Annotated in this window: 122 protein-coding genes and 1 tRNA gene (2 of these 123 only partly in view); 54 read left to right on the forward strand and 69 right to left on the reverse strand. The window is 62.8% G+C overall.

Annotated elements, in window-relative coordinates; all coding sequences use genetic code 11:
* Together C7441_RS10260 and C7441_RS10265 are read left to right on the forward strand one after the other, a co-directional pair.
* Positions 1–899 carry the 3' end of a transglycosylase domain-containing protein gene (locus tag C7441_RS10260; RefSeq protein ID WP_109612792.1) on the forward strand. Its footprint begins 1,366 nt before the window's first position, so the window shows 899 of its 2,265 coding nt (coding positions 1,367–2,265); the start codon falls outside the window, past its left edge; the stop codon is at positions 897–899.
* Positions 900–974: 75 nt separating this feature from the next.
* Entirely contained in the window at positions 975–1,718 is a 744-nt protein-coding gene (locus C7441_RS10265) for an SDR family NAD(P)-dependent oxidoreductase (protein WP_019172782.1), read from the forward strand.
* A 49-nt stretch (positions 1,719–1,767) separates the two neighbouring features.
* Here the strand turns inward: C7441_RS10265 and C7441_RS10270 are convergent, their stop codons facing one another.
* Positions 1,768–2,214 carry a baeRF12 domain-containing protein gene (locus C7441_RS10270; RefSeq protein WP_019172783.1) on the reverse strand — a complete coding sequence of 149 codons (447 nt, stop codon included), beginning with the start codon at positions 2,212–2,214 and terminating at the stop codon, positions 1,768–1,770.
* 290 nt (positions 2,215–2,504) lie between these two features.
* On the opposite strand from C7441_RS10270, the gene cysG reads away from it, so the two are divergent.
* From cysG to C7441_RS10295, 5 genes are read left to right on the forward strand one after another with little or no spacing between them, the layout of a single operon-like run.
* Complete coding sequence (gene cysG, locus C7441_RS10275; protein ID WP_109612793.1) at positions 2,505–3,953, forward strand: siroheme synthase CysG; 1,449 nt, start codon at positions 2,505–2,507, stop codon at positions 3,951–3,953.
* Positions 3,950–4,258 carry a DUF2849 domain-containing protein gene (locus tag C7441_RS10280; RefSeq protein ID WP_019172785.1) on the forward strand — a complete coding sequence of 103 codons (309 nt, stop codon included), beginning with the start codon at positions 3,950–3,952 and terminating at the stop codon, positions 4,256–4,258. The genes cysG and C7441_RS10280 overlap by 4 nt, the downstream gene beginning before the upstream one ends.
* 18 nt (positions 4,259–4,276) lie before the next feature.
* A complete protein-coding gene (locus C7441_RS10285; protein ID WP_109612794.1) occupies positions 4,277–5,947 on the forward strand; it encodes a nitrite/sulfite reductase in 1,671 nt (556 codons plus the stop codon).
* Positions 5,922–6,665 (forward strand): phosphoadenylyl-sulfate reductase, encoded by a 744-nt coding sequence (locus tag C7441_RS10290; RefSeq protein WP_109612795.1) that lies wholly within the window; start codon positions 5,922–5,924, stop codon positions 6,663–6,665. Before C7441_RS10285 ends, C7441_RS10290 begins: the two co-directional genes overlap by 26 nt.
* 10 nt (positions 6,666–6,675) lie before the next feature.
* A complete protein-coding gene (locus C7441_RS10295; protein ID WP_109612796.1) occupies positions 6,676–7,212 on the forward strand; it encodes a DUF934 domain-containing protein in 537 nt (178 codons plus the stop codon).
* 10 nt (positions 7,213–7,222) lie between these two features.
* On the opposite strand, the gene C7441_RS10300 is transcribed toward C7441_RS10295, so the two are convergent.
* Entirely contained in the window at positions 7,223–7,429 is a 207-nt protein-coding gene (locus tag C7441_RS10300) for a hypothetical protein (protein ID WP_019172788.1), read from the reverse strand.
* 245 nt (positions 7,430–7,674) lie between these two features.
* On the opposite strand from C7441_RS10300, the gene grpE reads away from it, so the two are divergent.
* A complete protein-coding gene (gene grpE, locus C7441_RS10305) occupies positions 7,675–8,310 on the forward strand; it encodes a nucleotide exchange factor GrpE (RefSeq protein WP_109612797.1) in 636 nt (211 codons plus the stop codon).
* 123 nt (positions 8,311–8,433) lie between these two features.
* Positions 8,434–9,066: a trimeric intracellular cation channel family protein gene (locus C7441_RS10310; RefSeq protein WP_019172791.1), complete on the forward strand. Its 633-nt coding sequence runs from the start codon at positions 8,434–8,436 to the stop codon at positions 9,064–9,066.
* Positions 9,067–9,068: 2 nt separating this feature from the next.
* Here C7441_RS10310 and C7441_RS10315 read toward each other — a convergent pair whose 3' ends face one another.
* The 6 genes from C7441_RS10315 to C7441_RS10340 form a co-directional block, all read right to left on the reverse strand.
* A complete protein-coding gene (locus tag C7441_RS10315; protein ID WP_019172792.1) occupies positions 9,069–9,428 on the reverse strand; it encodes an MmcQ/YjbR family DNA-binding protein in 360 nt (119 codons plus the stop codon).
* A gap of 7 nt (positions 9,429–9,435) precedes the next feature.
* Positions 9,436–10,260, reverse strand: coding sequence for a l-ornithine N(alpha)-acyltransferase (gene olsB, locus C7441_RS10320; protein ID WP_170125087.1), 825 nt, complete (start codon positions 10,258–10,260; stop codon positions 9,436–9,438).
* A 184-nt stretch (positions 10,261–10,444) separates the two neighbouring features.
* Positions 10,445–12,718 carry an ATP-binding protein gene (locus tag C7441_RS10325; protein WP_109612799.1) on the reverse strand — a complete coding sequence of 758 codons (2,274 nt, stop codon included), beginning with the start codon at positions 12,716–12,718 and terminating at the stop codon, positions 10,445–10,447.
* 86 nt (positions 12,719–12,804) lie between these two features.
* Positions 12,805–13,293 (reverse strand): signal peptidase II, encoded by a 489-nt coding sequence (gene lspA / locus C7441_RS10330; protein ID WP_109612800.1) that lies wholly within the window; start codon positions 13,291–13,293, stop codon positions 12,805–12,807.
* A complete protein-coding gene (locus C7441_RS10335; protein ID WP_109612801.1) occupies positions 13,290–14,138 on the reverse strand; it encodes a TrmH family RNA methyltransferase in 849 nt (282 codons plus the stop codon). Before C7441_RS10335 ends, lspA begins: the two co-directional genes overlap by 4 nt.
* A complete protein-coding gene (locus C7441_RS10340; protein ID WP_109612802.1) occupies positions 14,135–15,202 on the reverse strand; it encodes an RsmD family RNA methyltransferase in 1,068 nt (355 codons plus the stop codon). Before C7441_RS10340 ends, C7441_RS10335 begins: the two co-directional genes overlap by 4 nt.
* A 254-nt stretch (positions 15,203–15,456) precedes the next feature.
* Between C7441_RS10340 and C7441_RS10345 the strand changes: the two genes are divergently transcribed.
* A complete protein-coding gene (locus C7441_RS10345; RefSeq protein ID WP_170125081.1) occupies positions 15,457–15,849 on the forward strand; it encodes a DUF1801 domain-containing protein in 393 nt (130 codons plus the stop codon).
* 164 nt (positions 15,850–16,013) lie between these two features.
* Here C7441_RS10345 and lhpI read toward each other — a convergent pair whose 3' ends face one another.
* The 4 genes from lhpI to sppA form a co-directional block, all read right to left on the reverse strand.
* Complete coding sequence (gene lhpI / locus C7441_RS10350) at positions 16,014–16,979, reverse strand: bifunctional Delta(1)-pyrroline-2-carboxylate/Delta(1)-piperideine-2-carboxylate reductase (protein WP_109612804.1); 966 nt, start codon at positions 16,977–16,979, stop codon at positions 16,014–16,016.
* Between the two features lie 36 nt (positions 16,980–17,015).
* Positions 17,016–17,342: a lipopolysaccharide assembly protein LapA domain-containing protein gene (locus C7441_RS10355; protein ID WP_019172802.1), complete on the reverse strand. Its 327-nt coding sequence runs from the start codon at positions 17,340–17,342 to the stop codon at positions 17,016–17,018.
* A gap of 45 nt (positions 17,343–17,387) precedes the next feature.
* On the reverse strand, positions 17,388–17,669 hold the full coding sequence (locus C7441_RS10360) for an integration host factor subunit beta (RefSeq protein ID WP_019172803.1): 282 nt from the start codon (positions 17,667–17,669) through the stop codon (positions 17,388–17,390).
* An 81-nt stretch (positions 17,670–17,750) separates the two neighbouring features.
* Positions 17,751–18,707, reverse strand: a complete 957-nt coding sequence (sppA, locus tag C7441_RS10365; RefSeq protein ID WP_170125082.1) for a signal peptide peptidase SppA — start codon at positions 18,705–18,707, stop codon at positions 17,751–17,753.
* Positions 18,708–19,136: 429 nt separating this feature from the next.
* Here sppA and lptC point away from each other — a divergent pair, with 429 nt between their 5' ends.
* The 6 genes from lptC (at position 19,137) to ptsN (ending at position 24,292) form a co-directional block, all read left to right on the forward strand.
* The gene (gene lptC / locus C7441_RS10370; protein ID WP_425326578.1) at positions 19,137–19,829 is read left to right on the forward strand and encodes an LPS export ABC transporter periplasmic protein LptC; all 693 of its coding nucleotides are present in this window, start codon (positions 19,137–19,139) and stop codon (positions 19,827–19,829) included.
* Positions 19,816–20,439 carry an LptA/OstA family protein gene (locus C7441_RS10375; RefSeq protein ID WP_244916114.1) on the forward strand — a complete coding sequence of 208 codons (624 nt, stop codon included), beginning with the start codon at positions 19,816–19,818 and terminating at the stop codon, positions 20,437–20,439. Before lptC ends, C7441_RS10375 begins: the two co-directional genes overlap by 14 nt.
* Positions 20,440–20,501: 62 nt before the next feature.
* Positions 20,502–21,254, forward strand: coding sequence for an LPS export ABC transporter ATP-binding protein (gene lptB / locus C7441_RS10380; protein ID WP_425280388.1), 753 nt, complete (start codon positions 20,502–20,504; stop codon positions 21,252–21,254).
* 162 nt (positions 21,255–21,416) lie between these two features.
* On the forward strand, positions 21,417–22,928 hold the full coding sequence (gene rpoN / locus C7441_RS10385; RefSeq protein WP_109612806.1) for an RNA polymerase factor sigma-54: 1,512 nt from the start codon (positions 21,417–21,419) through the stop codon (positions 22,926–22,928).
* 246 nt (positions 22,929–23,174) lie between these two features.
* Positions 23,175–23,759, forward strand: a complete 585-nt coding sequence (hpf, locus tag C7441_RS10390; protein ID WP_109612807.1) for a ribosome hibernation-promoting factor, HPF/YfiA family — start codon at positions 23,175–23,177, stop codon at positions 23,757–23,759.
* Between the two features lie 68 nt (positions 23,760–23,827).
* The gene (gene ptsN, locus C7441_RS10395) at positions 23,828–24,292 is read left to right on the forward strand and encodes a PTS IIA-like nitrogen regulatory protein PtsN (RefSeq protein ID WP_019172810.1); all 465 of its coding nucleotides are present in this window, start codon (positions 23,828–23,830) and stop codon (positions 24,290–24,292) included.
* A gap of 97 nt (positions 24,293–24,389) precedes the next feature.
* Here the strand turns inward: ptsN and C7441_RS10400 are convergent, their stop codons facing one another.
* Both C7441_RS10400 and C7441_RS10405 read right to left on the reverse strand, forming a co-directional pair.
* Positions 24,390–24,647 (reverse strand): BQ00720 family protein, encoded by a 258-nt coding sequence (locus tag C7441_RS10400; RefSeq protein WP_019172811.1) that lies wholly within the window; start codon positions 24,645–24,647, stop codon positions 24,390–24,392.
* A 75-nt stretch (positions 24,648–24,722) separates the two neighbouring features.
* On the reverse strand, positions 24,723–25,148 hold the full coding sequence (locus tag C7441_RS10405; protein ID WP_109612808.1) for an Hsp20 family protein: 426 nt from the start codon (positions 25,146–25,148) through the stop codon (positions 24,723–24,725).
* A 134-nt stretch (positions 25,149–25,282) separates the two neighbouring features.
* On the opposite strand from C7441_RS10405, the gene C7441_RS10410 reads away from it, so the two are divergent.
* On the forward strand, positions 25,283–26,224 hold the full coding sequence (locus C7441_RS10410; protein WP_109612809.1) for a nucleoside hydrolase: 942 nt from the start codon (positions 25,283–25,285) through the stop codon (positions 26,222–26,224).
* 36 nt (positions 26,225–26,260) lie between these two features.
* Here C7441_RS10410 and C7441_RS10415 read toward each other — a convergent pair whose 3' ends face one another.
* The 5 genes from C7441_RS10415 to C7441_RS10435 form a co-directional block, all read right to left on the reverse strand.
* Entirely contained in the window at positions 26,261–26,875 is a 615-nt protein-coding gene (locus tag C7441_RS10415) for a LysE family translocator (protein WP_109612810.1), read from the reverse strand.
* A gap of 91 nt (positions 26,876–26,966) precedes the next feature.
* The gene (locus tag C7441_RS10420) at positions 26,967–28,427 is read right to left on the reverse strand and encodes an amidase (RefSeq protein ID WP_109612910.1); all 1,461 of its coding nucleotides are present in this window, start codon (positions 28,425–28,427) and stop codon (positions 26,967–26,969) included.
* Between the two features lie 5 nt (positions 28,428–28,432).
* Positions 28,433–29,344, reverse strand: coding sequence for a ribokinase (locus tag C7441_RS10425; RefSeq protein ID WP_109612811.1), 912 nt, complete (start codon positions 29,342–29,344; stop codon positions 28,433–28,435).
* Between the two features lie 96 nt (positions 29,345–29,440).
* Complete coding sequence (locus tag C7441_RS10430; RefSeq protein ID WP_109612812.1) at positions 29,441–30,319, reverse strand: methylated-DNA--[protein]-cysteine S-methyltransferase; 879 nt, start codon at positions 30,317–30,319, stop codon at positions 29,441–29,443.
* A gap of 125 nt (positions 30,320–30,444) precedes the next feature.
* On the reverse strand, positions 30,445–30,939 hold the full coding sequence (locus C7441_RS10435) for a DUF2244 domain-containing protein (RefSeq protein ID WP_019173953.1): 495 nt from the start codon (positions 30,937–30,939) through the stop codon (positions 30,445–30,447).
* A 22-nt stretch (positions 30,940–30,961) separates the two neighbouring features.
* Between C7441_RS10435 and nth the strand changes: the two genes are divergently transcribed.
* Positions 30,962–31,765 (forward strand): endonuclease III, encoded by an 804-nt coding sequence (nth, locus tag C7441_RS10440; RefSeq protein ID WP_109612813.1) that lies wholly within the window; start codon positions 30,962–30,964, stop codon positions 31,763–31,765.
* Here nth and C7441_RS10445 read toward each other — a convergent pair.
* A complete protein-coding gene (locus C7441_RS10445) occupies positions 31,759–32,208 on the reverse strand; it encodes a DUF2214 family protein (RefSeq protein WP_019173955.1) in 450 nt (149 codons plus the stop codon). The genes nth and C7441_RS10445 overlap by 7 nt on opposite strands.
* Positions 32,209–32,366: 158 nt before the next feature.
* On the opposite strand from C7441_RS10445, the gene C7441_RS10450 reads away from it, so the two are divergent.
* The 4 genes from C7441_RS10450 to C7441_RS10465 all read left to right on the forward strand — a co-directional run bounded on the left by C7441_RS10450 (position 32,367) and on the right by C7441_RS10465 (position 34,785).
* A complete protein-coding gene (locus tag C7441_RS10450) occupies positions 32,367–32,609 on the forward strand; it encodes a YdeI/OmpD-associated family protein (RefSeq protein ID WP_342353270.1) in 243 nt (80 codons plus the stop codon).
* 55 nt (positions 32,610–32,664) lie between these two features.
* Complete coding sequence (locus C7441_RS10455; RefSeq protein ID WP_109612814.1) at positions 32,665–33,192, forward strand: GNAT family N-acetyltransferase; 528 nt, start codon at positions 32,665–32,667, stop codon at positions 33,190–33,192.
* Positions 33,193–33,631: 439 nt separating this feature from the next.
* Positions 33,632–34,048, forward strand: coding sequence for a nucleoside diphosphate kinase regulator (rnk, locus tag C7441_RS10460; RefSeq protein ID WP_109612815.1), 417 nt, complete (start codon positions 33,632–33,634; stop codon positions 34,046–34,048).
* Between the two features lie 179 nt (positions 34,049–34,227).
* The gene (locus C7441_RS10465; RefSeq protein ID WP_109612816.1) at positions 34,228–34,785 is read left to right on the forward strand and encodes a GreA/GreB family elongation factor; all 558 of its coding nucleotides are present in this window, start codon (positions 34,228–34,230) and stop codon (positions 34,783–34,785) included.
* Positions 34,786–34,897: 112 nt separating this feature from the next.
* Here the strand turns inward: C7441_RS10465 and C7441_RS10470 are convergent, their stop codons facing one another.
* The 8 genes from C7441_RS10470 to speB all read right to left on the reverse strand — a co-directional run bounded on the left by C7441_RS10470 (position 34,898) and on the right by speB (position 41,844).
* The gene (locus tag C7441_RS10470; protein ID WP_109612817.1) at positions 34,898–35,293 is read right to left on the reverse strand and encodes a hypothetical protein; all 396 of its coding nucleotides are present in this window, start codon (positions 35,291–35,293) and stop codon (positions 34,898–34,900) included.
* Positions 35,294–35,500: 207 nt separating this feature from the next.
* Positions 35,501–35,809: a hypothetical protein gene (locus C7441_RS10475; RefSeq protein WP_109612818.1), complete on the reverse strand. Its 309-nt coding sequence runs from the start codon at positions 35,807–35,809 to the stop codon at positions 35,501–35,503.
* A gap of 94 nt (positions 35,810–35,903) precedes the next feature.
* On the reverse strand, positions 35,904–36,680 hold the full coding sequence (locus tag C7441_RS10480; protein ID WP_170125083.1) for a carbon-nitrogen hydrolase family protein: 777 nt from the start codon (positions 36,678–36,680) through the stop codon (positions 35,904–35,906).
* On the reverse strand, positions 36,677–37,480 hold the full coding sequence (locus tag C7441_RS10485; RefSeq protein ID WP_425326575.1) for an ABC transporter permease: 804 nt from the start codon (positions 37,478–37,480) through the stop codon (positions 36,677–36,679). Before C7441_RS10485 ends, C7441_RS10480 begins: the two co-directional genes overlap by 4 nt.
* Positions 37,477–38,331: an ABC transporter permease gene (locus tag C7441_RS10490; protein WP_019173990.1), complete on the reverse strand. Its 855-nt coding sequence runs from the start codon at positions 38,329–38,331 to the stop codon at positions 37,477–37,479. Before C7441_RS10490 ends, C7441_RS10485 begins: the two co-directional genes overlap by 4 nt.
* Positions 38,328–39,365: an ABC transporter ATP-binding protein gene (locus C7441_RS10495; protein WP_109612820.1), complete on the reverse strand. Its 1,038-nt coding sequence runs from the start codon at positions 39,363–39,365 to the stop codon at positions 38,328–38,330. The genes C7441_RS10490 and C7441_RS10495 overlap by 4 nt, the downstream gene beginning before the upstream one ends.
* A gap of 219 nt (positions 39,366–39,584) precedes the next feature.
* Positions 39,585–40,673 carry an ABC transporter substrate-binding protein gene (locus tag C7441_RS10500; RefSeq protein ID WP_109612821.1) on the reverse strand — a complete coding sequence of 363 codons (1,089 nt, stop codon included), beginning with the start codon at positions 40,671–40,673 and terminating at the stop codon, positions 39,585–39,587.
* A 124-nt stretch (positions 40,674–40,797) separates the two neighbouring features.
* Positions 40,798–41,844: an agmatinase gene (speB, locus tag C7441_RS10505; protein WP_109612822.1), complete on the reverse strand. Its 1,047-nt coding sequence runs from the start codon at positions 41,842–41,844 to the stop codon at positions 40,798–40,800.
* A 220-nt stretch (positions 41,845–42,064) separates the two neighbouring features.
* Here speB and gcvA point away from each other — a divergent pair, with 220 nt between their 5' ends.
* Positions 42,065–43,024: a transcriptional regulator GcvA gene (gcvA, locus tag C7441_RS10510; RefSeq protein WP_109612823.1), complete on the forward strand. Its 960-nt coding sequence runs from the start codon at positions 42,065–42,067 to the stop codon at positions 43,022–43,024.
* An 18-nt stretch (positions 43,025–43,042) separates the two neighbouring features.
* Here gcvA and C7441_RS10515 read toward each other — a convergent pair whose 3' ends face one another.
* The 5 genes from C7441_RS10515 to C7441_RS10535 form a co-directional block, all read right to left on the reverse strand.
* On the reverse strand, positions 43,043–43,504 hold the full coding sequence (locus C7441_RS10515) for a GNAT family N-acetyltransferase (protein ID WP_109612824.1): 462 nt from the start codon (positions 43,502–43,504) through the stop codon (positions 43,043–43,045).
* The gene (locus tag C7441_RS10520) at positions 43,479–44,702 is read right to left on the reverse strand and encodes an MFS transporter (RefSeq protein WP_170125084.1); all 1,224 of its coding nucleotides are present in this window, start codon (positions 44,700–44,702) and stop codon (positions 43,479–43,481) included. Before C7441_RS10520 ends, C7441_RS10515 begins: the two co-directional genes overlap by 26 nt.
* A 138-nt stretch (positions 44,703–44,840) precedes the next feature.
* Entirely contained in the window at positions 44,841–45,830 is a 990-nt protein-coding gene (locus C7441_RS10525; protein ID WP_109612826.1) for a BMP family lipoprotein, read from the reverse strand.
* A 208-nt stretch (positions 45,831–46,038) separates the two neighbouring features.
* Positions 46,039–46,710, reverse strand: coding sequence for a peptide-methionine (S)-S-oxide reductase MsrA (msrA, locus tag C7441_RS10530; RefSeq protein ID WP_109612827.1), 672 nt, complete (start codon positions 46,708–46,710; stop codon positions 46,039–46,041).
* A 57-nt stretch (positions 46,711–46,767) separates the two neighbouring features.
* Positions 46,768–47,037, reverse strand: a complete 270-nt coding sequence (locus C7441_RS10535; RefSeq protein WP_170125088.1) for a hypothetical protein — start codon at positions 47,035–47,037, stop codon at positions 46,768–46,770.
* A 284-nt stretch (positions 47,038–47,321) separates the two neighbouring features.
* On the opposite strand from C7441_RS10535, the gene C7441_RS10540 reads away from it, so the two are divergent.
* Both C7441_RS10540 and C7441_RS10545 read left to right on the forward strand, forming a co-directional pair.
* Positions 47,322–47,411, forward strand: a tRNA-Ser gene (locus tag C7441_RS10540).
* 247 nt (positions 47,412–47,658) lie between these two features.
* Entirely contained in the window at positions 47,659–48,906 is a 1,248-nt protein-coding gene (locus C7441_RS10545; RefSeq protein ID WP_109612829.1) for a glycosyltransferase, read from the forward strand.
* A gap of 134 nt (positions 48,907–49,040) precedes the next feature.
* Here C7441_RS10545 and C7441_RS10550 read toward each other — a convergent pair whose 3' ends face one another.
* Positions 49,041–49,982 carry a hypothetical protein gene (locus C7441_RS10550; RefSeq protein ID WP_109612830.1) on the reverse strand — a complete coding sequence of 314 codons (942 nt, stop codon included), beginning with the start codon at positions 49,980–49,982 and terminating at the stop codon, positions 49,041–49,043.
* A 325-nt stretch (positions 49,983–50,307) separates the two neighbouring features.
* Between C7441_RS10550 and C7441_RS10555 the strand changes: the two genes are divergently transcribed.
* The gene (locus C7441_RS10555) at positions 50,308–50,508 is read left to right on the forward strand and encodes a hypothetical protein (RefSeq protein WP_019169901.1); all 201 of its coding nucleotides are present in this window, start codon (positions 50,308–50,310) and stop codon (positions 50,506–50,508) included.
* Between the two features lie 144 nt (positions 50,509–50,652).
* Here the strand turns inward: C7441_RS10555 and C7441_RS10560 are convergent, their stop codons facing one another.
* The gene (locus C7441_RS10560; protein ID WP_109612831.1) at positions 50,653–50,862 is read right to left on the reverse strand and encodes a SlyX family protein; all 210 of its coding nucleotides are present in this window, start codon (positions 50,860–50,862) and stop codon (positions 50,653–50,655) included.
* A gap of 209 nt (positions 50,863–51,071) precedes the next feature.
* Here C7441_RS10560 and C7441_RS10565 point away from each other — a divergent pair, with 209 nt between their 5' ends.
* The 6 genes from C7441_RS10565 (at position 51,072) to deoA (ending at position 57,327) form a co-directional block, all read left to right on the forward strand.
* Positions 51,072–52,604 carry an ABC transporter ATP-binding protein gene (locus tag C7441_RS10565; RefSeq protein WP_109612832.1) on the forward strand — a complete coding sequence of 511 codons (1,533 nt, stop codon included), beginning with the start codon at positions 51,072–51,074 and terminating at the stop codon, positions 52,602–52,604.
* Positions 52,601–53,740: an ABC transporter permease gene (locus C7441_RS10570; protein WP_109612833.1), complete on the forward strand. Its 1,140-nt coding sequence runs from the start codon at positions 52,601–52,603 to the stop codon at positions 53,738–53,740. Before C7441_RS10565 ends, C7441_RS10570 begins: the two co-directional genes overlap by 4 nt.
* Positions 53,740–54,711, forward strand: coding sequence for an ABC transporter permease (locus tag C7441_RS10575; protein ID WP_019169905.1), 972 nt, complete (start codon positions 53,740–53,742; stop codon positions 54,709–54,711). The genes C7441_RS10570 and C7441_RS10575 overlap by 1 nt, the downstream gene beginning before the upstream one ends.
* Positions 54,712–54,792: 81 nt before the next feature.
* Positions 54,793–55,185, forward strand: coding sequence for a cytidine deaminase (gene cdd, locus C7441_RS10580; protein WP_019169906.1), 393 nt, complete (start codon positions 54,793–54,795; stop codon positions 55,183–55,185).
* Positions 55,182–55,988 carry a purine-nucleoside phosphorylase gene (locus C7441_RS10585; protein WP_109612834.1) on the forward strand — a complete coding sequence of 269 codons (807 nt, stop codon included), beginning with the start codon at positions 55,182–55,184 and terminating at the stop codon, positions 55,986–55,988. Before cdd ends, C7441_RS10585 begins: the two co-directional genes overlap by 4 nt.
* Positions 55,989–56,010: 22 nt before the next feature.
* The gene (deoA, locus tag C7441_RS10590; RefSeq protein ID WP_109612835.1) at positions 56,011–57,327 is read left to right on the forward strand and encodes a thymidine phosphorylase; all 1,317 of its coding nucleotides are present in this window, start codon (positions 56,011–56,013) and stop codon (positions 57,325–57,327) included.
* A gap of 60 nt (positions 57,328–57,387) precedes the next feature.
* Here the strand turns inward: deoA and C7441_RS10595 are convergent, their stop codons facing one another.
* The 3 genes from C7441_RS10595 to C7441_RS10605 all read right to left on the reverse strand — a co-directional run bounded on the left by C7441_RS10595 (position 57,388) and on the right by C7441_RS10605 (position 59,756).
* Positions 57,388–57,939 carry a TIGR02281 family clan AA aspartic protease gene (locus tag C7441_RS10595; RefSeq protein ID WP_109612836.1) on the reverse strand — a complete coding sequence of 184 codons (552 nt, stop codon included), beginning with the start codon at positions 57,937–57,939 and terminating at the stop codon, positions 57,388–57,390.
* A 114-nt stretch (positions 57,940–58,053) separates the two neighbouring features.
* On the reverse strand, positions 58,054–58,680 hold the full coding sequence (gene upp, locus C7441_RS10600; RefSeq protein WP_019169910.1) for a uracil phosphoribosyltransferase: 627 nt from the start codon (positions 58,678–58,680) through the stop codon (positions 58,054–58,056).
* A 101-nt stretch (positions 58,681–58,781) separates the two neighbouring features.
* Positions 58,782–59,756 (reverse strand): adenosine deaminase, encoded by a 975-nt coding sequence (locus C7441_RS10605; protein WP_109612837.1) that lies wholly within the window; start codon positions 59,754–59,756, stop codon positions 58,782–58,784.
* A 105-nt stretch (positions 59,757–59,861) separates the two neighbouring features.
* Between C7441_RS10605 and ubiE the strand changes: the two genes are divergently transcribed.
* The 4 genes from ubiE (at position 59,862) to gstA (ending at position 64,311) form a co-directional block, all read left to right on the forward strand.
* Positions 59,862–60,638, forward strand: a complete 777-nt coding sequence (gene ubiE, locus C7441_RS10610; RefSeq protein ID WP_019169912.1) for a bifunctional demethylmenaquinone methyltransferase/2-methoxy-6-polyprenyl-1,4-benzoquinol methylase UbiE — start codon at positions 59,862–59,864, stop codon at positions 60,636–60,638.
* A gap of 13 nt (positions 60,639–60,651) precedes the next feature.
* Positions 60,652–62,226, forward strand: a complete 1,575-nt coding sequence (gene ubiB, locus C7441_RS10615) for a 2-polyprenylphenol 6-hydroxylase (protein ID WP_109612838.1) — start codon at positions 60,652–60,654, stop codon at positions 62,224–62,226.
* A 132-nt stretch (positions 62,227–62,358) separates the two neighbouring features.
* Positions 62,359–63,576, forward strand: a complete 1,218-nt coding sequence (coaBC, locus tag C7441_RS10620) for a bifunctional phosphopantothenoylcysteine decarboxylase/phosphopantothenate--cysteine ligase CoaBC (RefSeq protein ID WP_109612839.1) — start codon at positions 62,359–62,361, stop codon at positions 63,574–63,576.
* A gap of 129 nt (positions 63,577–63,705) precedes the next feature.
* Positions 63,706–64,311, forward strand: a complete 606-nt coding sequence (gene gstA, locus C7441_RS10625; protein WP_109612913.1) for a glutathione transferase GstA — start codon at positions 63,706–63,708, stop codon at positions 64,309–64,311.
* Positions 64,312–64,475: 164 nt separating this feature from the next.
* On the opposite strand, the gene gyrB is transcribed toward gstA, so the two are convergent.
* Together gyrB and C7441_RS10635 are read right to left on the reverse strand one after the other, a co-directional pair.
* Positions 64,476–66,929, reverse strand: a complete 2,454-nt coding sequence (gyrB, locus tag C7441_RS10630; protein WP_109612840.1) for a DNA topoisomerase (ATP-hydrolyzing) subunit B — start codon at positions 66,927–66,929, stop codon at positions 64,476–64,478.
* A 548-nt stretch (positions 66,930–67,477) separates the two neighbouring features.
* Positions 67,478–68,065: an NADPH-dependent FMN reductase gene (locus C7441_RS10635; protein WP_109612841.1), complete on the reverse strand. Its 588-nt coding sequence runs from the start codon at positions 68,063–68,065 to the stop codon at positions 67,478–67,480.
* 198 nt (positions 68,066–68,263) lie between these two features.
* Between C7441_RS10635 and C7441_RS10640 the strand changes: the two genes are divergently transcribed.
* Positions 68,264–69,634, forward strand: a complete 1,371-nt coding sequence (locus C7441_RS10640; RefSeq protein WP_109612842.1) for a cytochrome P450 — start codon at positions 68,264–68,266, stop codon at positions 69,632–69,634.
* Positions 69,635–69,698: 64 nt separating this feature from the next.
* On the opposite strand, the gene C7441_RS10645 is transcribed toward C7441_RS10640, so the two are convergent.
* From C7441_RS10645 to rph, 8 genes are all read right to left on the reverse strand, one after another.
* Positions 69,699–69,929, reverse strand: a complete 231-nt coding sequence (locus tag C7441_RS10645; protein WP_109612843.1) for a DUF3297 family protein — start codon at positions 69,927–69,929, stop codon at positions 69,699–69,701.
* 105 nt (positions 69,930–70,034) lie between these two features.
* Positions 70,035–70,406 (reverse strand): YraN family protein, encoded by a 372-nt coding sequence (locus C7441_RS10650; protein WP_109612844.1) that lies wholly within the window; start codon positions 70,404–70,406, stop codon positions 70,035–70,037.
* Positions 70,399–71,268 (reverse strand): 16S rRNA (cytidine(1402)-2'-O)-methyltransferase, encoded by an 870-nt coding sequence (gene rsmI, locus C7441_RS10655; RefSeq protein ID WP_109612914.1) that lies wholly within the window; start codon positions 71,266–71,268, stop codon positions 70,399–70,401. Before rsmI ends, C7441_RS10650 begins: the two co-directional genes overlap by 8 nt.
* Positions 71,269–71,332: 64 nt before the next feature.
* Positions 71,333–71,767: an EamA family transporter gene (locus tag C7441_RS10660; protein WP_019169921.1), complete on the reverse strand. Its 435-nt coding sequence runs from the start codon at positions 71,765–71,767 to the stop codon at positions 71,333–71,335.
* 109 nt (positions 71,768–71,876) lie between these two features.
* The gene (hemW, locus tag C7441_RS10665; RefSeq protein WP_109612915.1) at positions 71,877–73,031 is read right to left on the reverse strand and encodes a radical SAM family heme chaperone HemW; all 1,155 of its coding nucleotides are present in this window, start codon (positions 73,029–73,031) and stop codon (positions 71,877–71,879) included.
* Between the two features lie 10 nt (positions 73,032–73,041).
* The gene (gene rdgB, locus C7441_RS10670) at positions 73,042–73,689 is read right to left on the reverse strand and encodes an RdgB/HAM1 family non-canonical purine NTP pyrophosphatase (protein ID WP_109612845.1); all 648 of its coding nucleotides are present in this window, start codon (positions 73,687–73,689) and stop codon (positions 73,042–73,044) included.
* Positions 73,690–74,100 (reverse strand): VOC family protein, encoded by a 411-nt coding sequence (locus C7441_RS10675; RefSeq protein WP_109612846.1) that lies wholly within the window; start codon positions 74,098–74,100, stop codon positions 73,690–73,692.
* 8 nt (positions 74,101–74,108) lie between these two features.
* Entirely contained in the window at positions 74,109–74,825 is a 717-nt protein-coding gene (gene rph, locus C7441_RS10680) for a ribonuclease PH (protein ID WP_109612847.1), read from the reverse strand.
* Positions 74,826–74,974: 149 nt separating this feature from the next.
* Here rph and hrcA point away from each other — a divergent pair, with 149 nt between their 5' ends.
* The 3 genes from hrcA to C7441_RS10695 all read left to right on the forward strand — a co-directional run bounded on the left by hrcA (position 74,975) and on the right by C7441_RS10695 (position 77,319).
* Positions 74,975–76,045, forward strand: coding sequence for a heat-inducible transcriptional repressor HrcA (gene hrcA, locus C7441_RS10685; RefSeq protein ID WP_019169926.1), 1,071 nt, complete (start codon positions 74,975–74,977; stop codon positions 76,043–76,045).
* Positions 76,046–76,206: 161 nt separating this feature from the next.
* Positions 76,207–77,049: a DUF2189 domain-containing protein gene (locus C7441_RS10690; protein ID WP_109612848.1), complete on the forward strand. Its 843-nt coding sequence runs from the start codon at positions 76,207–76,209 to the stop codon at positions 77,047–77,049.
* A 45-nt stretch (positions 77,050–77,094) separates the two neighbouring features.
* Positions 77,095–77,319 carry a hypothetical protein gene (locus C7441_RS10695; RefSeq protein ID WP_019169928.1) on the forward strand — a complete coding sequence of 75 codons (225 nt, stop codon included), beginning with the start codon at positions 77,095–77,097 and terminating at the stop codon, positions 77,317–77,319.
* Positions 77,320–77,365: 46 nt separating this feature from the next.
* Here C7441_RS10695 and C7441_RS10700 read toward each other — a convergent pair whose 3' ends face one another.
* The gene (locus tag C7441_RS10700; RefSeq protein ID WP_244916115.1) at positions 77,366–77,959 is read right to left on the reverse strand and encodes a YceI family protein; all 594 of its coding nucleotides are present in this window, start codon (positions 77,957–77,959) and stop codon (positions 77,366–77,368) included.
* Positions 77,926–78,564, reverse strand: a complete 639-nt coding sequence (locus tag C7441_RS10705; protein ID WP_109612916.1) for a cytochrome b — start codon at positions 78,562–78,564, stop codon at positions 77,926–77,928. The genes C7441_RS10700 and C7441_RS10705 overlap by 34 nt, the downstream gene beginning before the upstream one ends.
* A 130-nt stretch (positions 78,565–78,694) precedes the next feature.
* On the opposite strand from C7441_RS10705, the gene C7441_RS10710 reads away from it, so the two are divergent.
* The 6 genes from C7441_RS10710 (at position 78,695) to C7441_RS10735 (ending at position 84,886) form a co-directional block, all read left to right on the forward strand.
* The gene (locus C7441_RS10710) at positions 78,695–79,309 is read left to right on the forward strand and encodes a LysE family translocator (RefSeq protein WP_019169931.1); all 615 of its coding nucleotides are present in this window, start codon (positions 78,695–78,697) and stop codon (positions 79,307–79,309) included.
* Between the two features lie 151 nt (positions 79,310–79,460).
* Positions 79,461–80,441: a cysteine synthase A gene (gene cysK / locus C7441_RS10715; protein ID WP_109612850.1), complete on the forward strand. Its 981-nt coding sequence runs from the start codon at positions 79,461–79,463 to the stop codon at positions 80,439–80,441.
* A gap of 110 nt (positions 80,442–80,551) precedes the next feature.
* Complete coding sequence (locus C7441_RS10720) at positions 80,552–81,172, forward strand: glutathione S-transferase family protein (protein ID WP_109612851.1); 621 nt, start codon at positions 80,552–80,554, stop codon at positions 81,170–81,172.
* Between the two features lie 169 nt (positions 81,173–81,341).
* A complete protein-coding gene (locus C7441_RS10725; RefSeq protein ID WP_109612852.1) occupies positions 81,342–82,301 on the forward strand; it encodes a TAXI family TRAP transporter solute-binding subunit in 960 nt (319 codons plus the stop codon).
* 75 nt (positions 82,302–82,376) lie between these two features.
* Positions 82,377–84,515, forward strand: coding sequence for a TRAP transporter permease (locus C7441_RS10730; RefSeq protein ID WP_109612853.1), 2,139 nt, complete (start codon positions 82,377–82,379; stop codon positions 84,513–84,515).
* The gene (locus C7441_RS10735) at positions 84,512–84,886 is read left to right on the forward strand and encodes a DUF1850 domain-containing protein (RefSeq protein WP_109612854.1); all 375 of its coding nucleotides are present in this window, start codon (positions 84,512–84,514) and stop codon (positions 84,884–84,886) included. Before C7441_RS10730 ends, C7441_RS10735 begins: the two co-directional genes overlap by 4 nt.
* Here the strand turns inward: C7441_RS10735 and C7441_RS24040 are convergent.
* Both C7441_RS24040 and C7441_RS10740 read right to left on the reverse strand, forming a co-directional pair.
* Complete coding sequence (locus C7441_RS24040) at positions 84,880–85,032, reverse strand: hypothetical protein (RefSeq protein WP_019169936.1); 153 nt, start codon at positions 85,030–85,032, stop codon at positions 84,880–84,882. The two genes, C7441_RS10735 and C7441_RS24040, sit on opposite strands and share 7 nt — an antisense overlap.
* Positions 85,033–85,274: 242 nt before the next feature.
* Positions 85,275–85,955 carry an ArsR/SmtB family transcription factor gene (locus C7441_RS10740; protein ID WP_109612855.1) on the reverse strand — a complete coding sequence of 227 codons (681 nt, stop codon included), beginning with the start codon at positions 85,953–85,955 and terminating at the stop codon, positions 85,275–85,277.
* A 133-nt stretch (positions 85,956–86,088) separates the two neighbouring features.
* Between C7441_RS10740 and C7441_RS10745 the strand changes: the two genes are divergently transcribed.
* The 3 genes from C7441_RS10745 (at position 86,089) to C7441_RS10755 (ending at position 86,996) form a co-directional block, all read left to right on the forward strand.
* Complete coding sequence (locus C7441_RS10745) at positions 86,089–86,244, forward strand: DUF1127 domain-containing protein (RefSeq protein WP_109612917.1); 156 nt, start codon at positions 86,089–86,091, stop codon at positions 86,242–86,244.
* A gap of 78 nt (positions 86,245–86,322) precedes the next feature.
* Positions 86,323–86,655 carry an NIPSNAP family protein gene (locus C7441_RS10750; protein WP_109612856.1) on the forward strand — a complete coding sequence of 111 codons (333 nt, stop codon included), beginning with the start codon at positions 86,323–86,325 and terminating at the stop codon, positions 86,653–86,655.
* Positions 86,652–86,996, forward strand: a complete 345-nt coding sequence (locus tag C7441_RS10755; protein ID WP_109612857.1) for an antibiotic biosynthesis monooxygenase family protein — start codon at positions 86,652–86,654, stop codon at positions 86,994–86,996. The genes C7441_RS10750 and C7441_RS10755 overlap by 4 nt, the downstream gene beginning before the upstream one ends.
* Before the next feature lie 84 nt (positions 86,997–87,080).
* On the opposite strand, the gene mbfA is transcribed toward C7441_RS10755, so the two are convergent.
* Positions 87,081–88,064: an iron exporter MbfA gene (mbfA, locus tag C7441_RS10760; protein WP_109612858.1), complete on the reverse strand. Its 984-nt coding sequence runs from the start codon at positions 88,062–88,064 to the stop codon at positions 87,081–87,083.
* A gap of 160 nt (positions 88,065–88,224) precedes the next feature.
* On the opposite strand from mbfA, the gene C7441_RS10765 reads away from it, so the two are divergent.
* Positions 88,225–88,542, forward strand: a complete 318-nt coding sequence (locus tag C7441_RS10765) for a hypothetical protein (protein WP_019169942.1) — start codon at positions 88,225–88,227, stop codon at positions 88,540–88,542.
* Positions 88,543–88,554: 12 nt separating this feature from the next.
* Here the strand turns inward: C7441_RS10765 and C7441_RS10770 are convergent, their stop codons facing one another.
* Genes C7441_RS10770 through C7441_RS10785 form a run of 4 tightly spaced genes read right to left on the reverse strand, consistent with a single transcriptional unit; the run spans position 88,555 to position 92,235 of the window.
* A complete protein-coding gene (locus C7441_RS10770) occupies positions 88,555–89,694 on the reverse strand; it encodes an ABC transporter permease (protein WP_109612859.1) in 1,140 nt (379 codons plus the stop codon).
* Positions 89,691–90,608, reverse strand: a complete 918-nt coding sequence (locus C7441_RS10775) for an ABC transporter ATP-binding protein (protein WP_109612860.1) — start codon at positions 90,606–90,608, stop codon at positions 89,691–89,693. The genes C7441_RS10770 and C7441_RS10775 overlap by 4 nt, the downstream gene beginning before the upstream one ends.
* Positions 90,605–91,549, reverse strand: a complete 945-nt coding sequence (locus C7441_RS10780; RefSeq protein ID WP_109612861.1) for an HlyD family secretion protein — start codon at positions 91,547–91,549, stop codon at positions 90,605–90,607. The genes C7441_RS10775 and C7441_RS10780 overlap by 4 nt, the downstream gene beginning before the upstream one ends.
* A complete protein-coding gene (locus C7441_RS10785) occupies positions 91,546–92,235 on the reverse strand; it encodes a DUF1956 domain-containing protein (RefSeq protein WP_109612862.1) in 690 nt (229 codons plus the stop codon). Before C7441_RS10785 ends, C7441_RS10780 begins: the two co-directional genes overlap by 4 nt.
* 77 nt (positions 92,236–92,312) lie before the next feature.
* Between C7441_RS10785 and C7441_RS10790 the strand changes: the two genes are divergently transcribed.
* Positions 92,313–92,783, forward strand: coding sequence for a CYTH domain-containing protein (locus C7441_RS10790; RefSeq protein WP_109612863.1), 471 nt, complete (start codon positions 92,313–92,315; stop codon positions 92,781–92,783).
* On the forward strand, positions 92,780–93,694 hold the full coding sequence (locus C7441_RS10795; protein ID WP_109612864.1) for a CHAD domain-containing protein: 915 nt from the start codon (positions 92,780–92,782) through the stop codon (positions 93,692–93,694). The genes C7441_RS10790 and C7441_RS10795 overlap by 4 nt, the downstream gene beginning before the upstream one ends.
* An 87-nt stretch (positions 93,695–93,781) precedes the next feature.
* Here C7441_RS10795 and C7441_RS10800 read toward each other — a convergent pair whose 3' ends face one another.
* The 7 genes from C7441_RS10800 to C7441_RS10830 form a co-directional block, all read right to left on the reverse strand.
* Positions 93,782–94,030 (reverse strand): formate dehydrogenase subunit delta, encoded by a 249-nt coding sequence (locus C7441_RS10800; protein WP_109612865.1) that lies wholly within the window; start codon positions 94,028–94,030, stop codon positions 93,782–93,784.
* Positions 94,020–94,886, reverse strand: coding sequence for a formate dehydrogenase accessory sulfurtransferase FdhD (fdhD, locus tag C7441_RS10805; protein WP_425326579.1), 867 nt, complete (start codon positions 94,884–94,886; stop codon positions 94,020–94,022). The genes C7441_RS10800 and fdhD overlap by 11 nt, the downstream gene beginning before the upstream one ends.
* A 26-nt stretch (positions 94,887–94,912) precedes the next feature.
* The gene (gene fdhF / locus C7441_RS10810) at positions 94,913–97,786 is read right to left on the reverse strand and encodes a formate dehydrogenase subunit alpha (protein WP_109612866.1); all 2,874 of its coding nucleotides are present in this window, start codon (positions 97,784–97,786) and stop codon (positions 94,913–94,915) included.
* Positions 97,787–97,796: 10 nt separating this feature from the next.
* Positions 97,797–99,353, reverse strand: a complete 1,557-nt coding sequence (locus C7441_RS10815; RefSeq protein WP_109612867.1) for a formate dehydrogenase beta subunit — start codon at positions 99,351–99,353, stop codon at positions 97,797–97,799.
* A complete protein-coding gene (locus tag C7441_RS10820; RefSeq protein WP_109612868.1) occupies positions 99,350–99,829 on the reverse strand; it encodes a formate dehydrogenase subunit gamma in 480 nt (159 codons plus the stop codon). Before C7441_RS10820 ends, C7441_RS10815 begins: the two co-directional genes overlap by 4 nt.
* Positions 99,830–99,920: 91 nt before the next feature.
* Positions 99,921–100,820 (reverse strand): LysR family transcriptional regulator, encoded by a 900-nt coding sequence (locus tag C7441_RS10825; protein ID WP_019169953.1) that lies wholly within the window; start codon positions 100,818–100,820, stop codon positions 99,921–99,923.
* Positions 100,821–100,889: 69 nt separating this feature from the next.
* Complete coding sequence (locus tag C7441_RS10830) at positions 100,890–101,360, reverse strand: VOC family protein (protein WP_109612869.1); 471 nt, start codon at positions 101,358–101,360, stop codon at positions 100,890–100,892.
* A gap of 197 nt (positions 101,361–101,557) precedes the next feature.
* Between C7441_RS10830 and C7441_RS10835 the strand changes: the two genes are divergently transcribed.
* Entirely contained in the window at positions 101,558–102,733 is a 1,176-nt protein-coding gene (locus C7441_RS10835) for an Mrp/NBP35 family ATP-binding protein (protein WP_109612870.1), read from the forward strand.
* Positions 102,734–102,785: 52 nt separating this feature from the next.
* Here C7441_RS10835 and C7441_RS10840 read toward each other — a convergent pair whose 3' ends face one another.
* Entirely contained in the window at positions 102,786–103,238 is a 453-nt protein-coding gene (locus tag C7441_RS10840; protein WP_109612871.1) for an SRPBCC family protein, read from the reverse strand.
* 147 nt (positions 103,239–103,385) lie between these two features.
* On the opposite strand from C7441_RS10840, the gene C7441_RS10845 reads away from it, so the two are divergent.
* Positions 103,386–105,191 carry an IlvD/Edd family dehydratase gene (locus C7441_RS10845; RefSeq protein ID WP_109612872.1) on the forward strand — a complete coding sequence of 602 codons (1,806 nt, stop codon included), beginning with the start codon at positions 103,386–103,388 and terminating at the stop codon, positions 105,189–105,191.
* A gap of 184 nt (positions 105,192–105,375) precedes the next feature.
* Here the strand turns inward: C7441_RS10845 and C7441_RS10850 are convergent, their stop codons facing one another.
* The 4 genes in view from C7441_RS10850 to C7441_RS10865 are tightly spaced (at most 7 nt apart) and all read right to left on the reverse strand, a layout consistent with a single transcriptional unit that may run on beyond the window.
* Positions 105,376–106,209 (reverse strand): dipeptide ABC transporter ATP-binding protein, encoded by an 834-nt coding sequence (locus C7441_RS10850; RefSeq protein WP_019172870.1) that lies wholly within the window; start codon positions 106,207–106,209, stop codon positions 105,376–105,378.
* Positions 106,206–107,054 carry an ABC transporter ATP-binding protein gene (locus C7441_RS10855; RefSeq protein ID WP_019172871.1) on the reverse strand — a complete coding sequence of 283 codons (849 nt, stop codon included), beginning with the start codon at positions 107,052–107,054 and terminating at the stop codon, positions 106,206–106,208. Before C7441_RS10855 ends, C7441_RS10850 begins: the two co-directional genes overlap by 4 nt.
* A 3-nt stretch (positions 107,055–107,057) precedes the next feature.
* The gene (locus C7441_RS10860; protein WP_109612873.1) at positions 107,058–107,963 is read right to left on the reverse strand and encodes an ABC transporter permease subunit; all 906 of its coding nucleotides are present in this window, start codon (positions 107,961–107,963) and stop codon (positions 107,058–107,060) included.
* A gap of 7 nt (positions 107,964–107,970) precedes the next feature.
* Positions 107,971–108,392, reverse strand: partial view of an ABC transporter permease subunit gene (locus C7441_RS10865; RefSeq protein ID WP_019172873.1) — the 3' end only. The gene runs 586 nt beyond the window's last position; only the last 422 of its 1,008 coding nucleotides appear in the window; the start codon falls outside the window, past its right edge; the stop codon is at positions 107,971–107,973.

Genomic DNA, 108,392 nt, shown 5'->3' on the forward strand with positions numbered 1-108,392 from the left:
CCAACAACTATGGCGGCAAATATTTCGGCAAGGTCACGCTGGCGACGGCGCTGGCCAAGTCGCTGAATTCGGTGGCCGCCCAGCTTGCCATGGAGGTCGGCCCACAGGCCGTCATCGAGGCGGCGCACCGCATGGGTATCGAATCGCCGCTGCAGGCGAATGTGTCGATTTCGCTCGGCACGTCCGAGGTGACGCCGCTGGAGCTGACCGCCGCCTATGTGCCCTTCGCCAATGGCGGCTACCGCCCCGAAGTGCATTTCATCCAGCGCATCACATCGACCTCGGGCGAGGTGCTTTATGAGAACACCAACACAAACGCGCCGCGTGTCATCAGCCCCGAAATCGTGGGCATGATGAACGCCATGATGGCTGGCACCGTGGAAGCGGGCACCGCGCGCAAGGCCGCGTTCAACTGGCCGTCCGCCGGCAAGACCGGCACCAGCCAGAATTCGCGCGATGCCTGGTTCGTCGGTTACACCTCAAACCTCACGACCGGCGTTTGGTTCGGCAATGACGACGGCAAGCCGATGAAGAAGGTGACGGGCGGCGCCATGCCGGCACAGGCTTGGCATGAATTCATGGTCGCCGCGCATGAAGGCGTGCCGGTGGCGCCGCTGCCGGGCACATGGAAGCCGCAACCGGCCGACGAACCTCTGGCCGATCCGGGCCTTTTGCCGGACGTGCCGATGGCATCGGGCAATCTCCCCGCTCCGGCAGGGCAGGGTGAGCCGACCGACGTGACCGCGGCAATCGACGCGGCCGATCGCGATGCCGGCTTCATTCCCCGGCCGCAGGCCGCAGTGCCGTCCGCGTCAGGTCGCCCGGTTCCGTCCGCCGATGTCGGTGGGCCGGTCGTGCGGCGGGAAGGCTCGATCCTCGACGTCATCCTCGGCAACTGACGCGAGGGGCTGCGGCCAAACCGCCACTCGCCAGCGCGGTCTCCATCGTCTACATAGCGGACGGGAGATCGCATCATGACCGACACTCGAAAGACCATTGTTCTGACCGGCGCCAGCCGCGGCATCGGCCACGCTACCGTCAAGCGCTTTTCGCATGAGGGCTGGCGTGTCATCACCTGCTCGCGTCAGGACTTTGCCGAGAACTGCCCCTGGCCGGCCGGCCCGGAGGACCATATCAAGGTCGATCTGGCGGATCCCGAGGATGTCGGTCGCGCCGTCGCCGAAATCCGCCACCGACTGAAGGACCAGGGCGGCAAGCTCCATGCGCTGGTCAACAATGCCGGCATCTCGCCGAAGCTCAAGGACGGCAGCCGCATGAACTCGCTGGACACGCCCATGCATGTCTGGCGCGATGTCTTCCAGGTGAATTTCTTCGCGCCCATCATGCTGGCGCGGGGGCTGTTCAAGGAACTCGAGGCGGCACAAGGGTCCATCGTCAACGTCACCTCGATCGCTGGCACCCGCGTTCATCCCTTTGCGGGCACGTCTTATGCGACCTCGAAGGCGGCGCTCGGTTCGCTGACGCGCGAGATGGCGCATGACTTCGGCCCGCACGGCATCCGCGTCAACGCCATCGCCCCGGGCGAGATCGACACCGCGATCCTGTCGCCGGGAACCGAGAAGATCGTGGAAGCCATCCCGCTGCGCCGGCTTGGCTCGACGGCGGAAGTGGCCGACATCATCTTCTTCCTGTGTTCGGGCCAATCGTCCTATGTCACCGGCTCCGAAATCCACATCAATGGCGGCCAGCACGTCTGACGCGAGACGCTGCGGCCCGCCTGGAAAGACAGGCCGTTTGCGGAACGGATCAGTTCTCGCTGAGGATTTTCTCGATGTCCGCGACCGAATGGTTGGTGAGCGTCTTGGGGACCTCCGCCACCACGCGCGCGTCGACCTCCTTGTGAAGCTTCTTGCGTAGCTCGCCGATCACCACCGGCGGCGCGACCAGAACGATGTGCTCGAATTCCTTGCGATGCGCCATGGCGTAGAGCTGCTCGGCGATTTCGTCGGCGAACCGTTCCTTGGAGATGCGGTGCCAGTCCGTGTCTTCCATGGAGCTTCGCGGCGTGTTGGCGCCGTCCATCCGGCCTGGCCGGTCGCTGCCCTGTTCGCGGGTGGGCGGATTTCGCTCCTGCAGGCCGCCCACGACGTTGAGGTCGGGGTAATCCACATCGCCCTTGTTGCGCAGATAAAGCGCTTTTTCTCCGTCCGCGACGAGAACCCATGTGCCGTGCTTCAATCTGATGCCGCTCATCTCGTCTCCTCGTCTGGTTGGTTGATTTTCGTTTTCAGGCCCCGTCCCTGAAACGCGCCGGTGTTGAGGATGTTCCGAAAAGGCAGTGCGGCCGGTCGCCTGATCTTCCGCTGAAACGGTTTCGCCGAACGAGGCGCCGTTGTCGGTGGCCGGAGGATTATTTTTCTCGTCCCGGTAAGGCCGACGCAAAAGCGATTGCTTCCGCCATCCGGTGACGCGAGTGGGTTTCTTCTGGTCTCGAGGCGTGCGGGCTACAAATTCCGGCACGCTAGGAACCCCCAGATTTTGCCATGACCAAGCCGTCCGCGAAGCTCAACACATTCCCCGTTTTCATGCGGGTCGAAGGGCAAGCCGTGGTCATCATCGGCGGTGGCGAGGAAGCCTTCGCCAAGGCCCGGCTGATGGCGCAATCGAGCGCGCGACTGCTTGTGGTATCGGATCGTCTGGAAGCGGACTTTGCCGCGTGGATTGCGCAGAACGGCGTCAGCCATATCAATGCCCCCTATCGGGCAGGTCATCTTGCCGGCGCGGTGATGGTTTTCGTCGCAACGGGTGATGTCGTGCAGGATCGTACCGTTTCCAACGACGCGCGCAGGCTCGGCGTCCCGGTCAATGCCGTGGATCGGCCCGAGCTGTGCGACTTCTTCACGCCGGCACTGGTCAACCGTGCACCGCTCGCCATCGCCATCGGCACGGAAGGCGCGGGGCCGGTCTTGGCGCAAATGGTGCGCGCAAAGATCGACCGCTTGCTGTCGCCGTCGCTGGGGCAGCTTGCGGGTCTGGCCAGTTCCTTCCGGGAGACTGCCGAGGCGCTGTTGCCGAAAGGCACTGCGCGTCGGCGCTTCTGGCGGGAGTTTTTTGCCGGCGCGCCCGCGCGCGCGCTGGAGCGCGGCGAGCTGGAGAATGCGCGCCGCGCAGCCGCAGAACTGCTCCATGGGGACAAGGCGGCAACCGGCCATGTCGCGTTGGTGGGCGCGGGGCCGGGCGCGGAGGATTTGCTCACCCTGCGCGCGCATCGTCACCTGATGGAAGCGGATGTGATCGCTTATGATGCGCTCGTGCCGGAAGCGGTTATTGCCATGGGCCGGCGCGATGCCGACCGTCTGCCGGTCGGCAAGCGCAAGGGCTGCCATTCCAAATCGCAGGCCGAAATCAACGTTTTGCTGGTGAAACTGGCGCGGCAGGGCAAGCGCGTCGTGCGGCTGAAGTCAGGCGATCCGCTGGTGTTCGGCCGGGCAGGCGAGGAGATGCAGGTGCTGCGCGATGCCGGCATTTCCTATGAGGTGGTGCCGGGCGTCACTTCCGCCTTTGCCGCCGCTGCCGATTTCGAGCTGCCGCTCACCTTGCGTGGCGTCACCTCGTCCATGGTCTTCACCACAGGCCATGATCTGAAGGGAAAGTCGCTGCCGGACTGGGCGAAGCTCGCGATTTCCGGTGCGACGGTTGCCGTTTATATGGGCCGGTCGGTCGCGGCCGATGTCGCCACCCGCCTGATTGAGGCGGGCCTCGCGCCCGACACCGCCGTCGCGGTGGTGGAGAATGCCAGTCTGGCCGGACGCCGCAAGTTCCACGGCACGCTGGCCGACCTGTCCTCGCTGGAGGCACGCACAGACCTGACCGGCCCGGTCATGACCATCATCGGCGACGCCGTCGCTGGCGCGAACTTCACCGGCTCCGAACCGCTCGCCGGCCAGCGCGCCAAGGCCGCAAACCGCAGTTTCGAGGATAGCCTGACATGAAGGTATTGACCGCCAATCGCCTGGTCGACGGAGAAGCCGTCTGGTTTTCGGCCGCGCATCGCTGGTCCGAAACGATTGAGGGCTCCGAGATCGCGGCTGATAAGGCAGCCGAGGAGCATCTTGAGGCAATCGCCAGGGCCGCCACCGACAATAACGAGGTGGTCGATGCCGCGCTGATCGACGTGCAGGTCGTGGATGGCGGGATCCGCCCGTTACGGCTGCGCGAGCAGATCCGTGCGGCCGGGCCCACCAACCGGGTCGACCATGGCAAGCAGGCGCGGCCGCCCGTTTCGCAGGCAGCGTGAAACCGAGAGACGAAAACCATGTATCGTTACGATGAGTTCGACCATGAATTCGTGAAGGCCCGTGTCGCCGAGTTCGCCGATCAGGTCGAGCGGCGGCTTGCCGGCGAGATCACAGAAGACCAGTTCAAGCCGCTGCGGCTGATGAACGGGGTCTATCTCCAGCTCCACGCCTACATGCTGCGGGTGGCGATCCCCTACGGCACGCTGAATTCGCGCCAGCTGCGCATGCTGGCGCACATCGCCCGCAAATACGACAAGGGCTACGGCCATTTCACCACGCGCCAGAACATCCAGTACAACTGGCCGGCGCTGGCGGATGTCCCCGCTATCCTGGCCGATCTCGCCAGTGTCGAGATGCACTCGATCCAGACGTCAGGAAACTGCATCCGCAATGTCACGGCCGACCATTTTTCCGGTGCGGCGGCCGACGAGGTGGCCGATCCGCGCCCTTATGCCGAAATCCTGCGGCAATGGTCGTCGGTGCATCCGGAGTTTTCCTACCTGCCGCGCAAGTTCAAGATCGCGGTGACTGGCGCCGAGCGCGACCGAGCGGCCATCAAGACGCATGACATCGGCCTGCACCTGAAGCGCAACGAAGCTGGCGAGCTCGGCTTTGCCGTCTATGTCGGCGGAGGGCAGGGGCGCACGCCGATGGTGGCGAAGAAGATCCGCGACTTCCTGCCGGAAGCGGACCTGTTGTCCTATGCCACGGCCATCCTGCGCGTTTACAATCTGCACGGCCGCCGCGACAACAAGTTCAAGGCGCGCATCAAGATTCTGGTCCATGAGACCGGCGCGGAAGAACTCACCCGTCAGGTGGAGGCCGAATGGAAAAGCCTGAGGGATGGCGAGTTGAAGCTGCCGGAGGCGGATGTGCGGGCAATCGCCGCCTATTTCGCGCCGCCTTTGCTGCCGGCTCGCCCGGAAGGCGATGAGCAGGTAAAGCTTGCCCGCCTCGACAGCCGTTCGTTCAGCGAATGGCTGGACCGGAACGTTACCACGCACAAGAATCCGGATTATGCGGCCGTGACCATTTCGCTGAAAGGCATCGGCGAGACGCCGGGTGACGCCAGCGCCGAACAGATGGAGGCGGTGGCCGATATCGCCGAAAAATATGGCTTCGACGAGTTGCGCGTGAGCCATGAGCAGAACCTTGTCCTGCCCCACGTGGCACGCGCCGATCTCAAGGTCGTTCATGATGCACTCGCCGAAATCGGGCTGGCGACGGCAAATTCCGGACTTATCACCGACATCATCGCCTGCCCCGGACTGGATTATTGCGCACTGGCCAATGCCCGCTCCATTCCCGTGGCGCAGGAGATTTCGCAACGTTTCGCCTCGCTGGAGCGCCAGCGCGACATTGGTGAACTGAAGCTGAAGATTTCCGGCTGCATCAATGCCTGCGGACATCACCATGTCGGCCATATCGGCATATTGGGGGTCGAGAAGAAGGGCACGGAACTCTATCAGGTCACGCTTGGCGGCTCGGCGGACGAAAACACGACCATCGGCGAGATCGTCGGTCGCGGTTTCGGGCCGGAAGAAATCACCGACGCGATCGAAACCGTGGTGGAGACCTATCTGCGGGTTCGCCGCGACAGCTCGGAACGGTTCATCGACACCTATCGCAGGCTTGGGGCTGCCCCGTTCAAGGAGGCGCTCTATGGCAGCGAAGCCAAGGCCGCTTGACGCCGAGGCCGATGCGCTGGCCCGCGCCGAGGCGCTGAATGCGGCCTGCGGGGAACTGCATCCGCGCGAAATCATCGAGCGGGCGGTGACCCGGCAGTTTGCCGGTGAGATCGCGGCCGTCTCGTCCTTCGGTGCTGATTCAGCGGTGCTGCTGCATATGATTGCGCAGGTGGACCACGCCCTGCCGGTGATCTTCCTGGATACAGGAAAGCATTTTGGCGAGACGCTGGAATATCGCGACGCCTTGGCGTCCGACCTTGGCCTGAGCAATCTGCGCATCGTCACCCCCGAGGAGGCCGCACTGAAGCGCGACGACCCCGATGGCAAGCTGCACCTGTCGAACACCGACGCTTGCTGTGCCATCCGCAAGGTCGAGCCGATGGCGCGCGGCGTGGAGCCATTCAGCGCATGGTTCACCGGCCGCAAGCGCTTCCAGGCTGCCACGCGCGCGGCGTTGCCGGCTTTCGAGGCGGTGGGGCCGCGCATCCGCATCAATCCGCTGGCGCGCTGGAGCGCGGGCGATCTTGCCGATTACATGCGCGACCACGGCCTGCGGGAAAATCCGCTGGTTGCCTATGGCTACCTGTCGATCGGCTGCTTTCCCTGCACGCAACCCGTCAAGCCGGGCGAGGACGCGCGCAGCGGACGCTGGGCCGGGCAGGCCAAGACCGAATGCGGCATTCATCTCGCCGGCCTCGACCGCGCATTGAGCAACTAGGAAACATCTGATGCCTGAAACCAAAGCGCAGCCGCGCCTGTGGACATCACAAGGGTTCCGCGAGGACGACTGGGGCCACGCCGAAAGTGCGGAAGCGCTCGACAATGGCAACGGGCGCGTGATTCTACCTTTGCGGACCTTCCTCGATCTCGACCCGCAAGCGCGTGAGAGCGCTCGCGCGCGGCTGGGCGTACTGTTGCAGCCGGGCGATCCGCTGGAAGCGATTGCCGGGCTGCTCAATCAGCTTTCGCTGGTTGCGCTGGCGTTTCCGGCCTTCAGCGACGGCCGTTCCTTTTCCAAGGCGCAGCTTCTGCGCAGCCGCCACGGCTTCCAGGGCGTCGTGCGCGCCACGGGCCAGGTGCTGGTAGATCAGTTGCCGCATATGCTGCGGGTCGGCTTCGACGAGTTCGAAGTCTCGCATCCCACGCTGCTTGCCCGGTTGGAAGCGGGGCAGACAGGCGGCTTGCCGATCCATTACCAGCCTGCCGCAAAGCAGGTCGGCAAAGGCGGCAATTATGCCTGGCGTCGTGTTGCCGCATCGAGATGAGGTGTTCGACCTAGTTTTTGCGCCGCAAACCGTCCATTCCGGAATCTTCCGCATGGTCCAGCTTGCCGAGCAAGTCCCGGATCTTGCGAGGAAGTTCCTGATCGACCTTGAAGGCCGGTAGGGCGCGAACGAAGCGCTTCACGGCGTCGGAGCCGAACTGTCGCCTGATCTCAAGTGCCAGGGCATCAGACGTTCTGTTGTTGTTGCCACGGGCCATTTCCCAAAACCTTTGTTCTTTGGGACGGAAACTCGTTGTGCCCTCTTATTGTTCCTTTTTGACGCAGCGTCCGCCACAGTAACCGGCCGGCATGGTTAAGATTTAACTAAAAATGCAAATATTGGCGGGGTATGCCGTTCGCTTTCCACAGGGCAGGCCTGTCGGTGGCAACCCTTGATTTTTGGGCTGCGAACCTCGATATCGGGCGCGATCTTCCTATTCTTCAGAAAATGACGGGATAAGCGATGAGCGATCAGGAAAAACACGAACACATGCCCGAAGAGGCACAGGCTGCGGACGCTGCCGCCGAAAGCAAGCCGGCCGGCAATGAGAGCGACCATGAAGTGCTCGTGCGCTTGATGAAGGAAAACGAAGAGCTCAAGGACCGCGCCCTTCGGACCGCCGCCGACATGGAGAATCTGCGCCGGCGCACCGCCCGCGACGTGCAGGATGCGCGCGCCTATTCGGTCGCCAATTTCGCCCGCGACATGCTCGGCGTCTCCGACAATCTGCGTCGTGCCATCGAAGCTGTGCCGGCCGACGCGCGCGCGGGCGACGATGCCGGCCTCAAGGCCCTGCTTGAAGGCGTGGAGATGACCGAGCGCGCCATGCATTCCGCGCTGGAACGCCACGGCGTCAAGAAGCTCGAACCGCAGGGCCAGAAGTTCGACCCGCATTTCCATCAGGCGATGTTCGAGGTTCCGGACCCGAGCGTTCCGGCCAACACGGTGGTGCAGGTTGTCCAGAGCGGCTATTCGATCGGCGAGCGCGTTCTGCGGCCTGCCATGGTCGGCGTTTCCAAGGACGGACCCAAGCAGGCTCCGGCGGAAGCCGCGGCCGAGCCCGGCCCGATCAACGAACAGGCCGAAAAGGACGCCTGACGCATCTGCATCGGCTCCCGGGCGTGGTTGCATGCGTTTCAGCGATCGCGCATCTTCGACGCTGGGTGACGGTATTGCGTGCTGAACCGATCAGCGCCCGTCAGCAATAACGGGACGGGCGCGATGACCCCATTTCAGCTTCTCGACTACGCAGGCGTGGCGGTGTTTGCCGCCACCGGCGCGCTGGCCGCCTCGCGCAAGCAGCTCGACATCATCGGCTTCCTGTTCCTGGCGAGTGCCACCGGCATCGGCGGCGGCACGCTGCGCGATCTCATCCTCGGTGCGCCGGTCTTCTGGGTGCGGAACCCCCATTACGTGATGGTCTGCGCGGCCATTGCAGTCATCGTCTTCTTCACCGCGCATCTGGTCGAATCGCGCTACAAGCTTCTCCTGTGGCTCGATGCCATCGGTCTGTCCGCCTATTCGGTGATGGGCGCGGGAAAGGGGCTCGCGGCAACCGGCTCGCCCACCGTGGCCATCATCACGGGCATGCTGACGGCGACCTTCGGCGGCATATTGCGCGATCTGCTGGCGGGTGAGCCTTCCGTGCTGCTGCGGCCGGAAATCTATGTGACCGCTGCCATGACCGGGGCTGCCGTCTTCATGCTTGCCGGTGTGCTCGGCGTGCCCGAAGCTCTTTCCGCCTCGCTGGCTTTTGCCGCAGCGTTTATCGTGCGCGGCGGTGCGCTGAAATTCGGCTGGTCGTTCTCGACCTACAAGAGCCGGCCCGGCCGCCGCCCGGAAGATATCCCCTGAACTTATAGGGCGTGCCGCGCCTGCCAGCGTTTGACCAGCGACCGGGGGGCCTGCCGCAGCCATGCCTGTTCAAGTCGCAGGTGCAGTTCATCGAGCGGTATGGCCTCGATACGGATCAGGATGTAGGGCCAACCCTTGTAATGGTCGGTCTCGAAATAGAGGTCAGGGGCTGCTGAAAGCAGCATTTCCTTGTCTTCGTGTTCGCAAACCATCGCCACCGTGCCGGCATCCTTGACCCGGCAAAGCAGTTTCTTGCCCACCTTTAGCGCCGGCGTGCCATAGGACGTGGCCTCGATAATTTCCGGCAAGCCTTCCGCCGCGCGTCGCAGCTTGTCGAAGGCTTTCGGAAACGCCTCGGCCATCGCTGGCTCAGGCAGCGAAACGCTGTGCGTCGCTGCCGTAATAGTTGATGTAGCGGCTGCTGATCGCCTGTACCGGCAGCACGACGAAGACGTCCACCGTGCCGAAATCCTCATCGATGACGCAGCCGTCGCCGATGCGTGCGCCAAGGCGCAGATAGCCCTTCACCAGCGGCGGCATCGCTGCGAGTGCCGATTTGAGGTCGAGCGCGTCCGCCGGCTTCATGTCCATGCGGTGGTAGCGGGCGGGCACGGCGCGGATTTCCCAGTCGCCGTCGCTGCGGCAATGATGGGCGAGATAGGACAGCGCCTCGGCATGGGCGGCCGGATCGGTTCCCTGGAACGATGCGCAGCCGGCCATGACCGTGATGTCGTAGCGGTTCACATAGGCCCAGATACCCTGCCACAGCACTTCGATGGTGCGCTTGGAACGATATTCGGTCAGCACGCAGGAGCGCCCAAGTTCCAGGAAACGCTGGTCGGGATGGCGGGCGATCAGCTCCTTCAGTTCGAACTCGTCTTCGGAATAGAAGCCGCCTGCCGCGACCGCCTTTTCCTGCCGAAGCAGCCGGTAAGTACCCACGATCCGTTTGTGCTCGGGGCCGGGGAGGGCGGTGTCGACCACCAGCAGATGGTCGCAAATGGCGTCGAAGCGGTCGGCGTCGCGGCGATCCAGCGCCTGTGCCTCGTCCTGCTTCGCGCCAAGCTCGTCATAGAAGACGCGGTAGCGTACCTCTTGCGCGGCCGCGATCTCGTCCGCGTGCTGCGCCAGCCGCACCTCAAGCGAGCCGATGCGGCCGAGCGGCCGGCTCTGGCATTCCTGCTGCGCGGCAATGCCGTTGGCCTCGGTGAAAGCGTCGCGATTCGGCAGCACTGTCTGCACGGATGTTTCTCCTTCGAGCCAGTCCACATGCAGCGGAATAGTGGCAGAGTGCAACAGGATTGTGACTGTATCGCGATAGCCGGCAAGGAGCAATGCGAGGCAATGATGCCGGCTAAGCGTTGTGGATGAAAGGCGCTCAGCCTTCGGCCTGCTCCGCCACCGCCCGCACCAGAATGTGGGGATCGAGCGGTTTGGTGACGAAGCCCGTGGCGCCATGCGCCAGCACCGAATGTCGGGTCTTTTCCTGGCTGTCGGCCGAAAGCACCAGGATGGGAAGTGCCACGATCCCGTGCTCTTCCTCGTGCCGGCGAATCGCCGCTATGGCGTCGAGCCCGTCCATCACCGGCATGTGCAAGTCCATCAGCACGACGTCATAGCGTGGCTTGTGCCCCGTCGTGGCTTCCACGGCCGCGCGGCCATTGCTTACCACATCCACCTTGTGCCCGGCCTTGACAAGGGCGGCGCGCGCCAGCAGCGCGTTGATCTCGTTGTCCTCGGCGATCAGCACCGACAGAACACGCCGGTCGCCCGGTTCCCCGGCAGGCGGGATGGCGGGGTGCGTCGAGGCAGAGGACGTCACATCGCGGGCGATTGCCGACAGAAGCACGCGCAACAGCGTTTCCCCCCGCACAGGCCGGGCGAGGAAGATAGGGTAGCCGTTGCGGCGGAATTCACCCAGCAGGCCCCGGTCCGTCGGTGCGATCAGCGTGATCGCCTCGGCCGTGGCGAAGCCGCTGCGGCGCAGCCGCTTCAGCATATTGCCCTCGGCATCTTCCAATGCGGCATCCACCAGCAGCGTATCGCAGCCCTCCGCCAGCGTGGCTGCCTGCGTCACCGTGTCCGCGATCAGCATCGTGCCGCCATGGGCTTCGACGGTGAGCGCGATGGCCTGCGCCTCGATGCGGTTGTTGGACAACATCACCACTCGCCGTCCGGTCAGCACATCGCCGCGAATGTCGCCGGGTGTCGGCTCGTTCGCCGGAACGGTGAAGGCGAATTCCGATCCTTCGTTTCTGGTGCTCCTGACGGTAATCTCGCCGCCCATCGACTGGACGAGACGGCGCGAGATCGCGAGGCCCAGCCCGGCGCCGCCATGGGCACGCGTCGGGGTGTCGTCGACCTGTTCGAACTCATTGAAAATGCGCTCCAGATCGGCCTGATGCAGCCCTTCGCCTGTGTCGATGACGGCAAAGTTGAGCATGTTCGCCTTTTCGTCGGGGGCGCGGCGGACGGTCAACAACACGCCGCCGGCATCGGTGAACTTGATGGCATTGCCGATCAGGTTGAGCAGAACCTGCCGCAAGCGGCCTGGATCGGCGGTGATCATCTGCGGCACGTCCGGGGCGATATGGCAGCCCAGCCCGATGCCCTTGGCATAGGCGCGTGAGGCAAGCAATTCGACCACATTGCTGGCGATCTCGCGCGGCGACATTGGCTGCGGCTCGGGCTCGAAGCGGCCCGCCTCGATCTTGGAATAGTCGAGCAGGTCCTCAATCAGCGCCAGGAGCGCACTCGCCGAGGTCGAGACTGCGCCGACATAGGTGCGCTGCTCCAGCGAAAGCTCGGTGTCGGCCAGCAGCTTGGCCATGCCCATGATGCCATTCATCGGTGTGCGGATTTCGTGGCTTACCGTCGCCAGAAAGCGTGATTTGGCCTGGCTGGCATGCTCGGCGCGCTCGCGCGCATGAATGAGTGCGGTTTCGGCCCGCTTGCGGGCGGTGATGTCGCGTGCAATGGCGCGGTGCGAAACGGTGTCGCTATCCTTGTCGCGCACGGAAAGCTCGATCCAGGAAAACCAGCGCTGGCTGCCGGCGGCGTGGATGACGACATCGGTGGAGCTCAGGCATTCGCCGTCGGCGAAGGCGGCGTCGGGCACGACCGCGACCTCCACGCCCAGTTCGGCAAGCGTGCGGTCGGTCAGTTCACGCGGCTCCAGACCGAGAAGATCGGCGAAAACGCGATTGGCGTAGACGACGCGGCCCTCGCGATCGCGATGGACGACGAGATCGCCCAGCGCGTCGATGAGGCCGTGAAAGCGTTCCTCGCTTTCCTGCATCTCCCACATGCGGTCGGCGAGGGCTTCGATCTCTTCCTGATTCGGTGCTGCGGCTTCAGTCAGGCTGGCGTGGGTCCTGGCACGCAATGCCACGGCCAGCGAAAGACCGACCACCCCGATCGCAAGCAGGCCGAGGCTGACGACATGCGATGCATTCGTGAGCCAGGCGAGTATCGCGAAAGTCAGGATCGCGGCAATCAGGGCGTGCGTGAGGCCAGGCGAAGCGTATTTCGGAGGCTCCGGCGCCGGCGGAGGCGGAGCGAGCGGCTTGCGCAGAGGCAGCGCTATGACCCGTCCCGCGGGCGCTTCCGCCGGGGCCGTGTTCTCATAGTCGAGCTTGGTCTGCGTCTCCATGGTCCGATCCTACGTCACGGGCCTTAGGGAAGCTTTGGAAGGATATCTCGAATTTTACGGATCGGCGGCGGACGTCGCCGCATGCATCAGGAAGGTGGAAGAGCCCTATGGCGCCGCCAGACGAAAAGCTCGTCGACCAGCACCAACACTGCACCGACCGAAATGAAGGCGTCGGCCAGATTGAAGACGGCAAACGACCAGACCGGCGTGTGGAAGAAGATATAGTCGATCACATAGCCATAAAGCGTGCGGTCGATGAGGTTGCCTATCGCGCCGCCTACGATGAGCGCGAAGCCGATGCGCGCCAGCACCTGTTTCGGTCCGGTGCGGAAGGCCAGATAGAGCACGAAGACGACCACCACGAGCGACATCAGGATGAGCCCCTTGTCGCCGAAGGAGGAGAACATCGAGAAGGCAATGCCGGTGTTATAGGTGCGATAAAGCGCCAGAAAGGGCAGAATATCGACCTTGTCGTGCATGAAAAGCTGGGTTTCGACCAGATATTTGACAAGCTGATCGATGATGATGGCCAGCAGCGCAATCAGGCCGTAGGGCAGCAGCGATCTCCAGCTCATGCACCGGCTCTCGCGTCGAGGCTGAGCGCGCCGCGCCTGATCTCGTAGAGCATGACGCCCGTGGCGACCGCAAGGTTGAGCGAATCGGCACGCCCGGCTTGCGGAATGCGCAACAGCCGATCGCAGCTTTCGGCCAGCGTGTCGGGCAGGCCCTGCTGTTCGTTGCCCATCATGAGCACGACGGGCTTGCCCGAAAAATCGACCGAGCGATAGTCCACAGCACCCTTGAGATGCGTGCCGACGACGAGGCCGGAAAAGCCCTTGCGCCAGTTCAGGAATGCCTCGGGGGTAACTTTGGCCACCGGAACGGCGAAGATCGAGCCCATGGTGGCGCGGACCGTTTCCAGCGAGAAGGGATCGGTGGTTTCGCCGACCAGAACGACACCCCTGGCGCCCACCGCATCCACGGTGCGGATGACGGTGCCGAGATTGCCGGGGTCGCGCACGCGGTCGAGCGCCACCCACACGTCGCCATCCTTCGGGCGAACGTCCTTCAGCGGCAGATAGCGCTGCGCGAACACGCCCACCACCATTTGCGGGTTGTCGCGCCGGGTGATCGAGGTCAGCACCTTTTCGGAGACTTCCAGCACCGTGCCGCCGGCGGCAACAGTGCGCGCGGCCACCTTCTCGATGGTCGGATTGCCAAGTCCGGCCTTGGCGAAGATCAGCGTCCTGATTTCCCAGCCGAGGTCGAGCGCGTCGATGACGAGCTTCAGCCCTTCGGCCATGAAGGCGTTTTGCTGGTCGCGGAATTTCTTCAGCGCCAGCGCCTTGATCTCTTTCACCAGCGGATTGGCGAGGCTGGTGACTTCCTTGACCCGTCCGGGAGCGCGATGCTCGCTCATTTTGCCAGCCACCGTGAGAAGAGGGATGTGGAAAGCGCGCGGCCTGCCGATTTTTCGCGGATGATGAGTTCGCCCGACTCCACCACCCCGCCCATGCCGGCGAAGGTGTCGCGCATCAGCGCATGGATTGCGAAGAAGGAGGAGCGGATCGAATAGGCCGTCAGCACCACCGCGAGCGGCTTCGGCGTTAGGATCGACCGGCAGATGTCGGTCAGCGCCGGCAGGTCCTCGAACAACTGCCACACTTCACCCTTCGGCCCGCGTCCATAGGCGGGCGGGTCGAACAGGATGATGTCGTAGGCATTGCCGCGCCGTTCCTCGCGCTCGGCGAATTTCATCGCGTCCTCGCAGATCCAGCGGATCGGCTTGTCGGTGAGGCGCGCGATCTCCTGATTTTCCCGCGCCCAGCCGATGGCCTTCTTCGAGGCATCGACATGGGTCACCTCCGCGCCGGCGCGCGCGGCTACGAGAGAGGCAAGGCCGGTATAGCCGAACAGGTTCAGCACCTTCACCGGGCGTCTGGCATCGCGGATCAGCCCGGCCATGTGGTCCCAGTGCGAGGCCTGCTCGGGAAACACGCCGACATGGCGAAAGGAGGTGAAGCGGCCGAGATAGTCGATGCCATCATGGCGCATCGGCCAGGTCTCGCCGAGAGGTGCCTTGGGAAAGCGCCAGCGGCCCATGCCCTCCTCGTCGGTGTCGCCGGTGAAGACGGCATCGACATTGTTCCATTCCTTCGCCGGCAGCGCGCGCTGCCAGATCGCCTGACCCTCGGGGCGCACGATGCGGTAGGGGCCGTATTGCTCAAGCTTCTCGCCATTGCCGCTGTCGAGCAGGGCATAATCGTCGTTCGGCGCAACTTCGAGGATCACCGGCAACCGTTCGGCGGGCAACGCGCCTTCGCGGCGAACGATCTTGCGGGCAGCGGCATTCGATTCAGGCGCAGATTCGGCCGTTGCAACCGGGCGTGGCTCGTCACGCGGGCGGACGGGCGTCGGCGCTGAACCTCCCTTGCGGGGTGGTTGCGCACGATTATCGCGGCGTTTGTCGCGCGGGCTCTTCAAGGAATGTGGTCTCCGATCGGTCAAGCCGCTTTTGGCACAGGGCCGGATGCTCCGCAACCGGACCGGAAGTCGCGCGTGGGCCGTTTCCGTTACGATCCGTCATCCCCACGCGTTCACCTTGCGCAGCGCCTTGACCTTGCGGGCGCCTGGTTGGTGTCCGATGATAGGCAACCAGAGCGTTGGCATGCCTGTGGCTTCGCTGCCGTCTTGCACGCCGACCACATGCGAAAACGGCTAAAGGAGGTGCCGGGATCATGAAAACGAGCGCAGCGCCCATGAAAGAATCGCCTTCTCGGCTGATCGACGCACGGATCGAGGAACTGGATGACTGGAGAGGCAGGATGCTTGCCCATGTCCGCGGCCTGATCAGGCAGGCCGATCCCGAAGTGGTCGAGGAGTGGAAATGGCGTGGCGTTCCGGTGTGGTATCACGACGGAATGATCTGCACCGGCGAGACCTACAAGAGCGTGGTGAAACTGACTTTTGCCAAGGGGGCCTCGCTTGAAGACCCTTCAGGCCTGTTCAATTCCAGTCTCGACGGCAATGTCAGGCGTGCGATCGATATTCGCGAAGGCGAAGAATTGAACGAGGATGCCTTCAAGGCGCTCATACGCGCTGCCGTGACGCTGAATGCGGCTTCAGCCTGACAACGGCGTGCGGCACCCCCGCCGCCGCGCATTCGAGAATCTTACGGCCTGGACCATGATGCCGAAAAGCGTGAAGCGGTTTTCGGGCGGCGGCATCATGGTCTATCTAATTGATTTTGCCGCATGTGGCGACGCTAGGTGATTCCACCTGGCTGCAACATGCTCTAACGCTTCAGCGCTTCGTAAACCGCGATGCCGGCCGCCAGGTCTTCCAGTGCCGCGCCCACGGACTTGAACAGGGTGATCTCTTCCGCCTTGCGACGGCCGGGTTTCTGGCCGCGCGCCAGTTCGTGCAGGTCGGCCACGATACCGTCGGCCGAAAGCGCGCCGGAGGCCAGGGCCTGCACGATGTCGCCCGCCTCTTTCGTGGCGCCGGCGCGGGTGTCGACATAGACGCGTGCGCGGCGGATCGCTTCGTCGTCGCTTTCGCGCATGTCGGGCGTGAATGCGCCGACCAGATCGATATGGGTTCCGGGCTGGAGCACCTTACCCCTGATGAGCGGCGTGTTGGAGATCGTGGCGCAGGAGATGATGTCGGCCTCCGCCGCATCCGCATCGAGATCGTCGCTCACGATGGCGTCAAAACCTTCCGCGCGAAGCTCGTTTGCCACCTTCTGGGCGTTGGCGGGTGTGCGGTTCCAGATGCTGACCTGCTTGATCGGCCGCACCGCCGCATGTGCGCGGGCAAGGAACTGGGCGACCGCGCCCGCACCGACGATCAGCAGGCGCGAGGCGTCTTCGCGAGCGAGATAAGTCGCGGCAAGCGCGGAGGCGCAGGCCGTGCGCCATTGCGTCAGCCGCTGGCCGTCGATCAGCGCCTGCGGTTCGCCCGTGGTGCCGTCGAGCAGCAAATAGAGCCCCATCACCGCCGGTTTGCCGATGGCGTTGTTGTCGGGCGATACGGTGACGATCTTCACGCCGATATGACCGTTGCCGCTGACGCCTTCGGCGTTGAAATCCGTCCAGGCAGGCATCAGCAGCAGCGTGGAATCGGCGCCGGTCGCATGCTCGACCGCATGGTGGTGCCGAACCGGCTGGATGGCGCCGTCATGGAAAGCCTTGCGCAGTGTCTCGACCAGACCGGGAAAGCTGAGCGCGTGGTCCACCTCGGCGGCCGAAATCATCTGCATGGTTCAAAACCTCTTTCTGGAAAGGGCTGCCGTCGCTCAGGGTTTGGCGGCCGGAAGATTGCCGCCGTTCGCAGGCGGGCGGGGCTTGCCTTCGCTCAGGATCTGGATTTCCTGCCCGCGCACGCGTGCCAGCTTGCGATAGCGGCCTTGCCGGAACCAGGTGACGATGCCGCCCACGATCACACCCAGCGCCAGTGCGGCAAGTAGCAGCGCAAACAGCGGCACCTGGATCGTCAGTGCCGGATTTCCGGGGTTGAACGGGTCGAGCGTGAAGTCGGCCGGAGCACGGTTGGCGACGGCCAGCGCGATCAGGATGATGGCGAGCGGTACGAGGATGACGATCAGCAGGACGCGATTGAGCATTTCAAATTCCAGTCAGGGCGAAGCGACGGCGGCTTCGCCAATACATCACTTGTCGTTCAGCCGCTCGCGCAGTTCCTTGCCCGTCTTGAAGAAGGGCACCCACTTCTCCTCGACCTCTACTGAATCGCCGGTGCGCGGGTTGCGTCCGACGCGGGCCGGGCGGTTCTTGACCGAGAATGCGCCGAAGCCGCGCAGTTCCACGCGGTTGCCGTCAGCCAGGGCGTCGGTGATTTCATCGAAGATCGCGTTCACGATGTTTTCGACGTCCCGCAGGAACAGATGTGGATTGCGAGAGGCAATGATCTGAACGAGTTCGGATTTGATCATGAGCGCGGTCCCCGCCAAAAGGCTTTTCGTTAAAGAGTATGCGGATGATTTTATTCGCTTTTACGCCCGCCCGCCGAAGATTCAAGGGTGCCAGAGCGATACGAGACCGTCAAGAAACAACCGCTCGCCGCCGATCTTGCGGATGAGTTCGTCGCCGTAGTCGGGCACGCCCAGCACGCGTCCCACGATCTTGCCCAGCGAACTGCCCAGCAACAGGCTGGTGGCGCTGCCGCTCTTGGGCTTCCACTCGATCACCTTGAGCTTGTCGTCCACGCCCTTGGAAACCAGCCAGGCAACGGCCTCCTGCTCGCCGCCGACCTCGTCGATCAGCTTCTTCTGCAGCGCCTGCCGGCCGGTGAAGATCGAGCCGTCGGCCAGCGCGACGACCTCGGAGCGGGTCAGCGGGCGGCGGCTTTCGACGAGGCCGATGAACCAGTCATAGCTGTCGAGGATCATCGCGCGGATCATGTCCCGCGCGGCGTCCGAGGTCGGCTTGAAGGGCGAGGGCTCGGCTTTCAGCGGGGTGGATTTGATCTCTTCCAGCTTGATGCCGAGCTTGTCCATCAGCCCGCTGATGTCCGGATATTGCACCAGCACGCCGATCGAGCCGACGATGGAGGTCTTGCGCGCGACGATGTGATCCGTGGCGGTGGCGATCATGTACCCGGCGGAAGCCGCCAGTGTGCCGACCTGCGCCGTCACCGGCTTTTCCGCGGCCAGCCGCCGCACCGCGTCGAATATCGCTTCGCCGCCGGCGGTTGTGCCGCCGGGTGAGTCGATCGACAGGATAACGCCCTTCACCGCCGGCGACTTTCGGATACGCTCCAGGCGGTCCAACAGGTCCTCGTCTTCGGTGATGGTGCCGGTGACTTCCACCTTGGCGATGTGGCTGGCGCTGGTGCCGACTTCGTCGCCATAAATCCACATCGACGCGGCGGCGATGGCGATGGCCGCGATCAGGATCGCCAGCACGCGCCAGAAAGTCAGTTTTCGCCGCAGACGGCGGCGGTCGATCATGTCGTCGGCTCTCATAACCATGCTGGCCTCGCGGTTGCGGAAACTCACCTATCTAGTTCAGCTCCGCACTCTCGGCTACCGCTTTCGTCACGCGTGCCGTTCCGGGACGAGTTGGATCATCTGGGGGCTGACTTTTCACGTAAAAGTAACCATATTGCCGTGTAAGTCGAGGCTGGCGGGGGTGGTTTTCGTCCAATCGTATGGTGAATACGCAGGGACACGGTGCCTGTATTCGGCTCGATACTGCCAAACATCGCATGGGGTCGCGCGCGGTTTTTTCGGCGCGTGCCGTTGAAGTTTTAAGTGCAACGCCACATTTTTGTGGCTTTCGGCCGTTTGATGCTTCCTTTGCGGGGGCGGGATATTCGTGATGATGACGGTTTCCGCAGCCGGAAGCCGAATTGAAAAGGCAGCAGTTTGGCGCAAGCGACAGAAACGATCAGCCAGCGCATGACCGTCGATCCGGCCGCGCATTCCGCAATCGCGACGGGCCACGACCTGCGCGCCGCCTTCGAGCGTGCGCGCAAGCACTCCCTTCGCGTTCGCTTCCTCAAGGGTGCCCTGCCGCTCCTGGCGGCGCTCATGGCGGTGGGGTTCGTGGGCTATTCCTATTTCGTCACGCCGGCTTCGGTGGCCGTCGTGACCGACGGCTCTGCCTATTCCGACGGCAAGCTGGTCATGGCCAATCCCAAGCTCGAAGGCTTTACCAAGGACAGCCGCCCTTACAAGATGACCGCTTCGCGCGCCGTTCAGGACGTGAAGAACGAGGGCATCGTGCAACTCGAGGGGATCGCCGCCAAGCTGCCGATCGACAAGGATAACTGGGCGATGGTCGATGCGCCGCACGGCACCTACGACCGTGAGAAGAACACGCTCGACATCACCAGCGACATGGTCATCACCACCGCCGATGGCATGGTGGCGAAACTGAAATCGGCCTTTCTCGACATGGCCAGCGGTGGCATGAAGACGAACGACCCGATCGATATCGAGACAAAAGGCGCCCGGATTACCTCGGATTCGATGACGATCCTTGAAAATGGTAAGGTTTTGGTGTTCGAGAATCGGGTACGAATGAATATCGATCCCACCCGGTTGAAGTCCGGGGAGGACGTGAGCGGAGGCCAGGATGGGGTTCAGTAGTTTGCGGTTGCCGCTCGGCGCTGCCTTGGGGCTCGCGGTTTTCGCCGCCGCCGCAGGGCAGGTCCAGGCGCAGGACAAGGCCGCGCAGGACGGCAAGGGTGCGCAAGGCCGCCTGCAGGGCTTGAGCCTTTCCGGCAAGGACCCGATCCAGATCGAAAGCGACAAGCTCGAGGTTCGCGAGTCCGATAGCGTCGCCATCTTTTCCGGCAATGTCACCGTCGTGCAGGGTCCGACCCTGCTGAAGGCGGGCAAGATGACAGTTTATTACGCCAAGGATGGCAAGGAAAACGGCGGCGGTTCGGCAGCCACCGGTTCGGCCAATATCGATCGGCTCGAAGTGGACGACAAGGTCTACGTCAAGTCCAACACCCAGGTCGCCACCGGGGATCGCGGCACCTTCGACATGAAGTCGGAGGTTCTGGTCCTGTCCGGTAAGGAAGTGGTTCTGTCGGAAGGCAGCAATGTGCTGGTCGGCTGCAAGCTGACGGTGCAGATGAAATCCGGCGAAGCGCAGGTAGACGGTTGCAAGAAGGGCAGCGATGCCGGCAACGGCCGCGTCATGATGTCTATCACGCCCAATTCCACGTCCGGGGCTGGCCAGAAAAAGTAACGATGCAGCAGCGTGCCCCGCTTTTGTCGCGCCTTTCCGGGCGCTCGCAACCGGCCCCGTCGATGCCCAATGTGCAAAGGGAAGGCGCCCTCAAGGGCACTTTGATCGCCAAGGGGCTCACCAAGGCCTATAAGGGGCGCACTGTGGTCAACGGTGTCTCTCTCGGCGTGCGTGCCGGTGAGGCGGTGGGTCTGCTGGGGCCGAACGGCGCAGGCAAGACCACCTGTTTCTATATGGTCACCGGGCTGGTGCCGGTGGACAAGGGCACCATAGAGATCGACGGTTTCGACGTCTCCTCCATGCCGATGTACCGGCGCGCGCGCCTCGGTGTCGGCTATCTGCCGCAGGAAGCCTCGATTTTCCGCGGCCTGACGGTGGAAAACAATATCCGCGCCGTGCTGGAAGTGGTGGAAAAAAGCCGCAAGGAGCGCGAGCGCAATCTGGATGCGCTTTTGGACGAGTTCCACATCGCGCATCTGCGCAAGGCTCCGGCAATCGCGCTTTCGGGCGGCGAGCGCCGACGCCTTGAAATCGCGCGTGCTCTGGCCAGCCGCCCCAATTACATGCTGCTCGACGAGCCGTTCGCTGGCGTTGATCCGATCGCGGTTTCCGATATCCAGCAACTCGTGCGCCACCTCACCAAGCGCGGCATCGGCGTTCTGATCACCGACCACAATGTGCGCGAGACGCTGGGTCTCATCGACCGCGCCTACATCATCCATGCCGGTGAGATCCTGAAACACGGTTCGGCCGCAGACATCGTCGCCGACCAGGATGTGCGCCGTCTCTATCTGGGTGAAGGTTTTACCCTCTGAGGGTTGATGGCGGGCTGGCTCCTGCCTGCACAAAGCTCCCGATTGCGGCCATTCCGGCTTTGCTTCGCTTGACAAGCAAAAGCCGGGCCAGTTTCAATGCGACCGTGAAAAAATCTGGTGCCGGTGACGCCCGGCGCTGTTCGGAACATAGAGTTCACTTTCATGGCGCTTGCGGCCAAGTTGCAGCTTCGGCAATCGCAGTCTCTGGTGATGACGCCGCAGCTCATGCAGTCGATCCGGCTGCTGCAGATGACGCATGTCGAGCTTGAGCGCTTCGTGGAGGAGGAGATCGAGCGCAATCCGCTGCTCGAACGCGCCGAAACCGTCGAGGAGACGGGCGATGCGGGGGCTGCCGCCGAGGCGGTCCCGACTGGGGAATGGAACGGCACGGAGGCCGGCTGGAGCGCCGAAACCATGTCGGAGGTGTTCGACAGCTCGCTCGAAAACATGTTTCCCGACGATCCCGGCACAGCCGTCAGGCTCGGCCCCGACCTGTCCGCTCAATGGAAATCGGCGGGCACGCAGGGCACGCCGGCCGGCGGCGACGATTTCGACCTTGAGGAAATCTTTGCCTCCAGGATAACCCTGCGCGATCACATCGCCGAGCAAATTTCCGTAACCATAACAGACCCGATCGGCCGCCTGATCGCTCATAGTCTGGCTGACGGGCTCGATGAGGCAGGCTATCTGCGCGACGATCCCGCTGAAATCGCAGCGCAATTGGGTGCCGGGGACGACGCCGTCCGGGCGATCCTGAAAACCTGCCAGACCTTCGAGCCGGCGGGCATTTTCGCGCGCGATCTGGCCGAATGCCTTGCGTTGCAACTGACCCGCCGCGACCGGTTCGATCCGGCCATGCAAGCGCTGGTCGGCAATCTCGACCTGCTCGCCCGCCGCGATTTTCAGGCGCTGAAAAGGCTTTGCGGCGTGGACGAGGAGGATCTTCTCGAGATGATGGCCGAGATTCGCGGCCTCGATCCGCGACCGGGCGCTGCCTTTGCCGGCGGCGGCGTCGCCGACGCCATCGTGCCGGATGTGGAGGTGTGTCCGGCCAGTGACGGAAGCTGGGCGGTGGAGCTCAATTCCGACGCGTTGCCGCGTGTTCTGGTCGATCAGGCCTATTTCGCACAGGTATCCGGTCGCGCGACGGATCCGGTGGAGAAGGAATTCCTGTCGGAATGCCTGCAGAACGCCAACTGGCTGACCCGCAGCCTCGATCAGCGCGCCAGAACCATCCTGAAAGTGGCATCCGAGATCGTGCGACAGCAGGATGCCTTCCTGCTGCGCGGCATCCGGCATCTGCGCCCGCTCAACCTGCGCACGGTCGCAGAGGCGATCGGCATGCATGAATCGACCGTCAGCCGTGTCACCGCGAACAAATATATGCTTACCCCACGCGGCGTGTTCGAGCTGCGCTATTTTTTCACCGCCGCGATCGCTGCTTCGGGTGAGGGCGAGGCGCATTCGGCCGAGGCCGTCCGCGACCGTATCCGCCAGCTTGTCGAGGAGGAACCGGAGGAGGTTCTGTCCGATGATTCGATCGTCGATATTTTGCGCCGCGAAGGCGTCGACATCGCCCGCAGAACTGTTGCTAAATATCGGGAAAGTATGAATATTCCATCGTCGGTGCAGCGGCGGCGCGAGAGGCGGGCGCAGGCCGCAGCATGCCGCTGAATCACCATGTGTTGTTTACCCTTATTTAGCCATTGATTGACAAGTGCGGGCGAAGTGACTAGAAGCCCGCCCGCAATGCAGGGCGATTGGCTCTGGAGTAGATGCTCCTTCTGGGGACGGCTTGTGATTAAGCAGAAAGTTCGGGCCTAAATTCGGCTGGAGAGCCGCTGCCAACCTTGTTTGTGCCGGCCACGGGTATAAACTTAGAAAGCAGTTTGAAGTCTGAACAGGAAGGTCAGTTTTCAGATGACTCTACGCGTTTCGGGAAAGCACATGGATATCGGCGATGCGTTTCGTATGCGCATCGAGGAACGGATCGGTGAAGCGATCGATAAATATTTCGATGGCGGATTTTCCGGGCATGTCATGGTCACGAAATCCGCATCGCGCTTCACGGCGGACTGCATGGTCAGCCTCGACACGGGCATCTCGCTCCAGGCTGCCGGCGAAGCTCAGGAGCCGTCGCTGGCGTTCGATGCTGCGGCTGACCGGCTGGAAAAGCGGCTGCGCCGCTACAAGCGCAGGCTGAAGTCCCATTATCCAGGCCTTGCCAACGGTGCGGCGGTAAACGTGGCCTATACGGTCGTGGCTCCGCTGGATGATGAAGAGGAGGATCTGCCGGAGGATTATGCGCCGGCCGTCGTCGCTGAATCGACTGTTGCATTGCGTACAATGACCGTTGCGTCCGCGGTGATCGAACTCGACACCAAGGACAGCCCTGTCTTCGTGTTCCGCAATGCGGGGACCGAACAGATCAATATCGTCTACAGGAGGTCGGACGGGAACATCGGGTGGATCGACCCTTCGACGAACAAAGTCGCGCAGGGATAAGAAACGTCTCCTGACTGACAAGTCGGATTGAAAAATTCGGCCGGTCGGGCAGAGAAAGGATATTGGGTATGGATCTGAGCGATCTGATCGAGGTCCAGGCAATTATGCCTGCCTTGAAGGCGAACTCCAAAAAGCAACTCCTGCAATTGCTTGCCGAGCGCGCCGCCGCCATCACCGGCCTGCCGGAAAGGGAAGTCTTCGACACGATCCTGCAACGCGAGCGCCTAGGCTCCACCGGCGTGGGCAACGGTATTGCCATCCCACACGGCAAGCTGGCGGGCGTGAAGCGCATCACGGGCGTGTTTGCACGGCTTGAAGCGCCGGTGGAATTCGAGGCGCTGGACGATCAGCCGGTCGATCTGGTGTTCCTGCTTCTGGCGCCCGAAGGCGCAGGCGCCGATCACCTGAAGGCGCTGTCGCGCATCGCGCGCGTGCTGCGCGATCCCGACACGGTGGCCAAGATCCGTGGCACGCGCGATGCCTCGGCCATTCATGCCCTTCTGTCGGATACGCAGGCCTCGCACGCGGCCTGATCCGGAATTCCGGGATTTTCTCAAAGCAAATGGGCGGCCGCTGGGGCCGCCCATTTGCTTTTGTAGACCTCGCGCCGGTCGATAGGGTCACGCCCTGTTAGTTGATGGAGACCGGGGTCAGGTGATTCTCTAGTGCACCGGCGATTGCGGTGTCGCGTGCATCCGACAGCAGGATCGGCTGGCCATTGGCTGCGAACAGGGCCCAGATTTCCATGCCGGACGCGATTTCGCTCAGGCTCGGGAACTTGCCCTTCAATTCGTCGCTGTCGATCTTGCGCAGATAAGCGAAGGTGCCTTCACCCAGATGGGCCAGTTCGGCCTCGGTGAGGGCCTGTCTGGTGTCATGGTACGTCATAATTAGCCTCCTTTTTGCGGGGCGTCTTAGGACCGAACCCGCGGGTAGAGCTGATGTTCCTTCCGGCGGGCGACTCTAGTCTCTCACCGAAATGTTTATTTTCCGTACGAAGCGCTCCGGCTCCGGCCGGTCGAGGTCGATCGAGAGAAGACCGTTCTTCAGCTCGGCCCCGATAACCCTCATGCCATCTGCCAGCACGAAGGTGCGCTGGAACTGCCGCGCAGCGATGCCGCGATGCAGGTACTCGCGCTCGGTGTCGTCATTCTGCCTGCCGCGCACTACGAGCTGGTTTTCCTCGGTGGTGACTTCCAGATCCTCGTCACAGAACCCGGCCACCGCCAGCGTTATGCGTAACGTTTCGCCGTTACCCTCGGATCGTCGGATGCGTTCGATGTTGTAAGGCGGATAGGAATCCCCCGACTTCGCCAAGCGCTCCAACGTTTTTTCCATAGCGTCGAACCCAAGTAGCAACGGGCTCGAAAAGGGCGTCATGCGACTCATTTGATGTCCTCTAAGAGCGACCTCGAAAGGAAAAACCCGGATGGCATTTTTCCCGTCGATCCTGATATGGTCCGCCGCGCAATCAACTTCAAGTCTGCCTGGATCACGGGCGGATCACATAAGGGAAACCATAAATGGCAGCCACTGAGAAGATCATTATCGATACCGATCCTGGCCAGGACGATGCCGTCGCCATTCTGCTGGCGCTTGCGAGCCCTGAACTGGACATTCTGGGTATCACCGCGGTTGCCGGCAATGTTCCCCTCCATCTGACTGAAAAGAACGCGCTGAAGATCTGCGAGCTTGCCGGCAAGCCCGCGACGAAGGTCTATTCCGGCGCCATCCGCCCCATGGTGCGCCCGCTGGTCACAGCCGAGCACGTCCACGGCAAGACCGGGCTGGACGGCCCCGACCTGCCCGAGCCGACGATGAAGTTGCAGGATAAGCACGCGGTGGATTTCATCGTCGAGACGCTGATGCGCGAAGCGCCCGGCACGGTGACGCTTTGCCCGCTTGGGCCCCTTACCAACATTGCGCTGGCGCTGGTGCGCGAACCGCAGATCGCCACACGCATCAAGCGCATCGTGCTGATGGGCGGTGGTTTCTTCGAAGGCGGCAACGTCACGCCCACAGCCGAGTTCAACATCTATGTCGATCCGCATGCGGCCGATGTCGTGTTCGGTTCCGGCGCGCCGATCGTCATGATGCCGCTCGATGTCACCCACAAGGCACTGACCACCGCAAAGCGCGTGGACACCTTCCGCCGCATGGGCACGAAGGTCGGCACGGCTACTGCCGAACTGCTCGATTTCTTCGAGCGCTACGATGAGGAGAAATACGGCACCGATGGCGGCCCGCTGCATGACCCCTGCGTCATCGCCTATCTGCTCAAGCCTGAATTGTTCAAGGGCCGCGACTGCAATGTCGAGATCGAGATCGGCTCGGAACTCACCATGGGCATGACCGTGATCGACTGGTGGGGCGTCACCTCGCGCAGGAAGAACGCCATGGTCATGCGCGACATCGACCATGAGGGTTTCTTCAACCTGCTGATCGAGCGCCTCGCGAGGCTGTAGCCGAAGCGCGCGACATGACCATCCCTCGCGGGCGCCTTATTTCGCCCGCGAAAAGGCGAGCCACAGGCCGCCGCCGATGAGAAAGCCGCCGCTGAGGCGAGAGAGCAGCCGGACGCGGCGGGCTGAAAGTGCACGGCCCGCGCGCCCGGCAAGCAGTGCATAAGTGGAATCCGACATCGCCGCGAAGACCAGCGCCGTGGCGCCCATGATCACGATCTGCAGCGCGTGATTTCCCTTTGGGTCGAGGAACTGCGGGATGAAGGCGCCAAAGAAGATCAGTGTCTTGGGGTTGCTGATGGCCACCAGAAAACCCTGCAGGAAAAAGCCGCCACGCGGCCGGGCAGGCGCCTCGCCGTCCATCAGTTTGCCGCCTGTACGCAGCATCTGCCAGCCCATCCAGATGAGATAGGCAGCCCCCAGCAGCCGCAGCCACTCGAACCAATGGCCAGCGGCCTCGATCATTGATGTCAGGCCAATGCCGACAATGGCGATCATGACGGCGATGCCTGCTTGCGTGCCGGCGACGTTGAGCAGCCCCGCGCGCGTACCATGACGCATGCTGGAGGCGATGATCAGCGTGACGGTGGGGCCCGGCACGAGGATGATGACGATGCAGGCAATGACATAGGCTGCGTAAACGTCCGGCGACATGGTCGAGCTTCCCGTTGAGGGAAAATCAATGCATGACGCGAGGGCAGTGTCCAGAGGGTTGGCCACTGCGTCGCGCCGGGAAACTATCTTTTCACGCTCCCGCTTTCCATGGCAGCACCGCCTCATAGGTTGCCGCCGCCTGCAATACGGCGAGGTCGTCGCGCGGTCGGCCGATGAGTTGCATGCCCATCGGACGGCCTTGCGCATCGAAACCGACAGGCACGTTGACGGCGGGGCAGCCGGCCAACGAGGCGTAGGCCGAAACCTCCATCCAGCGGTGGTAGCTTTCCATGGCCCGGCCGGCCACTTCCTTCGGCCAATGGGTGCCGACCGGGAAGGGGAATACCTGCGCGGTGGGCAGCGCCAGCAAGTCGAAACGCTCGAAGAGCTTCAGCAAGGTTGCGTGCCAGCGGGAGCGGGTTGTGGAGGCGGCGTGAACCTGCAGTGCGGTCAGTCGCATCGCGCCCGCGACTTCCCAGATTGCCTCCGGTTTCAGAAGGTCGCGCCGATCAGGGTTGTCGAAATGCGCCTTCAACTCGCAACCGCTGGTCGCCTGCCGCAAGATGATGAAGGCATCCCACAGCGCATCCAGATCGAAGTCGGGCACGATCTGCTCGGTGGCAAAGCCGATGTCGGCGAAGCGCCGCAAGCCCGCCTCACATAGCTCCAGAATGCCGGCTTCGACCGGCAGATGCCTGCCGAGATCGCCGAGCCAGGCAATACGCCCGTCCTTCGGCGCTGCGTCGAGCCTGTCCAGATAGGAGGCCTCGCCGTCATGCGACAGCGGCGCGCGCGGATCGTGGCCGGCCTGCACACCAAGCAGCAGCGCCATATCGCGCACATTGCGGCCCATCGGTCCTTCAAGGCCGATCTGCGAGTGGAATATCTCGTTCATCGGACCGGCCGGCACCAGCCCCTGCGAGGGACGCAGGCCGAAGACATTGTTGAAGGCGGCCGGGTTGCGCAGCGAGCCGCCGAAATCGCTGCCATCGGCCACCGGCACCATGTCGAGGGCCAGTGCAACGGCCGCGCCGCCGCTCGATCCGCCGGCCGTCAGCGCCGGGTCGAAGGCATTGAGCGTCGCGCCAAAGACATTGTTGTAGGTGTTTGAGCCGAGGCCGAATTCGGGTGTATTGGTCTTGCCGATGAAGATGGCGCCCGCCGCACGCATACGCTCGACGAAGAAATCATCTTCGTTCGGCACGAAACCGGCAAAAATCGGGGAGCCGAAAGTGGTTTTCAGTCCCTTGGTCTGCGCCAGGTCCTTTATCGCGATGGGCAGGCCATGGAGCGGACCAGGCGCGATGCCTTTCGCCAGCGCGCTATCAGCGGCCTCGGCCTCGGCGAGGATGTCGGAGCGCTCGCGCAGCGACACGATGGCGTTGACCTGCGGGTTGACGGTTTCGATGCGGTCGAGGAAGGCGGTGACCACCTCGCGCACGGAAAGCTTGCGCGCCTTGATCTTGTCCGCCAGTTCCACCGCCGACAGACGGCAGATTTCACTGGCGGGCGGCAGGTCGTGCCTGGAAGCGGGGCGGTTCGAACTGGCCATCGCGATCAACCCACAGGCTCGCCGGAAAGTGCTGCATCCACCTCCCGCGTCAGCGGGATCGCCGGTTGCGCGCCGGGTTTGAGGCATGCGAGCGACCCGGCAACGGCCGCGCGCCGCAGCGCGTCACCCAGAGGCAGGCGCTCGGCAAGCCCGGCCGCCAGATAGCCGCAGAACGTGTCGCCGGCGCCGACCGTATCGACCGGCGTGATTTTCAGCGCCGGCACGCTGAGAAAGGCTTCGGGCGTGGCGGCAAGCACACCGTCGCCGCCGAGGGTGACGATAACCGTGCGGCCGGTCTGCTGCGCGAATGCCTTCATGCGGGCAGGGCGGTCTGCGCGGGAAAGCGCCAGCGCCTCGCAATAAAGGTCGAATTCGGTTTCGTTGGCGACGACATAATTCGCCTTGCCGAGAAAGGCGGCGGCTTCCTTGCGGAAGGGCGCGGTGTTGAGGATGGCGACGCCGCCGGCAGCCGCCGTGGCGTCGAGCACCGCTTCGACCGTGGTGAGCGGGATTTCGTGTTGCAACAGCACGATGTCGCCCTTTTCGAGCGCGGCTCCATCGAGGTTTTCCGGCAGAACGGCGGCGTTGGCGCCCGGAACCACGGCAATCATGTTCTCGCCGTCGTTGCCCACCAGAATGTGCGCCGTGCCGGTTGACGCTTCGGTTTCGGCCACGCCGGAGAGGTCTACCCGGCCATCCTTGAGCAGCGCCAGCGCCTCGCCCGCGAAAGCGTCCTTTCCGACCGCCCCGATCATGCGCACGGGCGCGCCAGCGCGCGCGGCAGCCAGCGCCTGGTTGGCGCCCTTGCCGCCCGGCGCGGTCTTGAAACCACTGCCCGGCACTGTTTCGCCTGGTGCCGGAAGCCGGTCGACAGTGGCGATCAGGTCGAGATTGATGGAGCCGATGACGGTGATCAAGGATAGCCTCCCGTTGACTTTCGCGGGGAAGCTATCCTGCGTCGGGCTATATTGAAATAGTGGATCGGGTGTAATCGACAGCCCGATCCGGCAGGCTTAGCCGCCAAGCTGGCCGGCTTCCCAGCCCAGTATCGCGCGCTTGCGCGTCAAGCCCCAGTGATAGCCGGTCAGTGCGCCGGACTTGCCGACGACGCGGTGGCAAGGCACGACGAAGGACAGCGGGTTGGCGCCCACCGCCGCGCCGACCGCCCTGCTTGCGGCAGGCGAGCCGATATCGCAGGCGATGGCCGAATAGCTGCTGGCCTTGCCCATCGGGATTTTCAGGAGCGCGTCCCACACCCGGATTTGGAAATCCGTGCCGATCATCACCACCCGCAGCGGGTCGTCGGCACGCCAGCGGGCCGGGTCGAAGATACGCGCAGCATAGGGGGCGGTCGCGGCCATGTCCTCCACATAAACCGCGTTCGGCCAGCGGCTGGACATATCCGCGAAGGCTTCCCGCTCGTGTCCGGCATCGTTGAAGGAAAGGCCGGCAAGGCCGCGGTCGGTTACCATGACCAGCGCCACGCCGAAGGGCGAGATGTGGTAGCCGTAGCGAATGGTGAGGCCGGCTCCGCGGCTCTTGTAGTCGCCGGGCGACATCGCGTCATGCGTCACGAACAGATCGTGCAGGCGTCCGGGTCCGGACATGCCGAGCTCATAGGCGGTTTCGAGAAGCGGCATGCCTTCATCCAGCAGCCGGCGGGCATGATCCAGCGTCACCGCCTGCAAAAACCCTTTCGGTGAAAGGCCGGCCCAGCGGGTGAACAGTTTCTGCAAACCGGTCGGAGTTTCGCCCACCTCTTCGGCCAGGGCTTCCAGCGAAGGTTGGTCGCGATAGTCGAGGCTGATCTTCTCTATGACGCGGCGGACGATTTCATAGTCGCCGCCCTGCGGCGTGATGTCTTCACGCAAGATGGCTGTATGTGCGTTCATGGCTCTGTCTCCTTGAACGCGAATATCGCCCTGTGTGTCTGTCATAACCACCCGAAACTTGCCTTGTTTGTGGGATTTCGCTCAACCGTCGTTCGGGTGCCTGCTATCGGCAATGGCTGGCGGCCTCAGCGGCTCTTGGCCGTGGCCAGCGCCAGCGAAAACGCCTTGGCGAAGCTTTCGCGATCGTCCGGGTTGAGGAACGAGCCGATCGGCACGCTCTTCTCGCGCGATTGGACAGCCATGTCGGTGATGCCGATCTCGGAGTGCCGTTTCACCGAAAAGCGTGCCCAGAAGGGGTTGAAGTGATGGTTTTCCGTGCGGCCTGACGGTGCGACCTTGTGGATATCCAGCCTCGTGCGCGAAACGATGACCTCCTCGCGCACCCGCGCCGCGCGGTAGTTCAGGCGGAAGGCGATGTAGATCGCCAGCACGTCCAGCCCGAAGAAGCCGAACACCGGCCAGGCTCCGCTGGCGAGGAAGAACGCGCCCGTGACGAGCCAACCGAAGGTCAACGCGCCCATCAGCACCATGAAACCGGTGCGCCCGAGCGACCGGTGCGGTTCCAGAAGCGCGTGAAAGAACGGCTCATCAGCCGCATATGCAGCGTTTGTCTCGCTCATGGCCGCAGTTTATAGGAAAGACATGGACAGTCCCAAGCGCAAAGATGAATCGCAGCCGAAAAAGCTGCAATCGACCACGGCGGGCGGCAGGACGAAACCGGCGCAGAAGCGTGCGCGCCAGCCCCGGACGCTCTACACGCGCGCCGAAATTCACGAGATTTTCCGACGCTTTGCCGTCCAGCGCCCGGAACCGAAGGGTGAGCTGGAGCATGTCAACGCCTTCACCTTGCTGGTGGCCGTGGTTCTGTCGGCGCAAGCCACCGATGCCGGCGTCAACAAGGCCACCCGTCCGCTGTTCAAGATTGCCGATACGCCCGAAAAAATGCTGGCACTGGGCGAGGAAAAGCTCGGCCAGTACATTCGCACCATCGGGCTCTGGCGCGCCAAGACCAGGAACGTGATCGCGCTTTGCGAAATGCTCATCCGCGACTATGGCGGCCAGGTGCCGGACAGCCGTGACGAACTGGTCAAGCTGCCGGGCGTGGGCCGAAAGACCGCCAATGTGGTGCTCAACATGGCTTTCGGCCAGCACACGATGGCGGTCGACACCCACATATTGCGCATCGGCAACCGCATCGGTCTGGCGCCGGGCAAGACGCCCGAGCAGGTGGAGGCCGAACTGGTGCGCATCATTCCCGACGAATATATGCGCCACGCCCATCACTGGTTGATCCTGCACGGCCGCTATGTGTGTAAGGCGCGCAAGCCGGAATGCGAACGCTGCGTGATCGCCGATTTGTGCAAATACAAGGACAAGACCACCGACATTCCCGCGCCGCTGGTGCCGATCGCACCGCTGGAAGAGGTGGGTGCGGCGGCTCAGTAATTGCGGACCATGATCGCGGCGAAGATGGGGATCAGCATGAAGATCACCATCTGCGCGCGCAGGCAGGTGCGGACTGGCGCGAATTCATCGGCAGGCACCACGAAGCCGGCATCGGCCGAGACGCGTTTCTTCCAGGAAATGAAGCGCATCGTCGGCAGGATCGACAACAGGGCGACCGCCACGAAGGCGGCCATCTTGGCCCAGAACGCCCAATTGTAGACGTAGAATTCCCAGCCTTTCAGGCCGTAGAACACGCGCCCTATACCGACGAGGATGACAAGCATCGCGACCATGCCGTAGGCGCGGTCTATGCCCGCCAGCCGGCCGATGATGCGCGGCGACAATTCGCTGCGGATCAGCACGATTTCCGCAGCGATGATCGCTGCGAGCGAAAAAACCAGAATATGGTGGAAAATGGCGAGCAGCAGGTCGGTGGTTTCCATGGGGGCCTCATCCCTTTGCCCAAGCGACGAATCGGTATCATTCTGCACTATGAACCGTTCCAGAAGACGTTCATATCGCCGCCGCGGTCAAGCATTCCGGCAAAATCCCAGTGGAGCGGCATAATTGCGGTGCGCCGGGGTCGTGCTACCATCGCTGCATGATGAAACTTTCACGCGCCATCAATCCCATGCCTGAAACGATAAGGCTTGCGCTGTCCGAACGCGGCCTCATGACGGCATATGAGGCGCGGCCCGACTATCAACGGAACGACTATCTCGGCTGGATTGCCCGCGCGCGCCTGTCTTCCACGCAGGAAAAGCGGTTGCGCCAGATGCTTGAGGAACTGGCGCGCGGCGACGTTTACATGAATATGGCGTGGCGTCCTCGAAAACGCATATGAGCTTGCCTGAACCGGACAGGCATCCCCCGTTCTTCCGGAAAGTCGAGATTTTCCAATGACCTTCGGCGACACTGTTCCCATTGTCGAAACACCGAGAACGATCCTGCGCGGCCATCGCCTGCAGGACTTCGATGAGGCCGCCGCGATGTGGGCGCATCCGGCGGTGACGCGATACATCGGTGGCAGAGCCATGACGGGCGAGGAGGTCTGGTCAAGACTGCTGCGCTATGCGGGGCTGTGGAGCCTGTTTGGCTATGGCTACTGGCTCATCGAGGAAAAGGACACAGGCCGTTTCCTCGGCGAGGCCGGTTTCCAGAATCTGAGGCGCGATATCGAACCTGCCCTGGACGACATTCCAGAGGCCGGTTGGGTGCTTGCCGCCGCCGCGCATGGCAAGGGCCTTGCCACCGAAATCGCGCTGGCAATTCATGACTGGAGCGACAGGCATCCGAGCAGACGCCGGACCGTTTGCATTATCGACCCCGAGAACGGGGCGTCGATACGCGTGGCCGAAAAATGCGGATATCGGGAAGTGACGCGGACCAGCTACAAGGGGTCTCCCGTCATTTTGTTCGAAAGATAGCGCTGGGATGCGGCAATGCCGCTCAGCGCCGCCATGTCGAAAGCTCTGGACTTTTGCATCCCCGGTTTTCCCGTCGCCACCGGCCCCGAATGATGCAGCCGGCGGGAGATGCGTTCGGCCATGGGACGACGCAGCAACCGGTGTCTGAAAGGCCGCAGCGTGCATTGCTTGACTTTGTACTGAAGTTCCGGGACACTCTTGCCATGTCTATTGTAGTCGGCAGTCGAAACAAATTTTTTCAGCGGGTGTGCCCTATCGCGGGACATTAGCCCCCGGCTCGGCTGCATTGCGCCCCCGAGCCCCGGGGGTGGATATGGTAAATTTCGCGAAATTTGACCGCGAATCGGCGCTTTCCAACACAACTACATCTGCCAGACAGGCAGCCGCACACCGTAACCCGTGGCCGGGTTCCGTGGCGGTCAAAAGCACGGGTAACGCAATGCAGGAAAAGACCAGGGCCAAGCGCAAGCCGGTCATCAAGATCGCCGCAACGGATCACGCCAAGCTGGTTTCCTTCGCCGAGGCGATGGAAAGCCGCAATCCGGAAATGGCCGAGGAGCTGATGCTCGAACTCGACCGCGCCAAGGTGGTCGCCGATGGCTCCATTTCCGCTGACGTCGTGCAGATGGGCTCGACCGTCACCTACAAGCCGGACACGGGCGAAGCCCGCACCGTCACGCTGGTGTTCCCCGGCGATGCCGACATCGCGCAGGCCAAGATTTCCATCCTTACGCCGATCGGTACAGCTCTGATCGGGCTCGCCACGGGGCAGGCGATCCAGTGGACCGCCCGGGATGGCCGCAGCCACGAACTCGAGATCATCGAGGTGCGTCAGCCGGCCGCCGCAGGGGCCTGACCATATGGTCGTCCGGTTGGCTCGGCACTATTTCATCTACCGCGCGGGCAATCTCGTCGCAGGAGGCTGACCCCTGCGCCGGTCGCGGTCGGCGATCCGGTTCAGGGGATATCTTCATCGATCAAGAGAAAACGCTTGATGCCGAAGCCGCGCGAATGCGGTCCGGCTGGAGATTTGCCATGTCGAACACGGATTTCTGTCAGCTCACGACCAAGGACTACACCATCCTGGAAGTGATGCTGGAGCGCTGCATGGGCCAGGATGACCCGCTGCGCGAACTTCTGCGCCGCAAGCTGGACGGCGCTCGGGTCATGTTTCGCGACGATATTCCCGACAATGTCGTGACGCTGAGCAGCCGCGTCGTCTACCGGGTCGATGATGGGCCGGCTGAAACGCGCATCGTCGCCCATGACGAGATGCGCGGCATGGTGGGCTCGGTGCTGCCGATCTCCAATCCGCGCGGGCTGGGCCTGATGGGATTGGCGGAAGGCCAGTCGATCATCATCCGCCGTACCGACGGCGGCGAGGAAAAGCTGACGGTGCAGGAAGTCGCCTATCAGCCGGAAGCGGCCCGAAAAGCGGCGGAAGGTGCGCGCGATGGGGGCCGTCCGAGGCAGGGCGGGCCGATCCTGCGTGTTGTCCATCGCTCCGATGACGTGTCGCCGCGCCCGATCAGGGTGATGCCTCTGCCGCCCTTCGACGGGGGCCCGGACGATCCGGGGCCGAGCGCAGCCTGAGGCTATATCGGGCTACGCGATTTCCGTCGTCCTTCTGCCCTTCCCTTGAAGCTCGGGACAGAAGTGGCGGCGCTTTTCAAGCCTGCCGATGTGAATACCGAGGCCGCCAGCTTTACCGCCTGTCGCAGGTGGCGGCGGAATAATTGCCGCTCGCTTCACGCATGATGATATCGAACGCGGCGGCTTTCCCGGTATTGGACGTGACCTGGGTGACGTCGATCGAATTGCCGCCTGAGGTGAAGCCACCGAGCGGTCCCAGCCAGGTGATTTCGCCTTCGGGGCTGAGTTCATATTTGTGCGGTTCCGGCGGCGGCCCGAAGCGATATGGCCCGCGATAGCTGTCGCCCTCTATGGCTATATCGCCCAGATGAATGAACATGCCGAGCGCATAGACCTCGCAGTGATAGACGCCGTTCAGGAGCCGACCGGCGTCCTGATCTGCATGGCAGGGAACGGGGAAGGCTGCGCTGGATGCGCAAAGCAGTGCGGCCGTGAGAGACGTTTTCATGGAGCGCCGTTCACTTCGCCGAAATCTGTCAATTGCCGGAAGTCGGTTCGTTTTCCGGCATTCTTGCCAGACATGAAGGTCTTTTGCGCATCCGTGTAGAGGGCATTCGTCAACTCCCGTGCGGCATTGGCCGCTGAACCGTTCCCGGCAGTCAGCAAAGCATTCCGGTCCCCGCCGTGCAAGGGTGGCGGAGCCTTGGACGGTCAATCACATCTGGTCGTTGTAGGGTTCCTTCGCCTGCGCCACCATTCGCGCCAGATCCGAAAAACTCGGGGTGTTGCCGTCCAGCATGCTGGCGTTGGCCAGTTGCAGGAAACGGATCGGGAAGCACACCGCATCGCGGTTTGCAGGCGACATATCGTCGATGATGTGGTCGTCGGCGGTGGCGTTGGCCTCGGCACGGCGCAGCGCGGTTTTGATTTCCTCGGTGGTGAGGATGCCCTTGCTGACCAGCACGTTGTTGATCGAGGCGATGGCCAGATAAAGGCCTTCCAGTTGCAGGTTGGCGGTGTTCATGGGCGGCGTCCGGTAAAGGGTTGCAATGCCCGTTAACGCGGCGGCGCATGATATGATCCGCCCTGGCCGAACGCACGCCGCGACGTGGCGCCTGTCAGCTCCGGAGATCGGCCATATAGGAGTTGGTCGCGCGAGACTCGTCATAGCCGCCGGTGTCGATGTCGGTGATCACCAGCGCTTCTCCGCTTTTGCCCGCCTCGGCCAGCAGCGTGCCATCGGGCGCGGCGACGACCGAGAGGCCGGCATAGGAAAACAGCGCGTCGTTGCCGAAATGGTTCACATAGGCGACGAAAATCTGGTTCTCGAAGGCCCGCACCGGGATCATCTTACGCGCAATCAGTTCGTCATGATCGCTTGCTGGCAGCGCGGTCGGCACGGCCACGACCTGCGCGCCGGCGAGCGCCAGGCGGCGGACATTTTCCGGGAATTCCACGTCGTAGCAGATCAGAAGGCCGACCATGGTGCCGCGATGGTTGATGACCTGCGATTTCGGGCTTTCGGGCACGAACAGGCTGCGCTCGTAAGGACCGTAAAGATGCGACTTGCGATAGACCGTGCGCGCGCCGAGCCCATCGACATAGAGGGCGCTGTTGTAGACCGCATCGCCGTCGCGCTCGGCAAAGCCCGCGACGATGCCGATGCCGGTGGCGTCGGAAATCGCGGCCAGCCGGTCAGCCTGCTCGCCAGCCGCCGGCTCAGCCAGCTTGCGGATCGCCTCGCCCGCGCCGTAGCCGGTCAGCGCCAGTTCGGGCGTTATCAAGAGGTTCGCGCCGGCCGTGGCCGCTTCGCGCGCGGCCTTTTCGATCCGCGCGAGATTGGCCGCCACATCACCGGCGACCGCCTGCATCTGAAGTGCCGCGAGTTTCATCACCGAACCTCCGAGCCCATGGCGCCAAGCAGTTTTCTGATATCGCCGAACTTCGCGATCAGCCCGAAGACCAGCGCGGCGATTGCCACGAAGAACACGGACACCGCCGCCATCGTCGGCGTGTAGCCGTAGCGCAGCGCGTTGAAGATCTTGATCGGCAGGGTCTCCATCGTGAAACCGATGGTCATGTAGGCGATGATGTATTCGTTGAGCGACAGCACGAAGGCGAATGCATAGCCCGACACCAGATAGGGCAGGATCAGCGGCAGCACCACGGTGCGCGCCACGGTGCGGTCATCCGCGCCCATGGTCGAGGCGGCCTCGACCAGCGAGTTGTCGATGGAGGAAAAGCCCAGTGACAGCGTCACCAGCGGCAGGGTGACGAAGAAGATCGCGTGGCTGATCGCCGCCGTCCAGGGCTGGCCATAGAAGCCGGTGGTGGCCCAGAAGGAGAGGAAGCCAAGCGCGGTGATGACCGGCGGAAGAATGAAGGGCGCTATCCCCAGAAGCTGGAATATGCGTGCCCAGGGGGCTTTGCGTCGCCACAGGAACCAGCTCAGCGGCAGTGCGACGGATACCGCGATCGCTGCGGAACTCAGTGCCAGCAGGACCGAGGCGATGAGTGCGCTGCGCCATTCCTGATCGTTGAAGATCTGCGCATACCAGGCGAGTGAAAAGCCCTTGGGCGGGAAGGTCAGATCCTGCTTCTGGTTGACCGATACGCCGAGCACCACGACCAGCGGTGCTGCCAGAAACAGCGCCACGGCGATGAAATAGAGCCTGCGAAGCCAGTTCTGCATCATGCCGCGCTTTCCTTCCGGCCGACGAGCAGGGTGAGCCCCACCAGCGCCAGCGAGATCAGCACCAGGAACACCGCCATCGCTGCCGCGAACGGCATGTTGGACTGGTAGATGGCCTGGTCGGTGATCAGCACCGACAGCGTCCAGTGGCTCGGCCTGCCGAGAATCTGCGGCAGCAGGTAGGAGCCGAGCGCGAAGACGAACACCATGATAAGCGTCGCCACCAGCGTGTTGCGTAGTGCCGGCGTTACCACGTTGAAGAAGGCCCGCACCGGCGAGGCGCCGAGCGTGCGCGCGGCTTCCAGAAGCGTGGGATCAAGCCGCACGAGGGCAGGATAAAGCACGAGGATCGTATAGGGCATCGCCTGGTAGACCATGCCTGTCAGCACCGCACCGAAGCTTGGCAGCAGCGCCTGCGGCTCCGACATCAGGCCGATCGCGACCAGAAGATTGGTGATGCCCGCCGTGCGCGAAAACAGCGTCGACCAGCTGAAGCCGATGATGACCTCGGACAGCGACAGCACCGAAAGCAGGCATACCAGCCATACCGTCTGCACTCTGCGCGAGCATTTGGTCAGCAGGAAAGTGAAGGGGAAGGCGATCACCACGCAGCATATGGCCACGAGAATCGCCAGCATCAGCGAAAAGCCGAGCACGCCGCCGAAAAACGGAGTGAGGAAGCGGGCGTAGTTGTCGAAAACGAAATCCGGCGTGTAGAAGCCGGCCGGATTGCGCTTGAAGAAGCTCACCGCGATCATGATGGAGAAGGGCACCACGAAGAACACGATGAGCATCAGCGCCGGGAATGCCAGCGGCGCGTAGTCGGCGACCGTCCTGGGCGCTTCGCGTCTCATTTTTCGAGCACCACGCAGCATTCGGGCGGCAGCACGACGCCGACCTGCGTGCCCGTCGCGACATCCGGCCGTTCGCGCGGGGTGGCGACCGAAATGATGGTCTTGCCGCCGGCTTCCACGAAAGTTTCGATGGTGCCGCCGAGGTCGCGCACGAAGGTCACTGTGCCGGCAATCGCGCCGTTGCCGGGCGCGGCGATGCGCACGTCTTCCGGCCGGATCGAGATCTGCGCCTTGCCGACGCCGTTCGACAGGGCAAGCCCCGCAATGACCGTGCCGAGCACCGTGGCGCGGCCTGCGCCATCCGCCTCGACCGGCAGCAGATTCGTCATGCCGATGAAGTCGGCCACGAAGGCATCGGCCGGCTTGCGGTAGATTTCCACCGGCGGGGCGGCCTGTCGGATGCGTCCTTCGCCCATGACGACGACCATGTCGGCCATGGTCATGGCTTCGCGCTGGTCGTGGGTTACCACGATGGTGGTGATGCCGAGCTTCTGCTGAAGCTGGCGCAGTTCCACCTGCATGGCCTCGCGCAGCTTGGCGTCGAGCGCCGAAAGCGGCTCGTCGAGCAAGAAGAGGCGCGGCGACAGCGCCAACGCCCTTGCAATCGCCACGCGCTGGCGCTGGCCGCCGGAAAGCTTGGCGACTGGCCGGTCGGCAAAGCCGGGCAGGTGGATGAGTTTCAGGAGATCGTCCACGCGCTGCACCTGCTCGTCCTTCGAGCGGCTGCGGATGCGCAGCGGATAGGCGATGTTCTCGCCCACCGACAGATGCGGGAAAAGCGCCAGCGACTGGAACACCATGCCCAGATTGCGCTTGTGGGTGGGGATCGTGGTGATGTCCTCGTCATCGATCACAATGGAGCCGTGCGACGGTTCTTCCAGCCCCGCGATCATGCGCAGCAGCGTGGTCTTGCCGCAGCCGGACGGGCCGAGCAGACACAGGAAGGTGCCGTGCGGCACGTTCAGCGAAACATTATCCACCGCCGTGAAATCGCCGAACTGCTTGGTGATGCCATTCAATGACAGACCGGACATGGAATACCTGCTCGATGCAAATTGATTTGGTCTGCCTCTTCACCCCGCTTGTCGCAGGCGGTGAAGAGGGAAGCAACAACGCCAACTCCTCTCCGATAAGAAGGGGATGGCTGAACGTAGCGGAGGTGGGGCAAGGGGAAAAGCCCCGGCAGCCTTGTACTCCGGGCGAAAGGAGTGATCCTCCCCGCCGTTGCGGGAAGGATCAGAAGACGCCCGGCCTTAACCGACGATGAGTTCGGTCCACTTCTGGTTGATCCAGTCGGCCTTGGTCGTATAGAGATCGTAGCGCGGGATGATCGGATCGATTTCCGACGACACGGCGGCGAATTCCTCCGGCGTCAGGTCCAGAACCTCCTTCTTCAGCGTCGGCGCGGTGCCGACCTTGCGCGACATCAGGCCCTGGATCGACGGCTGGCACATATAGTCCATGAAGACATGGGCTTCGTCGGCCTTTTTGGAGGCGCGCGAGATCACCCAATTGCCCGAGTCCTGAATGCCGCCCTCCTTCGGGAAGGTCGAGCGCACCGGCTGGCCATCGGCGGCGGCAAGGCCGGTCACGTCATGGTAATACTGGCCCATGGGGATTTCGCCCGATTTCAGCGCCTGCTCGAACTGCGCCTCGTCGCGATACCACAGCCGCACATTCGGCTTCACTTCGGCGAGCTTGTCGAAGGCCTTCAACAGTCCCTCTTCGGTGTCGAGCGCATTGGTGCCGCCCATGAAGGTCTTGGCCGTCACTTCCAGCAGGAAGGAGTTGGAAGCCAGAGCCAGCAGGCCCAGCTTGTCCTTGTTGGCCGGATCCCAGAGCGCATCCCACGAGGTCGGCGCCTCCTTGTAGACATTGGTGTTGGTGACCAGCGTGATGAACCAGGCCACCGCGCCGATACCGGCAACGCGGCCGTCCGGGTATTTGTTGACGAAGCGCTCGAGCAGATCGCCGCTGTTCTTGATCCTGGAGGTGTCGATCGGCGTCCACAGTTCGGTCGCCTGGCCCTTCAGCGTCGAGGTCTGCGACATCATGGAGACGTCGGCGGGCGCCTGGCCGGCCTTGGCAGCCTGTTCGAGCTGGACCAGCCAGGCCTCGCCGGTCGGTTCGGCGATGGATTCGACCGCAATGCCAGTTGCCTTGGTGAATTCGGGGAAGATGTGCTCGTCGAACGACTTCTTGAAATAGCCGCCATAGACGCCGACCTTCAGCGACTTGTCCTGCGCGCGCAGCACGGCAGGCATGGCAAGCAGGCCGGCGGTGGCGATGCCCGCCTTGAGCATGGTGCGGCGGGTGACGCCGACCTTGGAAAATTCGGTCATTTCTTCTGTTCTCCTCTTTCTCGCCGGTTTGGCCGGCGGCTAGTCTTGTTTCTTTTACGCCTTTCGGGCGGGCCTGTCCCGTTTCCGGCGGCCGCCTGAGAAGCGGTTTGCTACCGTCGCCCGATCAGCGTTTTACCGCCGGGCTGTACACCATCAGGCTCAGGATTTCGAACAGCATCTGCGCGCCCGCATGGGCCGTGTTGGTGGTTGAATCATATTGCGGTGCAACCTCTACCACGTCGCCGCCGACGAGGTTTAGTCCCTTGAGGCCGCGCAGCAGTTCCAGGGCCTCGCGCGTCGTCAGGCCGCCAAGCTCCGGCGTGCCGGTGCCCGGCGCAAAGGAAGGGTCGAGGCTGTCGATGTCGAAGGACAGGTAGGTCGGGCCGTCGCCGACGATCTGTCGCGCCTTCTCGATGATCGCGGGGATGCCCATGGCCGGGATTTCCTCGGCATGGACTACCGTCATGCCGGAATCGTAGGAGAATTCCCACAAATATTCCGACGAGCCGCGAATGCCGATCTGGATCGTCCGGGCCGGGTCCAGCACGCCGTCCAGCACCGCGTTGCGCATCGGGCCGCCGTGGTGGAACTTGGTCTGGTCGAACAGGCCGCCGGTGTCGCAATGCGCGTCGATATGGATCAGTCCGACCGGGCGGTCCTTGCCGATGGCCCTCAGGATCGGGTGGGTGATGGAATGGTCGCCACCCACCGAAAGCGGAATGATGCCTGCCGCCACTATCCTGGCAATGGTCGCCTCGATATCGACATGGCTCTGCTCCAGCCGATAGCGGCTGGCAAAGGGCACGTCGCCGATGTCGGCCACACGCAGGTCGAAGGTCGGCGCGCAGTCCAGCACATGGTTGTAGGGGCCGATGCGCTCGATGGAGCGCACCGCGCGCGGCCCGAAGCGCGAGCCGGGCCGGTTGGTTACGCCCAGATCCATCGGCATGCCGACAATCGCCACCTGCAGGTCGCCGAAGTCCGGCGCGGAATGGTCGATCTGGCGATAGGGTGCGCTGAGGAAGGTTGGCAATCCGGCATAAGGAGCCTGGCGGGTGCCGCCTTCGGTGAAGATCTTGTCGGCCACCTTCTTGAAACGCGGATCGAAAATATCGCCGCCATGGCTTTCGCCATACTTCTTGCGCAGCGCGTCGAGCTTGTCGGAACTCATGCGGAAACTCCCTTTGCGATGCGCCGGGGCGGCTTGCGCAAGGTGTCTCGCAGCTTTTCGCTGTCTTCTCCTGCGTAAACGGCCAGCGGGCGCGGATACTCACTCCGACCGGATTGGACCGCGCCGACGTTGAAAAATCAATTGATAATGTTATAGGTGAATATGTGAGAAATTTTCACATCCATGGATGCAAATTCGTGCAGCCTTGTCCGATCCACAGATGAAGAAACGCCTGCCACCGCTCAATCCGCTGCGCGCCTTCGAGGCGGCCGCGCGGCTGGGTTCGCTCAGCAAGGCCGCAAGCGAACTCAACGTCACCCATGGCGCGATCAGCCATCAGATCCGGGCGCTGGAGGAGGCGCTGAAGGTCAGCCTGTTCGAGCGCTCCGCCCGCCGGCTGAAGCTGACGCCGCAGGGGGCGGAGCTGCTGCCTGCCGTTTCCAGTGCCTTCGACGGCATTGCGGCCGCCACCCAGCGCATGACGCGGCCGACAAGCTCGGGACGGCTTTCGGTAAGCTGTGTGCCCGCACTTCTGTCGCTTTGGCTCATTCCGCGCCTGTCGAGCTTTTATGCGCGCTTTCCCGACATCAGCCTGAGGCTGATGGCTTCGAACGACCCGCAGGAAATCCGCTCGCCGGACGTGGATATCTGCATACTTTACGGCGACGGCGGCTGGAGTGACTGCTGGTTGCGCAAATGGTCGGATCTGGAACTGTTTCCCATCGTCAGCCCGACGCTGATCAACAACAAGCCCATCCGCACCATCCGCGATCTGGCCGACCATGTGATGCTGCATGGCGATGACGGGCGCGAATGGAACACATGGCTGGCGGCGGCCGATGCGCTGGACCTGAAGCGCGGCCAGCGGCATATGTTCTCCGACGCGCGGCTTTCGACGGAAGCCGCGCTGAATGGCCATGGCGTGGCGCTGGGCGATTCCGTCACGGCCAGCGGCCTGCTCGCCAAGGGGCAGTTGATCACCCCCTTCAAGCTGTCGGTGCCAGCGGTCGATGCCTTTTATGTGGCCTGCCGCAGCGAGGTGCGCTCCGCTCCCATCGCGCAGGTCTTCATCGACTGGCTCTTTGCCGAGCGCGATGAAGCGGCCGCGCGCGCCGAAACGTCAGTCGCCGGCCAGATCAGTATCCGCAAGCGACGTTCGCAGAAACAATCGGCCACTTAGCCAGTACTGGGACGCACGTTACAGATCCTTCGCCATCAGCACGCACAGACCGTGATCGTCGCGAAAACGCTCGATCGCCTGCCAGCCCAGCGAGGCATAAAGCCCTTCCGCGCCGTAGGTGTAGAGGTGCAGCCTTTCGCAGCCGAGCGAACGCGCATGCACCTCGATTGCCCCGACCAGCAGCGTTGCGATGCCGCGCCCGCGAAATTCGGGCACGACGACCAGTCCTGCAAGCCAGGGCGAAACGTCATGCTGGGGGTCGATCTCCTCGCGCACGAACAGGCATGTTCCGGCCAGCCGTCCATCCTGCTCGGCAACGAGGGCGATTTCGTAGCCCTGGTTGCGGATGAAGTTTCCGATTTCGTCGCGATCCTGCTCCAGCGTGCGCTCACCACCGGCGAAGAAGGTGTCATAGCGCAGCTTTGCCAGCGCGGCGATTTCAGCGGCCGAGGGCTCAGCCGGCCGTATTGTTACCGGCATAGGCCGTCTCCATTGGTTGGACGCGCCTGCGCGCCAGCGGCAGCAGGCAAATGCCGCCGAGCGCGGCGGTGAGCGCCAGAAAGACGCCGAAGCCGGACCAGCCGTAAGTTTCGATTACATAGCCTGCCATCGGCGGCCCGATGACGGTGCCGATGCCGCCCGTCTGGCAAACGAGGCCGATGGCGATCGATACGGACTTGCCCTGCGGCACGATTGCCGGAATGCAGGCGAAGAGCGCGGACGCGATCATGCCCCCGGCAATGGCGAGCACCACAGCGGCGACGGTCGCCAGCACCGACCCCGAAACGCCGAAGGCGGGTATTGCGGCGATGAGGCTGGCGGCAAGGCCGATGCCGGCCAGCATGAGTACGAACCGGCCGTCGCGGCCTTTGACGAGCACGCCCGTCAGCACATTGCCGACCGGCACGATGAGCGCGATCAGCCCGGCCGAAAGCAGTATATTCGCCTGCGGTAATGCGACAAAGGCGGGCATGAAAGCGAAGAAACTGACCGAAAGCACGACATAGAAGCCGAAAGACAGAGCCACCAGCACAACCGGAAAGGTGATCTGGCCGGCAATGCCGCCTTGCAGCACTTGCGCGGCTGGCGCGCCGGCATCGGGGTCATGGTCATCGACCTTGCCGAGCAATATCGCGGCAAGCAGCGCGCAAACCGCAAAGACGATGATCGCCGCCAGCAGGAAGTATTGCGGCCGGGCGCTCGGCAGCACACCGCGCGCCATAAAATCGGCCACCGCAAACCCCACCGGCACGAAACCGCCCCACATCGCCAGCGCCGGCGCCCGCCAGGCCGGCGGCGCGATGGAATTGAGCAGTGCGGGAATGACGATGACCAGCACCAGATAGCCGATGCCTTCCACCAGTCGCGCGGCAAGGATCGCCCACGGCTCGGCGAGGAAGGCGAGTGCCAGGCCGCCGCCTGCCATGACCAGGGCCGATGCCGCGAAGGACCTGCGCATGCCCGTCCGCTCGATGACCCATCCGGTTGGCAGCGCCACCAGTGCCACGAAGATGCTGATCATGGAGGTGAGCCAGCCGATCAGCACCAGCGAAAATCCTGCCTCGTTCGTGTACCATTCGACCAGCGGCGCGATTTTGCCCAACTGTGTTCCGGCAAGCACGCCGGTCAGCAACAACATGGCGATGGTGGCCAGCCGAAGCCTGCCGTCGTTGATCATGCACCCTCCCATGCGCACGGTCGAATCGTTCCGTTCCGCAGCGTCACAGCCTGCCGCTTTATGCACGGCAGGCAAGTGCCGGGCACAAAAGAAAACCGCCGGCGCGGGGCCGGCGGTTCCTTTCCGAATGTCTGCCGATCAGTAGGGGCAGGCGTTGTCCGACATATAGTCGTGGACTTCGATCTTGCCCTCGGCGATCTCGGTCTTGGCCTTCTCGACCGCAGCCTTCATCTCTTCGGTCACGAGATCCTTGTTGTTCTCGTCCATGGCGTAGTCGACGCCGCCCTCCTTGAGGCCGAGATCGTTGAAGCCCGGCGTGAACTTGTCGTCCTTGGTGTCGGAGAAGGCGTTGTAGACGGCCACATCGACGCGCTTCAGCATCGAGGTGAGAATCTTGCCCGGCTGCAGGCCGTTCTGGTTGGAATCGACGCCGATGCCCAGCTTGCCGGCATCCGCCGCCGCCTGCAGCACGCCCACGCCCGTGCCGCCGGCAGCGGCGTAGATCACGTCCGCGCCCTGCGCCATCTGCGCCTTGGCAATCTCGCCACCCTTGGTCGGGTCGTTCCAGGCAGCCGGCGTGTCGCCGGTCATGTTGTAGATGACTTCCGTGGCACCTGCGGCCTTGGCGCCGCCGACATAGCCGCAGCCGAATTTGCGGATCAGCGGAATATCCATGCCGCCGATGAAGCCGACCTTCTTGGTCTTGGAGGCCATGGCTGCCAGCATGCCGACGATGTAGGAGCCCTCATTGTCCTTGAAGATGACCGAGCGGACGTTGGGCTTGTCGACTTCGGCATCGATGATGACGAATTTGGTGTCCGGGAACTCCGGTGCGACCTTTTCCAGCGTCGGAGCCCAGGAGAAGCCGGCCATCACGATCGGGTTGTTGCCGTCCTCGGCGAATTTGCGCAGCGCCTGCTCGCGCTGGGCGTCATTCTGGATTTCGAAGTCGCGATAGGCGATGCCCGTTTCGGACTTGAACTTCTCGGCGCCATGATAGGCGGCCTCGTTGAAGGATTTGTCGAACTTGCCGCCGAGATCGTAAATGATCGCCGGTTTGATGTCTGCTGCAAAGGCCGGGAAGGCCAATGCAGTCGCAGCCAGCAGGCCAAGAACAATACGCTTCATGTGATCCACACCCTGTCGGTTTCGTTGGCGTGCCGCGCGCATGCCTCCCGGTGCTTCGCGGCATCGGGCAGGAAACGATCTCCCGCTTGCGCGCCACTCTTGCACGGCAAAAAACAAAATTCACGTGGAATCTTGAGCGGCGCCATGCCGTTGCGGCGGGCGCCGCTTTCGCGGCAAGATTTTGCCCGATGGCCGGATGATCCTGTCCCTAGCTTCCCGCCGGCACCGCTTGTGGAACGGGGCATGTCACGCCGGTGCCTTGCAGCCCGCAATAGCCGTTGGGGTTCTTGGCCAGATATTGCTGGTGGTCGGCTTCGGCGAAGTAGAATTCCGGCGCGGGTGCGATTTCGGTGGTGATCCTGTCGCGGCCGGCCCCGCGCAGCGATTGCTCATATGCATCGCGCGAGGCGGTCGCCGCCCGCTGCTGCTCGTCGGAAAAGGTGAAGATGGCCGAACGGTAGGTGGTGCCCACATCATTGCCCTGGCGCATGCCTTGCGTCGGGTCGTGGTTCTCCCAGAAAGTCTTCAGAAGCTCCGCATAGGAAACCACCTTGGGGTCGAACACCACCAGCACCACCTCGGCATGGCCGGTCAGGCCGGTGCAGGTTTCCTGATAGGTCGGGTTGGGAGTGATGCCCCCGGCATAGCCGGCGGCCGTGATCCATACGCCGTCCATCTGCCAGAACAGGCGCTCGGCCCCCCAGAAGCAGCCCATGCCGAACATGGCCATTTCCAACCCTTCGGGGTAGGGGCCTTTCAGCGGTCGCTTGGAAACATGGTGTTTGGCGACGGTGGGAATGGCCTGGTTGCGACCGGGCAGCGCTTCGTCGCGCGTCGGCAGCTTCAGCTTCTTGTTCAGCATGTCACTCAGGAAAAACATGATCTTTCTTCCTTTCTGGGTATCTTTACGGGTCCGGTACAGTCCGCTCCAGACCAATCAGTGCCCGGCGGGCAGGCGCGCATAGCGCGGCTGGCGCTTGTAGCCGACGAGGTAGAGCAGCACCGCCAGCACCGCGAACACCGCGAAACCCGGTTGATCGAGGATGGTCGCCACGAACGGGTTCCATGCCGCCGGCACGATTCTCGTCTCGACGAACTGGCGGAAGCTCTCCAGTGTCTGCGGCGATACCGAATTCCAGCTCGTCGTGAGCGGGGTCATCACCAGGTGCGAAGTAGCCACGCTGCGCGTGGCATCCACCACCGCCATGATGACAGCGACGGCAAGTGCGATGGTTGCGGCGAGCCTGAACAGGAAGCGCAAGTCAAGAACCTCGGGGCTTCATTTCATTACAAGACATATGGCGCGTTGCGCGGCGGCGCAATCGTCCTAATATGCATTTCGGCCGACCCACCGCGATGAACAGGCTGCAGGCAAGGCGGTTTTGTGGTGCTGTCCAAAAACCAAAAACAATGCATCAGGCGGCTTGGCATTCGCTGCAGGATCGACTAGATGAACGCGGCGCACGCGTCGTCAGACGTCGATACGCATGCGGAGAGGTGGCCGAGTGGTTTAAGGCGCACGCCTGGAAAGTGTGTATACGGGGAACCGTATCGGGGGTTCGAATCCCCCTCTCTCCGCCAGACCCAGATTGTCGCACAATTGAACTATTGGGTACCGTATCGCGTGACCGTATCATATCCAGACAATCCGTGATGGCGATATTCATATCTGGGATTGCCAAAGGTCGTTGAGCTACTAAAAGAAATACCCGCTGGTATTAGCAGTCGAACTGGGTGCTTCGGGCCGCGCCAGTTCGAAGATGTGGATCGCTTGAAAGCGGCATTCCGCATGGGGCGAAATGCGTGCTTGCGAGGGCCTGGAGAGACGATGGAAGATAGGCTCAGGATTTTTCAGGGCGTTACGGGACAGGCTGGTCAGCCAGGTGCCTTTGCTGCTGGTTTACGCGCATTAGGTTATTCGGCCAAGGCGGTGTCGATTGAGGAGCACAAGTTCGGCTACAAAAGTGATGTGCCCATCAATGTCCCAACCTATCATCTGGCAGGCATTTTTGGTGCGATAGGTGATCTGGTTCACGAATTTGACGTGTTCCACTTCCACGCCAGGTCATTCGCGAGTATCTGGCCGAGCCAAGGCTATCCCTCGCTGATTGACCTGCTGATGCTGAAGGCAGAGGGTAAAAAGGTATTTTTCCACTTTCGCGGCAGCGAAATCAGGCTGGCCAGTGAGTTCCGAGAAAAAAATCCTTTTCACTATGTTGATGACCCTGTCGCTGGGGTGCTTTTTGATAAAATGCCTGACGCTGCGAAGCGGCGGTCGTTGGATTTTATTCGCGCCGTAGCCGACGGTATTTTTGTTACCGATCCGGAACTTCAGACATATGTGCCGGAAGCCACGATCGTTCCCAGAGTTCTTCACGAAGATGACTGGCCCTTCATCGGGATTAGGAAAAAACGTGTCCCCATTGTGGTTCATGCACCAAGTCGCCGGGCTGTTAAAGGAACCGAGTCGCTGATCCGTGCCGTTGATCGGCTTCGGTCGCGAGGAGTGCAGATCGATTTCCGGCTTGTCGAGGGGCTTTCACATCAAGAGGCTTCCAGAATCTATCAGGAGGCGGACATCGTCGTAGATCAACTGCGTATTGGTTGGTATGGAGTGCTGGCAACCGAGGCTATGGCGCTTGGCAAGCCGGTTATTGCCTATATCCGCGATGATATATGGAAAACATGTGGCCACGAGTTGCCCGTTCTTAACGCTAATCCAACCAATATAGAATCGGTTCTCGAGGGTGCTGTCAGCGATTGGGGCCTGTTGCAGGAAGCTTCTCTAAAAGCTCGAGACTACTTTTTGAAAACCCATGGCTCCAGTGCGGTCTGTACAAAGTTGGCGGCAATCTACGAAACGACCCCGAAGAAGAAAATTAACTGGGTCGCCGTTGGAGAGTTTCTTGACAGCCAGAAACTTAAAGTAAGTTCGGCGCGGCCAAAAAGGTCACATGCAATGCGCATAATTCGTTATGTAAATATAGAGAACTTTAGGCGCCTAAGGGATGTTGCTAGAAATAGAGGTTCTATGAGCGCCCTGAAGATGGTTGCCGATAAGGTTCTGCAACGGTAGATTGTATCGAATTGGGGGATTCCGGCGATCTGGTAGCATATTATAAAAAGATTTTGTGCTGCCGTCGAAAGTTCATTGCATTGTTTTGTTGATCGTTGGGCTTGTAATATTCGTTCGCCTGTTCTGCCGGTTCTCTATTCAATTTCGATTTCATCTTGAGTGAAAGGGGTGCGAACGCTCTGCGTTCCCGTGCCAACAAGAAAAGGTTTGATCGCAGGCAGAAATGCTGCGCCATGGACGAATGAACCGAAGAACTTGCCGATCGCGTTTAGGTTTGCCTGTAGAAGTGTGAATGCCACGAAAACGACGCCTAGGTTAAGTTGAAAAGTCCCTAGTTCCTGCGCAACGAGAAGACCTAAGCAGAAAGCTATCCCGAATACGCTCGGCGCAAAGCTCAACGTTGCGCCTAGAAAAAGCCGATTGAAGTAGGCGGCATAATATTCTTTGACGGATGCGCCATATGAGACATTGGTATCCGTCTTCCATTGCGACATTTGCTTCCCGTTGGTGGCGAGGGCGTCACTCGCACGAGACATGTGGGTAGATAAAAACCGCATTGCCAAGAACAGAATAGAAAAACATACAGCAATAATTGAAAAAATTACAACAGAATATGATTTTGGTAGGACTAAAATAATCGTGACAAGATTTAATATTAATACAACTATAGTACTGGCTGATTTCATGCTCGCAGATGAGAGGCGGCCGTAATAGTTTGAGGCTCTGACGGGGTTCCCCATTCCTTTTAGTTCGCCGGATCTTATTTTCTCTGCAAACCACTTTTCCCGAGAAATAGTTACCTTGGCTTCAATCAGCGACTGGCTGACTCTCGCGGTCAACAGCACGACGGATGCAATCAACGCGCCAACGATCAAATGGGTTTTTGTAACTGCGGATATCAAGCTGGGTGCGTGTTCCTTCAGCTTGAAGATATCTATGTCGAAATAGAGTGCGAGCAGAGAGGTGAAAGCCAATGTAGCGACGATAGTCGCTAGCCCAGCAAAGGCGTGGAGTGCGACGGCTCCCTTGTTTCTCAGCGCGCTGTCGGCAAAAATTTCGATTTCGTCTCGTTTCATCTGGCTCACTCGGCGCCGGGAATGATGCGAAACCCGCAGAGCGGTCCGCCTCGAACTTTCGGCGTGTCTACAGCACTTTCGCGTAGAAAGAAATGACAGCAGAAAGTGGCTGCATTTGCAGATGGAAATATGGCAATCTATGCGCTGGGCGGCAAATCAGTCGTTTCTGCTGCGCGGAGGCGTCAGATTCTGTTTGGCCCAGGCGGTTGGATGGATCAACTGACCGTGAACGAACCGGCTTTTCGTCAATTTGTCATCTGGGCGCCATCGCAACGTCACGCTCGACACCTATATTGCGGGTGCCTGAAATCGACAGGAGGCGAATATGGCGGAATGGAACGAAGCGACGCTTGAAGACCTGCTGAGCGAACCGATCATTCTGAAAGTCATGGCGCGCGACGGCGTGCGTGTCGATGAAGTCCGGAATCTCGTGGAGCAGGCCGGTATGCGCACCGTGGAAAGGCAGGCCGCCCTGCTTTCCCAGTCCCGTGTACCGGACTCAAACTGCTTCGCCTGCTGCAGGTAGCGGGCGTCTATCGTTCGGGGAGGCTGTCAGGGCCTCCCGTTTCATGTCGCCCACGCTGAATTGAATCGCGGGTATCCCTAAAAACAACATTGACAGTCCGGCGCGCTCAAGCGGCCGGCTTTTTGTTGGCGACTGCGTCACGGCTTACCAATGCGGCGGCCTAGTCGCTTCATGGCCCGGCGCGGTCTGCTCTTCCAGCGCCAGGAAGCGGTCCGTCAGAGCATCGAGCTTTTTCTGCATCCGGTCGATGATCTTCCATTGTTCGGCGATCTGCTGCGACAATTCCTCGATCGTCTTTTCCTGTTCGGTCGACCGGATTTCGAGCGCGGTCAGCCGAGTGTCGGGCGAAGTCATGTTGATTCCTCTTGGGTCTGTTGGGGTGTGGCGCGAAAATTCCGCCACAAATCCTCGACAATCTGTCGATATCGCGCCTTGCGTCGCCTTGGAAATTGACAAGAGCCCGGCGATTTGTCGAGAGTAATCCACGGCCTCGTGCCGCGCCGGCAGGGGGGCGCCATGTTTTCTTCTGCCCAAACGATAAAAATACAGGGGTGAGCCGTCGTATGGCGGAAGCTGCAATCGAGCTGATCGGCATCAACAAGAGTTTTGGTGCCGTCCGCGCAAATCGCGATATCAATCTGCAGATCGCGCCGGGAACGATCCACGGCATCATCGGGGAAAATGGGGCCGGCAAGTCGACGCTGATGTCGATCCTGTACGGCTTCTACCAGGCCGACAGCGGCGAAATCCGCGTCAACGGCAAGCCTACCGCGATCCGCTCGTCCAACGACGCCATCGCTGTCGGCATCGGCATGGTGCACCAGCATTTCATGCTGGTCGAGAATTTCACCGTGCTGGAAAACGTCATTCTCGGGGCCGAGGGCGAGGCGCTGCTGAAAAGCTCGATCTCCAAGGCGCGCTCGGAACTGCGCCGGCTGGAGCGCGAATATGGGCTGGAGGTCGATCCCGATGCGGTGATCGAGGAACTCCCGGTCGGCCTGCAGCAACGCGTGGAAATCCTCAAGGCGCTTTATCGCGGCGCCGAAATCCTGATCCTCGACGAGCCCACCGGCGTGTTGACGCCGGCCGAGGCCGACCATCTGTTCCGCATCCTCGGGCAGCTCAAGCAGCAGGGAAAGACAGTGGTGCTGATCACCCACAAGCTGCGCGAGATCATGGCCATCACCGATACCGTCTCCGTCATGCGCCAGGGCACCATGGTGGCGACCCGCAAGACCGCTGAAACCACCGTTGAGGAACTGGCCGAGCTCATGGTCGGCCGTCGCGTGCTGCTACGCGTCGAGAAGGGCGAGGCCAAGCCCGGCGACGTGAAGCTTTCGGTGCGAAATCTGTCGGTCAAGGATTCGCGAGGCGTCGTCATGGTGGACGATGTCTCCTTCGACGTGCGCGCCGGCGAGATCGTCGGCATCGCCGGTGTTGCCGGCAATGGCCAGTCGGAGCTGATCGAGACGATTGCCGGCACACGCCGCGCCACCTCCGGCACCGTCACGCTCGACGACAGGCCCATAGACGTCACCGGCAATGCCGATCCGGCCGAATTGCGCGACCGGGGGCTGGCCCATGTTCCGGAGGACAGGCATCATGTGGGGCTGGTGCTGGCCTTCGAGGAATATGAGAATTCCATCCTCGGCTATCACGACAAGCCCGAATATCTGAAAGGGCCGTTTCTGAATATCGATGCGATCCGCAATGACGCGCGCGACAAGATCGAGAAATACGACATCCGCCCTGCCGACTGTCGGTTGAAGACCGCCAATTTCTCAGGCGGCAACCAGCAGAAGATCGTGCTGGCGCGCGAGATCGAGCAGGACCCCGGCGTGCTTATCGTCGGCCAGCCGACACGCGGCGTCGATGTCGGCGCCATCGAGTTCATCCACAAGCGCCTCATCGCCATGCGCGACCAGGGCAAGGCCGTGCTGTTGATCTCGGTCGAGCTGGACGAGATCCGTTCGCTGTCCGACCGCATTCTGGTGATGTTCGCCGGCCGTGTGGTGGGCGAACGCGATGGAGAAGCGAGCGAGGGCGAACTGGGCCTGCTTATGGCCGGCGTCGAAGGCAAGGAGGCCGCAGAGTGAGCACGCCCTATGCGAAACTGCCCCGTTGGGCGGATTACGGGCTGATCCCGATCATCAATCTGGCGGTGGCCTTCATCGTTGCAGGCTTCGTCGTCATGCTGGTGGGCGAAAACCCGCTGCGCGCGGCCGAAATCCTGATCCAGGGTGCCTTCGGCAAGGGCCAGAACATCGCCTACACGCTGTACTACGCCACCAATTTCATTTTCACCGGCCTTGCCGTGGCGGTGGCTTTCCATTGCGGCCTGTTCAATATCGGCGGTGAGGGGCAGGCCTATATCGCCGGCCTTGGCGTCGCGCTGGCATGTCTTGCTTTCGACAGCGTCCTGCCCTGGTGGGCGACCTTTCCGCTGGCCGTTATCGCCGCGGCGGCGGTGGGCGCGTTCTGGGCCTTGATACCGGCCTATCTGCTTGCCAAGCGCGGCTCGCACATCGTCATCACCACCATCATGTTCAACTTCATCGCCGCCAGCGCCATGGTCTATCTGCTGGTGGACGTATTGAAGCCCGCCAATTCCATGGCCCCGCAGACGCGTGACTTCCTGCCTGGCGGGCAATTGCCGAAGCTGGGCTGGATGCTGGAAGCATTCGGCATGTCGGTGCGTTCCGCGCCGCTCAACGTGTCCTTCCTGCTGGCGCTGGTCATGGCCTTTTTGGTCTGGGTGCTCATCTGGCGCACCCGGCTGGGTTACGAGATGCGCACCTATGGTTTCAGCCCGAAGGCGGCGCGGTATGCCGGCATTTCGGAGACGCGCATCATCATCATCACCATGATGATTTCCGGCGCGCTGGCCGGCATGATGGCGCTCAATCCGATCATGGGCGACCAGCATCGCGTGCAGCTCGATTTCGTCACCGGCGCGGGTTTCGTCGGCATTGCGGTCGCGCTGATGGGCCGGTCGCACCCGGCCGGCATCGTGCCGGCGGCGATCCTGTTCGGCGTGCTCTATCAGGGGGGCGCCGAACTTGCCTTCGAGATGCCGAACATCAGCCGCGACATGATCGTTATCATCCAGGGGCTGGTCATCCTGTTTGCAGGCGCGCTGGAGCATATGTTCCGCCCGACCATCCAGACCCTGTTCGCCAGCATCAGCCCGCGTTCGGTCGGTGTCGGCGTGGCCAAGGGGGAGGGCGTGTGATGGCCTTCATCGACGTTCTCGTTCAGCTTATCGACGCAACGATCCGCGTTTCCGTGCCGCTGCTGCTGGCTTGTCTGGCTGGCCTTTATTCGGAGCGCGCGGGCATTTTCGACATCGGGCTGGAAGGCAAGATGCTGGCTGCCGCCTTTGCCGGCGCATCGGCCGCGGCAGTCTCGGGCTCGGCCTGGATCGGGCTCGGCGCTGCGGTGCTGACTTCGATCTTCTTTGCGCTCGTGCATGGCTTTGCCTCCATCACTCATCGCGGCAACCAGATCGTGTCGGGCGTGGCGATCAACTTCATTGCCGCCGGTTCCACCATCATCCTCGGGCAAGCGTGGTTCAGCCAGGGCGGCCGCACGCCTTCGCTGAGCGGTGACGCGCGTTTCCAGTCCATCAACCTGCCGGGTGCCGAGGCTGTGAGGGACATTCCGGTCATCGGCCCGATCTATTCCGAGATCATCTCGGGCAATTCGCTGCTGGTCTACATCGCCTTTCTCATGGTGCCGTTCACCTGGTGGGTGCTGTTTCGCACCCGTTTCGGCCTGCGTCTGCGTGCCGTCGGCGAAAACCCCGCGGCCGTGGATACGGCGGGCATTTCGGTGACCTGGCTGCGCTATCGCGCGGTGTTGTGCACGGGCGTGCTGACCGGTATTGCGGGTGCCTATCTTTCGGTGGCGCAGAATGCCGGCTTCGTGAAGGACATGACCGCCGGCAAGGGCTTCATCGCGCTTGCCGCGCTTATCTTCGCCAAGTGGAAGCCGGTTCCTGCCATGTTCGCCTGTCTTCTGTTCGGCTTCCTCGAGGCGGCCTCGATCCGCTTCCAGGGCATGCCATGGCCGTTCATCGGCAAGGTGCCGGTGCAGCTCATGCAGGCGCTGCCCTATATCCTTACCATAGTCCTTCTCGCCGGTTTCATCGGCAAGGCCATTCCGCCGCGTGCCGGTGGCGTGCCCTATGTGAAGGAGCGGTGAAGAGGTTTTCTCCCACCCTGTCTTGCTGGACCAGGTCTCGGCAGACAGGGTGAGGGGCATCTGATCGGAGGGGGTAAAACCATGTCTCACGACCTTTTTGTTGCCGCGCGCGAGGCAATGGCCAAGGCCCATGCGCCGTATTCGAAATTTCCTGTTGGGGCGGCGCTGCGCACCGGGGACGGCCGCGTTTTTTCCGGCTGCAACATTGAGGTGGCGTCCTTCCCCGAAGGCTGGTGCGCGGAGACGACGGCGCTCGGCCATTACGTCATGGGCGGCGGCGGCCGGATCGCCGAAATCGCCGTGGTGGCCGAGCGCATGGACCGCATCACGCCTTGTGGGGGCTGCAGGCAGCGTCTGGCGGAATTCGCCGACGCCGATACCAGGCTCTACCTCTGCGACCAGACCGGCGTGGTCGAAACGGTGACCATGGGCCAGATGCTGCCCTATGGCTTCAAGGGGAGCATCCTGAAATGAAGGAGGCGGTCGACCTTCTGGTCGAGAAGCTGGGCGGGTTGGCGCCGCGCACGGCGTTGGTGCTTGGCTCCGGGCTGGGCGGACTGGTCGGCGAGGTCGAAAATCCGGTGCGCATCTCCTATGCCGATCTGCCGGGCTTTCCGGTCAGCGGCGTCACCGGCCATGCCGGCGCGGTCGTGGCCGGTCATTTCGCAGGCACGCCGGTGCTGATGCTGGCCGGCCGCGCGCATTACTATGAACACGGGAATGCCGCCGCCATGCGGCCGGTCATCGAGGCGCTCTCCGGTATCGGCATCACCCGTCTGCTCCTTACCAACGCCGCCGGGTCGGTCGATCCCGACATGCTGCCGGGGTCGGTGATGCTGGTGGACGACCATATCAATTTCGCCGGCACCAATCCGCTGTTCGGTGAGCCCAGTGACCGCCGCTTTGTCGGCATGACCGAGGCCTATGATACAGGTCTTCGCGCGGCGATCGTGCGGGCGGCCGAGGCGGCCGAAGTCGAGCTGCATCGCGGCGTCTATATGTGGTTCTCCGGTCCGAGCTTCGAAACGCCGGCCGAAATCCGCGTGGCGCGTATGCTGGGTGCGAATGCGGTGGGTATGTCCACTGTGCCTGAGGTCATTCTGGCGCGCTTCTGCGGGCTCAAGGTGGCGGCTTGCTCGGTCATCACCAACCTCGCAGCCGGCATGACCGGGGCTGAGCTGTCGCACGAGGAAACCAAGGATATGGCACCCATCGGCGGCGCGCGCCTGGCTCGCGTTTTCAGGGCCATGTTTGCGGAAGGGTTTGCGGATGAGTAGCGGTGCAACGAGAGGGACCGGCTTGCTTCCGCAGGAAATCATCCGCCGCAAGCGCGATGACAAGGCGCTTTCCGCCGACGAAATCGCAGGTTTCGTAAAAGGCCTGACTGCCGGCACGGTGTCCGAGGGCCAGGTGGCCGCGCTTGCCATGGCCATTTTCTTCAACGGCATGAACCGCGACGAAGCGGTGGCGCTGACGCTTGCCATGCGCGATTCCGGCGACGTGCTCGATTGGTCTGACCTGCCCGGCCCGATCACCGACAAGCATTCCACCGGTGGCATCGGCGACAATGTCTCGCTGATGCTGGCGCCTATCGTGGCGGCTTGCGGCGCCTATGTGCCGATGATCTCCGGACGCGGCCTCGGCCACACTGGCGGCACGCTCGACAAGATGGATTCCATCCCCGGCTATGTCAGCCAGCCCGATAACAAGCTGTTTCGCATTGCGGTGCTCAAGAGCGGCTGCGCCATCATCGGCCAGACCGCGAACCTCGCGCCGGCCGACAAGCGGCTCTATGCCATACGCGACGTGACGGCCACCGTCGAATCCATTCCGCTCATTACCGCTTCGATCCTGTCGAAGAAGCTGGCTGCGGGGTTGCAGTCGCTGGTGCTGGACGTCAAGGCGGGCAACGGCGCCTTCATGGCCAGAAGCCGTGATGCCGCCTCGCTCGCAACCAGCCTTGTCGAGGTGGCGAATGGCGCGGGGCTGCGCACCTCCGCATTGATCACCAGCATGGACGAACCGCTGGCCTCGGCCGCAGGTAACGCGGTTGAGGTGCGCAATGCGGTGGATTTCCTGACCGGCCGTTATCGCGACCGCAGGCTGGAGGAGGTCACGCTGGCGCTTGCCGCCGAGATGTTGCAGCAGGCGGGCATTGCAAGCTCCAACCATGACGGCGCGCGGCGCGCACGGCAGGTTCTGGACGGTGGCGCGGCGGCCGAAACCTTCTCGCGCATGGTGTCTGCCCTCGGTGGCCCAGCCGATTTCGTCGAGAACTGCCCCTCGTATCTGCCGAAAGCCCCGCTGGAAGTGGCGGTCAAGGCGCCTCGCGACGGTTTTGTCACCGGCATCGAAACCCGCGATATCGGCATGGCAGTCGTGGCGCTGGGCGGCGGGCGTATCAAGCCGGACGACAGTGTCGATCATGCCGTGGGCATTACGAGGCTTTTGGCGGTCGGGGCGGAAGTGCGGGCCGGCGAAGCGCTGGCGCTCGTCCATGCGCGCAGCGGCGCCAGCGCCGAAGCTGCCGCCGCGGCCGTGCGTGCAGCCTACGATCTGGGCGATACGCGCCCGACCATGCGCAAGACCGTGATGCGGCGTATCTCGCCGCGCTGAACGGGTTTGGATTTGGGGCGCGCTCCCCCGCGAGGGGTGATGAGGAAGGCGCGCCGCAACCTACTGCACCATCAGCAACGTTCCGTTTTCGACCTGATACCTGCCAAGGCGGCTGAGGAAGTTCATGCCGATGAGCGTTTCGGAAAGGGCCGAGTCGTCCATCACCACGGCTTGCACATCGTCGACCGAAACCCGGCCGATCTGCAGCCGGTCGATGGTCACCAGCGCCGCGCGTGCAAGGCCGTTGGCGGTATCCACCTTCTGCACGAAATCCATCTGCGCCGGCGAAATGCCGATGCGCCGGGCGGTCGAGCGGTTCAGCGCCACGACTGTTGCACCGGTGTCGATCATGCCTTCGACCCGATGGCCGTTCAGCCGGAACTCGCCGCTGAAATGGCCGGCGCGGTCGGCCGCGAGGCGCACCTGGCGCCCGCTGCCTTCCTGTGGGTTGAAGGCGACGGGTTGCGCTGCCGAAATTCGCATTTCAGGTGCCGACACCCCGATAAAGGGCGCCGCCAGCCGATGGATGGTTTCCTGATGCGATTGGTAGAGCGACGGGAACGATGCCGACGTTCCCGCGCACACGGAAAAAATGATGACCTTGCGAAGCATGAGCCGCCCTGTTTTCTTTTTTGGGCAAGCTTATGGATGCATGATGCAGGCGCGCTTAACGCCTCGCCGAAACAGTGGGATTTCGCGTCCCGTCCTTAACCTTGGGTAAAAGCGCTATTTGGTGCCGTAAAGCCGGTCGCCGGCATCGCCAAGGCCAGGCAGGATATAGCCCTTCTCGTTGAGTTGGCGGTCGATCGCCGCGGTAAAGACCGGCACGTCGGGATGTGCCTTGGTGAAGCGCTCGATGCCTTCGGGCGCGGCCAGCAGGCACAGGAAGCGCAGGTTGGTTGCGCCGCGCTCCTTCAGCTTGTCGATGGCCGCGATTGCCGAATTGGCGGTGGCCAGCATCGGATCGACGACGATGATCAGCCGGTCGCCGAGGTCGCTCGGCGCCTTGAAGAAATATTCGACCGCCTCGAGCGTTTCATGGTCGCGGTATAGGCCGACATGGGCGACGCGCGCGGCCGGCACCAGATCGAGCAGCCCTTCCAGCAGGCCGTTGCCGGCGCGCAGGACCGATGCGAAGACCAGCTTCTTGCCTTCCAGCGTCGGTGCTTCCATCGTTTCGATGGGCGTCTCGATGGTTTTGGTGGTGAGTTCGAGGTCGCGCGTGACCTCGTAACCGAGCAGGAGCGAGATTTCGCGCAGCAGCCGCCGGAAACTGGCCGTGGACGTTTCCTTGTCGCGCATGATGGTGAGCTTGTGCTGGACAAGCGGATGGTCGACGACGGTCACGCCCATTGAGGTCTCTCCTGAGGTTCTGCTGTATGGCGACATTAGCGACTGCGATGGATGCGTGAAACCGTCCGCCGCGTTTGAGCCCACAGTTTTGTAGCCCTTTCTCAGCGTTTTGGCGCGTCGAGCCGCGCCAGAAGCTGGGCTTTCGTCTTTCGATCCACGAAGGCTGCCTCGACCGCGGTGCGGGTCAATGCGGCAAGTTGCTTGTCGTTCATGCCGAAATGGGTCGCCGCGATCTCATATTCACGCTTCAGCGTGGTCCAGAAATAGGGCGGATCGTCGGAATTGAGCGTCACCTTGCAGCCTGCTTCCTGCAGTTTCAGGAAGGGGTGGCTGGCAAAATCGTCGAAAACCTTGAGTGCGATGTTGGAGCCGGGGCAGCATTCCAGCACCACGCCTTCGTCGGCGATGCGCCTGACCAGATCCGGGTTCTCGATGGCGCGCACGCCATGGCCGATGCGGGACGGGCGGATGTGGTCGAGCGCGGCTTTCACGCTTTCCCAGCCGCCGAACTCCCCGGCATGCACGGTAATGCCCAGCCCGGCCTCGCGGGCGATCTCGAAGGCGCGCACATAATCTTCCATGTCGCCCTGGCGCTCGTCGCCGGCAACGCCGAAGCCGGTCACCAGCGGGTGATTGCACTTGGCCGCGAAGCGCGCCGCGGCCTCGATCGATTCGACGCCGACGTGACGTACCCCGGTCACGATCATGCGGCCTTCGATGCCGGTTTTGTCGCGGGCGCGCAGAATGCCTTCGCCCAGCGCGTCGGTATAGGCCTGGGGCGACAGGCCCGCCTTGATGGCGTGGTCGGGGGAGGTGAAGACCTCCGAATAGATCGCGCCGTCACGCGCCAGGCTGGTCAGGTAATGCTCGGCAAGCCTGGCATAGTCTTCCTCGGTGCGGAACAGGTCGGAGGCCACGTCATAGGCCGCAAGGAAGCTGGTGAAGTCGTGCCAGACGAAAGCGCCGTCGCGAATGACGGCGGAAACATCCCTGCCGTATTTCTCGGCCTGTCTCAGTACAAGATCAGGCGCTGCCGCACCCTCGATGTGGCAGTGCAATTCTGCTTTCAGCGGCATCTCGTCTCCCCGTGGAAAAGCGCGTCTCTTCATCGCGCCTTAAACAATGGCGTCACCGATCCTGATCGGCTATGGTCCCGCCGGATTTATGGCGGATCGGAAAAAATGTCAGAGCAACGGACCACTGCGGCCGGCGGCATGGAAACCTCCTATGGTTTCAAGAGCGTAGGTCAAAACGAGAAGCAAGGGCTGGTCAACGAAGTTTTCCACCGCGTCGCCAAGCGCTATGACGTGATGAACGATCTCATGTCGGCCGGCCTGCACCGGTTGTGGAAGGACGGTATGGTCGCCTGGCTCAACCCGCCCAAGCGGCCGGGCTGGAAGGTGCTGGACGTGGCCGGCGGCACCGGAGATATCTCCTTCCGCATCATCGAAGCGTCGCACAGGCAGGCACATGCCACCGTGCTCGACATCAACGGCTCCATGCTGGCAGTCGGCAAGGAGCGCGCCGAAAAGCGGGGGTTCGCGGCCAATACCGATTTCGTCGAGGCCAATGCGGAGGAACTTCCCTTCGACGACGAGACTTTCGACGCCTACACGATCGCCTTTGGCATTCGCAATGTGCCGCGCATCGATGTGGCGCTGTCGGAAGCCTATCGCGTGCTCAAGCCCGGCGGCCGTTTCCTGTGTCTGGAATTTTCTGAAGTCGACATGCCGCTGCTCGACAAGGTCTATGAAGAATGGTCGTTCAAGGCCATCCCGCGCATCGGCCAGATGGTGACCGGCGACGGCGAACCCTACAGCTATCTGGTCGAATCGATCCGCAAGTTCCCCAACCAACCGAATTTTGCCGCCATGATCTCGCATGCCGGCTTTGACCGGGTGACATATCGGAACTATTCGGGCGGCATAGCGGCGCTGCATTCCGGCTGGAAACTTTGACGGGCGCTTGCGGATGACTTCAGCAGGTGCCGCTTTCCGGCTTGTCAGGGCTGGATGGATTCTGACGCGTGAAGGCGTTGTCGCGGCTTTGCCGGGCGACGAGCTTTCAGGTTTTCCGAAATTTGGCTGGCGCATCGCCAGGTTGTTGACGCGCCGGCGCGCGCGGCACCGGCAGCGCTCGGAGCGGCTGGCCGGTGCAGTGGCGCGGCTCGGACCGTCCTATGTCAAGCTCGGCCAGTTCCTGGCCACGCGCCCGGATGTCGTGGGCAACGACATCGCCGTCGATCTGGCGCTGCTGCAGGACCGCATGCATACTTTTCCGCGTGAGCAGGCGGTCCATGGCATCGAAGGCTCGCTGGGTCGCTCTGTTGATGAGCTTTTTGTGGAACTCGATGCGCCGGTTGCGGCGGCTTCCATTGCGCAGGTCCATTCGGCGCAGGTCGCGCGCGATGCGGGTGCTGCCAAGGTTGCGGTCAAGGTGATCCGCCCCGGTGTGCGCAAGGCGTTCGCGCGCGACCTGGAGAGTTTTTTCCTCGCCGCCCGGTTGCAGGAACGCTGGATTCCATCCAGCCGTCGCCTCAAGCCGATTGAGGTGACGGAAACGCTCGCCCAGACCACCAAGATCGAAATGGATCTGCGTCTTGAAGCGGCGGCGCTGTCGGAGATCGGCGAGAATACCCGCGACGATCCCGGCTTTCGCGTGCCGCATGTCGACTGGGAGCGCACCGGTCGCGACGTACTGACCATGGAGTGGGTCGACGGCATCAAGATGAGCGACGTCGAGGGCCTGCGTGCAGCCGGCCACGATCTGCCGAAGATTGCCGCAAACCTCATCCAGTCCTTCCTGCGCCATACTTTGCGCGACGGCTTTTTCCACGCCGACATGCATCCGGGCAATCTGTTCGTGGAAGCCGACGGCACCATCGTGGCGGTCGATCTCGGTATTGCCGGACGACTCGGCAAGAAGGAACGGCGTTTTCTGGCCGAAATCCTCTACGGCTTCATCATGCGTGACTATCGGCGTGTGGCCGAGGTGCATTTCGAGGCGGGCTACGTGCCGCACAAGCACAATGTCTCCGCCTTCGCCCAGGCGATCCGCGCCATCGGCGAGCCGATCCATGGCCAGTCGGCCGAGACGATCTCCATGGCCAAGCTCCTGACGCTGCTGTTCGAGGTGACCGAACTGTTCGACATGCAGACGCGTCCCGAACTGATCCTGCTGCAGAAGACCATGGTGGTGGTGGAAGGTGTGGCCCGCACGCTCGATCCGGCCTTCAATATGTGGAAGACTTCCGAACCGGTGGTTGGGCACTGGATCGCCGCCAATCTGGGACCACGCGGCATGCTGGGCGATGCGCGCGAAGGCGTGCATGCGCTGATGTCGCTGGCCCGTCAGGCGCCGGAGATTGCCGCCCGTACCGAGCGCCTTTCCCGCGAGATCGACGCCATGGCCGAACATGGCCTGCGTTTCGACGAAGCGACCGCCCGCGCCATCGGCAAGGCCGAGGCGCGGCACACGCGCTCGGGTAGGGTGGCGCTGTGGGTGATCGCGCTGGCGCTGGTCTGGATCGGCTGGAAGCTGATGTAAATGTCACGATGTTTGACAGAGTTGCTGTCGTTGAAGACTTATGGTGTGGGACTAACTTCAAAGTTAAAATCACTTTAAAGGTGAGAGCCTTATGAACGCTGGTCTCTGGACAGGCATGAGGGTAGCCAGGGCATGACATTTTCCGGCAAGCGCATTCTGCTTATCATCGGCGGCGGCATCGCGGCTTACAAGTCGCTCGACCTCATCCGCCGCTTGCGCGAGCGTGGGGCGCTGGTGCGGTGTGTCATGACCGGTGCCGCGCAGCAATTCGTCACGCCGCTCGCTGTCGGTGCGCTGAGCGCCGACCATGTTTTCACCGACCTCTTCGACCGACAGGACGAGCAGGATGTCGGCCATATCCGCCTGTCGCGCGAGGCCGATATGATCGTCGTGGCGCCCGCCACCGCAGACCTGATGGCCAAGCTTGCCAACGGCCTTGCCAACGATCTGGCCTCGGCCGTGCTGCTGGCCACCGACAAGCCGGTAGTGATGGCCCCGGCCATGAACCCGAAAATGTGGACGCACCCGGCCACGCGGCGCAACCATGCCACGCTTGAGAAGGACGGCGTCGCTTTCGTCGGTCCCAACAAGGGCGAGATGGCCGAGAGCGGAGAGGCGGGCGAGGGGCGCATGGCTGAGCCTCTGGAGATCGTCGCGGCCATCGAAGCGCGGCTGGACACGCGGCCGAAGCCGCTGGCCGGCCGCAGGATCATCGTCACGTCCGGGCCCACGCATGAGCCGATCGACCCGGTGCGCTACATCGCCAACCGCTCGTCGGGCAAGCAGGGCCATGCGATTGCGGCCGCGCTCGCCCGGCTGGGGGCGGATGTGCGGCTGGTTTCGGGTCCGGTCGGCATTCCCGATCCTGCCGGCATCGACACGATCCATGTCGAAAGCGCGCGCGAAATGCGCGATGCGGTGGAGGGCCTGCTGCCGGCAGATGCCGCCGTTTTCGTTGCGGCCGTTGCCGACTGGCGCACCGCCAACTCCGCGGATGAAAAAATCAAGAAAGTTCCAGGCGACGGGCCGCCGACGCTGCAGATGGTGGAAAACCCGGATATTCTCGCCACGATCGGCCACCACCGGAACCGACCCTATCTGGTTGTGGGTTTTGCCGCCGAAACGCAGAACATTGTCGCCAACGCCGAAACCAAGCTGAAGAAGAAGGGCGTGGACTTTATCGTCGCCAATGATGTCTCTGCCGCTGGCGGCGCCATGGGCGGCGACCGCAATCGGGTGAAAATCGTCTCCAGGACCGGTGTGGAGGCATGGCCGGATATGAGTAAGGACGAGGTCGCCGCACGGCTGGCCGATGTAATCGCCGAACGCCTGAAGACCGTCGCGGTTTGAACGCGCCGTCGCACTTCCGCGCTGCGGGCGTTTCATGGCTGAACACTCATTGTTTATCGAATGCGGGCTTGGCCGCCTCGCGCGCGCATGCGACAGGAACATGCCAATCCATTCGGAGTGTTCCTTGAAATGAAACTTTTCTACATGCCCGGCGCCTGCTCGCTGGCTCCGCATATCGTTGCCAATGAAGCCGGTTTGAATGTCGAACTGATCAAGGTCGACGGCAAGAGCAAGAAGACCGAAGCAGATCAGGATTTCCTCTCTACCAATCCCAACGGCTATGTGCCGGCGCTCGTCCTGCCCGATGGCGAACTGATGACCGAGGCGTCGGTGCTGGTGCAGTATCTCGCCGACCAGAAGCCCGAGACCGGCCTGATGCCGAAGGCCGGCGAAATGGCGCGCTACCGCGTGCAGCAGTGGCTGGCTTTCGTTTCGACCGAGTTGCACAAGGCCTTCGGTCCGTTCTTCAGGCCCGACACGCCGGAGGCGACGAAGGAAGCGAACCGCGCCCATCTCAACAAGCGTCTCGCCTATGTAGACCAGAAGCTGGAAGGTCGCTCTTACCTCATGGGCGACGCCTTCAGCGCTGCCGATGCCTATCTGTGGACGGTGCTGGGCTGGGCACGCCATGTCGGCTTCGACCTGTCGCCCTTCGCCAATATTCAGCGCTTCATTGGCACCGTAGCCGCACGCCCGGCGGTGCAGCAGGCGCTGCGTGAGGAAGGCCTGGCCTGATCCTTTGCGGGGCGTGCGACTTCGCCCATCCCCTGACGGGGAGGTGGTCGCAAGGTTGCCGGATGAGCGGTAAGCGTCGCAGCTTTCTACTTGTGAAAATAGAAACGGCCCGGAAATCGTCCGATTTCCGGGCCGTTTCGTCCTCTCCTGTACTCAAACGAGCATCACACGTCCAGGTTGGCCACCGAAAGGGCGTTTTCCTGGATGAATTCGCGTCGCGGCTCGACCTCGTCGCCCATCAGGCGTGAGAACAGGCTGTCGGCGTCCGTCGCGTCCGAAATCTTGACCTGCAGCAGCGAGCGCACATTCGGGTCCAGCGTGGTTTCCCAAAGCTGCTCGGCGTTCATCTCGCCAAGACCCTTGTAGCGCTGCATCGTCAGCCCCCTGCGGCCAGTGGCGAAGACCGCGTCCAGCAGCGCCATCGGCCCTGAAATGACCTCCGAGGTTTCGCGGCGGCGCAGCACCGGCGACTTGCCGTAAATGTCGGCAAGCCGGTCGGAATAGCGGTCGATCGCACGGGCATCGGCCGAATGCAGCAGGCCCATGTCGAGGAAGGCCGCTTCCTTCACGCCGCGCACGGTGCGCTCGAGAATATAGCCGCCCGAGCCCTCATTGGTGGTCGCGGTGCGGCCTTCCCAGCCGCGCTCCGTGTCCTCCGCGATAGCGTCCAGCCGCCCGGCGATCGCCTCCGCCATGGCGTCGGCGCGGCCGAGATCATCGAGGATGGCCGGGTTGAGCGCACCGGCGATCGCCGCCTGCTCCACGATCGTGCGCGAATAACGCGTATGCAGCCCGTTGAGCAGGCTGCGCACCGCGCGTGCATCCTCGATCACCGCATGCAGGTCCTGTCCCGTGCGCACCTCACCGGAACCCAATGTCAGCGACGCATCCTCCAGCCCGGTGGCGATGAGATATTCCTCGAACGCCGTCTCGTCCTTGAGATATTGCGAGCTCTTGCCGCGCGAAACCTTATAGAGCGGCGGCTGGGCGATATAGAGATGCCCGCGCTCGATGAGTTCCGGCATCTGCCGGAAGAAGAAGGTCAGGAGCAGCGTGCGAATGTGGGCGCCGTCGACGTCGGCGTCGGTCATGATGATGATCTTGTGGTAGCGCAGCTTGTCGATGTTGAAGCCGTTGGTCTCGTCCTTGCCGATGGACGTGCCGAGCGCCGTGATCAGCGTGCCGATCATGTCGGACGACAGCATGCGGTCGAAGCGCACCCGCTCCACGTTGAGGATCTTGCCGCGCAGCGGCAGGATCGCCTGGTTCTGGCGCGAACGCCCGCTCTTGGCGGAGCCGCCTGCGGAATCACCCTCGACGATGAAGAGTTCCGACTTGGCCGGGTCGCGCTCCTGGCAGTCGGCCAGCTTGCCCGGCAGCGAGGTGACGCCCAGCGTGCTCTTGCGGGTGATGTCGCGGGCCTTGCGCGCCGCCTCGCGCGCGGCGGCCGCTTGGATCACCTTTTCGACGACGATCTTGCCTTCGCTCGGATGCTCTTCCAGCCAGGTGCCGAGCGCTTCGTTGACGAGGCTCTCGACCACCGGCCGCACTTCCGAGGAAACGAGCTTGTCCTTGGTCTGCGAGGAGAATTTCGGGTCAGGCACCTTCACCGAAAGCACGGCGCTCAGGCCCTCGCGGCAGTCGTCGCCGACAAGCGAGACTTTCTCTTTCTTGGTGAGGCCGGAGGTGTCGGCATAGCCGGTCACCTGCCGCGTCAGTGCTGCGCGGAAGCCGGCCAGATGGGTGCCGCCGTCACGCTGCGGAATGTTGTTGGTAAAGCACAGCACGTTTTCATGGTAGCTGTCGTTCCACCACATCGCCACTTCCACGGTGATGCCGTCGCGCTCGGCGCGGATGGCGATCGGCGCAGGGATAATCGGCTTCTTGGCGCGATCCAGATATTTCACGAAGGCTTCCAGACCGCCCTGATAGAGCAGTTCCTGGCTCTTCACATCGGCATGGCGTTTGTCGGTCAGCACGATACGCACGCCGGAATTCAGGAAGGCAAGCTCGCGCAGCCGATGTTCCAGCGTGCCGTAGTCGAACTCGACCATCGAGAAGGTTTCGGGCGAGGGTAGGAAGGAGACTTCCGTGCCAGTCTCTTCGCCCGCATCGCCGGTGACGGCCAGCGGCGCATCGGCCACGCCATGGGTGAAGCCCATCTCGTGGATTTTGCCGTTGCGGCGGATTTTCAACCTGAGCCAGATCGACAACGCGTTGACCACGGACACACCCACGCCATGCAGGCCGCCGGATACCTTGTAGGAATTCTGGTCGAATTTGCCGCCCGCATGGAGCTGGGTCATGATGACTTCGGCCGCCGACACGCCTTCGGACGGGTGCAGGTCGGTGGGAATGCCACGGCCGTTGTCGGTCACGGTGCAGGAGCCATCGGCATTGAGCGTAACGGTAACCAGCGTGGCGTGGCCGGCCAGGGCCTCATCGATGGCGTTGTCCACCACCTCGGTGACCATGTGATGCAGGCCCGAGCCGTCGTCGGTGTCGCCAATATACATGCCCGGACGCTTGCGCACCGCATCCAGGCCCTTGAGGACCTTGATGGAATCGGCGCCGTATTCGGCCTGCGCACCGGCCTGGTTCTGGGTCGTATCGCTCATGAAAATCTTTCGTTTCTCTGTCGCGGGACGGGCGCGCGAAATCGCCCCGAATCGCACGCCCGTTCATCTTCCAGATATAGGCGCTCCGGGCTGTTTTTCCAAGTTTTCCAAGGATTTTGCGGGGGAAATCAGGCAATTTCCGGGGCGGCGTTTTCAGTTCACGCAGCCGGTGAAACCGGCTTGACACCGCGCAGCAGCTTGCCCCTTGCCGCTGCGACCGCTGCCAGCACGTCGGCGTGAGACGGATCAGCGGATCGCTATGCCGGCTCTCGCGCCGGCATAGCCACAATTGCGCGGGCGCGAGGGCAGCGTCGAAGCAGGTTGAAAGGGTGACCTTGCCGTCTGGATAAAGGGAAATCGGGCAATGTTCGTTTCGCTTTCGGCGTGGCGAAATCATGCAGCAAGGCGCCGCGACGTGTCGGGCAGGCGCAACGGCATCGCGCGGCTGGCCAGATCGACTGGCAGCCATGGTCGGGTTTCAGCGATCCGCCCTGCCTGTTGCGGCGGGGCGGATTTCCGAACTGGTTTTATCTGGAAATGCCTGCTGGTCAGGCGGCGGCAGCGGACTGCTTGGCAGGGCGAAGCGCCTTCAGCGCACCGGTCCAGCGTTCGAGTTCGTCCAGCATGGTCCTGGCGCCGGCGGTGATGAGATCGTTCGGCTTGAAAGCACCGTCGGCCAGGAACTGCGGATAGTTCGGCACCGGCACGCCTTCCGGGATCGGCACCACCTTCAGCGTGTTGAGCAACGTCTTGGCCGATTCGACGGCGCGCAGGCCACCCGAAACGCCGCCGTAGCTCAGGAAGCCGGCGGGCTTGTAGTGCCATTCGTTGACGAGATAGGTGATGGCGTTCACCAGCGGCGCCGGGATGAAATAGTTGTATTCCGGCGTTACGAACACGAAGGCGTCGCCCTCCTCGATGGTCTGAGACCAGCGCTTGGTATGTTCGTTCTCATACTGCTTGAGGCGCGGATGCTTCGGCTCATCGAACAGCGGCAGGTCGAAATCGGCAATGTCCACCAGGACAGGCTCGAACGCGCCGTGCTCGCGCGCGAAATCGGCAAACCACTTGGCGAAGAGGGGGCCGACGCGGCCCGGACGGGTGCTGCCGACGATGATGTGGAGTTTAGGCTTCAATGTCGTATTCCCTATAAAATGCGGTCACCAAAGGTAACTGACCGGGAAATGGGCCATATCGCCTCGAAGCGCAAGGAAGCACGTTCGGGTAATCCTGAAAAATTGCGGGTGACGCTGCGTTCAGCGATCGCGAACGGTGCCGGCTGAAAGTGGACGTTGTCTGTTCGGCCGCTTACATAGGCAGGCACGGAGGACACGATGGATACCGCGCCCGCCCCTTTCATCCCGCCCGCGCCGAAGCCGCGCAGCACACCGCCTTCCACGTTGCAGATGATCCGCATCGTCTACCGCAATCCGCTCGAATTGTGGGGCGAGCCCTCCTACAACGAGCCATGGATTTCGGTGTCGGGCATCGGAGGGCCACTGGTGATCGCCAACGATCCCGGCCTGATCCGCCATGTGCTGGTGGACAATGCGAAGAACTACAAGATGGCTACGGTACGCCAGAAAATCCTTCGTCCGATCCTGCGCGACGGGCTTCTGACGGCGGAAGGCGAAGTCTGGAAGCGTTCGCGCAAGGCCATGGCGCCGGTGTTCACGCCGCGCCACATTTTCGGCTTTGCGCAGCCGATGCTCAAGCGCACGCTGGCTTTCGCGGAGCGCTATGAGGGCGAGACCGGGACGGTCGACATCGCCCATGACATGACCATGCTGACCTATGACATTCTCGCCGAGACGCTGTTTTCCGGCGAGATCGCGGGCGAGCCGGGCAGTTTCGCGCGCCAGATCGACCATCTGTTCGAGACGATGGGCCGCGTTGATCCGCTCGACCTGTTGCGCGCGCCCGACTGGCTGCCGCGCATTACCCGCATTCGCGGCCGCAAGACCATGGCCTATTTCCGCAGAATCGTGGCCGACACCATGGCCATGCGCAGCGCGCGGCTGGCGCGCGAGCCCGAGGCGGTCCCGGAGGACTTCCTGACCCTGCTGTTGCGCGCCGAGGGGCCGAACGGCCTGACGCGCGACGAGATCGAGGACAACATCATCACCTTTATCGGCGCTGGGCATGAGACGACGGCAAGGGCACTGGGCTGGACGCTCTATTGCCTGTCCGAAGCGCCGTGGGAGCGCGCGCCGATAGAGGCCGAGATCGACGCGGTGCTGGCGCGTGAGCCCGACCCGACGAAGTGGCTCGACGCCATGCCATTGACCCGCGCCGCCTTCGAGGAGGCGCTGCGGCTTTATCCGCCCGCACCGTCGATCAACCGCGAGCCTGTCGAGACCGACCGCTACAAGGATCTGGAAATCCGGAAAGGTTCGCAGGTTCTGGTCATGCCGTGGACGGTGCACCGTCACCGCAAGCATTGGGAGCAGCCGGATGCGTTCATGCCGTCGCGCTTCCATCCGGGCAATCGCGAGAAGATCGACCGCTACCAGTATCTGCCGTTCGGCGCCGGCCCGCGCGTCTGCATCGGCGCTAGCTTTGCCATGCAGGAGGCGATCATCGCGCTCGCCATCCTGCTTTCGCGCTTCCGCTTCGAAACCGTTGCCGAGACCAGGCCGTGGCCAGTGCAGAAGCTGACCACCCAGCCGCAAGGCGGCCTGCCGATGCAGGTGACGCGGCGGTGAGGATACCGCCGACGCCCTCCATCGCCGCCTGAAAGTCCGCGTGCCTGAAAGCGTTCTCCGCCGCTCAGGCCCGCGGAAAAGGCTCGACCGTGCCCTTGAGCTTGATGGTGATCGGCTGGCCGAAGCGGTCCTTGGACTTGCCGGCGGGTACGCGGATCCAGCCTTCGCTGACACAATATTCGCTGACATCCTCGCGCTCGCGCCCGTTGAACAGGATGCCGACGCCGCGTTCCAGCACGTCGCCGTCGAAATAGGGACTGCGCGGGTCGATGCTCAGCCGGTCGGGAAGGGGCATTGCTTTCTCCAGTAATTCTTGGTGCCCATGCAGAACGCGATTGCCCGCGTCGCAGGCTTTGCGAGGCCTGTTAAGGGCATCGGCCGTCAGCGTAAAGCCCCGCGCTCAGTTGCGCCCGTAAAACACATTCTCCACATGCACCGGCCAGCGGCGCGGCATCACCGCCACCATGTCGAAGCGCACGGAAAGCTGCCCATAGTCAGGCTGGCGGGAGAGCCACAAATCGGCCGCACCCTCGATGCGACGCTCCGAACTGCAGGCCACCGCCTGCATGGCCGCCACAAGGGTCGGCCGTGCCTTTACCTCGACAATCAGCACGAGGTCGCCGCGCCGGGCGATGAGGTCGATTTCGCCGAGTTTTGTGCGGTAGCGCCGTGCGACGATGCGGTAGCCTTTCAGCATAAGCGCGAGTGCCGCAAGCCATTCACCACGGTGTCCGCGCCTGTAGGCCTTGCGTCGCGCCAGCGTATCAGTCACCGCTACCTTCCCTCAGTTCAAGCAGGCGGCGGTAGAGAGCCTGCTTCTGCCCGCCGGTCATGCGCGCGGCTTCGGCAGCTGCCTTGGAGGCCGGCATTTCGGCGGCCAGCGAAAGCAGCAGGCGGTCCACATCCTCGGCTTCGGCGGCTTGTTCGAGCGGCGGGCCGACGCAGATAACGATCTCGCCCTTGGGCGTCGGCGCTTCGGCATAATGGGCAGCGAGCGCGGCAAGCGTGCCGGTGCGCACCTCCTCGAACGTCTTGGTGAGTTCGCGGCCGATTGCCGCCCGGCGGTCGCCATAGACGTCTGTCATGGCGGCAAGCGTGTCGGCCAGCCGGCGCGGCGATTCGAAGAAGATCAGCGTGGCCGGCGCGGCGGAAAGCTCGGAAAGACGGGTGCGGCGCTGGCCGTCCTTCACCGGCAGAAAGCCGGCAAACATGAAGGTGTCCGAAGGCAGGCCCGAAGCGGTCAGCGCCGCCAGCACGGCCGAAGGGCCGGGGATCGGCACCACGCGGATGCCATGCTCTTGCGCCTGCTCCACCAGGCGATAGCCGGGGTCGGAAACCAGCGGCGTACCGGCATCCGAGACGAGCGCTACGCTGCGGCCGCTTTCCAGCGCTTCGATCAGGCGCGGGCCGGCCTCGGCGGCATTGTGCTCATGATAGGGCGTCGGGCGCTGGCGGATGCCATAGCGGTCGAGCAGCACGCGGGTGACGCGGGTGTCCTCGCAGGCCAGCACATCCGCGCCGGCCAGCGTTTCCAGCGCGCGCAGCGTGATGTCGCCGAGATTGCCGATGGGGGTGGCGACGAGATAAAGCGCCACTTCCAGCGGCCGGGCGGCGATTTCCGTCTGTCCGATCATGAAACTCTTTTTGCCGCTGTCCGTGGTCACTTCGGTCTCCCGATGGCTTTGTTTGCTGTTGGCGTCAGGCGCGGTAGGCGACCAGAACGGCACCGGCGGCGATCAGCGCGATGCCAAGCCAGTTCGCTCCGCTCAGCCGCTCACCAAGAAAAACGACACCGAACACCGCGACCAGAACCACGCTCAGCTTGTCGATCGGCGCCACTTGCGCTGCGTTGCCCAGCTTCAGCGCGCGGAAATAGCACAGCCACGACGCACCCGTCGCCACTCCGGACAGGATAAGGAATGTGTAGGTTTTGGAGGAAATGGAGCCCAGCGTCTGTGCCTGACCGGTGGCCATCACGATGCCCGCGATCACCAGCAGGATGACCACGGTGCGGATGAGGGTGGCGAAATCGGAATTGACGTTCTCCACGCCCACCTTGGCGAAAATGGCGGTCAGCGCCGCGAATGCCGCCGACAGCACCGCCCAGAACTGCCAGGATGTGAAAAGGGTCATGGGCTGGCTTCTCTCCGCTGCGACGTTCACTGCGGCTGTAGCATTTTGGGGAGGGGAGGGAAATCGCGGACAGGACGAAGGCGTCAGTAAGGGCGCAAACCCCAACTATTTACCGCGCCAGATCGGCCACCACCGCATCCAGCACGATCATGCCTGATGGCGTGGCGCGCAGACGCGAATTGCCCACCGGCGCAACCAGTCCCTCGTCCTGCAGGATCGACACCCGCCGCGACGACAGCGAGCGGCCCGAAAGCATTTCGTAGCGGGCGAGGTCGATGCCTTCGACGAGCCGAAGCCCCATCAGAAGGAACTCGTCGGCCTCTTCATCACGTGTCAGGATCTCGCCGTCGATGATGCCGTGGCCGCTGGCCTCCACCAGCCCGGCCCATGTCTCCGGTACCTTTTCCGCAATCGTCACCACGCGCCGGCCGTCCTCCACAAAACGGCCATGCGCGCCGGGCCCGACGCCGACATATTCGCCATAGCGCCAGTAGGTCAGGTTGTGACGGCTTTCCGCGCCGGGCCTTGCGTGATTGGAAATCTCGTAGGCCGGCAGGCCATGCGCGGCGGTTACTTCCTGCGTGACCGCATAGAGTTCGGCCGACATGTCCATATCGGGCAGTTCGAATTTGTGCGCGGCATGGAGCGTGTGGAAGCGCGTGCCTTCCTCGATGGTGAGCTGGTAAAGCGACAGATGGTCCGCTGCGTGGCCGATTGCCCGCTTGAGTTCGGCCGCCCAGGCATCGGGTGTCTGGCCGGGACGCGCATAGATGAGATCGAACGACAGGCGCGGGAAGGTTTCGCGCGCGAGTTCGATGGCGTGCAGCGCTTCCTCGACATTGTGCAGCCGGCCGAGAAAGCGCAGGTCGGCATCGTTCAGCGCCTGCACGCCGAGCGACACGCGGTTGACGCCGGCGGCGCGATAGCCGCGGAAACGCTCTGCCTCGACGGAGGAGGGGTTGGCTTCCAGCGTGACCTCGATGCAGTCCGGCACGGTCCAGTTCTTCGCCACCGCTTCCAGCACCGCGCCGACCGTCTCGGGCTTCATCAGCGAGGGTGTGCCGCCGCCGAGGAAGATGCTGGTCACCTCGCGCGGGCCGGTGCGCTGGCGCATGGTCGCCAGTTCGGTCGCAAATGCCCGGGCAAAACGGTCCTGGTCCACCGGCTGGTGGCGGACATGGCTGTTGAAGTCGCAATACGGGCATTTGGCCGCGCAGAAGGGCCAATGGATATAGATGCCGAAGCCCGGTTCCTTGCCCGTCAAGATAATATCCTTACGCCGCGCCAAGCATGGCGCGGGCGAATTTCTGGAAGGCGCGGGCACGGTGCGACAGCGCCGTTTCCTGCCCCGGCTTCCAGCCATGCTTTTCCTCAGCCGTCATCTCGCCGAAGGTCTTGTCAAAGCCTTCCGGGAGGAAGACAGGGTCGTAGCCGAAGCCCTTTTCGCCGCGCGGCGGCCAGACGAGATGCCCATCGGCTTCGCCGCGGAAATATTCGGTGTGACCGTCCGGCCAGGCCACGCAGATGACGGCCACAAAACGGCCGGTGCGCTGGTCGCGAGAAACCGCACCGGCATCATTCATGGCATCTTCGGTGCGCTGCATGGCCATGCCGAAATCGCGGCTGCCATCCGGCTTCTCGGCCCAGTTGGCGGTATAGACGCCGGGTTGCCCGTCGAGCGCGTCCACGCACAGACCCGAATCGTCCGACAGCGCCGGCAGGCCGGTTGCGGTGGCGGCGGCAAGGGCCTTGATGGCCGCGTTTTCCTCAAACGTGGTGCCGGTTTCGTCGGGTTCGGGAAGGCCGAATTCCTTGGCCGATTTCGCCTTGAAGCCGAAAGGAGCCATCAGGTCGGCGAATTCGCGCAGCTTGCCTTCATTGTGGCTGGCAACGACGATTTCGCGGTCGGTCAGAATGCGCATTCATATACCCCAGATACGTGGTTCGGCGATCTCCAGCGAGTTGCCTGACGGATCGCGGAAATAGATCGAGCGGCCGCCATTCGGCCATTCGAAATCGGCTTCGATGGCAACGCCTTGTGCCCCCAGATACGCTTTCCAGCGCGCGATTTCATCGGCCGTTCCGGAAAAGCAGAGATGTCCTTCACCCACCGTGCCATGCGGTGGCACCGGCAGCTTTGCGCCGGGCGCAGGCGGCTGTCGGGTGGCTTCGGCGTTGAACAGCAACAGCACACCCCGTCCGCAGCGGAAGAAGACATGCCGCCCCGGCACCTTGGCGATGCGCTCCAGCCCCATCACCCCGCCGTAGAACTTTTCAGCAGCGTCGAGGTCGGTGACGTAGAGGGCACTTTCGAGGATGCCGGAAGGGGTCATTCGATGTCTCAGCCCACCGCCATCTGCTGCAGGCTCACCAGCCGCGAAATGCCCTTCTTGGCCAGGCCCATCAGTGCCGAAAATTCTTCTTCCGAGAAGGGCGCACCCTCGGCCGTGCCCTGAATCTCGACGATGCCGCTCCTGCCGGTCATGACGAAATTGGCGTCGGTGCCAGCGGCGGAGTCTTCCAGATAGTCGAGGTCGAGCACCGGCTGGCCGTCACAAATGCCGCAGGAAATCGCCGCGACATGGTCCTTCAATACCTTGGAGACGGAAACCATCTGCCGGGCTTCCATCCAGCGCAGGCAGTCGTGCAGCGCCACCCAGCCGCCGGTGATTGCCGCCGTGCGCGTGCCGCCATCGGCCTGCAGCACGTCGCAGTCCACCGTGATCTGCATTTCGCCCAGCGCCTGCAGGTCCACCACGGCGCGCAGCGAGCGGCCGATAAGGCGCTGGATTTCCAGCGTGCGGCCGCCCTGCTTGCCGGTTGCGGCCTCGCGGCGCATGCGGTCGCCGGTGGCGCGCGGCAGCATGCCGTATTCGGCCGTCACCCAGCCCTTGCCGGTGTTGCGCATCCAGCCGGGAACCTTTTCCTCGAGGCTCGCCGTGCACAGAACATGCGTGTCGCCGAACTTGACGAGGCAGGAGCCTTCCGCATGTTTGGAGACGTTGCGCTCGAAGGTGACAGGGCGCATTTCGTCGGCTTGGCGTTTGGAAGGGCGCATGCGGTTCTTTCCGTGGGAAGATTGAAGTTGTTCGAGGCGGCTTGTAGCCCCATGCAGGGTCCGGCGCAAAGGAAAAGCGGAGCGCGTACCGCGCTTGTGTTGGCGGCACCGGAATCTCTATATCTTGATTCCAGAGGTTTGGTGAAACGATGACGAAGCCTGTGATCGATCCGATATTGCAATCCCTCGACATGCGCTCGCGCGAGATTTTCCGCCGCATCGTCGATTCCTATCTGCGCGACGGCGAGCCCGTGGGGTCGCGCAACCTGGCGCGGATGCTGCCGGCCACGCTTTCGCCGGCCACCGTGCGCAACGTGATGAGCGATCTGGAACAGCTCGGCCTCATCTATGCGCCGCACATTTCCGCCGGCCGCCTGCCCACCCAGCAGGGGCTGCGCTTTTTCGTGGACGCCTTCATGGAAATCGGCGATCTCGCCGAGGACGAGCGTCGCACCATCGAAACGCAGCTCAAGGCGACGGGCAGCGGCGCCACGCTGGAGCAGATGCTGACCGATGCCAGCCAGATGCTGTCGGGCCTGTCGCGCGGCGCCGGCCTGGTGCTGGCGACCAAGAACGAGGTGCCGCTCAAGCATATCGAGTTCATCCAGCTCGATCCCGGCCGGGCGCTCGCCATCATGGTTTCGCAGAACGGCGATGTGGAGAACCGGGTCGTGGAACTTCCCGCCGGCGTCACCGCCTCGCAGCTCATCGAAGCCTCGAACTATCTGACCGCCCATGTGCGCGGGCGCACGCTGGCCGAGGCCAAGGTCGAGGTTGCCCGCCGCAGGCAGGAAACGCAAAGCGCGCTCGACACGCTTTCGCAAGAGCTGGTGGAGCGCGGGCTTGCGGTCTGGGCGGGCTCCGAGGCCGGCCTGCCGGCGCGTCTCATCGTGCGCGGGCGTGCAAACCTGCTCGAAAATCTCACCGCGCAAGCCGACATCGAGCTGCTCAAGCACCTGTTCGAGGATCTGGAAACGCAGGAAAGCATGGTGCAGCTTCTCGATCTGGCCGAGGCGGGATCGGGCGTGCGCATCTTCATCGGCTCGGAAAACAAGCTGTTTTCGCTCTCCGGGTCTTCGCTGGTGGTGGCGCCATACCGCGATAAGGATGCCCGCGTCATCGGCGCGCTCGGCGTGATCGGGCCGACGCGGCTCAACTATGCCCGCATCGTGCCGATGGTGGACTATACCGCCCAGCTTATCTCCCGCCTGTTGACCTGAAACCGCGTGCACCGTGGAACCCGGCGCACTCATGAACCGTTCGTGAACGGACAAGCGGGATACGGCACGTTATCATCCGTGCCGTGCGGGTCACGGTTTCGTCGTGACGGCTGGTGCGTCAGGGCGTTTCGGTGACCGTTTCCAACTGCGGAGGAACGGTAATGGCAAGTTTTCATGTCATGGCAGGCGCCGCCGGGAGGTACAACCAGGTCGCGGTGCGCAAGATTGGCTTTTCGGATGTTATCGCGGCGTTGCGAGAAGGCGCCCGGGATTTTTGGGAAAAGCCCTCGCATTATTTCTTCCTGTGCCTGATCTATCCTATTGTCGGCGTTGTGCTGGCGACGTGGACCTCGGGCAACAATGCGTTACCGTTGCTGTTTCCGCTGATGTCCGGCTTTGCGCTGCTGGGCCCCATCGCGGCGCTGGGTCTCTATGAAATCAGCCGTCGCCGCGAGGTCGGCATGGATGCGTCCTGGCGGCGTGCTTTCGAGGTGCGCCGTTCACCGGCAATGCCGTCCATTGTCGTCCTCGGCATCTGGCTTTTCGCGCTGTTCATCGCCTGGCTTTTGTGCGCTAAGGCGCTTTATGTGTCGTTGTTCGGGCCTGACGCACCGGCTTCGATGAGCGTCTTCTTCAACGATGTTTTCAACACCGACCAGGGCATGAAACTGATGCTCTGGGGCAACCTGATCGGACTGGCCTTCGCCATCGTCGCGCTGGCAACCACCGTCGTTGCCTTCCCGCTTCTGCTCGACCGCGACGTCGGCGTGGTGGCGGCAATAGAAGCTTCGGCGCGCACGCTGATGACGAACCCCTTGCAGATATTGTTCTGGGGGCTCATCGTGGCTGTGCTGCTGGTTCTCGGCTCGATCCCGATCTTTGCGGGCCTTGCCGTGGTGGTGCCGATTCTCGGCCATGCGACATGGCATCTGTATCGCAAGGTGGTGGAGCCGGACGCCAGCTTGAGCGCGCAGACGGTTCAGAGCTATTCACCGGCCCGATGAGCGGCTGCAAAGTCTGAGCCAACGTCAAATCGAGGAGGACGATCGATGGCACTGGAACAGTTGAAGGCGCAGATCGACCTCCTCATGCAGCAGATGGTGGACCAGCCGGAGGACGCGCACGAAATCCAGGAGCTCCTGCGAGAGAAGCTGAATGGTCTGCGCGCCATGGGCATGCCGCTGCCAGCCGATCTGGTCGATCTCGAGAGGAAGCTCGATTCCGGTTTTGGCAGAACGGCGAAATCCGCTAAGGGTCAGGCTTCGACCGAATAGGAAGTGCCGAACCGACAAGCGGCGCCGATTTGCCGGACCGGCATTGTCAGCCACGCGACCCTTGCAGTTGCATGTTGAAATTCACCAGATTGGAATAGATCGGCGTGCCGGCATCCATGCCATAGAGCGAACGCAGCACCTGCCCCTGCACGTGGAAGTTGATGTTGCGGGCATTGCGGCGCTCGACGGTGGCGTTGAACACGGCCTTGTGGGTCCTGCCGCGCGCTGTGAGATTGCCTTCGATACGGGCACTGTCGGGTCCGGTTCGCGTCACGCTGGTGGAACGGAACACAATTTCCGGATAATTGGCCACGTCGAAGATCGCGTCCGAACGCAGAAACGTTTCGACGCGTGTCTCGCCCGTTCTCACACTGGCAGGCAGCAGGGTGAAGTTGACATTGGATTTGCCGATATTGCGCCCGTCGATGCGGAAGGTGCCGCGAAATTTGCCGAAATCGCCCTTGATGCCACCGCCGGCGACCTGGCCGACGCTGAAGCTGATATGCGAGGAGGGGTCGATGCGGTACTTGCCGGCGGCATCCGCGAGTTCATCGGCATGTGCGACGCCGGCCAGGATAAGAAACGCCAATGCCAATCCGGCGCCGGTCATTGAGGTCGATGCGGTGGTTTGGTCGGGCATGCTTGCCTCCTGTCAGGTTTCCGCAGATTGGTTGTTTCCTCGTCAGCCTCATTTCCTCGCGGGGGCCACATACGTTTCAATATGCCGTCGCGCAGCCAGAATTCATGCCTCAGTGCCGCCAGCATATGGCCGGTGGCGATGGCTGCCGTGGCATAGGCGAGCCATTGGTGGATCACACGCCAGAATTCCTCCGTCGCTTCCGACCGGCTCATGGGCAGGTCGGGAATGACGACCACGTTGAAGGCGAAGCTCGGCACGCCGAGCGTGGAGGTGGAAACCAGCGCCCAGCCTGTCAGCGGCAACACAAGCATCAGCAGATAGAGCGAACCCTGAACGGACTTCGCGGCCATCCATTCGCCATGCCCGAGGGCTGGCGGGCGGCGCGGCCACCGGTTCGTCGCGGCCCAGAGCAGTCTGAGCGCGGCCAGGGCGAGAATGAGGAAGCCGAACGATTTGTGCCACTGGATCAGCGTGAATTGCAGCGCCATGCTGGCCACCCAGCGCGGCGCCAGGCCCAGCAGCATCTGGCCAACGAACAGGGCTGCGATCGTCCAGTGGATCAGGATCGCCACCAACCCGTAGGAACTGCTTCCGTTACGCAGCATCTCCGGCTGCCTTGAAGTTTGAATCAGCGACGTTTTCGCCCGCGCGCGATCCGAAAGGCCCATTGCAAAGGCGATCGCGCGTGCGATTATAGCATCAGATTATCTGACATTCGATTGCGAGCCTCGTTTCATGACCTTCGCCGGATTTCTTGCCTATGGCGGTGCTCTTGCCGTCGCCGCCGCCATTCCGGGGCCGGGGCTCACTGCGCTGATCGCACGGGCGCTGGGGTCCGGTTTCCGGTCGTCGCTTGCCATGTCGCTCGGCCTCATTGTCGGCGACCTGACCTATCTGACGGCGGCGGTGCTCGGCCTTGCTTTGGTGGCGCAGACCTTCGGGGAAGTCTTCCTGGTCATCAAATGGCTCGGCGTGGCCTATCTCGCCTATCTTGCCTGGACGTTCTGGAGAAGTGGCATCACGCCGGAGAATATCGAGGCGCGCAAGGGCAAGGGCGGGCTCTTCACCGCTTTCCTGTCGGGGCTCACCGTCACGCTCGGCAATCCCAAGACCATGGTCTTCTATCTGGCGCTGACGCCGACTCTCGTCGATCTGCGCACCCTGACGGTTGCCGACTACGCAATGCTGGTGAGCGTCACAATCGCGGTGTTGCTTGTCGTCCTCGTGCCCTATCTGGCGCTAGCCGCGCGGGCGCGCTGGCTGCTTAAAACCCCGCGCGCGCTGAAGGCCCTGAACCGCACTGCTGCTGCCTTCATGGCGGGTGCGGCGGCAGCCATCGCCGCACGCTGATATATCGAATTGTGGTATTTTGTTCCAAAATTATGCATGGAATGAGGACAAATTTCTGAATTCTCACGGGTTTGTGCATATCCTCCGCTCGGATTTTTCTGCTGGCGCCCTATCCTTGGGCAAAGTCCTCCCAGGCTATCGGAGCAGCATCATGAACAAGCCCGTCATCAACACGCGCGTACCCGGCCGTGGTCGCGTGTTCAACTCGATCACCGAGACAATCGGCGACACGCCGCTGGTGCGGCTGGACAAGTTCGCGAAAGAGAATGGCATCGTCGCCAATCTCATCGCCAAGCTCGAATTCTTCAATCCGATTGCGAGCGTCAAGGATCGCATCGGCGTCGCCATGGTCGAGGCGCTGGAAGCGGAGGGCAGGATCAGGCCCGGCAAGACGACATTGATCGAGCCGACCTCCGGCAACACCGGCATCGCGCTTGCCTTCACCGCCGCCGCCAAGGGATATCGGCTCATCCTCACCATGCCCGAAACCATGTCGGTCGAGCGCCGCAAGATGCTGGCGCTGCTTGGCGCCGAACTGGTGCTGACGGAGGGCGCCAAGGGCATGAAGGGGGCCATCGCCAAGGCGGACGAACTGGCCGCCAGCATTCCCGATGCCGTCATTCCCCATCAGTTCGAGAACGAGGCCAATCCGGAAATCCATCGCCGCACGACGGCCGAGGAAATCTGGAACGACACTCACGGCCAGATCGATATCTTCGTCGCCGGCATTGGCACCGGCGGCACCATCACCGGCGTCGGCCAGGTTCTGAAGCAGCGCAAGCCCGATCTGAAGGTCGTTGCGGTGGAACCTGAGGCCTCGCCGGTGCTTTCCGGCGGCCAGCCGGGTCCACACAAGATACAGGGCATCGGTGCCGGTTTTGCGCCGCAGGTGCTCGATACATCGGTCTATGACGAAGTGGTGCGTGTCACCAATGAGGAGGCCATCGCAGCCGCCAGGCTGGTGGCGAGGCTGGAAGGCGTGCCGGTGGGTATTTCGGCGGGCGCCGCACTGCAGGCAGCCAGCGTCGTGGGGTCTCGGCAGGAAAACGCCGGCAAGAACCTTGTCGTCGTCATTCCCGACTTTGCCGAGCGCTATCTGTCGACTGCGCTGTTCGAGGGCATCGCAGGTTAGGGGGCTGGGCCGCTGAAAAAAACGGTGTGCCTTGATGCCGCCCGGTTGAGCCGCGGTAGATTTGAGTTCAGTTTCCGCTGACCGGCATTGGCCGGTTGGCGGAGGATTTCATGTATAAGCTCTATACGCGTCCCGGCAGTGGCGGTTTCGTTGCCGAAGCGGCATTCGCGCTTGCGGACGTGCCCTATGAACGGATCAATGTCGCCAAATCGGAGGCGGCCGATCCGCAATTCCGAGTGGTCAGCCCGCTGGGACAGGTGCCGGCGCTGGCGCTTCCGGAAGGCGGTTCGATGACCGAGTCCGCCGCCATCTGCATCCTGCTGGGCGAACGGTATCCGGAAGCGGGACTCGCGCCCGGTCTCGGCGACGAGGCGCGCGCGGATTTCCTGCGCTGGATGGCGTTCCTGTCATCGGCGCTCTATCCAGCCGTTCTGCGCCGCTATTATGCACCCCGTTACACTGCCGATCCCGCCGGCAAGGTCGCCGTGGAGGATGCGGCAACGGCCGAGATCGATCGCCACTTCGCGGTGGTCGACGCGCAACTTGCCGGCCGCGACTGGCTGGCGGGCGAGAGGCTGTCGCTTGCCGATGTGTATTTGCTGATGCTCTATTCCTGGCATCCCGAGGCGGAAGGCGCGCGCAGTTCGTTCCCTAATGTCGAGCGTGTTTGTGAAGGCTTGCGGCAACATCCTGTTCTGAGAGAGTTGAACGCCGCGCATGAACTGTGGTGAAGCTCAGGCAACGCGGCCATCTTCCGTGCGACGAGTGTAGCAATTCAGCGTGACCTAAACCCTTCGTCGCACAAACGGAGATTGCGGGTTGGCATTTCGCTTCCGCTGTCTAAACTTCGTCGGCTCGCCGTTCGCAGCAATGGCGCAGCGACCATAAGGGAGGACATGCATGCTCAATCTCAAAACCCGTATTCTGGCCGCAAGTGCTGTGGTGCTGACGCTTGGCTTCGGCAATCTGCCGGCCCGCGCGAGCGAGTTCATCAACGTGCTGACCGGCGGCACGTCCGGCGTCTACTATCCGCTCGGCGTCGCGCTGTCGGAGATCTACGGCAAGGGCATCGAGGGCGCGCGCACGCAAGTGCAGGCCACCAAGGCATCGGTCGAAAACCTCAACCTGTTGCAGCAGGGCAAGGGTGAGATCGGCTTTTCGCTCGGCGACTCGGTCAAGGCCGCCTGGGAAGGCGATGCGGAAGCAGGCTTCTCGAAGAAGCTGGACAAGCTGCGGGCAATCGCGGCGATCTATCCCAACTACATCCAGATCGTGGCCAGCAAGGAAAGCGGCATCAAGGACCTTGCCGACCTGAAGGGCAAGAGCCTGTCGGTCGGTGCGCCCAAATCCGGCACCGAACTCAATGCGCGCGCTATCTTCGAAGCGATCGGCATGAAATACGAAGACCTGTCGAGGACGGAATATCTGCCTTTTGGTGAATCCGTGGAGCTTATCAAGAACCGCCAGCTCGATGCGACGCTGCAGTCGGCCGGTCTTGGCGTGGCCTCCATCAAGGATCTGGCGGTGTCCGTGCCGATCAATGTCGTTTCGGTGCCCACCGAAGTGGCCGAAAAGCTCGGCGCTCCTTTCCAGGCTGCGACCATCCCCGCCGGAACATATGACGGGCAAGCCGACGACGTGCCGACGCTGGCTGTTACGAACATCCTCGTCACCAATAGCGACGTGTCCGATGAGACCGCCTATCAGATGGCCAAGCTGCTGTTTGAACATCTCGACCAGCTTGTCGCCGCACACAGCGCCGCCAAGTCGATCAAGCTTGAAGACGCGGTAAAGGGCCTGCCCATTCCGCTGCATCCCGGCGCCGAACGCTATTTCAAGGAGAAAGGGCTGATCCAGTAAGGATTCGCAACTGGCTCCGGAACGGGTGGGCGAGATGTCCGCCCGTTTCCGACCCTGATGCGAACGGAGGCTCGAATGGCGTCAGACCAGAATTCCCCGCAAGCGAGCGCAGCCGATGCGTTTCATGATCCTACCGGAAGCGGATTTGCGCAGACACGCGAGGGACGCTTTCTCTTCTGGGTGGCGGTTGCGTTCTCGCTTTATCAGATCGCGACGGCCGCCCATATTCTCAACATACCAAGCCAGGTGCTGCGGGCCTTCCATGTCGGCTTCCTGATGCTGCTGGCCTTCCCGCTGGTGGCGGCTGCGCGCGGCAGCGGCGTTCCTGGCAAGGCGCTGGCCTGGGCGCTTGCGCTGGCGGGCGTGGCGGTGGCTGCCTATCAATATATCGAATACCAGCCCCTGATCCTGCGTGCCGGCGATCTCAACGATATCGACATTGCCTTCGGCGTGATCACGCTGGTCACGGTGTTCGCCGCGGCCTATGTGATGATGGGGCCGGCGCTGCCGATCATTTCCGGCGCTTTCCTGCTCTACGCCCTGCTCGGGCAATACCTGCCCGCGCCGCTGGATCATCGCGGATATGACTTCCGGCAGGTCATCGACCAGATGGCCTATGGCACCGAGGGCATATACGGCATCCCGATCTATGTTTCGGCCACCTACATTTTCCTGTTCATCCTGTTCGGATCGTTTCTTGAGCGGGCAGGCATGATCCGGCTGTTCACCGACGTTTCGCTGGGTCTTGTCGGCCATGCGCGCGGCGGTGCCGCCAAGGTGGCGGTGATTGCTTCGGGCATGATGGGTACGATCTCGGGATCCGGCGTGGCCAATGTGGTCACCACCGGCCAGTTCACCATCCCCCTCATGAAGCGCTTCGGCTATCGTCCGGCATTTGCCGGCGGTGTGGAGGCGACTGCATCGATGGGTGGCCAGATCATGCCTCCGGTGATGGGGGCCGTGGCATTCATCATGGCCGAGACGCTGGGCATTAAATATTATGAGGTGGTCCAGGCCGCGCTCATCCCGGCCATACTCTATTTCGCCTCGGCCTTCTGGATGGTGCATCTGGAAGCCGGCAAGAACAACCTGCTTGGCATGAAGAAAGCCGACCTGCCATCGCCGCTGGCGGCGCTGCGCAAGGGCTGGTATCTCGTCCTGCCGCTGGCGGTCCTCGTTTATCTGCTCTTTTCCGGCTACACGCCGCTTTATGCCGGCACCATCGGGCTGGCGCTGACGTTGCTGCTCATTCTGGGCGGCTCGGTGGCGCTCGGCTTTCCCTCGATGGCCTTACGCGTGATCTTCTGGATTGGCCTGGGCTTGATCTCGGCGAGTTTCTTCAAGTTCGGCATCAATGCGATCCTGGTGGCTGGCGGGCTGCTGATCGTCGCCAACCTGTTCGTGTCCGGCGGACGGGAAACGCTGGGGCTTTGCCGGGATTCGCTGGCAGAGGGCGCGCGCACCGCCTTGCCCGTAGGCGTGGCTTGCGCCGTGGTCGGTATCATCATCGGCACGATGACGCTTACCGGCGTCGCCACCACCTTCGGCCAGTTCGTGGTGTCGGTCGGCCAGTCCAGCCTCATGCTTTCGCTGTTGCTGACAATGGTCATGTGCATTGTGCTGGGCATGGGCATCCCGACGATCCCAAACTACATCATCACCTCTTCCATTGCGGGACCGGCATTGCTGGAGCTTGGCGTGCCCTTGCTCGTCAGCCACATGTTCGTGTTCTATTTCGGCATTCTTGCAGATCTCACCCCGCCGGTGGCGCTTGCCTGCTTTGCGGCCGCGCCGATCGCGCGTGAAAGCGGCCTGAAGATCGCCATGGAAGCCATCAAGGTTGCGGCGGCCGGCTTCGTCATCCCGTTCATGGCGGTCTATACGCCTGCGCTCATGCTGCAGGAGGGCGGCACTCTGGCTGCCGCAATCGGCTTCTGGCCGGCTGTCGTCTATATCGTCATCAAGACCAGTCTTGCTGTCGGGCTGTGGGGTGCCGCCGTCATCGGCTTCCTGCGCGGGCGCATGCTGTGGTGGGAGCGGCTATTGGCTACCGCCTCGGCCTTCACGCTGGTGGCGGCAGTGGCGCTGACGGACGAGATCGGTTTTGCACTCGGCGTGATCGTCATTGCCGTCCACTGGCATCGCACCGGCCGGGCCTCGGCGGCAGACCCTGCCGGCGTTGGCAAGGAAAGTGCGGACCCGGCCGGCCGATGAGTATCTGCATCCTTGCCGGCGGCAAGCTCACCGTGCTGGCTGCGGCTGCCTTCACGCTGTCATGGACGCATTCGGTGGAAAAGACCCGCTGGCAGGAGAACTGGCAGGTCACGCCTGCCGGGCAGCTGCGGATCGTGGAAGCGCGGGTGGAGGGTTCGGGGGCGGGCATGGACCCGCCCGAGGGCTCGGTGATGCAGGATGGCTGGTGGGTCTATGTTCCGGCAGTGCCGGTGCAACAGCAGATCGTGCTGGCGTCCTCGGGCGCGACCGGCGCGGGTTGGTCGTTATGCACGCAGGAGCGCTGCCTTGTTCTGGGCGCGGCGCGGGGTGCGCCCGTAACGCTCAGTGCGTGCGACGAGGCCGCTCACTGAAAGGAGGCGTGAGGCTTCAGCGTCGCCTTGCGGCGGGCACAGGCCGGACCGGGCCCGCGCATGTAATGGCGTTCCGGACGGTAGGTCGGAGCGATGAATTCGCGAAGCGCGAGCGCATAGGTGATAATGCGATTCAACAGTGCCATCGTCGTCAAAATCCTGATCCTCGGCCGCCCCTGAATCCGATGCGATCCACACTAGCGGATGCTCGTGAATAAGCGGTGAACGCGCCGTTAATCTTTGCCTGAAAATGACGTCGAAAATGGCCGAAAAGCGGAGATTTGCGGGCCTTTCTCCGGCGCCGCGCACATGGCCGTGGAGTGTGCCGGAAAGGTCACAGAAAAACCGGCTACGGGGGGCGCTGAGTCGGATTTTCCGCGACCAGTGGCTATCCGAGAAATGCCTTCTCGAAGGCGCGTTTGCCGGGTGGTGAAAAGATGACGGCGCGGCTGCCCGGCTCGCGCCGTGCCCATTTCTCGGAGATGATCTTGTCGAAGATGGCCGCGCCCAGAGAGCCGGCCAGATGCGCGCGCCGTACGCTCCAGTCCAGGCAGGCGCGGCAGACGGGACGGCGGAATGTCGCGAGCGCATCAGGTTCGATGCCCACGGCACGAAAGAAGGAGGGGCCTGCCGCGCCCATGCCGATGATTTCGCCATCGCGGATCAGGATGCTGCGCTCCAGGAAACCATCCAGCATGGCCACCGCCTGATCGCCGGCAAGGTGGTCATAGCAGATGCGGGCCTCGCGCATGGTCGCCTCGCGCGGGCCGGGACGCACGCGCTGCGGACCCATGCTTGCCGCCACGCCCATGATCGTTTCCAGCATCGCGGCGATCTGCGGATTGGCAAGGCCGTAATAGCGATGGCGTCCCTGCGCTGTCAGCGCCAACAGCCCACCGTCCATCAGTTTCGACAGATGCGAACTTGCCGTTTGCACGGTGACACCCGCTTCCAGCGCCAGCTCGCTGGCCGTCAGCGCGCCGCCATCCATCAGCGCAGTCAGCATGTTGGCGCGGGCCGGGTCGCCGACCAGGCTGGCAATGCGGGCTATATCAGGTCCGTTACGCATAGTTCGATCCTAATCGAAGCATTTACGCAAGCCAAGCGCTACTCTTCACCCCATGAAGACGAAAACACTCGATGAAAGATGCACCGGCGCGGCTGCTGAAATAGCGGTTTCCGACCGGCCAAAGCCTGTCACAATGCTGTTGGCGACCCTGAGGCAGATCGCCTTCTGGTACGAGCGCTGGCGGCAGCGGCAGGATCTCGCCGAACTGGACGACCACATCTTGCGCGACATCGGCATTTCTCCCCGCGAGGTAGAGCGTGAATGCGCCAAGCCGTGTTGGCGGCGCTGAGCGAGCATGGCACGAAAGCAAGTGCCGAGGTTTCGATGGAGATCGAACCATCATTGTTCGAAAAGGAAGGAGACAAAGATGACCATCACCTGCTTCATCCGCTATGAGATCGAGCCGTCCGGTAAGGCGGATTTCGAGCATTATGCGCGCAACTGGGGCCAGGCCATCCCGCGCTGCGGGGCTGAGTTGATCGGCTATTTCGCGCCGCACGAAGGCTCCGCAACCACCGCCTACGCGGCCTACAATATCGACAGCCTTGCCGCCTATGAAGCTTATCGGGCGCGCCTTGCCGCCGATCCCGTCGGTCGCGAGAACTATCTTTTCGCGCAGGAGAAAAAATTCATTCGTCGCGAGGACCGCATTTTCCTGAAATGCGTCTCGCTACCCCATGCTTCGCTGGTGCAGCCATGATTGCGGTTATCTTCGAGGTCACTCCGGCCGAAGGCTGCAGCGATGCCTATCTGGGCCTTGCCGCCGACCTGCGTCCGTTGCTTGAGGGCACCGACGGCTTTCTTTCGATTGAGCGCTTCCAGAGCCTGTCCGATCCCTGGCGGCTTTTGTCGCTCTCCTTCTGGCGGGACGAGGCGGCGGTAGCGGCCTGGCGCAATACGGAAGAGCATCGGCAGGCGCAAAGGGCGGGGCGCGGCGGTATATTCGCCAACTACAGGCTGCGCATCGCGCATGTCCTGCGCGACTATGGCATGCAGGAGCGAGGGGAAGCCCCGGCCGATAGCCGGAGCGTTCATGGCTAGCGCATGACCTGCGAAAAGTTGCGGACTGGCGCGCGATGACGCTTCAAGGAAAAGTCATTGCGCGCCGGACGCCGCACCGCACTGTCAGGAACTGCCGATCAGCACGCCTGCGCCCAGCACCAGTGCGCCGCCCAGCACCACTTGCAGGGTGGCGCGCATCCAAGGCGTTTCCATGAAGCGGTGCTGGATGAATACGATGGCCCACAGTTCGAAGAACACCACGATGATGGCGATGGTGGTGGCGGTCCAGAAATCGGTGATGAGGTAGGGCAGGGCATGGCCCAGCCCGCCCAGCGTCGTCATGATGCCGCAGGCAAGCCCGCGGATCAGGGGCGAGCCACGCCCCGAAATCCTGCCGTCGTCATGCGCGGCCTCGGTGAAGCCCATAGAGATACCCGCGCCCACCGAAGCCGAGAGGCCCACAAGGAAGGTCTGCCAGGTGTCCTGCGTGGCGAAGGCGGCGGCGAAGATTGGCGCCAGCGTGGAAACGGAGCCGTCCATCAGGCCGGCGAGACCCGGTTGCACCATGGTGAGGATGAACTGCCTGCGTTCCGTGGCAGCTTCCTCGGCCCGCACATCGTCTGTCAGGAGTTTGTGGCCGAGCCGTGCGGCAAGCGATTCATGCGTCTTTTCGGCGGCGGCCAGATCGCCCAGAAGCTTGCGCGTGGAGGCGTCGGATGTGCGCTTGGCCGCTTCGATATAGAAGCGATAGGCCTGCTCCTCCATCTGCTCGGCCATGGCGCGCACCTTGTCGAGCCCCAGCGGACGCACCAGCCAGTCGGGTTTGCGTTCGTAATAGCCACGCACATGCTCGCGGCGGATCAGCGGGATGCGGTCGCCGAAGCGCTTGCGGTGCATTTCGATCAGCACGGTGCGGTGCCCGTCTTCTTCTTCCGCCATTTCCTCGAACACTTTGGCGGAGTCGGGATATTGATCGGCCAGGCCATCGGCGTAAGAGCGGTAGATGCGGGCATCATCCTCTTCCGAGGAGATCGCCAGAGCGAGGATTTCCTGCTCCGACAGGGAATCGAAGGAGCGGCGGCCAAGGCCGAGGACACGGGAAAACATGAGAAGAATCCATTAGTTTAGAATAGTTCTAAACTATGTGAGTGGCCAGCCGGGGTCAATGGGTCGCCGCTACGACATGGCAGATATGCAATCCGGCGGACCTTTTTATAGGCTTAGCTTTGCCTACATAGGCTGGGTTCAACAATCGGGAGCATGTCTGATGGCAGCCAGCAAGCAGCATATCGATCCCAAGCCAATCCTTGAACTCATCGCCCGGATGGAAGCCGATCTGGAACGCCTCAAGGGGATGTTGCAGCCGCCCGCGCAGGAATTCGACCCGGCCGACCCTCGCAACAAGACGTCGGAAGGCAAGCTGACCCCGGAGGGCGTGGAGTGCTGCTATCGCATGTTCGACGAGGGCAAGAGCCGCTATTCAGTTGCGCGGGCAATGAAGATTTCCTTCGCCGCCGCCACGCACCGCCTCAATTCCTGGCGCAAGGCAGGCGGCAAGAAACGCCAGCGCTTCCTGCTGGGTTAGCTCTCTGTTTTTTCAGTCCAGCGTGCGCCGGAACCGCAGCAGCGCCATGGCCGCGAACAGGAAGACGAAGAACACCAGTGCGGTGACTTCGGCGGCGATGTCCTGCAGATGCGCACCCTTCAGCATGACGCCCCTGATGATGCGCAGGAAATGTGTGAGCGGAAAGATCTCGCCCAGATATTGCGCCCATTGCGGCATGCCGCGATAGGGGAACATGAAGCCCGACAACATCAGCGAGGGCAGAAAGAAGAAGAAGGTGAGCTGCATGGCCTGCATCTGCGTCTGAGAGGCGGTGGAGATCGTGTAGCCAAGCAGCACCAGCGACAGCACAAAGATCAGCACGCTCGATAAAAGCAGCGTCAGCGAGCCGACGAACGGCACGCCGAACAGCAGCTTTGCCGCCACCAGCACCACCACCACCTGTACCGCGCCGACCACCAGATAGGGCAGCACCTTGCCAAGCATGATCTCTGCCGGCGTGGCGGGCATCGCCAGCAGGTTCTCCATGGTGCCGCGTTCGGTCTCGCGCGTCAGCGCCATGGCCGTCATCATCACCATGGTCATCTGCAGTATGACGCCGAGCAATCCGGGAACGATGTTGTATTGCGAGATGGCCTCGGGGTTGTAGCGGCGATGCACGACGACTTCGAGCTGGCTGCGGGCCGCGTCCTTAGCTTGTGCCTGCATGCCCTGTTCGCGCAGCAGCGCCTGGCTTGCCACCGTCCCAAGCGTGGAGACCGCGCCGCTGGCGACGGACGGGTCGGTGGCATCCGCTTCGATCAGGATTCTCGGATTATCGCCGGCGTCCACGCGTCGCGCGAAATCCGACGGGATGGTGACGACGAAGGAAACCGTGCCGTTGGCGATCAGCGCCTCGGCTTCGGCCGCGCTGTGCACCACATGGTCGAAGCGGTAGTAGCCGGTGGTTTCCAGCGCCGAAACCATGGCGCGCGTGTAACGGTCGTTGCTCATCGCCACCAGGGCGCTCGGCAGGCTTTTCGGATCGTTGTTGATGGCGAAGCCGAACAGCAGGAGCTGCATCAGCGGCACCACCAGCATCATGGCGAAGGTGATGCGGTCGCGCCGCATCTGGATGAATTCCTTCATCAGCATGGCGCCGAGACGCTGGAAGGAAAACAGGCCGTTGGTCATTGCATGTTGTCCTTCGAACCGGCCATGAACTGGATGAAGACGTCCTCCAGACTGGTTTCGCCGGCTGCAACCTCGATGTCCTTGCGGCCCTTGATCTTCTCGAGCGTTGCCTCGAGCTTCGCCCGATCCGAGCCCACGACATGCAGCGTCGCGCCGAAAGGTGCCACCTGATCTACGCCCGGCTGGCCTTCCAGTTCGTGCGCTACGTCGCCCAGCCGGGGGCCGGTCACGATGAAGGTCGTCAAGCCGGCCCTGGCGATCACCTCCTCGACGGTGCCGGTGGCGAGCAGCTTGCCGTAGGAAATGTAGCTGATGCGATGGCAGCGCTCGGCCTCGTCCATATAGTGGGTCGAAACCAGTACGGTCAGCCCGCCATCGGCCAGCCGGTGGATTTCGTCCCAGAACTCGCGCCGCGCCTTGGGATCGACGCCGGCAGTGGGCTCGTCGAGCAGCAGCAGCCTGGGCTTGTGCATGATGCAGGCGGCAAGCGCCAGCCGCTGTTTCCAGCCGCCCGAAAGCGTGCCGGCAAGCTGGTTGCTGCGCGTGGTCATGCCCAGATCGGCAAGGGTGCGTTCGACATGCTCCTTCACCGGCTTCAGCTTGTAGAGACGGGCAACGAATTCGAGGTTTTCGGCGATCGTCAGGTCTTCGTAGAAGGAGAAGCGCTGGGTCATGTAGCCCACCTCGCGCTTGATCTTCAGGCTCTCGTTGCGCAGGTCGTAGCCCAGCACCTGGCCTTCGCCTTCATCGGGGGTCAGCAGACCGCACATGATGCGGATCGTGGTGGTCTTGCCGGAGCCATTGGGTCCGAGGAAACCGACGATCTCGCCTTCGCTGACCTGCATGCTGACATGATCCACGACGATTGTGTCGCCGAAGCGCTTGACCAGTCCCTTGACATCGATGGTGTTCATCGGTCTGCCAGCACCACATCGACGATCTGCCCCGGCTGGAGCGGCGAATGAGGCTCCACCGGATGCGCTTCGATCAGGTAGACCAGCTTCTGGCGGGTCTCCAGCGAGTAGATGACCGGTGGTGTGAATTCGGGGTCGGGCGAAATATAGCTGATGCGCGCTTTCAGGTCCGGCGCGCAGCCGTCGCAATGCACCGAGAGCACATCGCCGACCTTCACCGAAGAGAATTTCTCTTCCGGGATATAGACCTTCAGCTTCACCGCGCCGTCCGGCAGCATGGTGATGACCGGCGCCGAAGGGCCTGCCAGATCGCCGGGATTGCGGATAACATCTGTGACCCGGCCAGGCGCTGGGGCTTCCAGAGTGCGCTTGGCAAGACGCCAGCGTGCCGTTTCGAGCTGAGCCTCAGCACTCTTGACCGCATTCTCTGCCGCCTTGATCTCTTCCGGCCGTGCCGGCAGGCGGCCGACCGCCAGATTGGCTGTGCTTTGGCCAATTGCGGCCTCCGCCACCTCCATCTGTGTGGTGGCATCGTCGAGTTGGGCTTGTGTCATCACCCCACGCTTGGTGAGGTCCTGTGTGCGCGCCAGCGTGCGCCGCGCATCATCTGCCTGCGCCTTGGCCGAACGCACCGCAGCCTCCAGCACCGCGATTTCTTCGGGACGCTTGCCGACCTGGAGATCGGCAAGCTGCGCCTGTGCTTGTTCGAGCGCGGCCTGCGCCTGAGCCACTGCGATCCTGGCGTCTGTATCTTCGGTCAGGGCGATCGGCTCGCCCGGCTGCACACGGTCGCCGCGCTTCACCGCCACAGATTGCACCTGGGCAACGTCCAGCGGCGCCAGCTGAACGAATTCGCCTTCCACATAGCCGACGGCGAGCGGCTGGGTGCCGCAGGCCGTCAGCAGCGAGGCGAGGAAAGGGATGGTGCAGAGCAGGCTCATGAATTCGGGTTCTCTCGGGAGGCGAGTATGGCGGCAAGGTTGCGCTTGGCGACCGCGGCGACGGCGTCGGCCTCGCTCGGGCCGATCGCCTGCCAGCCCATTCGTCGCTTCACCGCCTCCTGGCCGATGCGGAAATAGATGACCTGGCCGATAATGGTGAAGACGGTGAGCTTGGTGTCGTCGCTTTCGGCCGGCTCACCGGTGGCCGCCTCCCAGATGGCGCATAACCGCCGGTGCAGCGGTTCGAACACGCCGGCATAGATGCGGTCCAGTGCTGCGGTGGGGTGCGAGAGCTCGCGCAGCAGGAATTGCACGATCTCGCCAGCTTCCGGCCGCGCGACGATGAAATGCACCATGCGGTCGAGCGCGGCGAAAAGCTGCCGGCGTGCGGCATCGGCCGTGTCCGCCGGGTCGCGGATGGGCTGAAAATCGCCCAGTGCCTGCGTGGCGATGCCTTGTATGGTTTCCACGATATAGTCGGCCGCACCCAGTCGCAGCCCTTCCTTGCCACCGAAATGGTAGGCGATCGACCCGATATTGGCCTTGGCAAGCGAGGCGATCTCGCGCGTGGACGTTCCGTCGAAGCCCTTGCTGCCGAAGAGCTGCAAGGCTGCGTGCACCAGCGCCGCACGCGTCTGGTCGCTGCCGGGTGGCTGGCGCCTGGATTGAGCTTTCGGTTCTTTCATGTGTACAATTTAATCAATTGATTGATTAAAGTCAATTGACCTTGTCCATGCCCCTCCGTTGAGGTTTATTCTGAAGCATGGCCAAGGAGATCGAACGCAAGTTTCTTGTCGCGGGCGATGGCTGGCGCGTTGCCATCGAGAAATCGTCATCGATCCGGCAATTTTATCTGGCCGCCGCCCCGGATCGTACGGTGCGTGTGCGCATCCGCGACGGCGCGGCCTGGCTGACGCTGAAATTCGGCGCGCAGGCGCGTGTGCGCGACGAGTTCGAATATCCGATCCCGCTGACCGAGGCAGAGGAAATGCGGGCTTTCGCCATTGGCACGGTTATCGAGAAGACCCGCCACAATGTGCGTTTCGGCGCTCATGTCTATGAGGTGGACGTCTTTGCGGGTGTTCTGTCGGGGCTCGTACTTGCGGAACTGGAAACGTCCGAGGACGTCGCCGACGCCCAGCTTCCCCATTGGCTCGGCCGGGAAGTTACCGGGGAAAGCGCCTACTACAACGCATCGCTCGCTCTCAACGGCAAGCCGGAGAATTCGCCGTGAGCTATCGCATTGAGCCGCAGCGGCCGCTTACAGCCGAGTTCCGGCGTATTGCCGGTTTGCAGATCGACCGGATCATGGATGACCTCGCCGCCGCGCGCACCCTGCCCGAGATCAAGCTGCACGATTGCCGCAAGCAACTGAAGAAGTTGCGCGGGCTGCTGCGTCTCCTGCGCGCGGCCAACGAAAAGCTCCTTGATGCCGAGAATGCGCGATATCGCGACATGGCCCGTTCGCTTGCCGGCGGCCGCGAGGCCACGGCTTTGATCGAGACGGTGGGCCGTCTCGCCAGGGAGTTTCCAAAGGAGGGCAAGGGACTGGCCGGTCTACGTAAGGCTTTGCATTTGCGCAGGGCTCGGCTGCTGCATGAGGCTGCCGGGCTCGATGCCGAGATCGCCGCGGCGCTCGAATCCTGCCGGCAGGGCAGGGAGGTGCTGGCGACACTTTGCCTGCCGGATGATTCGGAGCATGCCGGGGACCTGCTGGCCGGAGGCGCCCTGAAAACCATGCGGCGCACTGCAAGGGCCCTTGTTGCAGCAAGTGATCGTGGCCAGGAAGACATCTTCCACGAACTGCGCAAGGGCGTGAAGTCGCATTGGATACACCTGCTGCTGCTCCACGATTTCTGGCCGCGTCCGATCCGCCCGCGCCGCAAGGCGGTGGAAGAACTCGGTGAGCGCCTGGGCGAGTTGCAGGATATTTTCGTGCTGCGCGGCATATTGCGGGAGGAAGGCGCGAAACTGGCTTCGCGGGAAGAAATCTCGCTGGCGCGACGACTGCTCAAGCGCTCGGAAAAGCGTCTGCGCAAGCGCTGCTTGCATGAGGCCGAACGCCTTTTCGATAACGGTCCGCCCCGCAAGGCGGCACGCCGCCTGGCAAAAAACTACCGCGAGGAAGCACGACCGGACGTGTAGCAACGTCAAGGGTGGGTGAGGAAAACACCGGATGGCTGAACCGCTGCCGGATATACACAGCGGTTCAGCCACCAAATCGAGGCTGTCTTATGCCGCCTCGGCCGGCCGCCGAATACCGGGAGCGGCGGCGAGCACCAGTTCGTCCAGCCCGTCGCCACCGGCGTCGATAATTTCAAACAGGTGCCGGCGCATGCGCGGCTCCCAGAATTTGTTGATGTGTTCGGCGACGCCTTCCACGCCTTCCGCGCGGGGCTTGGAATGGAAGAAGGTCGCGATCTGGTTGGCCATGCGGATCAGCTTTTCGCGCGTGCTGGCCCTGTGTTCATCAAGCGACATGGCGTTCTGCTCCGGAAATAACGCGGTCTGGATTGGTAAAGATGTCGAAGTCGTCGCCGCGCACCAGCGCCACCAGCGTCATGCCGGCTTCCTCGGCCGTGCGGATGGCAAGCGCGGTGGGCGCCGACACGGCTATAATAAAGCGCGAGCCGATAGCGGCCGCTTTCTGCACCATCTCCACCGAAACGCGGGAGGTGACGACAACCGCGCCGCTCGCACCTGTCAAACCGGCCCGCGCAAGCCCGCCGGCAAGCTTGTCGAGCGCATTGTGGCGACCGACATCCTCGCGCGCCATCACGACACCCTTGCCCGGCACGTAGAAACCGGCTGCGTGAACCGCGCCGGTTTCGGCATGCATGGGCTGAGCCTTGGAAAGCAGCCTGACCGACAGCACGATGTCGTCCTGCGACAGCGTCAGCGCTGCATCGCCCACCTGGCAAACGGAGCGCATCGCCTCCTCGATGGATTCGATGCCGCAAAGTCCGCAGCCGACCGGTCCCGCAAGTCTGCGCCGCCGCGCCTGGAAGCGCGTATTGGCTTGGTCCCTGAGGCGGATCTGGATGTCTATGCCTGCCCCGTGATCCTCCACCTCAATGGCTTCGATCTCGTCGCCAGACGAGACGATGCCTTCGGTCAGCGAGAAGCCCAGCGCGAAATCCTCGAAATCGGCGGGGCTTGCCATCATCACCGCATGGGTCGTACCGGCAAAGGAAAGCGCGATCGGCGTTTCCTCCGGCACCATGCGGCAAGCGGCAGTGCTGCCTGTTTCGCGGCGCGCGATGCGGGTGATCTGGGTGGTGGCCGGACGGGTCACGGTCTCCACTTCGTTCCGTTCGTTCTCCGATCCTCCCTTCAAGGGGGAGGGTGAGGTCAGGGCGGTCGTCACTCCGCCGCTTCCAGTGTGATGCGCCGGCTTTGGCGGGCCTGCTCGTCATACTCAACCTGCCAGTCGGACGGGCCGTTGGACGGCGCCACCTGAACGGCGGTGACCTTGTATTCCGGACAGTTGGTCGCCCAGTCGGAGAAGTCGGTGGTGACGACGTTGGCCTGCGTGTTGGGGTGGTGGAAGGTGGTGTAGACCACTCCCGGCGATACGCGGTCGGTGATCAGCGCGCGAAGCGTCGTCTCGCCGGCGCGGCTCTGTATGCGTACCCAGTCGCCATCGCGCAAGCCGCGATTTTCGGCGTCGTGCGGGTGGATTTCCAGCCGGTCCTCCTCATGCCACACCACATTGTCCGTGCGACGGGTCTGCGCGCCGACATTGTACTGCGACAGGATGCGCCCGGTCGTGAGCAGCAGCGGGAAGCGCGGCCCGGTCTTTTCGTCGGTGGCCACATACTCGGTGCGGATGAACTTGCCCTTGCCACGCACGAAGCCGTCGATATGCATGATCGGCGTGCCTTCCGGCGCCTTCTCGTTGCAAGGCCACTGCACCGAGCCCATTTTTTCCAGATAGTCGTAGGAGACGCCGGCGAAGCTCGGCGTGGTCTTGGCGATTTCGTCCATGATCTCGGCCGGGTGCTGGTAGTTCCAGTCCACGCCCATGGCCTGAGCCATCATCTGCGTCACTTCCCAGTCGGCATAGCCGTTCTTGGGGCTCATCACGCGGCGCACGCGGTTGATGCGGCGCTCGGCGTTGGTGAAGGTGCCGTCCTTTTCGAGGAAGGTTGAGCCCGGCAAGAAGACATGGGCGTAGTTGGCCGTCTCGTTGAGGAACAGGTCGTGCACGACGACGCATTCCATCGCGGCAAGGCCGGCGGCGACATGCTTGGTGTCGGGATCGGACTGCAGAATGTCTTCGCCCTGCACATAGAGGCCCTTGAACGTGCCTTCCACGGCGGCGTCCAGCATGTTGGGAATGCGCAGGCCCGGCTCGTTGTCGAGCTTCACGCCCCACAGGCTTTCATAGATTTCGCGCACGGCATCGCCGGAGATATGGCGATAGCCCGGAAGTTCGTGCGGGAAAGAGCCCATGTCGCACGAGCCCTGCACGTTGTTTTGGCCGCGCAGCGGGTTCACGCCCACGCCTTCCCGGCCGATATTGCCGGTGGCCATGGCGAGGTTGGCAATCGCCATCACCGTGGTGGAGCCCTGGCTGTGCTCGGTCACGCCGAGGCCGTAATAGATCGCGCCGTTGCCGCCGCGTGCATAGAGCCGGGCCGCGCCGCGGATCGTCTCGGCCGGAACGCCGCACAGCGCTTCGATGGCCTCGGGCGAGTTCTGCGGCTCGGCCACAAAGGCTGCCCAGTCCTCGAATTCCGACCAGTCGCAGCGCTCGCGGATGAAGGCTTCGTCATAGATGCCTTCGGTGACGATGACATGCGCCAGCGCCGTCATCACCGCAACGTTGGTGCCGGGCTTCAGCGCCAGATGGTATTCGGCTTCGATATGCGCGGACTTCACCATCTCGGTGCGGCGCGGATCGATGACGATCAACTTGGCGCCTTGCCGGATGCGCTTCTTCATGCGCGAGGCAAAGACCGGGTGCGCCGATGCGGGATTGGCGCCGATGACCACGATCACGTCGGAGTGCTCGACCGAGTCGAAGTCCTGTGTGCCGGCGGATGTGCCGAAGGTCTGGCCAAGGCCATAGCCGGTCGGCGAGTGGCAGACGCGCGCGCAGGTATCGACGTTGTTATTGCCGAAACCCTGACGGATCAGCTTCTGGACGAGATAGGTTTCCTCATTGGTGCAGCGCGAGGAGGTGATGCCGCCGACGGCCGCGCGGCCATATTGGTACTGGATGCGCCGGAACTCGTTGGCGGTGTAGGTCAGTGCCTCTTCCCACGACACTTCACGCCACGGGTCGGTGATCTTTTCGCGGATCATCGGCTTGAGGATACGGTCCTTGTGGGTTGCGTAGCCATAGGCGAAGCGGCCCTTCACGCAGCTGTGGCCGCGATTGGCCTTGCCGTCCTTGTAGGGCACCATGCGCACGAGTTCCTCGCCGCGCATCTCGGCCTTGAACGAGCAGCCAACGCCGCAATAGGCGCAGGTCGTGACCACTGAATGCTCCGGCTGGCCTATCTCGATCACCGACTTTTCCGTCAGCGTCGCGGTCGGGCAAGCCTGCACGCAAGCGCCGCAGGACACGCATTCGCTGTCCAGGAAAAGCTGGTGCGCGCCGGGTGAAACACGGCTGTCGAAGCCACGGCCTTCGATGGTCAGCGCGAATGTGCCCTGAACTTCCTCACAGGCGCGCACGCAGCGCGAACACACGATGCACTTGGACGGATCGTAGGTGAAATAAGGGTTGGATTCATCCTTCGGCATCCACTTGAAGTTTGCGGCGCCGTCATTTTTGGCACGCACGTGATTGTCGCCTTCATAGCCGTAGCGCACATCGCGCAGGCCGACTGCGCCGGCCATGTCCTGCAACTCGCAATCGCCATTGGCCGCGCAGGTCAGGCAGTCGAGCGGGTGATCGGAGATGTAGAGCTCCATCACGCCCTTGCGGATGTCCTTCAGCCGGCTGGTCTGGGTGTGGACCACCATGCCCGGCGCCACCGGCGTGGTACAGGAGGCGGGCGTGCCGGCTCGCCCCTCGATCTCGACGAGGCACAGGCGGCAGGAGCCGAAGGCGTCGACCATGTCCGTTGCGCACAGCTTCGGCACCTGGATGCCGGCCTCCATGGAGGCGCGCATGATGGACGTGCCTTCCGGCACTGTCACCGAGAAGCCGTCGACGGTCAGCGTGACCTGCTTGTCGGATCTGGAGGCTGGAGTGCCGTAGTCGATTTCGTGGACGAGACCCATTTTTCGTCTCCTATTCCGCTGCCTGGGCGACCGGGACTGGCCGGAAATCTTCGGGGAAGTGGGTGAGCGCGCTGACCACCGGATAGGGCGTGAAGCCGCCGAGCGCGCACAGTGAGCCGAACTTCATCGTGTTGCAGAGGTCAGAAACCAGCGCGAGGTTCTTCTCCGGCTCGATGCCCTGAGCGACCTTGTCGAGCGTCTCGACGCCGCGCGTGGAGCCGATGCGACAGGGAGTGCATTTGCCGCAGCTTTCGATGGCGCAGAATTCCATGGCGAAGCGTGCCATCTTCAGCATGTCGGCGCTGTCGTCGAACACGGTTATGCCTGCATGTCCGATCAGACCGTCGCGCTTGGCGAATTCTTCATAGTCAAAGGGGGTGTCGAACAGCGCGCGCGGGAAATAGGCGCCCAGCGGCCCTCCCACCTGCACCGCCTTCACCGGCCGGCCGGTTGCCGTGCCGCCGCCGATCTCGTCGATGATCTCCCCCAGCGACAGGCCGAAGGCCACTTCGAACAGGCCGCCATGCCTTACGTTGCCGGCGATCTGGATCGGAATGGTTCCGCGCGAGCGACCCATGCCGAAGTCGCGGTAATAGTCCGCGCCCTTGTCCATGACGATCGGCACGGACGCCAGCGAGATCACGTTGTTGATGACGGTCGGCTTGCCGAACAGCCCCTGAATGGCGGGCAGCGGCGGCTTGGCGCGCACCACGCCGCGCTTGCCTTCAAGCGAATTGAGCAGCGAGGTCTCCTCGCCGCAGACATAGGCGCCGGCGCCCGAGCGGATCTCGATGTCGAAGCCCTGCGAAGCACCCAGCACGCTCTTGCCGAGGACGCCGGCACTGCGCGCCACCCGCACGGCCTTGTTCATCACCGCGATGGCATGCGGATATTCGGAGCGGAGGTAGACATAGCCCTTGGTCGCGCCGGTGGCGAGGCCGGCGATCGCCATGCCCTCGATCAGCACGAAGGGGTCGCCTTCCATGATCATGCGGTCGGAGAAGGTGGCCGAGTCGCCCTCGTCGGCATTGCAGACGATGTATTTCTGCTCGGCTGCCGTATCCAGCACCGTCTTCCACTTGATGCCGGTGGGGAAGCCAGCGCCACCGCGCCCGCGCAGGCCCGAATCGGTGACCTGCTTGACGATATCGGCCGGCGCCATCTTCACCGCGTTGCGCAGGCCGGTGAGGCCGCCATGCGCCTCGTAGTCGTCGAGCGAAACCGGGTCGATGATGCCGCAACGCGCGAAAGTCAGGCGCGTCTGCTTTGCCAGGAAGGGAATTTCCTCCGGATTGCCGAGCGAAAGCTTGTGCTGGCCACCATCGACCAGGCCGGCATCGAACAGCGAAGGCACATCCTTTGCCGAAACCGGGCCATAGGCCACGCGTCCGGTATCGGTCGCTACCTCTACCATCGGCTCAAGCCAGTAGAGCCCACGCGAACCGTTGCGCACAATCCGCGCATCGATACCGCGCGCAACGACTTCCAGTTCGATTGCCTTGGCCACCTTGTCGGCGCCGAGGGCCAGAGCACCCGAATCGCCTGGAATGTAGATGGTGACGGTCATGAGCGCACCTCGGCGACGATTTCCTCGATTTTCTCGGCGTCGATCCGCCCGATCGGCTCACCGTCCAGCATGGCTGCTGGCGCGCACGCGCACATGCCAAGGCAGAAGACCGGTTCCAGCGTCACCGAATTGTCGGCCGCCGTCTCGTGGAAGCCGATGCCCAGCGCCTGGATGAGCTGGGCAGCGATGGCATCGCCACCCATCGACTGACAGGCCTCCGCGCGGCAAACCTTCAGCGCATGCCGGCCGGCGGGATGGCTGCGATAGTCGTGATAGAAGGTGATGACGCCATGCACTTCCGCACGCGACAGATTGAGCGTCTCGGCAATGATGGGCACAGACTCGCCCGGCACATAGCCGAACTCTTCCTGAAGGCCATGGAGAATGGGCAGCAGCGGACCTTCCAGTCCCTTGTATTCGTCGATGACCGACTTTGCCCTGGCGGCAAATTCGGTACTTGCAGGCTGCAAGCTCATGCAGCGCCCTCCCTTCCGATATGTTCGGAAAGGCTAGTCAAAAGCAGAAAGCTCAATCAATACCGTAGTTTCGTCGTTCGATAGAAAAATTCTATCGAAGGGCGACAAGGCTTGCCGCAAGCTGGCGCGCCTCATGGAGCAGCGCCGAAACCATCGGCGTGTGCGGCTCGCGATGTGCCGCCACCATTCCGACGAGATGGCTGGCGTCCGGCTCTACGATGGGAATGGCGCGGATCGGTTCGGCGAAACCAAAGGTTTCGGTGAGATTCAGCGGCATGATCGAGGCCCATTTGCCGGTGCGGATATGGGAGAACAGCACGATCATGGAGTTGGATTCGAGCGTGGTATGTGCCGCGACGCCCGCTTCCTCCAGATGCCGGTTGATGATGCGGCGGTTTTGCATGTCGGGTGTGAGCAGGCACAGCGGCAGCGTGCTCACCTCCGCCCACGTCACCGACTTGCGCTCCGAATAGGGGGTGCCGGCGGCGGTGATGAGCTGGTAGCGTTCCGAATAGAGCGGCACCGAAGCAACACGACCAAGCGGTTCGTTGTCGAGATAGGTGATGCCGATGTCGATCTCGAAATTGTCGAGCAGGGTCAGCACCTCGATGGACGTGCGCGAGATGATCGAAAAGGTGACGGCCGGGTGTTTTTCGTGGAAAGGCGTGGTCAATCGCGGCGTCATGGCAAGTGCGGTGGGGATGGCGGCGATGCGCACATGCCCGGCCAGGCCGTGGCGCGCGGCGCGCATCTCCTCGCGCATGGTGCGCGAGTCACCGACGATACGCCGCGCCCATTCCAGCACGCGGCTGCCCTCTGGCGTGAGGCCCTGGAAGCGCGAGCCGCGCAGCACCAGCATCACGCCAAGCTGATCTTCAAGCTGCTTGATCCCCGCCGAAAGAGTAGGCTGGGTCACGCCGCATTCCTCCGCCGCGCGACCGAAATGTTGCTCCTTGGCGAGCGCGAGGAAGAATTCAAGCTTGTCGATCATGACGCGAAACTAGCCGCTTGCCGGCCGAAGCGCCAGCGGGGCCTCGACTGCCCGGGCCGGTCGCGTGCCCTAAGCCGCCGCGCGCTCCAGTTCGGCGATTTCGATCTTGGTCATCTTCAACATGGCCGCCATCACGCGGTTGGCCTTTTCCGCATCCGGCTGCTTCAGAAGGCGGGGCAGCGCGGTCGGCACCACCTGCCAGGAAAGACCGTATTTGTCTTTCAGCCAGCCGCACTGGCTGGGCGCTCCGCCATCGGCCGTCAGCTTGTTCCAGAAATTGTTCACCTCCTCCTGTGTCTCGCAAGCGATCTGCAAGGAGATTGCCTCGGTGAACTTGAATGTCGGCCCGCCATTGAGAGCGACGAAAGAGACGCCGTCGAGTTCGAATTCTACCGTCAGCACGCTGCCCGGCTCGCTGGGACCTGCCTCACCATAGTGCGTGACGGCGTTGATCTTCGAGTTCTTGAAGATGGATGTGTAGAACTTTGCTGCTTCCTCGGCCTGATTGTCGAACCACAGGAACGGGGTGATCTTCTGCATGTCCTTCTCCTCGCGATTGGGTCGTTACCCGCCAAGGACGTTGGACGAAATCCGGACCCGACAGGGCCGATGCTGCTTTTTCGGGGATTTGCCTTCGCCGGCCTGAGAACAATCGACTTTCGTGTATGGGGCGTGGCGCTTGGTTCCGGAGACGATATGCATTATCTCAGATGCAACACTGAAACAGAAGAAGCGTCATGTCAGTCACCACGGAAGCCGTTCTTGAAAAGCTCAGCACGATCAAGGGACCCGATCTGGAAGGCGACATCGTCAGCCTTGGTCTCGTTTCCGAGATCTTCATCGCCGACAGCAAGGTGTTCTTTTCCATCACCGTTCCGGCGGCCCGCGCAAGGGAACTGGAGCCGTTGCGCGCCGCCGCAGAGCGCGTGGTGAAGGAAATGCCCGGCGTGGACAGCGCCATGGTGGCGCTGACGGCCGAGAAGAAGGGCGGCGGCATGGAAAACGCTCCGCCGGCTTCGCGTCCCGTCCCGCCGCGCCCCGCGGCGTCCGCCACGCCGCCGCGCGTCGCCCCGCAGGCGCCCGCCGGTCATCAGCCGGGCAAACGCGGCGTGCCGGGTATCGAGGCGATCATCGCCGTGGCGTCGGGCAAGGGCGGCGTGGGCAAGTCGACCACGGCCGTCAACATCGCGCTCGGGCTGGCAGCCAATGGGCTGAAGGTCGGTGTGCTCGATGCCGACATCTACGGCCCTTCCATGCCGCGCCTTCTCAACATCCACGGTCGGCCGCAGACGGTCGATGGCAAGGTGCTGAAGCCGATGGAGAATTATGGCCTGAAGGTCATGTCCATGGGCTTTCTCGTGGACGAGGAAACGCCGATGATCTGGCGTGGGCCGATGGTCATGTCGGCGCTCACGCAGATGCTGCGCGAGGTGGCCTGGGGGCCGCTAGACGTGCTGGTGGTCGACATGCCGCCGGGCACGGGCGACGCGCAGCTTACCATGGCCCAGCAGGTGCCCCTGGCTGGCGCGGTCATCGTCTCGACACCGCAGGATCTTGCGCTGATCGATGCGCGCAAGGGCCTCAACATGTTCAAGAAGGTCGATGTGCCGTTGCTCGGCATTGTCGAGAACATGAGCTATTTCGTCGCCCCCGATACCGGCAAGCGCTACGACATCTTCGGCCATGGCGGCGCGAAAAAGGAAGCCGAGCGCCTGGGCGTGACCTTCCTTGGCGAGGTGCCGCTCGAAATGGGCATCCGTGAAAGCTCGGATGCCGGCGCGCCAGTCGTCGTGTCGAAGCCGGAAGGGCTGGAGGCGAAGATCTATCGCGACATCGCCACCAAGGTCTGGTCGCGGGTGCAGGAAGAGCGCGGCATCGCCGAAGCGGGCATGCCGAGCATCGTCTTCGATTAAGGCGGACGCCCCCTTCATCCGGCCGCTTGCGGCCGGATGAGCTATGCGAACGCTATCCCGCGCTCACCTTTTCCCCAAAACTTGAAAAGAACTGCCCGGCGAGTTTCTTCGATGTCGACGTGATCAGCCTGCTGCCAAGCTGGGCGATCTTGCCACCGACATCGGCCTTGGCCTCATATTTCAGAATGGTGGTGTCAGGTCCGTCCTCGGTCAGCGTCACATCCGCGCCACCTTTCGCAAAGCCGGCAATGCCGCCCTTGCCCTCACCGGCAATGGTGTAGGAATGCGGCGGCTTCAGGTTTTTCAGCGTCACCTCGCCGGCAAAGGTCGCCTTGATCGGGCCGATCTTCAGCACCACCGTCGCCGCCATTTCGGTGGGCGATTTCTTCTCCAGTTCCTGGCAGCCGGGAATGCACTCTTTCAGCACTTCCGGATCGTTGAGCGCTTCCCACACCTTGTCGACAGGAGCTGAAATGCGTTCCTCACCTTCGATGACCAGAGCCATGGCATCCTCCCAATCCTGACTTCTATGGAGGGGTAACGGAGGCCGGCCCTCTTGTCCATCCAAACCAAAGTGGGAAGGCGGCCTCGCCCCTTGCGAGGTCATGGGCCATGCCATAACCATTCGATAGCCGCATTCCGGGAGAAGCTGATGGCCGGTACGACGACGACGCGCAGGAAATTCCGTTCGCAGGAATGGTTCGACAACCCCGACAATCCTGGCATGACCGCGCTCTATCTCGAGCGCTACCTGAATTACGGACTGACGCGCGAGGAACTGCAATCCGGCAAGCCGCTGATCGGTATCGCTCAGACCGGGTCGGACCTGTCGCCCTGCAACCGCCACCACATCGAGCTTGCCAAGCGCGTGCGCGAGGGCATCGTGGCGGCCGGCGGCATTCCCTTCGAGTTTCCCTGCCACCCGATCCAGGAAACGGGCAAGCGGCCCACCGCCTCGCTTGACCGCAATCTTGCCTATCTGTCGCTGGTCGAGGTGCTCTACGGCTATCCGCTGGACGGTGTTGTGCTGACCATCGGCTGCGACAAGACCACCCCCGCCATGCTGATGGCGGCGGCGACAGTCAACATTCCGGCCATCGCGCTTTCAGTCGGGCCGATGCTCAATGGCTGGCACAAGGGCAAGCGCACCGGCTCCGGCACCATCGTGTGGGAATCTCGCCAGCGCCTGTCGGCCGGCGAGATCGACTATGACGAATTCATGGAGATCGTGGCGTCTTCGGCGCCTTCGGTCGGCTATTGCAACACGATGGGCACCGCCACCACCATGAACAGCCTGGCCGAAGCGTTGGGCATGCAGCTTCCCGGCTCCGCCGCCATTCCCGCGCCCTATCGCGAGCGCGGCCAGATTTCCTATGAGACCGGCAAGCGCATCGTCGGCATGGTGCACGAGGACCTGAAACCCTCCGACATCATGACGCGCGAAGCGTTTGAAAACGCCATCGTCGTCAATTCGGCAATCGGCGGTTCCACCAATGCGCCAATCCATCTGAACGCCATCGCACGCCATCTCGGCGTCGCGCTCGACAACGACGACTGGCAGGCCATTGGGCACAAGATACCTCTGCTGGTGAACCTGCAGCCGGCCGGCGAATATCTTGGCGAGGACTATCACCATGCCGGCGGCGTGCCCGCGGTGGTGATGGAACTGATGAAAGCCGGGATGCTGCCGCATCCGGGAGCGATCACCGCCAATGGCCGCTCGATGGGCGACAACTGCGCCAATGTCGAGAACATGGAGCCCAAGGTGATCCGTCCGGTGTCCGATCCGCTGAAGCAGAACGCCGGCTTCATCAACCTCAAGGGCAATCTGTTCGACAGCGCCATCATGAAGACCAGCGTGATCTCGGACGAGTTCCGCCAGCGCTATCTGTCGAACCCGGCTGATCCCGAGGCTTTCGAGGGTCGGGCAACGGTGTTCGATGGGCCGGAGGATTATCACGCCCGTATCGACGATCCGGCGCTTGGCATCGATGAGCACACCATCCTGTTCATGCGCGGAGCAGGGGCCGTCGGCTACCCCGGCGGTGCGGAGGTGGTGAACATGCAGCCACCGGATTACCTCATCAGAAAGGGCGTGCACGCGCTGCCTTGCATCGGCGACGGCCGACAGTCCGGCACGTCGGGCTCGCCTTCCATTCTCAACGCCTCGCCGGAGGCGGCTGTGGGGGGCGGCCTGGCGCTGCTGAAAACAGGCGACCGCGTGCGCATAGATCTGCGCAAGGGCACCGCCGACATATTGATAAGCGACGAGGAGCTGGAGAACCGCCGCGCAGTGCTTGCAGGCGATGGCGGCTATCACTACCCGGACCACCAGACGCCGTGGCAGGAAATCCAGCGCGGCATGGTCGATCAGCTTTCGGAAGGCATGGTCCTGAAGCCGGCGGTGAAATACCAGCGCGTCGCGCAAACCAAGGGCATTCCGCGGGACAACCATTGAAGACAGAGTGGGAGACTTGAGCCGCGCTGCTGAATAAAAGCCACTTCCATCTCGGGCTTCGTCCTCGCCACCTCTCCCCGCAAGCGGGGCGAGGAGGCGGCACCCGCCAACGTCGCGGCATCGCAGCATTTGGATTCCCCGCCCCCAATGAAATGGGGGCGGGGTTCGCCCTGGAAGTCGGCTCTCAGGCCGCCGTCTTCTTGCGTGCCAGTCGTGCCCGGATACTGTCAACGTCAGCGCGCGGCGTGGCCGCAAACAGCGTCTTTGTGTAGCTGTGCTGAGGGTTGGAAAACACCTCGTCGCGCGTGCCGTATTCCACGGCCTCGCCGAAATACATCACCATCACCTCGTCGGCGATGTAGCGCACCACCGAGAGGTCGTGGCTGATGAAGACGTAGGTGAGCTGGAACTCGTCCTGCAGATCGGCGAGCAGGTTCAGCACCTGCGCCTGCACCGAAAGATCGAGCGCCGAGACGGGTTCGTCCAGCACCAGCAGGCTGGGGTTCAGCATCAGCGCGCGCGCAATCGCGATACGCTGGCGCTGGCCGCCGGAGAACATATGCGGATAGCGGTTGTAGTGCTCCGGTCCCAGGCCCACCTTTTGCAGCATCGTCATGGCGCGGTCGCGCCGTTCGGATGCCGGCATGTCGGTGTTGATCTTCAGCGGTTCGCCCAGCACATCGCCGATTTTCTGGCGCGGATTGAGCGAGCCGTAGGGGTTCTGGAACACGATCTGCACTTTGCGGCGCATTTCGGGCGGCAGGCCCGCATGGGCGATGTCAACCTTCTTGTCGGCGATGAACAATTCGCCGGCGGTCGGCGCGTCGATGAGGGTAAGGATGCGCGCAAGCGTGGACTTGCCGCATCCGCTCTCGCCGACGATTGCCAGCGTCTTGCCGCGCTCCACGGAGAAGCTGACATTCTTCACCGCATGCACGGTGCGCGCCTTGGTGAACAGGCCGCCCGCGACATGGTAGTCGCGCACGATGTTCTTTGCTTCGAGGACGGTATTGGTCATGCCGGCGCTCCATCGGGCGCATCGAGGATGAAGTCGGACACGGTCGGCAGCCGGTCGCCGGTGGCATTGTCGGGCAGGGCCGACAGCAGCGCCTTCGTGTAGTTGCTCTTCGGTGATTCGAACAGCGACAGCACGTCCGCTTCTTCCATCTTGCGTCCCTTGTACTGGACGACGACGCGGTCGGCCGTTTCGGCCACCACGCCCATATTGTGGGTGATCATGATGAGGCCCATGCCATGCTCGGCCTGCAGCCGCATCAGCAGATCGAGGATCTGCTTCTGGATCGTCACGTCGAGCGCGGTGGTCGGCTCGTCGGCAATCAGCAGCTTGGGATTGCAGGCGATGGCGATGGCGATCATCACGCGCTGGCACTGCCCGCCCGACATCTGGTGCGGGAAGGTGGACAGCCTCTGTTCCGGTTCGGGAATGCCGACCTGTTGCAGCAGTTCGATGGCGCGGGCGCGGCGCTGGGCACGGTCCATGCCCATATGCACGCGCAACACCTCCTCGATTTGGAAGCCCACCGTGAAACATGGGTTGAGGCTTGCAATAGGCTCCTGGAAGATCATGGCGATGTCGCGTCCGATGATCTTGCGGCGTTGCTCCACCGTCATGGTGAGCAGGTCGCGGCCGTTGAAGGTCATGCTGTCGGCGGTAACCGTGGCGGTGTCGGGCAAAAGCCCCATCACCGCCAGCATCGACACGGACTTGCCCGAGCCCGACTCGCCGACGATTGCAAGCACTTCGCGCTCATCCACCGAGAGATCGATGCCCTGCACCGCGATGAACTCGCCCACGCTGGTGTCGAAGGCGACACGGAGGTTTTTGATTTCAAGCAGCGGCATGGCTTACGACCTCTTCAGCTTGGGGTCGAAGGCATCGCGCAGGCCGTCGCCGATCAGGTTGATGGCAAGCACGGTGATGAGGATGGCAAGACCGGGGAAGGTCACCACCCACGGCGCGCGCAGGATGAACTCGCGCGCGGCGGCAAGCATCGTGCCCCATTCCGGCGTCGGCGGCTGCGCGCCCATGCCGAGGAAGCCCAGCGCCGCGGCCTCGAGAATGGCGTTGGAGAAGGACAGGGTCGCCTGCACGATCAGCGGGGCAAGGCAGTTGGGCAGGATGGTGACCAGCATCAGTCGCAGATGCCCGGCGCCCGCCACGCGTGCCGAGACGACATATTCGCGGTTCTTCTCGGCCATCACTGCCGCGCGTGTCAGACGCGCGAAGTGCGGTTGCAGCACCACCGCGATAGCCAGCATGGCATTGAACAGACCCGGCCCCAGGATTGCCACCAGCACCAGCGCAAGCAGCAGTGACGGGAAGGAAAGGATGATGTCCATGATGCGCATGATCAGCGTATCGACCCAGCCGCCGAAATAGCCGGCGAGTACGCCCAGGATGATGCCGCTGGTAAGCGCGAAGGTGACGACGACAAGGCCGATGAACAGCGAATAGCGCGCGCCGAAGATGAGGCGCGAGAGGATATCGCGGCCCACGGCGTCGGTGCCGAGAATGAACTTGGCCGTACCGTTTTCCCACCATATGGGTGGTGTGAGCAGCGCGTCGCGATACTGTTCGTTGGGAGCATGCGGTGCAATCAGCGGCGCGAAGATCGCAACCAGCACCAGCAATGCGAAGACGACGAGGCCGAGGACGGCCCCGCGGTTCATGGAGAAATAGTACCAGAACTCGGCAACGGCGCCCGGACGGGCCGTCGCCTTGGGTGGCACAGCGGTGGTTTCGGTGCTCATCGCTGCCTCACTGTACGCGGATGCGGGGGTTGATGACGGCGTAGAGGAGATCGACCACGAGATTCACGGCCATGACGATCAGCGCGATCAGAAGCAGGCCGCTCTGCACGACGACGTAGTCGCGCTTGCCGATGGAATCGATCATCCACTTGCCGATGCCCGGCCAGGAGAAGATGGTTTCGGTGAGAATGGCTCCAGCCATCAGCGTGCCAACCTGCAGGCCGATCGTGGTGACGACCGGGATCAGCGCATTGCGGAAGGCATGGATGCCGATGACGCGCCGTGGGCTGAGGCCCTTGGCGCGCGCCGTGCGCACATAGTCCTCACCCAGCACTTCCAGCATGGCCGATCGCGTCTGTCGCGCAATGACGGCGAGCGGAATGGTTGCCAGCACGATGGCCGGCAGGATGAGATGGCTGACGGCCGAGG

The organism is Pseudaminobacter salicylatoxidans (assembly GCF_003148475.1).
Lineage (GTDB): Bacteria > Pseudomonadota > Alphaproteobacteria > Rhizobiales > Rhizobiaceae > Pseudaminobacter > Pseudaminobacter salicylatoxidans.

Excerpts from the sequence above, each read along its gene's own strand:
- C7441_RS10375 (WP_244916114.1), top strand. The coding sequence starts at position 19,816 with ATGGGGTTCAGTAGTTTGCGGTTGCCGCTCGGCGCTGCCTTGGGGCTC.
- C7441_RS10750 (WP_109612856.1), top strand. The coding sequence starts at position 86,323 with ATGACCATCACCTGCTTCATCCGCTATGAGATCGAGCCGTCCGGTAAG.
- C7441_RS10410 (WP_109612809.1), top strand. The coding sequence starts at position 25,283 with ATGGCAGCCACTGAGAAGATCATTATCGATACCGATCCTGGCCAGGAC.
- C7441_RS10850 (WP_019172870.1), bottom strand. The coding sequence starts at position 106,209 with ATGACCAATACCGTCCTCGAAGCAAAGAACATCGTGCGCGACTACCAT.
- C7441_RS10700 (WP_244916115.1), bottom strand. The coding sequence starts at position 77,959 with ATGCCCGACCAAACCACCGCATCGACCTCAATGACCGGCGCCGGATTG.
- ubiE (WP_019169912.1), top strand. The coding sequence starts at position 59,862 with ATGTCAGAGCAACGGACCACTGCGGCCGGCGGCATGGAAACCTCCTAT.
- msrA (WP_109612827.1), bottom strand. The coding sequence starts at position 46,710 with ATGTTTTTCCTGAGTGACATGCTGAACAAGAAGCTGAAGCTGCCGACG.
- C7441_RS10430 (WP_109612812.1), bottom strand. The coding sequence starts at position 30,319 with ATGAACGCACATACAGCCATCTTGCGTGAAGACATCACGCCGCAGGGC.
- C7441_RS10285 (WP_109612794.1), top strand. The coding sequence starts at position 4,277 with ATGTATCGTTACGATGAGTTCGACCATGAATTCGTGAAGGCCCGTGTC.
- C7441_RS10820 (WP_109612868.1), bottom strand. The coding sequence starts at position 99,829 with ATGAGCTTGCAGCCTGCAAGTACCGAATTTGCCGCCAGGGCAAAGTCG.
- hpf (WP_109612807.1), top strand. The coding sequence starts at position 23,175 with ATGACTCTACGCGTTTCGGGAAAGCACATGGATATCGGCGATGCGTTT.
- C7441_RS10755 (WP_109612857.1), top strand. The coding sequence starts at position 86,652 with ATGATTGCGGTTATCTTCGAGGTCACTCCGGCCGAAGGCTGCAGCGAT.
- cysG (WP_109612793.1), top strand. The coding sequence starts at position 2,505 with ATGACCAAGCCGTCCGCGAAGCTCAACACATTCCCCGTTTTCATGCGG.
- C7441_RS10290 (WP_109612795.1), top strand. The coding sequence starts at position 5,922 with ATGGCAGCGAAGCCAAGGCCGCTTGACGCCGAGGCCGATGCGCTGGCC.
- C7441_RS10585 (WP_109612834.1), top strand. The coding sequence starts at position 55,182 with ATGAAGGAGGCGGTCGACCTTCTGGTCGAGAAGCTGGGCGGGTTGGCG.
- C7441_RS10830 (WP_109612869.1), bottom strand. The coding sequence starts at position 101,360 with ATGCAGAAGATCACCCCGTTCCTGTGGTTCGACAATCAGGCCGAGGAA.
- C7441_RS10300 (WP_019172788.1), bottom strand. The coding sequence starts at position 7,429 with ATGGCCCGTGGCAACAACAACAGAACGTCTGATGCCCTGGCACTTGAG.
- C7441_RS10640 (WP_109612842.1), top strand. The coding sequence starts at position 68,264 with ATGGATACCGCGCCCGCCCCTTTCATCCCGCCCGCGCCGAAGCCGCGC.
- C7441_RS10730 (WP_109612853.1), top strand. The coding sequence starts at position 82,377 with ATGGCGTCAGACCAGAATTCCCCGCAAGCGAGCGCAGCCGATGCGTTT.
- C7441_RS10545 (WP_109612829.1), top strand. The coding sequence starts at position 47,659 with ATGGAAGATAGGCTCAGGATTTTTCAGGGCGTTACGGGACAGGCTGGT.
- C7441_RS10270 (WP_019172783.1), bottom strand. The coding sequence starts at position 2,214 with ATGAGCGGCATCAGATTGAAGCACGGCACATGGGTTCTCGTCGCGGAC.
- lhpI (WP_109612804.1), bottom strand. The coding sequence starts at position 16,979 with ATGCAGATGATTTCGGCCGCCGAGGTGGACCACGCGCTCAGCTTTCCC.
- C7441_RS10695 (WP_019169928.1), top strand. The coding sequence starts at position 77,095 with ATGGCACTGGAACAGTTGAAGGCGCAGATCGACCTCCTCATGCAGCAG.
- C7441_RS10605 (WP_109612837.1), bottom strand. The coding sequence starts at position 59,756 with ATGCCGCTGAAAGCAGAATTGCACTGCCACATCGAGGGTGCGGCAGCG.
- C7441_RS10495 (WP_109612820.1), bottom strand. The coding sequence starts at position 39,365 with ATGTCCGGTCTGTCATTGAATGGCATCACCAAGCAGTTCGGCGATTTC.
- C7441_RS10705 (WP_109612916.1), bottom strand. The coding sequence starts at position 78,564 with ATGCTGCGTAACGGAAGCAGTTCCTACGGGTTGGTGGCGATCCTGATC.
- cdd (WP_019169906.1), top strand. The coding sequence starts at position 54,793 with ATGTCTCACGACCTTTTTGTTGCCGCGCGCGAGGCAATGGCCAAGGCC.
- C7441_RS10525 (WP_109612826.1), bottom strand. The coding sequence starts at position 45,830 with ATGAAGCGTATTGTTCTTGGCCTGCTGGCTGCGACTGCATTGGCCTTC.
- C7441_RS10565 (WP_109612832.1), top strand. The coding sequence starts at position 51,072 with ATGGCGGAAGCTGCAATCGAGCTGATCGGCATCAACAAGAGTTTTGGT.
- C7441_RS10835 (WP_109612870.1), top strand. The coding sequence starts at position 101,558 with ATGTCAGTCACCACGGAAGCCGTTCTTGAAAAGCTCAGCACGATCAAG.
- rph (WP_109612847.1), bottom strand. The coding sequence starts at position 74,825 with ATGCGCCCTTCCAAACGCCAAGCCGACGAAATGCGCCCTGTCACCTTC.
- lptB (WP_425280388.1), top strand. The coding sequence starts at position 20,502 with ATGCCCAATGTGCAAAGGGAAGGCGCCCTCAAGGGCACTTTGATCGCC.
- C7441_RS10450 (WP_342353270.1), top strand. The coding sequence starts at position 32,367 with ATGATGAAACTTTCACGCGCCATCAATCCCATGCCTGAAACGATAAGG.
- C7441_RS10595 (WP_109612836.1), bottom strand. The coding sequence starts at position 57,939 with ATGCTTCGCAAGGTCATCATTTTTTCCGTGTGCGCGGGAACGTCGGCA.
- hrcA (WP_019169926.1), top strand. The coding sequence starts at position 74,975 with ATGACGAAGCCTGTGATCGATCCGATATTGCAATCCCTCGACATGCGC.
- C7441_RS10490 (WP_019173990.1), bottom strand. The coding sequence starts at position 38,331 with ATGAGACGCGAAGCGCCCAGGACGGTCGCCGACTACGCGCCGCTGGCA.
- C7441_RS10535 (WP_170125088.1), bottom strand. The coding sequence starts at position 47,037 with ATGGCGGTGGTGGATGCCACGCGCAGCGTGGCTACTTCGCACCTGGTG.
- C7441_RS10860 (WP_109612873.1), bottom strand. The coding sequence starts at position 107,963 with ATGAGCACCGAAACCACCGCTGTGCCACCCAAGGCGACGGCCCGTCCG.
- speB (WP_109612822.1), bottom strand. The coding sequence starts at position 41,844 with ATGAGTTCCGACAAGCTCGACGCGCTGCGCAAGAAGTATGGCGAAAGC.
- C7441_RS10720 (WP_109612851.1), top strand. The coding sequence starts at position 80,552 with ATGTATAAGCTCTATACGCGTCCCGGCAGTGGCGGTTTCGTTGCCGAA.
- C7441_RS10280 (WP_019172785.1), top strand. The coding sequence starts at position 3,950 with ATGAAGGTATTGACCGCCAATCGCCTGGTCGACGGAGAAGCCGTCTGG.
- C7441_RS10335 (WP_109612801.1), bottom strand. The coding sequence starts at position 14,138 with ATGAGCGAGCATCGCGCTCCCGGACGGGTCAAGGAAGTCACCAGCCTC.
- fdhF (WP_109612866.1), bottom strand. The coding sequence starts at position 97,786 with ATGGGTCTCGTCCACGAAATCGACTACGGCACTCCAGCCTCCAGATCC.
- C7441_RS10840 (WP_109612871.1), bottom strand. The coding sequence starts at position 103,238 with ATGGCTCTGGTCATCGAAGGTGAGGAACGCATTTCAGCTCCTGTCGAC.
- C7441_RS10800 (WP_109612865.1), bottom strand. The coding sequence starts at position 94,030 with ATGTCGCTTGATGAACACAGGGCCAGCACGCGCGAAAAGCTGATCCGC.
- C7441_RS10360 (WP_019172803.1), bottom strand. The coding sequence starts at position 17,669 with ATGATCAAATCCGAACTCGTTCAGATCATTGCCTCTCGCAATCCACAT.
- C7441_RS10785 (WP_109612862.1), bottom strand. The coding sequence starts at position 92,235 with ATGAAAGAACCGAAAGCTCAATCCAGGCGCCAGCCACCCGGCAGCGAC.
- C7441_RS10555 (WP_019169901.1), top strand. The coding sequence starts at position 50,308 with ATGGCGGAATGGAACGAAGCGACGCTTGAAGACCTGCTGAGCGAACCG.
- C7441_RS10445 (WP_019173955.1), bottom strand. The coding sequence starts at position 32,208 with ATGGAAACCACCGACCTGCTGCTCGCCATTTTCCACCATATTCTGGTT.
- C7441_RS10765 (WP_019169942.1), top strand. The coding sequence starts at position 88,225 with ATGGCAGCCAGCAAGCAGCATATCGATCCCAAGCCAATCCTTGAACTC.
- C7441_RS10560 (WP_109612831.1), bottom strand. The coding sequence starts at position 50,862 with ATGACTTCGCCCGACACTCGGCTGACCGCGCTCGAAATCCGGTCGACC.
- C7441_RS10855 (WP_019172871.1), bottom strand. The coding sequence starts at position 107,054 with ATGCCGCTGCTTGAAATCAAAAACCTCCGTGTCGCCTTCGACACCAGC.
- C7441_RS10550 (WP_109612830.1), bottom strand. The coding sequence starts at position 49,982 with ATGAAACGAGACGAAATCGAAATTTTTGCCGACAGCGCGCTGAGAAAC.
- C7441_RS10420 (WP_109612910.1), bottom strand. The coding sequence starts at position 28,427 with ATGGCCAGTTCGAACCGCCCCGCTTCCAGGCACGACCTGCCGCCCGCC.
- C7441_RS10515 (WP_109612824.1), bottom strand. The coding sequence starts at position 43,504 with ATGCCGGTAACAATACGGCCGGCTGAGCCCTCGGCCGCTGAAATCGCC.
- C7441_RS10790 (WP_109612863.1), top strand. The coding sequence starts at position 92,313 with ATGGCCAAGGAGATCGAACGCAAGTTTCTTGTCGCGGGCGATGGCTGG.
- C7441_RS10405 (WP_109612808.1), bottom strand. The coding sequence starts at position 25,148 with ATGAGTCGCATGACGCCCTTTTCGAGCCCGTTGCTACTTGGGTTCGAC.
- gcvA (WP_109612823.1), top strand. The coding sequence starts at position 42,065 with ATGAAGAAACGCCTGCCACCGCTCAATCCGCTGCGCGCCTTCGAGGCG.
- rnk (WP_109612815.1), top strand. The coding sequence starts at position 33,632 with ATGCAGGAAAAGACCAGGGCCAAGCGCAAGCCGGTCATCAAGATCGCC.
- C7441_RS10520 (WP_170125084.1), bottom strand. The coding sequence starts at position 44,702 with ATGATCAACGACGGCAGGCTTCGGCTGGCCACCATCGCCATGTTGTTG.
- C7441_RS10470 (WP_109612817.1), bottom strand. The coding sequence starts at position 35,293 with ATGAAAACGTCTCTCACGGCCGCACTGCTTTGCGCATCCAGCGCAGCC.
- C7441_RS10265 (WP_019172782.1), top strand. The coding sequence starts at position 975 with ATGACCGACACTCGAAAGACCATTGTTCTGACCGGCGCCAGCCGCGGC.
- C7441_RS10725 (WP_109612852.1), top strand. The coding sequence starts at position 81,342 with ATGCTCAATCTCAAAACCCGTATTCTGGCCGCAAGTGCTGTGGTGCTG.
- C7441_RS10465 (WP_109612816.1), top strand. The coding sequence starts at position 34,228 with ATGTCGAACACGGATTTCTGTCAGCTCACGACCAAGGACTACACCATC.
- C7441_RS10310 (WP_019172791.1), top strand. The coding sequence starts at position 8,434 with ATGACCCCATTTCAGCTTCTCGACTACGCAGGCGTGGCGGTGTTTGCC.
- C7441_RS10315 (WP_019172792.1), bottom strand. The coding sequence starts at position 9,428 with ATGGCCGAGGCGTTTCCGAAAGCCTTCGACAAGCTGCGACGCGCGGCG.
- lspA (WP_109612800.1), bottom strand. The coding sequence starts at position 13,293 with ATGAGCTGGAGATCGCTGCTGCCCTACGGCCTGATTGCGCTGCTGGCC.
- C7441_RS10455 (WP_109612814.1), top strand. The coding sequence starts at position 32,665 with ATGACCTTCGGCGACACTGTTCCCATTGTCGAAACACCGAGAACGATC.
- C7441_RS10660 (WP_019169921.1), bottom strand. The coding sequence starts at position 71,767 with ATGACCCTTTTCACATCCTGGCAGTTCTGGGCGGTGCTGTCGGCGGCA.
- C7441_RS10735 (WP_109612854.1), top strand. The coding sequence starts at position 84,512 with ATGAGTATCTGCATCCTTGCCGGCGGCAAGCTCACCGTGCTGGCTGCG.
- C7441_RS10325 (WP_109612799.1), bottom strand. The coding sequence starts at position 12,718 with ATGGAGACGCAGACCAAGCTCGACTATGAGAACACGGCCCCGGCGGAA.
- C7441_RS10675 (WP_109612846.1), bottom strand. The coding sequence starts at position 74,100 with ATGACCCCTTCCGGCATCCTCGAAAGTGCCCTCTACGTCACCGACCTC.
- grpE (WP_109612797.1), top strand. The coding sequence starts at position 7,675 with ATGAGCGATCAGGAAAAACACGAACACATGCCCGAAGAGGCACAGGCT.
- C7441_RS10845 (WP_109612872.1), top strand. The coding sequence starts at position 103,386 with ATGGCCGGTACGACGACGACGCGCAGGAAATTCCGTTCGCAGGAATGG.
- C7441_RS10295 (WP_109612796.1), top strand. The coding sequence starts at position 6,676 with ATGCCTGAAACCAAAGCGCAGCCGCGCCTGTGGACATCACAAGGGTTC.
- upp (WP_019169910.1), bottom strand. The coding sequence starts at position 58,680 with ATGGGCGTGACCGTCGTCGACCATCCGCTTGTCCAGCACAAGCTCACC.
- ptsN (WP_019172810.1), top strand. The coding sequence starts at position 23,828 with ATGGATCTGAGCGATCTGATCGAGGTCCAGGCAATTATGCCTGCCTTG.
- C7441_RS10345 (WP_170125081.1), top strand. The coding sequence starts at position 15,457 with ATGAAAACGAGCGCAGCGCCCATGAAAGAATCGCCTTCTCGGCTGATC.
- C7441_RS10415 (WP_109612810.1), bottom strand. The coding sequence starts at position 26,875 with ATGTCGCCGGACGTTTACGCAGCCTATGTCATTGCCTGCATCGTCATC.
- mbfA (WP_109612858.1), bottom strand. The coding sequence starts at position 88,064 with ATGTTTTCCCGTGTCCTCGGCCTTGGCCGCCGCTCCTTCGATTCCCTG.
- C7441_RS10435 (WP_019173953.1), bottom strand. The coding sequence starts at position 30,939 with ATGAGCGAGACAAACGCTGCATATGCGGCTGATGAGCCGTTCTTTCAC.
- C7441_RS24040 (WP_019169936.1), bottom strand. The coding sequence starts at position 85,032 with ATGGCACTGTTGAATCGCATTATCACCTATGCGCTCGCGCTTCGCGAA.
- C7441_RS10740 (WP_109612855.1), bottom strand. The coding sequence starts at position 85,955 with ATGCGTAACGGACCTGATATAGCCCGCATTGCCAGCCTGGTCGGCGAC.
- gstA (WP_109612913.1), top strand. The coding sequence starts at position 63,706 with ATGAAACTTTTCTACATGCCCGGCGCCTGCTCGCTGGCTCCGCATATC.
- C7441_RS10475 (WP_109612818.1), bottom strand. The coding sequence starts at position 35,809 with ATGAACACCGCCAACCTGCAACTGGAAGGCCTTTATCTGGCCATCGCC.
- C7441_RS10775 (WP_109612860.1), bottom strand. The coding sequence starts at position 90,608 with ATGAACACCATCGATGTCAAGGGACTGGTCAAGCGCTTCGGCGACACA.
- nth (WP_109612813.1), top strand. The coding sequence starts at position 30,962 with ATGGACAGTCCCAAGCGCAAAGATGAATCGCAGCCGAAAAAGCTGCAA.
- C7441_RS10485 (WP_425326575.1), bottom strand. The coding sequence starts at position 37,480 with ATGATGCAGAACTGGCTTCGCAGGCTCTATTTCATCGCCGTGGCGCTG.
- C7441_RS10780 (WP_109612861.1), bottom strand. The coding sequence starts at position 91,549 with ATGAGCCTGCTCTGCACCATCCCTTTCCTCGCCTCGCTGCTGACGGCC.
- sppA (WP_170125082.1), bottom strand. The coding sequence starts at position 18,707 with ATGGTTATGAGAGCCGACGACATGATCGACCGCCGCCGTCTGCGGCGA.
- lptC (WP_425326578.1), top strand. The coding sequence starts at position 19,137 with ATGACCGTCGATCCGGCCGCGCATTCCGCAATCGCGACGGGCCACGAC.
- rpoN (WP_109612806.1), top strand. The coding sequence starts at position 21,417 with ATGGCGCTTGCGGCCAAGTTGCAGCTTCGGCAATCGCAGTCTCTGGTG.
- C7441_RS10400 (WP_019172811.1), bottom strand. The coding sequence starts at position 24,647 with ATGACGTACCATGACACCAGACAGGCCCTCACCGAGGCCGAACTGGCC.
- C7441_RS10690 (WP_109612848.1), top strand. The coding sequence starts at position 76,207 with ATGGCAAGTTTTCATGTCATGGCAGGCGCCGCCGGGAGGTACAACCAG.
- C7441_RS10575 (WP_019169905.1), top strand. The coding sequence starts at position 53,740 with ATGGCCTTCATCGACGTTCTCGTTCAGCTTATCGACGCAACGATCCGC.
- coaBC (WP_109612839.1), top strand. The coding sequence starts at position 62,359 with ATGACATTTTCCGGCAAGCGCATTCTGCTTATCATCGGCGGCGGCATC.
- C7441_RS10815 (WP_109612867.1), bottom strand. The coding sequence starts at position 99,353 with ATGACCGTCACCATCTACATTCCAGGCGATTCGGGTGCTCTGGCCCTC.
- C7441_RS10710 (WP_019169931.1), top strand. The coding sequence starts at position 78,695 with ATGACCTTCGCCGGATTTCTTGCCTATGGCGGTGCTCTTGCCGTCGCC.
- cysK (WP_109612850.1), top strand. The coding sequence starts at position 79,461 with ATGAACAAGCCCGTCATCAACACGCGCGTACCCGGCCGTGGTCGCGTG.
- C7441_RS10500 (WP_109612821.1), bottom strand. The coding sequence starts at position 40,673 with ATGACCGAATTTTCCAAGGTCGGCGTCACCCGCCGCACCATGCTCAAG.
- C7441_RS10825 (WP_019169953.1), bottom strand. The coding sequence starts at position 100,820 with ATGATCGACAAGCTTGAATTCTTCCTCGCGCTCGCCAAGGAGCAACAT.
- C7441_RS10645 (WP_109612843.1), bottom strand. The coding sequence starts at position 69,929 with ATGCCCCTTCCCGACCGGCTGAGCATCGACCCGCGCAGTCCCTATTTC.
- C7441_RS10355 (WP_019172802.1), bottom strand. The coding sequence starts at position 17,342 with ATGCTCAATCGCGTCCTGCTGATCGTCATCCTCGTACCGCTCGCCATC.
- C7441_RS10745 (WP_109612917.1), top strand. The coding sequence starts at position 86,089 with ATGCTGTTGGCGACCCTGAGGCAGATCGCCTTCTGGTACGAGCGCTGG.
- gyrB (WP_109612840.1), bottom strand. The coding sequence starts at position 66,929 with ATGAGCGATACGACCCAGAACCAGGCCGGTGCGCAGGCCGAATACGGC.
- rsmI (WP_109612914.1), bottom strand. The coding sequence starts at position 71,268 with ATGATCGGACAGACGGAAATCGCCGCCCGGCCGCTGGAAGTGGCGCTT.
- rdgB (WP_109612845.1), bottom strand. The coding sequence starts at position 73,689 with ATGCGCATTCTGACCGACCGCGAAATCGTCGTTGCCAGCCACAATGAA.
- C7441_RS10770 (WP_109612859.1), bottom strand. The coding sequence starts at position 89,694 with ATGACCAACGGCCTGTTTTCCTTCCAGCGTCTCGGCGCCATGCTGATG.
- ubiB (WP_109612838.1), top strand. The coding sequence starts at position 60,652 with ATGACTTCAGCAGGTGCCGCTTTCCGGCTTGTCAGGGCTGGATGGATT.